Source organism: Humibacter antri, assembly GCF_054777235.1.
In genome coordinates, this window is record NZ_BAAHAW010000003.1 from 1 (window position 1) to 115,343 (window position 115,343).

A 115,343-nucleotide genomic window follows, 5' to 3' on the forward strand; every position below is an offset into this window, starting at 1 on the left:
CCTGATCAGACAGGCATTCTCCGCTTAACGCGCCGACACCACCCCACGCTCAATCGGTGGATCCAGGTTAAACGGCGGACGGGACGGTTTCGACTGGCTCGACCGGGCTCGGTCAGCGGTCGGGTTTCGACAGGCTCAACCAGCGGGAGACAGGTCCATCCACCGGGAGGGGTTTCGACGGGCTCAAGCGGCGGACGGGAGGGTTTCGACAAGCTCAACCGGCGGGTGGTGTGGGGTGGGGGGCAGGCTCAACCGGCGGGAGGGGCGAGGGCCTCGGCGACGACGGCGCGGGCATCCGCCGCGCTCGTCTGCACCAGGGTGCGTGCGGCCAGCTCGCGGGCCCGTTCGAGCGTGACCCCGGCGAGCGTTGCCCGCACGTCGGCGAGCGCGCCAGGCGACATGGAGAGATCCTCGGCGCCGAGTCCCACGAGCACGACTGCCATCAGCGGGTCGGATGCCGCCTCACCGCAGACGCCGACCGGCGTGCCGAATGCGCGGCCGGCATCCCCGATCAGCTTGATCAGGCGGAGTACGGCGGGATGCCACGGGTCTTGATACTGCGCGACGGATCCGAGCATCCGGTCGGCCGCCAGCGTGTACTGCGTGAGGTCGTTCGTTCCGATGCTGACGAAGTCGCACAGCGGCACGAGCTGGTCGGCGAGCACAGCCGCTGACGGCACCTCGACGGTGATCCCGACGGTGCTCAGCCCCAGCGATCGGGCGAGCTCCACGAAGTACGCCGTCTCTGCGACGTCGGCGACCATCGGGGCCATCACCCACAGGTCGGCGCCGGTGTCTTCCTGTGCATCGCGGAGGGCGGCGAGCTGGTCGCGCAGCACGTCCTCGTGCTCTCGCAGGGCACGGATGCCGCGACGTCCGAGCGCCGGATTCTCCTCGTGCGTGTGCCCGAGGAAGGCGAGTTGTTTGTCGGCGCCGGCGTCCAGTACACGCACCACCACCTTGCGACCGCTGAACGCGGCCATGAGGTCGCGGTAGCGCGACCTCTGGAGGTCGACGGGCGGCTGCTTGCGGGCATCCAGGTAGAGGAACTCGGTACGGAACAGGCCGACGCCTTCGGCACCGAGCGCCACGGCGGGCAGCGCCTCCTCGGGTGAACCCACGTTGGCCAGCAAGGGCACCGGCGTGCCGTCCGCCAGCGCGCCGGGAGTGAGAGGTCGCGGCGCCGCGACGGTACCGCCGCGCTCGGCGGCTGCGGCGACGGACGCCTCGTCGGGGTCGATCACCACCTGCCCGTGCTCGGCGTCGACGATCACGATCTGGCCGTTGACGATGGCGTCGCTGCCTGCGGCTCCGACAACAGCCACGAGGTTCTTGTTGCGGGCGAGGATGGCCGTGTGCGACGAGTTGCTCCCGTCGCGCGTCACCATCCCGAGCACCTTGCCGAGGTCGAGGGTCGCCGTGTCGGCAGGAGCCAGATCGTGCGCGACCAGCACGAACGGTGCGTCGGACCTCGGAACCGTCGGCAGGGCGACACCGCGCAGTCGCGCGATCACGCGACGCGCAACGTCGCGCACGTCAGCGCCGCGGGCCGCCGGATTCTCGCCGAGACCCTCGAGCACCTTCGCGTACTCCTCGTACGCCTCGAACACGGCACGTTCGGCGGTCTTGCCGTCGCCGACGCGCATGCGTATGTCGTCGACCACCGCGGGATCCTGCGCCATCAGCGACTGCGCCTCGAGGATCTCTTCCGCGTCACCGCCGGCCCTGTGCCCGAGTTCGACGAGTTCACCCGTCACCTCGCGCAGCGCCGACTCGACACGTCGGTACTCGTCGGAGGCCTCAGCGTGCGACTCGACGTCGTCGGGCTCGCCGATCGGGTCGGGCATGCGCAAGGCGGGACCGACGGCGATGCCGTGGCCCACGCCGATGCCCGCGATCTGGGTCGACACGGATCCCAGCCTATGTCGCGTTGTGGGCGTGCTCGAACCCTCCCGTGTTTTACGTGAGTGCCGCTCGGGCTGCCCACCGCACCCGGGCCAGAGCAGCCGGCTCTGCTCCGGGGCGCATCGCCGGTTCCGGACGAGGCGCGGCGCAGATCACCCGGCCGTGCGACAGAAAGGGCCACGGCGACGATCCACAGGCTCGTCGCTCCTGGCTCCACCGCGCCCATATCGCGGCTCCGCCGCTCACGGGCTCAATCAGGTCGGCGACGCGAGCCGGCTCGCGTCGCCGAGCCGCAATCGCCCATAGGCTGATGCCGTGGCGCGGCGGAACGCGAAGTCGACGGATGCCTCGCCCGGGGGCCGCGGGACGGGCGCGGGAACCGGGGCACAGGCATCCGCTTCCGCGCATGCGGATCGTGCCGACCGCCGTCGCCTCGACCGACTCCGCGCGGAGGCCGCTCATGAGCGGGAACAGCTCACGGAGCGTCTGGAGGACTTCGCCGATCCACTGCGCGATCGGCTCGCGGGACCGGTGCGGAAGGTCAACCGCTGGTGGCGCTGGGTGACGGCGCTGAAGCCGTACCGGGTCTGGATCCAGTTCTCGCACAACGACGGCAACCTGCGCACGGCCGGCATGTCGTACCAGTCGCTGTTCGCGATCTTCGCGGCGCTGTGGGTCGGGTTCTCGATCGCCGGGTTCTGGCTCACCAGCAATACGGACCTCTTCAACAAGCTCGTGGCCATCATCAACGACGCAGTGCCCGGACTGATCGGGACGAGCGGTCACGAAGGAGTGATCAGCGAGGGGGCGCTGCAGTCGCTGGGCACGACGTTCGGCTGGACCAGCATCGTCGCGCTGATCGGCCTGCTCTGGACGGCGATCGCCTGGCTGTACTACACCCGTCAGGCCGTGCGAGCGATGTTCGACCTCGAGCGCGATGAACGCAACTACGCCCTGCAGAAGGTCACCGACTTCGGGCTGGCGATCGTGTTCGGTGTGGTGCTGATCGTGTCGGCATCCGTCTCGGTGATCACGACCGAGGCCACCGCGTTCGTGCTCGACCTGTTCGGGATTCCGAGCGACTCGTTCTGGCCGACGTTCCTCGGCTACGTGATCGGTTTCGCCGTCTCGATCGCGCTGAACTACTTCGTGCTCGTGGCGATGTATCGCGTTCTCTCGCGCGTGGTGATCCCGTGGCGCTTCCTCGTGCTGGGTCCGTTGCTCGGCGCGATCGCGCTCAGCGGGCTCGGCGCGCTCGGAGGTCTGCTCATCGGCGGAGCCACTCGCAATCCGCTGCTGGCGACATTCGCCGTCTTCGTGGGGCTGCTGCTGTGGTTCAACATGATCTGCCGGATGATCCTGCTCGCCGCCGCCTGGATCGCCGTCGGGATGGTCGACCATGGCATCGAGCCGCGGCGCCGCACTCCCGAGCAGATCGCGTACGAGAAGGCGCGTGCCGAGCGCTCGGCTCGGCTGCTGGTCGCCCAGACCGCGGTGGAGGCGGCCGAGCACAAAGCGATGGCTTCGCGCTGGCTGGCCAAATGGTTTGCGAACCGTGCGCTCCGCGAGGCCCGCGAGGAATTGACGCGTGTCGCGCGGGAACCCGCACCCCTGCCGCCGAAGAGGCACAGCTGGTGGACGGAAACGGTCGACGGCGACGCGATCCCGGCTGGTGACGGCCCCGCAGGGAGGCCCGACGCCGGCCGTCCAGACGACCGCACCGCGAAGGATGTCGGCGGCCCCGGCTAGTCTTTTACGCATGCCCTCCAGCCGCACGCTCCGCATCGCCACGGTCAACGTCAACGGCATCCGAGCCGCGTTCCGGCGCGGAATGGGCGCGTGGCTCGACGCGCGCGGGGTGGACATCCTCGCCATCCAGGAAGTGCGCGCATCCACCGACGATTTGACCGGTCTGCTCGGTGATGAGTGGGATGTGCTGCACGATGCGGCCACCGCGAAGGGGCGCGCCGGGGTTGCGCTGGCGAGCCGCGGCAAGGCATCCATTCACCGTGTCGCGCTCGGCGACGACGACTTCGACACGGCGGGCCGCTGGCTCGAGGCCGACTACGAAGTGGACGGCAGCATCGTCACAGTGGTCAGCGCATACGTGCCCTCCGGGGAGGCGGGCACCGAGAAGCAGGTGTACAAGTACCGCTTCCTCGATGCGATGGATGCCCGCATGAAGGTCCTACCCGGCCACAACGAGCTGGCAGCGGTGATGGGCGACCTGAACATCGGCCATCGCACCCTCGACATCAAGAACTGGAAGGGCAACGTGAAACGCGCCGGCTTTCTGCCGGAGGAGCGCGCATACCTGGACAAGATCGTGGGTGCGCAAGACGACGAGCATTACAACGACGGCGCAGGCCATGGCTGGGTCGACATCGGCCGTAAGTGGGCAGGCGAGGTCGACGGCCCGTACAGCTGGTGGACGTGGCGAGGCCAGGCGTTCGACAACGACACCGGCTGGCGCATCGACTACCAGCTCGCGACACGGAAGCTCGCCGGCAAGGTCGTCGACTACCACGTGGACCGGGCGCCGTCATACGCGGAACGATGGTCCGACCACACGCCGGTCGTCGTCGACTACGCGCTCTGACCGAGCATCCGTCCGCGCTCGGCACCCCTTCGAACCGTGAGACTGCACGCCCGCTCCGAGACAGTGGGTTTCACCCGCTGTCTCGGGGTCCGGATGCAGTCTCGCGAAACAGCACCCGCACCTCGCACCAGCACCAGAAAGAACCACTGATGAGCAAGCCACGCCTCTTCTCAGGCATCCAGCCGTCGAGCGACTCGTTGCACCTCGGCAACTACATCGGCGCGCTGCTGCAGTGGCGGGAGCTGCAGAGGAGCCACGACGCGTTCTTCTGCGTCGTCGACCTGCACGCGATCACCGTGCCGCAGGATCCGAAGGAACTGGCCGAGAAGACCCGCCGTACGGCCGCACAGTACATCGCCGCCGGCATCGATCCGACGACCTCGACGCTGTTCGTGCAGTCCCACGTGCCTGCACATGCCGAGCTCGCCTGGGTGCTGAACACGATCACCGGGTTCGGCGAGGCTGGCCGCATGACGCAGTTCAAGGACAAATCGTCGCGCTACGGCACGGACTCCACCAGTGTGGGGCTGTTCACGTATCCCGTGCTGATGGCGGCCGACATCCTGCTCTACGACGCGGTCGACGTGCCGGTCGGCGACGACCAGCGGCAGCATGTCGAGCTCACGCGCGACCTCGCCGAACGCTTCAATTCCCGATTCGGTGAGACGTTCATGATGCCGCGGGCGATCATTCAGAAGGACACCGCCCGCATCTACGACCTGCAGAACCCGACGTCGAAGATGTCGAAGTCGGCGGACTCCGTCGCCGGACTCATCCTGCTCCTCGACGAGCCGAGCGTGACGCGCAAGAAGATCATGCGGGCCGTGACCGACACCGATTCCGTCGTGCGCTTCGACCGCGAGGAGAAGCCTGGCATATCGAACCTGCTGGCGATCTACGCGGCGCTCAGCGGGCAGCGCATCGAAGACGTGGCGAACGACTACGACGGGCGCGGCTACGGCGACCTGAAGAAGGGTCTCGCTGACGTCGTGATCGGCGAGTTCGAGCCCGTCCGGGCGCGCGCCCTCGAACTGCTCGGCGACCCGGCCGAGCTGGACCGACTGCTGGCGGCGAACGCGCAACGGGCATCCGAGGTCGCCGAGGCGACCTTGGCGAAGGCATACGAGCGGGTCGGCTTCCTGCGTCGCGTGCGGCTCTGACGGGACGCCGGATGCCTACTGGGGCGAGCATCCGTGCCGTGCTCTTCGACCTGGACGACACGCTGTTCGCACATCGGGATGCCGTGGAACGCGGGTTGCTGACGTACGTGCGTGGGCTCGGACATCCGTACGACGCAGCGGATGCCGACGCCGAGATCGCATTCTGGCGCCGCCTCGAGGAGCACCACTACCACCGCTACCTCGGCGGCGAGGTCAGTTACGAGGAACAGCGGCGGGCAAGAGCGCGTGAGTATGCGGCACGGCACGGCGTGGTGCTCACCCCCGAGGCGGCCGCGGCCTGGTACTCCGACTACTTCGAGCACTACACGGACGCGTGGAGCCTGTACGACGACGCGCTCCCCTGCCTAGATTCCCTTCGCGCACGGCTCCCCGGTGTGCTGATCGGGATCATCACGAACGGGGAGCTGGACTACCAGCTGCGCAAGATGGACGCGATCGGCATCCGGGACCGATTCGACACGATCGTGGCATCGGGTGACGTCGGGATCACCAAACCCGACGTGCGCATCTTCCGGCTGGCGTGCACGCGTCTCGGGGTGGAGCCGGAGTGCGCCGCATACGTCGGCGACCGGCTCGGCACGGATGCGATTGGTGCAGTCCGCGCCGGACTCGCCGGCGTGTGGATCGATCGGTACCGGGCCGAAGTCTCTGACGCGGAGCGCGCCGTCGCCGACGAGCTCGGCGTCATGCGCATCACCCGGCTGGAGCAACTGCCCGGCGTTCTGGCGTGACACCGCGCCGGCGTCCGCCGCCGGCATCCGTCCCACGCAACTGCAGCCGACGGCATTCGCCCCACGCGAATCCAGGCATACCGCGCCAGACAGGCAGCATCTGCCCGTTCCGGCGCGGAACGCGCTTACCTGCCTGTTTCTCCGCGGCCGCCTGACTGAGGGGCGAGCGGCCGGCGTCGCCGGAGATGCCGGGCGGGGAATACAGCGGACCGGCACGCGTTGGTAGGGTGTAGGCAGTGCTCCGGGGTCGGTGAGAGTCCGAACCGGCGGTGAAAGTCCGCGAGCTTCAGGCGCAGGTCGTCGTGTGAAAACGGTGGCAGGCGGCGAGGTTGAGCCGGTGGAATTCCGGCACCGACGGTGATGGCGTGTTGAACTTCAGTTGCTTCGGCAGCGGGAGCTCGGCGCGGCAGAGTCCGGATGGGAGGCAGCACTCGCGCGGATGCGTCAGCATCCGCGCCGTCGGCATGTATCCGAGGAAGCCCCGGGGTCCACAGACCGGTCGTCACGACGACGAGCGGAACGAGGACAGACGGAGACCGGAATGACCGACATCGGGATCGAAGCCGGGAGGTTCGATGCGCCGATGCGGCGCGCCCTCGAACTGGCCGCTCTCGGTCCTGCGAACGGGGTGAACCCGCAGGTCGGATGCGTCGTGCTCTCCCCCACCGGCGACGTGCTCGCCGAAGGCTGGCACCGTGGCGCGGGCACCGCGCACGCCGAAGCCGACGCGCTGTCGAAGCTCACACCGGAACAAGCACACGGGGCGACGGCCGTGGTCTCCCTCGAGCCCTGCAATCACACCGGCCGCACCGGGCCGTGCAGTGAAGCGCTCATCTCCGCCGGCGTCGCGCGCGTCGTCTACACCGTCGACGACCCCGGCCACGCGTCGCACGGCGGCGCGAAACGGCTGCGCGAGGCCGGCGTCCAGGTGATCGCCGGCGTCGAAGCGGATGCGGCGACCCGGCTGCTGCACGACTGGATCGTGGCGGCACGTCTCGGCCGCCCGCATGTGACCCTGAAATGGGCGAGCAGCCTGGACGGCCGCGTCGCGGCCTCCGACGGCACAAGCAGGTGGATCACCGGATCCGCGGCCCGGCAGCACGTGCACGAGCAGCGGGCGGCATCCGACGCCATCGTGGTCGGCACAGGCACTGTCCTCGCCGACGACCCCAGCCTCACAGCGAGGGGCGACGCAGGGGAACTGCTGGCACGCCAGCCAGTGGCTGTGGTGCTCGGCGACCGGGTCGTGCCGGACGACGCGGCGGTGCGGCGGCACCCGAACCCACCGGTCTTCCTGTCCGGCCACGACCTGGCGGGTGCACTCGTCGAATTGCGCGAGCGCGGGTTCCGCACCGCCTATGTCGAGGCCGGGCCTGTGCTCGCGGGCGCGTTCGTGCGCGAAGGGCTCGTCGACGAGTTCCACGTCTACCTGGCGCCCACGTTGCTGGGCGGCGCGCACACCGCGCTCGACGACATCGGCGTGCACTCCATCGCGGAGCAACGGAGCCTGCGCCTGCAACGCGTCGAGCTGATCGGCAACGACCTGCTCGTCATAGCCGCTGACCCGGCGGCGCGCACCCTCAATCCATGGCACGGCGATGACGCGACGCAACCGGCGCCGCCAGGCCATGCCGCCCAGACGACCACGCAGACTCACGAAGCCCAAGGAGCTTGAGGATGTTCACCGGAATCATCGAAGAACTCGGCACGATCACCGCCGTCGCACGCGGGGCCGACGCGGCACGCATCACCGTGCACGGGCCGCTGGCGGTGCAGGGCGCCCGACACGGCGACTCGATCGCCGTGAGCGGTGTCTGCCTCACCGTGGTGGACCAGACGGAGGACTCGTTCACTGCCGATGTGATGGCCGAGACCCTGGCGGTCAGCACGCTCGACGACGCGGCTGCGGGCTCCCCCGTCAACTTGGAGCGCGCCGCGCAGGTCGGCGACCGGCTCGGCGGCCATATCGTGCAGGGCCACGTCGACAGCATCTCGACGGTTCTGGCCGTGACGCCGAGCGAGGCATGGCGCGTGGTGCGCTTCAGCCTCTCCCCCGAGATCGCCTCGCTCGTGGCTCGCAAGGGGTCCATCGCAGTCGACGGCGTCTCGCTCACCGTCTCCGCCGTGAGTGACGCCGGAGCACCGCAGCAGTGGTTCGAGGTCTCCCTCATTCCGGAGACCCTCGCGGCGACCACCCTGGGCAGCAGAGCGGTAGGCGACCGGGTGAACGTGGAGACGGACATCCTGGCGAGGCATGTAGAGCGGATGCTCGCACTCGAGCACGCATCTCCCCGGCACTCCGGCGTGAGCCGGGAAACCGCGGTCAGGAGCGAAGCATGACACTGGCGACGATCCCCGAGGCGCTGGAGTCGCTGCGCGCCGGACGCCCCGTGCTGGTGGCCGACAACGAGAGTCGTGAGAACGAAGGCGACATCGTGCTGGCCGCAGAGACGGCGTCTCAGGAATGGGTGGCCTGGCTGGTTCGGCACTCGTCCGGATTCATCTGCGCACCGCTCACCAACGAGCTCGCGGACAAGCTCGAGCTTCCGGTCATGGTCGTGGACAACGAGGATTCCCGGGGCACGAACTACACGATCACTGTCGACGCGGCCGACCGGCTCTCCACCGGCATCAGCGCCGCGGACCGCGCGCACACGCTGCGCGTGCTGGCCGATCCGTCGTCCACCGCCCGCAGTCTGCATCGTCCTGGCCACATCGTTCCGCTGCGCGCCGTCGAGGGCGGCGTGCGGGAGCGTGACGGCCACACCGAGGCGACGGTCGACCTGCTGAAGCTGGCCGGGATGACTCCGGTCGGCGCGATCGGCGAGGTGGTGGCGGACGATGGCGAGATGATGCGTCTTCCCGAGCTGATCGAGTTCGGCGAGCGCGAGAACGTGCCGGTGATCACGATCGAGGCACTGATCGCCTACCTGCAGGAGTTCCACTGCGACACACCGCTGGAAGCGGTCGCACCGGTTCCAGAGAGCTCGCGCGTGATCTTCGAGGTCGAGACCACCGTTCCGACGACGCACGGACCTTTCCGGGTGCGGGCCTACCGCGACCGCATGACCGGCGCCGACCACGTGGCGATCATCGCCGGCGAGCCCGGTGCATCCGGATCGCTCGTGCGCGTGCACTCGGAGTGTCTGACCGGCGAGGCCTTCGGATCGCTGAAGTGCGAGTGCGGCCCGCAGCTGGATGCGGCGCTCGACACGATCCAGCGTGACGGCGGCGTCGTCATCTACCTGCGCGGCCACGAAGGCCGCGGCATCGGCCTGATCAACAAGCTGCGGGCATACCGCCTTCAGGAGGACGGGCTCGACACCCTCGACGCGAACCTCGCGCTCGGGCTGCCGATCGACGCACGGGACTACGGTGCGGCATCCGCGATTCTCTCCGATCTCGGGATGCGCTCGGTGCGGCTGCTCACGAACAACCCCGACAAGGTCAACCAGCTCAACGGGCACGGCGTCGCCGTCGAGGAGCGCGTGCCTCTCGTGGTGGGTCTCGGCGCGTTGAACGAGCAGTACCTCAAGACCAAGCGGGACCGGCTGGGACACCTGCTGCCGGTCGCGGACTCCGAGTTGCGCGATCTGGACAGCACGTTCGAGCAGGACGCCGCAGCCTCCGACGACGAGCTGATCGCCCACCACATTGCGACGAAGACGACAGTGGTTCCGACCACCGAGCAGAAAGGCGCGACCCGATGAGCGGAGCCGGCGCGGCCGACCACGAGACGGTGAATGGCGAAGGCCTGCGGGTGGTGGTGGTCGCGGGCACCTGGCACGAGACCATCAGCGACGGACTCGTCGCGGGGGCGCAGCGCGAGCTGACGGCATCCGGCGCCGACTGGAAGCTGGTGCGGGTGCCAGGCAGCTTCGAGCTGCCGGTGGTGAGCAAAGCGGCACTGGATGCCGGTGCCGACGCGGTCGTGGCGCTCGGCGTGATCATCCGCGGCGGCACCCCGCACTTCGAGTACGTCTCCTCTGCCGCCACCGACGGGCTCACCCGGGTTGCGCTGGATACCGGCAAGCCGGTCGGATTCGGCGTGCTCACGCTCGACGACGAGCAGCAGGGACTCGATCGCGCCGGGTTGCCCGGTTCGAAGGAGGACAAGGGCGCCGAGGCCGCCCACGCGGCGATCGCCACCGCGGTCGCGCTGCGCGAATTGCGTCGGGGAGCCTGACGGCGCAGTTCTGCCGCGGGTTGGGCTCGCGCCGCGGGTTGAGGTCGCGCCGCGGGTTGAGGTCGCTCCCGCAGGTTGAGGTCGCGCCGCGGGCTGAGCTCGCTGCCGCGGGCTGAGCTTGTCGAAACCCGCCCATCGATCGCGGGGTTTCGGCAAGCTCAACCCACGGGAGTCGTCACTTCAACCCACGGGAGTCGTCACTTCAACCCACGGGAGTCACTTCAACCCGCGGGAGTCACTTCAACTCACGGGAGTCACTACAACCCGCCGGGGCACCTGACTACGTGCGGGCGCCCGCGCCAACGCGCACGGAGGGCACCTATGCTGTCCACGTGGACAGGGCACGCAAGGTCGCACTCTGGATCGGCGGGGCGGTCGTCGCGATCGCGATCGTCATCGTCATCGTGATCGTCGTCAGACGTCCCGGTTCGTGGAACGGCAGCCTCGCGTCGGTCACCTACAGCCAGTCGCAGGCGGTGCCGAACTTCGACGAATCGGCACGCTCCACGACCGATGCCGACCGGCTCGCGGCGCTGCAGCGCGTGCTGCACGACGACGGATGGCAGCCGGGTGAGAAGGGCCAGGCATCCAGCAACGGATGCGCGGGAGGAATCGCCACGCACCTCGCGATGCGGCTAGGCGACGGGTCGTCAGCGAAGCTCGACACCTACCAGTGCGGCAACAGCAGCGACCATCTCACCACCGACGTCACCCGGCTCGTTTCGTCGTGGCGCGCAGCGGACTGAGCGCTCGCCTCTAGGGCTTCCACACCATCAGCACGACGACGGCCAGGAGCAGAATGCTGACGATGCCGCTCGTGCCGGCCAGCGCGCCATAGCCGCCGTTCGATGCCTGCGGGGCGGCCTTCGCACCCGGATCCTCGGCCTCGACCGCCTCCTCGCCCTCGATCGCATCCGCCGCACGGCGCATCGCCGGCACGACCACGAACAGCGTCAGTCCCAGCGCGATCACGTAGAGCACGATCGACAACCAGACCCACGTCGAGGAAACGCTCACGTGGTACTTCGGATCCGACGTTCCCAGAGCACCGAACCCGAGGATGAAGGTCAGGAGCGAAAGCAGGCTGAAGACGTTGGTCGACCGCGCGAGCGTTCGCACCTGGGTCGGAGAGCCCGCACGGATCGCCCGCATCGCCGTCATCGGAAGGATGGCCATCGGCCCCACGATGAAGACTGCGGCCGCCACATGCAGGATTCCCAGGATCTCGTTCGCCACGCTCATACAGCCAGCTTATCGGGTACTTTCAGGAACCCGTCGATCGACGGGTATTCAGTCCAGGAACAGGGCACGCAGCCGCTTCGTGGTGAGGATCATGCCGAGCACCGACATGACGACGAGATAGAGCACATGCCACAGGATGCCTGCACCGACCGCTCCCGTCGTCAGCGATCGCACCAGGTCGACGCTCTGCCACAGCGGCAACGCCTGGATCACCACCTGGACGCCCTGCGGGTAGACCGACAGCGGGTAGAAGGTGCCGGAGAGCAGGAACATCGGCAGCAGGATGAAATTGATGATGTCCATCTGTTGGAACGACTTCATGTAGCTCGTGATGCCCATGCCGAAGCTGGCGAACGCGAACGCCACGAGGAGCACAGCGGGCAACGCGAGCAGAGCCCACCAGGACAGGTTCAGCCCGACGAGCTGCATGACGATCATGAATGCGACCGCGTAGCCCGCACCCCGCAGCAGGGCCAACGTGATCTCGCCGAACGCCACGTCGAGGGGACCGAGCGGGGTGGCGAGCATCCCTTCGTACAGCCGCGCGAAGCGGATCTTGAAGAACACGTTCCAGGTCGAGTCGTACACCGCCCCGTTCATCGCAGCGGTCGCCAGCAGTGCCGGCGCGATGAACGCGGCGTACGAGATGTGCGCGCCGTCGCCGGCCGTGACGGTGCCCACGAACGCGCCGAGTCCGATTCCGAGCGACAGCAGGTAGAAGACGGGCTCGAAGACGCCGGAGACCACGACCAGCCAGTTCGTCGACTTGGTCGCCAGCCATCCGCGGTACACGACGGACCGAGCGTTTCCCGCATACAGGGATCCCGCGCCTCTGCGGCCGGTGCGCGTTTGTTCCGGCGCCCGAACATCCACCCCCGTCATGTGTAGAGCCTTCGCTTCGCGATGCGGCGGGCGAGCAACCAGCTGGGCACGAACAGCAGAAGCAGGTAGAGAACGTGCACGGCGATCAGCCAAGGCGGCAGCTGGGCGCCGTAGGACACGATCCGGGCCAGCTGGGTGCCGTGCCAGATCGGCGAGAGCCATCCGATCCATTGCAGGTAGATCGGCATCGTGCTGAGCGGGAAGAACGTTCCGGAGAACAGGGTCAGCGGAAGCAGCACGAAGCGCATCAGCATGGTTATCTGCCCCGAATCGGTCTGGATCGTGGCGACGTACGCCATGATCGGCGCGCCGAAGGCGAGCCCGACGAGGGTGGCGATGAACACTCCGAGGAAGGCCGTACCCGATGGAGTCGCGCCGAACAGCTGCATGAACAGCCAATAGACGAGGCTCGAGCCGACCAGGCGCACCACGACGGCGATCACCATTCCGTCGATGATCTGCCCGGGCGTGATAGGAGATGAGCTGATGCCGAGAAACGTGGGGTTCCACTTGAATCCGAGCAGGATCGGATAGGTCAGCTCCTCCGAGGCCACCGTCACCGCCGCCGTGCACAACAGCGCGGGGGCGACGAACTGCAGGTAGCTGACGCCGTCTACCGCGTGCGGTCCGAGGTTCGCGCTCACCAGCGCACCGAGGCCGACTCCTATCGCGAACAGGTACAGCAGTGGTGTGCCGACCGCGCCGACGAGCACAGTGGAGACGTAGGAGCGCATCACGCGCAAGCGGTGCTCGGCCACATACCAGGCACCGAAGCGGCGCGGCTTGCGCGCGCTCGGCTGAACTGCGGTCATTCGATCAGCGACCTTCCGGCGTGCTGGAGCTGGCAGCACTCATTCGATCAGCGACCTTCCCGTCAGCCGCAGAAAGACATCCTCCAGGCTGGAGCGGCGCACGAGCGAGGTGAGCGGACGGATGCCCGCCTCGGTGAGCCGCGCAAGTTCAGCCTCCCCGTCGGCCGTGTAGACGAGCACACGATCGGGAAGCGCTTCCACCCGGTCGCCGACATCCTGCAGCCGTTCCGCCATCTCCGCATTGCGATCTGAACCGAATCGGAGTTCGAGCACCTCGCGCGTCGAGTACTCTCTGATGAGCGATGAGGGGGTGCCCTCAGCCATGATGATGCCGTTGTCGACGACGATCAAGCGGTCGCAGAGCTGCTCCGCCTCGTCCATGTAGTGGGTGGTGAGCACGAGGGTCGTGCCTTGCTCCTTGAGCCGGAAGAGTCGGTCCCACAAGATGTGCCTCGCCTGCGGGTCGAGGCCCGTCGTCGGCTCGTCGAGCAGCAGGATGCGCGGGTCGTTCATGAGCCCGCGCGCGATCGTGAGCCGCCGCTTCATGCCGCCGGAGAGGTCCGTGACCTTCGATTTGGCCTTGTCCTGCAGTTGCGCGAACGCCAGCAAATCGTCGGCCTTGGTGCGGACCCTCGCCATCGGCAGCCCGAAGTAGCGGCCGTACACGATGAGGTTCTCGCGAACACGAAGCTCTTCGTCGAGGTTGTCGGACTGCGGCACCACTCCGAGTTGCGACCGGATCTCCGGACCGAATCGGTCGGGATCGAGGCCGAGGATCTCGAGCCGTCCGCTGGTGCGGGTGGAGACCGCACCGACCATGCGCATCGTCGTCGACTTGCCCGCGCCGTTCGGGCCGAGCAGGCCGAACGACTCCCCCGGCGCCACCTCGAAGGTGATGCCGCCGACGGCCGTGACCTCCCCGTACTGCTTGACGAGGTCGGCTGCGACGATCACCGGCGAAGACACGCTCACCAACGTAACGCGAACGGGTGACATGCGGTGCGCCAGTGCCGTGTGGTGCGGTGCGGCGCGGTGCGGTGCGGTGCGGCGCGGTGCGGTGCCGAGCGACAGCACCGTGCGGTATTTCGGAGACACGCCGACGACGCGGCCCGTGACGGGTCATCCGCGCCATATGCGCCACATGCGCCGGCGTTTCTCCGATCTGCCGCACGCGCTTCTGCGCACGCGCTGCCGCACGCGCTTCTGCCGCATGCGCAAGGGGCACGTGCAGCGCGCATTGGTAGTCTTCCGGCGCCACCTTCGGATACGGAGCCCCCATGAGCACAACCGCGCCAGCGCGCCCTCGGTTCGGTCGTCCGCAGAAGGATGACGGCCCCCGCGCCACCTTCGGTCAGCTACTGCCCTACATCTTCGAGCATCGCGCCACGATGACCATCGTCGTGGTGCTGAGCGTGCTCGGCGCAGCGGCCAGCCTCGCCCAGCCGCTGCTGGTGAGCCAGGTGATCGGCGTCGTGCAGGGCGGCAGAGCGCTCGGCGGACTGGTCTGGGCGCTCGTCGCTCTGGTCGTGATCTCGGGCCTGATCTCCGGATACCAGCACTACCTGCTCCAGCGCACGGGTGAGAGCGTCGTGCTCTCCTCTCGCAAACGCCTGGTCGCACGCATGCTGGGCTTGCCGATCAGCGAGTTCGATGCGCGCCGCACCGGCGATCTCGTCTCCCGCGTCGGCAGCGACACGACGCTGCTGCGTGCCGTGCTGACGCAAGGTCTCGTCGAGGCGATCGGGGGCTCCCTCACATTCATCGGTGCGCTGATCGCGATGCTCATCATCGACCCCGTGCTGCTGGGATTGACCGTGCTCGTGATCGCCGTGTCGATCGCGGTGGTGGTGCTGCTCTCCGGTCGCATCCGCATCGCCAGCCGCAAGGCGCAGGAGCGCGTCGGCGACCTCGCGGCATCCGTCGAGCGGGCCATCAGCTCGGTGCGCACGATTCGTGCAGCAGGCGCCACCGAGCGCGAGATCGCGGGCGTCGAGGAGGATGCCACCGGTGCGTACCGCATGGGCGTGAAGGTCGCGAAGATCTCGGCGCTGGTCGTGCCGGTGGCGGGCATCGCCATGCAGGTGTCGTTCCTCGTGGTGCTCGGCGTCGGCGGATACCGCGTCGCCAGCGGCGCCATCACGGTGGCGAACCTGGTGGCGTTCATCCTGTTCCTGTTCATGATGATCCTGCCGCTCGGTCAGGCGTTCGGCGCGTTCACGTCGGTGAACTCGGCCCTCGGCGCGCTCGGGCGCATCCAGGAGATCATCGAACTGCCGAGCGAGGATGCGAACGATCTCCCGGCCGAACAGCGCGCCGTGATAGTCGGCCCGGCGAACGCCGCCGTGAACCCGGATGCCCCTGCCATCGCCTTCGACGACGTGCGGTTCGCCTACCCCGACGCTGTCGTCGCCGCGCGGGTCTCCAGAGGGGATGATGGCGACGGCACGGGCGGCGAGGGCGGCGCGGGGAACGTGCCGGATCGCACGTCGGGCCGCGAACACGGCCGACGAGTGCGTACCGCCGAATCGACCGCCGCGGAAGCACTGGAGGCGTTCGAGGGCAAGGATGCCGTCGCCCAGGCCGAAGCCCTCACCGGCGAAACCACCAGCGCGATTTCGGTGACCGGGCTGACGGCATCCGTTTCCACCACGATCGAGCAGGGAGTGCTGCACGGCGTGAGCTTTGCGGCACCCCGCGGAAAGCGCACGGCGCTCGTCGGGCCCTCCGGGGCGGGCAAGAGCACGATCCTCGCACTCATCGAGCGGTTCTACGACCCGACGAGTGGCGTGATCTCGATGGGTGGCCTGGACGTGCGCACCGTCGACCGCGTCGAGCTGCGCGCGCAGATCGGCTACGTGGAGCAGGATGCGCCGGTGCTGGCCGGCTCGATCCGCGACAACCTCACACTCGCGACGCCGAATGCGACCGACGCCCAGTGCATCGAAGTACTGCACGCCGTGAACCTCACGGACGTGCTCGAGCGCAGCCGGCTGGGCCTGGATGCGCCGGTCGGCGAAGACGGCGTGATGCTCTCCGGCGGCGAGCGCCAGCGGCTCGCGATCGGGCGCGCGCTGCTGGCCGCCCCGCCCATCCTGCTGCTCGACGAGTCCACTTCGAGCCTGGACGGCCGCAACGAGCAGCTCATGCGCGAGGCGATCGATGCGGTCGCGGAGAATCGCACGCTGATCGTCATCGCACACCGACTCTCGACCGTGGTCGACTCCGACCAGATCGTGGTGCTCGAGAGGGGCCGTGTCGTGGGCGTGGGCACGCACTCGGAGCTCGTGGAGTCGACACCGCTCTACCGGGAGCTGGCGAAGCACCAGCTGCTGGTGTGATGTGCTTATCTATGCGAGCGCATATTTGTGCAGCACTTCCCGACTCGCTTGGAGGATGACATGGACGAACGCGTGACGGCATCCCCCGGCCTGCTGAACAGCCTGGAAGCCGTCTCCGCCCACGTCGGCGGCACCGCCACCGATCGGCTCACTGCCGCGCACGACGCATCGCACTACCGGCTGGTGCCGCAGGCCGTGGCACTCGCGGGCGATGCCGGCCAGGTGGCGGGCGTTCTCGCCGTGTGCGGTGCCCACGGGGTTCCCGTGACGTTCCGCTCGGGCGGGACGAGCCTGTCGGGGCAGGCGGGCGGGGCGGGCGTCGTCATCGACACCCGCCGGCGCTTCCGCACCATCGAGGTGCTCGATGACGGAGAGCGTGTGCGCACCCAGCCCGGCGCGACCGTTCGCGCGGTCAACACCCGGCTCGCGCGGCGCGGTCGCAGGCTGGGCCCGGACCCGGCCAGCGAGATCGCGTGCACGATCGGGGGCGTCGTCGCGAACAACTCGAGCGGGATGTCGTGCGGCATCCACGCGAACACGTATCGCACCCTGCAGAGCGCCGTGCTCGTACTGCCCAGCGGCACGGTCATCGACACATCCGCCGCGGACGCACCCGAGCTGCTGCGCACGAGGGAACCGCGCATCGAGCAGGGTCTGCTGGAGCTACGCGACAGGGTGCGCGGCAATCCGGAGTCCGTGGCGACGCTGCGCAGGCTGCACTCGATCAAGAACACGATGGGTTACGGGCTCAACTCCTTTCTCGACCACGACGAGCCGGTGCGCATCCTGGAGCACCTCGTCGTCGGCTCGGAGGGCACGCTCGCGTTCGTCGCCGAGGCGACGTTCCACACGGTTCCCGTGCTGCCGCACGCGGCGACCGGGCTCCTCGTCTTTCCGTCGCTCGCCGAGGCGACCGCATCGCTGCCCGCCCTGGTCGACGCCGGATTCGCGACGATCGAGCTGCTCGACGCGGCCTCGCTGCGCGTCGCTCAGCGCGATCCTGAAGCGCCCGACGACCTGCGTGGCCTCACCGTCACCGATCATGCCGCGCTGCTCGTCGAGTTCCAGGAGCAGACCGCGGAGGAGCTGGATGCCCGCACCGCCCGGGCGCACGACGTGCTGGCCGGTCTCCCGCTGGATCGGCCGGGAGAGCTCACCACGGATGCCCGTGCGCGCGCCGATCTGTGGCACATCCGCAAGGGTCTGTACACGGCGGTGGCCGGGGCGCGGCCGTCCGGCACGACCGCGCTGCTCGAAGACATCGCGGTGCCCGTCGAGCGCCTGAACGAGACCTGCACCCGCCTCATCGCACTGTTCGACGAGCACGGCTACGAGGGATCGGTGATCTTCGGGCACGCGAAAGACGGCAACATCCACTTCCTGGTCAACGAACGCTTCGACGGCCCGGCCGCGATCGAGCGCTACCGTGCGTTCACCGAGCAGATGGTCGAACTGGTGCTCTCCCAGGGCGGAACGCTCAAGGCGGAGCACGGCACCGGGCGGATCATGGCGCCTTTCGTTCGCCGACAGTACGGCGACGAGCTCTACGCGGTGATGTGGGACCTGAAGCGACTCATCGATCCCGGCATGCTGCTGAACCCGGGCGTGCTGCTCACCAACGACGACGAGACCTATCTGAAGCACCTGAAGGTCGCGCCCACGGTGGAGGCCGAGGTCGATCGATGCGTGGAGTGCGGGTACTGCGAACCCGTCTGCCCGAGCAAGGACATCACACTCACGCCGCGCGAACGCATCGTCATGCGACGCGAACTGCAACAGGCCCGGGATGCCGGCGACGCCGATCTCGTCGACGCCATCGAGCGCGAGTACCAATACGAGGGTGTGCAGACCTGCGCGGTCGACGGCATGTGCCAGACGGCGTGCCCTGTGCTGATCAACACGGGCGACCTCGTGCGCCACCTGCGTGCTGAGGCGAACGGACGCGTCGAACAGACCATGTGGTCGGCCACCGCGAAGCACTGGGGTGCGACGTCGCGTGCGGGCGGCGCGGCCCTATCGGTCGCGAAGGCGATGCCTGCCGTGCTGCCGGAGTTGGCGACCCGGGTAGCCCGCTCCGTGCTGGGTGCCGACACCGTGCCGCAATACTCCCCCGAGCTTCCCGGCGGCGGGACCCAGAGGCGGCCCATCCATGCCGCGGATCCGGTGGCCGTCTACTTCCCGAGCTGCACGAACACCATGTTCGGCCCGGTCGGCGGCGACGGCGTCTCCGAGTCGTTCCTGCGGTTGTGCGAACGCGCCGGCGTGGAGGTCGCGACGCCCGAGGGCATCCCCTCGCTGTGCTGCGGAACGCCGTGGAAGTCGAAGGGCCTCACCGACGGTTACGCGGCGATGTCTGAGCGCGTCGTCACGACGCTGCTGGCTGCAACGGATGCCGGCAGGCTGCCGGTCGTGTGCGACGCCTCCTCGTGCAGCGAAGGTCTCGACGTCATGCTGTCCGCGGCCGCGGCGAACGGCATCCGAGTCGTCGATGCGGTGGAGTTCGTCGACGAACACGTATTGCCGAAGCTTCCGGCCGGCCGGAGAGTCGACTCCCTCACACTGCATCCCACTTGCTCATCGAGCCGGATCGGCGCGAACGCGGCACTGGTGCGAGTGGCCGAGGCCGCAGCCGAACGAGTGACCGTGCCGGAGGACTGGGGATGCTGCGCGTTCGCCGGCGACCGCGGCATGCTGCATCCGGAGCTGACCGCTAGCGCGACTGCGGCCGAGGCGGCCGAGGTCGCGCGGATCGGCAGCGCCGAACACGCATCGCTCAACCGCACCTGCGAACTCGGGATGACCCGGGCAACGGGCCACGAATACCGGCACGTGCTGCAGGTGCTCGACGACGCGCTGGCCAGAACCGCCGGTTGAGACCACACCCGCCGGTTGAGACGGCACTCGCCGGTTGAGACGCCCCCGCTGGTTGAGACGCCCCCGCTGGTTGAGACGCCCCCGCTGGTTGAGACGCCCCCGCTGGTTGAGCTTGTCGAAACCAGCCCAGCACCGGGACTCGGGTTTCGACAAGCTCAACCCACGGGGATTCCCTCGACCCACGGGGATTCCCTCGACCCACGGGGAATCCCTCAACCCACGGGGATTCTCCCAACCCACGAGGATTCTCCCAACCCACGAGGAATCCCTCAACCCACGAGGAATCCCTCAACCCACGAGGAATCCCTCAACCCACGGGGATTCCCTCAACCGGCGGGCGTTCCCTCAACCCACCTGGCGTTCCCTCAACCCACCTGGCGTTCCCTCAACCCACGGGGGCATTCCGCGGAGACTCAGTGCCGCAGGCGGTAGCGCAGCGACTCCAGTTCGGCCGTCATCGCGGCCGGCACCCGGCCGCCGAACCGGGCGAAGAAGTGCTCGGTGAGGTCGCACTCGGCCAGCCACGCATCCGGGTCGATCTCGAACAACCGGTCGAGAGCATCCGGTGCCAGCTCCAGTCCGTCGACGTCGAGGGATGCCCGCGCCGGCAGACGCCCCACGCTCGCGTCCACGGCTCCGGCCGTGCCCTCCAGCCGGCCGACCATCCACGCGATCACACGCATGTTCTCGGCGAACCCCGGCCACAGGTACGACCCGCCCGGTCCCTTGCGGAACCAGTTCACCTGGAACACCGCCGGCGCCTTCGAGCCGAGGTTCTCGCCGATGCTCAACCAATGCGCCCAGTGGTCGGCCATGTTGTAGCCGCAGAACGGCAGCATCGCGAACGGGTCGCGGCGCAGCTCGCCCACCGTGCCCTCCGCGGCGGCGGTTCGCTCCGACGCGATGGTCGCGCCGAGGAACACGCCGTGCTTCCAGTCCCGCGCCTGCAGCACGAGCGGAACGTTCGATGCGCGGCGCCCGCCGAAGACGATCGCGTCGATCGGCACGCCTTCCGGGTCTTCCCAGTCGTCGGCGATCGTCGGGCATTGCTCGGCAGCGACGCAGAACCGGGAGTTCGGATGCGCCGCGGGGCGCCCCGAATCCGGCGTCCAGTCCTCACCGAGCCAGTCGATCAGATGCGCGGGCGGCTCGTCGGTGAGCCCCTCCCACCACACGTCGCCGTCGTCGCGCAGCGCCACGTTCGTGAAGATCGTGTTGCCCCACAGGGTCTCCACTGCCGACCGGTTGGTCGACTCTCCCGTTCCGGGCGCGACGCCGAAGAAGCCGCGCTCCGGGTTGATGGCGCGGAGCCGGCCGTCGGCATCCGGCTTGAGCCACGCGATGTCGTCGCCGATGGTCTCGACCTTCCAGCCCGGCAACTGCGAGCGCAGCATGGCGAGGTTCGTCTTGCCGCAGGCCGACGGAAACGCGGCCGCGATGTGGTGCGTGCGCCCGGCCGGCGACGTCACCTTGATGATGAGCATGTGCTCGGCCAGCCAACCCTCCTCGCGCGCCAGCTGAGAGGCGATACGCAGCGCGAAGCACTTCTTGCCGAGCAGCGCGTTGCCTCCGTACCCCGAGCCGTACGACCACACCTCGCGGTCCTGCGGGAAATGCACGATGTACTTCGTCTCATCGCACGGCCACGCGACATCCGCACGACGGATGCCCGTGGCATCCACGAGCGGGTATCCCACGCTGTGCACCGTGCGCACCCACTGGTCTCCCGCCTCGATGAGGTCGAGGGCGCGCCGGCCCATGCGGGTCATGATGCCCATCGACACCACCACGTACGGCGAATCGGTGAGTTCGACGCCGAGCTGGGAGATCGAGCCGCCCAGCGGACCCATCGAGAACGGCACGACGTACATCGTGCGGCCACGCATGCTGCCGGCGAACACGCCGGCCAGCTCCTCGCGCATCTCGGCGGGATCACGCCAGTTGTTCGTCGGCCCCGCATCGTGCTCGTGCTCCGAGCAGATGAACGTGCGCGCCTCCACCCTGGCCACATCGCCGGGGTCGGTGCGGGCCAGGTAACTGCCCGGACGCCACTCCGGGTTCAACTTGATGAGCTGACCGCTCTCGACCTGCAACCGGAACAGCCGATCGGCCTCGGCGCGCGATCCGTCGCACCACACGATCTCGTCGGGCTGCGTCACCTCCGCGATCTCGGCGGCCCAGGCGGCCAGCGCGGGATCCGTGGTGCCGACGGCCGACGACGTCGAAGGTGAAGCCGGGCGGATGCCGGTGCCCTCGGCATCCGCCCGGCTGGTCTGTTGGATGTCGGCGGGTCGAGGCGCGACCGCGTAGGTGCTTCGCGGCTTCGTCGAGTTCTGCGTCGTCGAGTTCTGCATCGTCTTCGGCCGCTGGGTGATCGTCATGCCCGCTCGTCCTCGTCTCATCTCGTGGAAACTCGCTGTGTTCGCGCCGTGTCGCGCAGTATTACAAGCCCTGTCTGGCCGTCCTCTTCACTCTCGCGCCACATCAAGCACTCCATGGCCCAACCCGGCGCTAAAGAATCGCGATTATTTTGCTAGCGTGAACGAATGGATGCTGACACCGCGGACATCGCCACCATCGGCCACCGAATCCGTCACTTCCGCACCCGCGCGGGCCTGACTCTGGAACGGGTGAGCGAGGTCGTCGGGCTGTCGCAGAGCCAGCTCTCGATGATCGAGAACGGCAAACGCGAGCCGAAGCTGACCGTGCTGCAGTCCATCGCGACAGCGATCGGCGTCGATCTGGCCACGCTGCTGGTCGCCGAACCGCCCGACGAACGCACCGCCTACGAGCTCGAGCTGCGGCGCGCTGAGGCCTCGCCGCTGTACACGGCGCTCGGACTCCCGGCCGTGAAGCCCACCAAGGGAACCCCGACCGAGACCCTGGCGGCTCTGGTCGGCCTGCACAGGGAACTCGCCAGGCAGGCGAGCAAGGCCATCGCGACGCCCGAGGAGGCCAGACGCGCGAACACCGAGCTGCGGGAGTGGATGCGCGGCCGCGACAACTACCTGTCCGAGATCGAGCAGCTCGCCGACGAGCAGGTGAAGGCATCCGGACACGTCTCCGGTGCGCTCACTCACCGCGAGGTGAGCGTCATGGCCAAGCGGCTCGGCTTTCAGCTCGTGTACGTGGACGACCTGCCGAACTCCACACGTTCCATCACGGACCTGGCGAACGGTCGCATCTATCTGCCACCGGCATCCATTCCCGGCGGGCACGGCTTGCGGTCGATGGCTCTGCAGGCGCTGGCGCACCGGTTGCTGGGACACGAGCGGCCGGACAGCTACGCCCAGTTCTTGCACCAGCGGCTGGAGATCAACTACTTCGCAGCGTGCTGCCTCATGCCGCAGAGCGCGGCGGTCGCGTTCCTGCAGGAGGCGAAGAAGGAGCGCGACCTTGCTGTGGAGGACTTCCGCGACGCGTTCGGCGTGACGCACGAGGCGGCGTCCCTGCGCCTGACGAACCTCATCACGGTGCACCTGGGAATGCGGATGCACTTCCTGCGCGTCGGCGAGGACGGCGCGCTCTACAAGGGATACGAGAACGACGGTCTGCCGCTGCCGAAAGACGTCACTGGAGCGATCGAGGGCCAGCTCGTCTGCAAGAAGTGGAGCGCCAGGGACGCCTTCGCTCAGACCAATCGCACCACCGAGCTGTACCAGTACACGGACACCCCGGCCGGCACCTACTGGTGCGCCACCCAGACCGGGCGCGGCGACGACGGCAGCTTCACGATCACGATCGGGGTGCCGTTCGCGGATGCCAAGTGGTTCCGCGGGCGCGAAACGACGCAGCGCGCAGTGTCGACCTGTCCCGACCCGGGGTGCTGCCGGGTTCCGGATGCCTCGCTCGAGTCGTCATGGGCAGACAACGCATGGCCGAGCGCCCGGCTGCACGCGCACATCCTGTCTCCGCTGCCCACCGGCACCTTTCCCGGTGTCGACGACGCCGAGCTGTACGCGTTCCTCGACGCCCACTCCGGCCCGCTCGGGGAGTAAGGGCCCACCGCCCGTCGCCGCTGGTTGAGAGTGACCCACCCCCGCTGGTTGAGCTCGACCCACCCCCGCTGGTTGAGCCTGACCCACCCCCGCTGGTTGAGCTTGTCGAAACCTGCCCCGCCGGAATGGTTCCGCTCCCTGACGCCCCTCCACACGCCGCTAAGCGGCGCGCGGAGCCTCCGACGTTGGGTGCCCAAGCTCAACCATCCGCATGCATCACTTCGGCTGCATGCGGATGGCGCCGTCGAGCCGGATCACCTCACCGTTCAGCAGCGGGTTCTCCACGATGTGCCGAACGAGTGCCGCATACTCTGCCGGTGTGCCCATGCGCGACGGGTGCGGGATCTGCTCCTCGAGCGAGCGCTGCACGTCTTCGGGCATCCCCGCCATCATCGGCGTCTTCATGATGCCGGGGGCGATCGTCATCACCCGGATGAGCAGCTTGGAGAGGTCGCGGGCGATCGGCAGTGTCATGGATGCGACGCCGCCCTTCGACGCCGAATACGCCGCCTGGCCGATCTGCCCGTCGTAGGCGGCGACGGATGCGGTGTTCACGATCACGCCGCGCTCGCTCGTGGCAGGCACGCCGGGAAGCGACTGCGCGTCCACCGGGTCGTTCTGCGCCATCGCCGCGGCCGCCAGCCTGGTGACATTGAACGTGCCGATCAGGTTGACGCGGATGGTGCGCTCGAATCCATCGAGGCCGAGCGGCCCTTCGCGTCCGACGGTTCGGCCGGCGGTGGCGATGCCCGCGCAGCTCACCGCCACGCGTAGCGGTGCGAGCGCCTGCGCCTTCTCGACCGCCGACTGCACCTGCTCCGGATCCGTCACGTCGGCCGGCGCGAACACCCCGCCGAGTTCGGCCGCGGCCTCCTCGCCGCGGGAGCCCGGAAGGTCGACGATGACCACCTTGGCGCCCGCCTCGGCGAGCACGTGCGCTGTGCCGTTGCCCAGACCGGATGCCCCGCCCGTGACGATCGCACTGCATTCCTGAATCTGCATATATCCCTCCGTGTTGTGTTCCTGCTGTCAGACCGTTCGACTCGGCTCATTCTCGATCGAGGACACGATCGAGCGCAGCGAGCCCAGGAGATACGGTCAGAGCCGTTCAATGATGGTGGCGTTCGCCATGCCGCCGCCCTCGCACATGGTCTGCAGGCCGTAGCGGCCGCCGGTGCGCTCGAGCCGCGCAAGCAGTGTGCCGAGCAGCCGCGTGCCAGTGGCGCCGAGCGGATGCCCGAGCGCGATCGCCCCTCCATCGGCGTTCAGCCGGTCGGGATCCGCTCCGAACTCGTTCTGCCACGCCAGCGGCACCGGCGCGAACGCCTCGTTCACCTCGTACGCGTCGATCTCGTCGAGGTTCAGACCGGTCTGCTTCAGGATGCGCGCTGTCGCCGGCATCACGCCCGTCAGCATGTAGAGCGGGTCACTGCCGGTCACCGCGAACGCGTGGAATCGCGCCCTGGGAGTCAGCCCCAGCTGCTCAGCGCGGCGGGCGCTCATGATGAGCGCAGCGGAGGCACCGTCGGTGAGCGGGGACGAGTTGCCCGGCGTGATCTTCCAGTCGACGACGGGAAAGCGTGCGGCGAGGGCATCCGTGCGGAAGGACGGGTTCAAACCTGCGAGGCCCTCCACCGTGGTGGCCGGCCGCACCGTCTCGTCGGCGGCGATCTCGCGGGTGCTGCCGTCGGCATCCGTCACGTGCACCGGAACGAGTTCGCGCTCGAACCGCCCCGCCTCGGCGGCCCCGGCCGCGAGCCGATGCGAACGCGCGCTGAACTCGTCGAGTTCGTCACGCGCGAAGCCGTACTTCTGCGCGATCAGCTCGGCCGAGACGCCCTGCCCGACGAGTCCGTCGGGGTAGCGTGCCTCGATACGGCTGCCGCGCGGATCGCGGCCCAGGGTCGACGTTCCGAGCGGAACCGCGCTCATCGACTCGACCCCGCACGCGATCACGACGTCTTGTGCGCCTGCCATGATCGCCTGCGCGGCGAAGTGCGCCGCCTGCTGACTCGATCCGCACTGCCGGTCGATGGTCGTGCCCGGCACATGTTCGGGGAACCCCGCCGCGAGCACCGCGTTGCGCGCAGTGTTGTACGACTGCTGGCCGACCTGACCGACGCATCCGGCGATCACGTCGTCGATCGTGCCAGGGTCGAGGTCGTTGCGCCGCACCAGTTCGGCGAGCAGGTCGCCCAGCAGGTCCACCGGGTGCACGCTGCTCAGCGCACCCCCCGGCTTGCCGCGCCCGCTTGGGGTGCGCACGATATCGACGATGACGGCCTCTTCGACGCTCATCCCTCCAGAGTAGGGGCGCGCGCGCAGAGAATTGTGGACGCGGGATGCCGCTATCGCGCGAAATAGCGGCACGAAGCGTCCTTAAGTTTCGGCGGTCGCCTTCCCCGCGGCCCGCTCCACATCGTCCAGGAGGCCGTCCAGGTCGGCCAGGCGCCGTTCTGCGTCCAGGCGGATGTCTCGCGCCAGCTCCCTGAAAAGCGCGGCGGCCGGTTCCGGCGAGCGTTCGGACCACTCCGCAACCTGCAGCGCGAGCAGGGTGTCGTCGCGGTGCGCGCCGAGCAGATCCTGCACCGCCTCGGCCGCTCGCCCTAGGGCCCCGAATCCGTCCGCCGTCACGGCGTGCGACCGCCCTAGCCCTTCCACCGCCTCGCCCGCATACCGGAGGCGCCTGGCCGCCTTGCGCAACGCGTGCAGTTCGTAGAGACCTCGTCCCTCGGCACGCCGCGCCGCGGTCACGACGTCGCCGACGGCCTTGGCCAGCGCCGGCCCCGCCACATCGGGCACGGGCGAGCCGGCATCCGGTCCCGGCTCCGGATGCTCCGCGAAGGCGCGAAGCATCCGGATGTCCGCTTCCCCGCGTGACGAGCCCAGGTGCTCGACCACATGCATCCGGGCCTCTTCCGCCTGACGCTCGGCCTCGGCCAAAGGGCCTTCCAGCGCGGCGCGGAGCACCGGGTCGGCGTCGTCGTCCGACCGCTCGCGAAGTGTCGCCGCCCGCACCTCCGCGTCGCGCGCCGTTCCGAGCACCGCTCCGAGCGCGGTGACCGACGGTGACAGCGCGCGCACCCCCTCCCTGTCGAACACCGTGCGGTACACCGAGAGGATGCTGCGCACCTTGCGCACGCGCGTGCGCGCCTGGTGCAGGGCATCCGGAACGTTCGTCGGTATGCCCGCCGCGTACTCTTCGAGCTCCTCGACGGTTCGTCGGAGTGCGCCGCCGAGCAGTTCCGCGCACGTGCTGTCTGCCGCGGTTTCGGCACGGCGGCGTTCGAGGTGCGCGCGCAGCACCGGGTCGACGGTGAGGCCGATGGCGCGCTCGAACGCGGCATCCGCTTCCAGCCGTCGATCGGCGTGGGCGAGCAGGTGGGCCCTGGTCGCCCACGCGGGTTGGAACCGGACCGCTGCGGGATCGCCGATCGCGTCGAGCTCGGCGAGCCCGGCATCCGCTCCGTCCACCTCGGCGATCGACGCGGCGAGCGCCACCCGCGCACCCAGCGTGGGCGCCGTGGCGACCAGCGCGCGGTGCAGCGTGACCAGCGTGCGATGGTCGACCCGCCCGGTCCGGGCACGATCATCGTGCGCCGACTGGATGGCCGCCTCCAGCTGGAATCGCCCCACCGCGCGCAGCTGCCCTCGGTCGTCGATCACCAGCCTGCTCGCGGTCAGCAGATGCCGCTCTCCGCGGGCGATCAGCGCGGCATCCCACCTTGCGACGTCCTGTTCGTCGACCGGTACGAAGCGTCCGCGATCGTCGAGTCGAGCGGATGCCCGCGCCAGCGACAGACAGAGAAGGGCCGCGAGTCCCAGCACCTCGGGCTCGCGTGGCAGCAGTTGTACGGCGATCTCGGCGAGCGCCAGCGCCTCCGCGCTCAAGGAGGCGCCCAAGGGCTCGCCCAGGGAACCTGTTCCTCGCCGTCCGGCGGCACGGTCGTCGCGGTCGGCGGCAGGACCGCGGTGATCGGAGTCGGGGTTGCCGCGTTCGGCCGTGCCCGCGACCAGCGGCCAGTCGATTGCGTACGCACCGTAGATCGCCTCGAGCACGGCGGACAGCCGTTCGGTGAGAGCATCGGTGTTCGGCTCCGAGAACGGGATGCCCGTCTCCTTGATGCGCCGCTTCGCCCGCACCAGCCGCTGCGCCATGGCCGACGTCGGAACGGCGAACGCACGAGCGATCCGCTCGGCATCCAGCCCGAGCACGGTCTGCAGCATGAGCGGCGTGCGCGCCGCCGGATCGATCGCCGGATGCGCGCACACGAACAGCAGAGCAAGCCTGCGATCCGGGATCTCGTCCGGTTCCGGGATGTCCGGCGCAGGTGCCGAAGGCTCGCGCCGGGGCTCGCCGTCGACGCCCGTCTCGAGCGATGCGTTGCGGTGTTCCGCCGAGCCGAAGCGGTCGAGCATCCTGTGCCGTGCCGTCACGACGAGCCAGCCGGCCGGATTGTCCGGAACTCCATGGACGGGCCACGAGCGCAGCGCCCGCTCGAGCGCATCCTGCAGGCAGTCCTCGGCGAGCGCGATGTCGCGCGTACCGGCTGCCAGCACCGCGAGCATGCGTCCGTACGACTCGTGCACGGCGGCGTCGAGGGCATCCCCGACGGATGCCTGCGTCGCGCCGTGCCCTCCACTGGTCGCAGCGCTCTCGGCGTCCTCGCTCGCGTCGTCGTCCGAAACGGCGTCGTTCGAAACGGCGTCGTCCGCGTCGCCGCCGCGCCCCGACCCGGTCAGCCCGGCCACACCCACTGGCCGTCCACGAGCGAGATCGCGGAAGGCCGCACCTCGATCACCCCGTATTGCGCCCCCGGGCACTTCTCCGCCCAGGCGAGTGCCGCATCGAGGTCGGGCACATCGATCACGAACGTGCCTGCGAGCTTCTCCTTCGTGTCGGCGAACGGGCCGTCCTGTACCGCCAGTCCGCCGTTTCGCAGGGTGACCTGTGTGGTGTCGGCGACCGGACGCAGGATCTCGCCCGCCACCAGCACGCCCGCCTTCGCGAGCGCCTTGCCGTATTCGTCGAAAGCGACCCTGAACGGCTCCATGTCTTCTTCGGAGACTCCGGCATCCTGGGCTTCCAGGCTGTGCAACAGCAGTGCGTACCGCATTTCGTCATCCTCTCATCGCACCGCCTCGCGCGGTGCTGACGAAGGGATGACGGCCGAGCGGCATCCGGATCGACACGGATGCCGTGATCAGTCGTGTTTGCGGCGTTGCCGCTCGACAACTTCAATCGGCTCGGCAAAGCGAGCGTGCCTGCTTCACCGGACCTTCCCTATCGCTATCCCGTCCGCCGCTGCTCGGCGCGCGGGCCCCTTCGCGATGGGGCCTGATCAATCAATTGTTCGAGAGATTGTTGCCACACTCGTAGAACGCCGTCGTGAGGTTGTCGATCGCGTTCAGCGCCGCGTCGTCGCCTCCGTAGTTCAGCGCGTAGATCGCGAAGGTGAGGTTCGTACCGTCTTTCGCGTGAATGACGCCGGCGAGCGTGCGCGAGGTGTTGATCCATCCGGTCTTCGCATTCACGTGCCCGACGGCGTTCGATGAGAACGAGCCGTCGAACCGGCCGTAGCCGGGCCCGAGCGTTCCGGTCTTGCCTGCGATGGGCATCCCGTCGTAGATGTCGCCGAGCGAACCCTGCCGGTTCAGCACCTTCACCAGGAACTGCGTGAGATACGACGCCGGAACCCTGTTGTCGGCGCTCAGCCCTGAGCCGTCCGCGAAGTACAGCCCGTTCTCCGAGATGCCGTAGGCCTGCAACCCCTTGAGCGTGCCCGCGTTGATCGCCGAGAAGCTGTTGCCCGCGCCGGTCTTGATCGCGACCAGGCGCGCCAGCTCCTCCATGATCGTGTTGTCCGAGTACGTCAGCGCCTGTTCCGCCAGCGCGGACACCGGCTGCGACAACACCTGACCCAGCTGCTTGGCGCCGGCCGGTGCGGTGCCCTGGCTGATCGAGATGTTGCCGCCGAGGTCGTCGGCGAGCGCGTTCGCGGCGCGTCCGGCCGGGTCCGTGCTGCGCGGCGACTCCACCGCGGTCGGGTCGTCGCGGTCGCCGTCCACCATGAACGATGTCATGTACGGCGTGGAGCCCTCGACCACGCGCTCTTCGTGCTCGTCCCAGCTCGGCAGCCAGACGGGTCCCGAGTACAGCGACGTGTCGACGACGAGCGAGGTGATCGGCTTACCCGCGTTCGACGGGTCGGATGCCCATGCTTGCTTCACCTGGTTCGCCAGGTCGTCGAGATGGGGCGCGTTCGTGTAGAAGGACTGCTCACCTGTGGGAAGCCTGGTCAGCGTGACGTCTCCGCCGCCGATCACGACCACCTGGCCGGGCTGCGATCCCTTCACGACGGTGGTGGGCACACGATAGTCGGGACCGAGCACGCTGAACGCGGCCGCCGCGGTGAGCATCTTGAGCACACTGGCCGTCGGTGCCGGGTTCGAGCCGTTGCGGTCGAACAGCACCTCGCCAGTGGATGCGTTCATCACCTGCGCCTCGAGCGTGCCGAATCCGCTGTCGCCCGCGTACGAGGCAACGGAACACGTACGGATCTTGCTGGCCGCGGGCGCTGGGCTCGGCGTCGGCCGCACGGTCGGCTTGACAGTCGGCGTGGGAGTCGGCTTCGTCGACGCGATCGCACTGACCGCTCGCGCAGGCGACGTGGCAGCGCCGATGCCGAACGAGAGCCCGCTGAGCACGACGACGCCGGCGGCGATGCCCGCGATCAGCGAGGTGCGCGGGTTGTTCCGGATCCAGGTGAGGATGCCCGCCAGCGGCCCGTTCCCTCGTCCCGGTCCCCCGGCTCCCGTGCCGCCCGAGCCGGTTCCTCCCGAGCCAATGCCGCCGCCGTTGCCGCCGCCGTGACCTCCAGCACCGTGGCCGCCCAGGCCGGAGCCGCCTGGGCCGGAGCTCGAACCACCCGATGCGCGACCTGCACCTCGTGAGGCGAACGCGGCGCCGATTGCAGCGAAGACGTCGGCGAACGGGCCCTTGCCCCCGCTTCTGTCCGCGGGCGCGGGTGCGCCGTCCGCGTCATCCAGCGAAGACGATTCCGCCGCGGCGATATCGCGCGCCCGGAGCGGAACGTTCTCAGCATGCGACGCCGGCCCACGCTGGGTCGGTGATGGGGCGACGCCGACCGCGGACACTTGCTGCGGGTCGACGGGCCCACGAGCATCCGGGGCGAACCAGGAGAATGAGTGAGGAGCCGTCGGCGGGGAAACCGCAGTCGAAGCAGGCGCCGGGTGCTCGACCGGCGGCGGGACGACGGGCTGCACGATCGGCATCGTCGGCGCCGGCTGCATCGTCGACGCCGCCGGCTGGATCGCCGTCGGCGGAACAGTCGACTGCGTGACAGGGGCGCCGGGCTCGACGACAGGATTCTCCTGCGTCTGGTCGCCGAGGAGCGCGCTCAAGCCGAGCGCGTCGAAGGCCGATTCGGTGGGATCGCCCTGGCGACGATCACGGCGCGACTGGGGGGACTCGTCGTGCATTCCGCCGAGTGTACCGAGGGCGCCTGTGAGAGCTCGGAACAGGCGGACAGCTCCGCATGAAGCGGCATTCAGTGGGGTGTGAGGTCGTCGTGCCGGGCTACTGCTGGCGGATGGCGCTCACGACATGATCCCTTGGAGTGCCGCCCACTGCAGCAGCATGATGGTCTTGCCGTCGACGATCGTCCCGTCGGCGATCATCTGGAGCGCTTCGCGGAACGGCAGTTCGAGGATCTCGATGTCTTCGCCCTCGTCGGCGACCCCTCCTCCGGCGTTGACGCGATCGGCGGGGGTGTATTCCGCGGCGTAGAAGTGCACGCATTCGGTGACGGAGCCGGGGCTCATGTACGCGTCGAACACGTGGGTCAGGTCGCGCACCTCAACACCGAGTTCTTCACGTGCTTCCCGGCGAATCGCCGTCTCCGGGTCGTCTTCGTCGAGCAGACCCGCGGCGGCCTCGATCAGCATGCCGTCAGGGTGATCGTTCACGTAGGCGGGGAAGCGGAACTGCCTCGTCAGTAGGACCGTGCCACGTGTCGGATCGTGGAGCAGGATCGTCGCACCATTGCCCCGATCGTAGGTTTCGCGCTGTTGAGTCGACCACAGGCCGTTGCGCCCGCGGATATCGAACGTGGTGCGCCGCAACACATGCCAGCCGTCCGACGTGATCTCCACATCGCGAATGACGACGTCTGGGTTCCGGTCGAGGCTGCGGCCGACCTGGTCCAAGCCGGTGCGGCCGCGACCGTCAGGCAGACCACTGCCAGGCAAGTTGCGCACATTTCGACGGTAGTGCACGCGGGAATGCTCCGATCGCTCGCAACCGGGATCCGGCTGCGTGTCTGAGGTTGACTCCGGATTCCGGACGCTGACCGGGCGGGTTCCGCGGGTTCGCGGCCCGGCCGGGGTCAACCTCAGTCACAGGCATACTCGTGGCAGGCGGACACGTCTTCCATTAGTGGCTGCCAGGCTACGGCGAGTGTTCAGCCTGCCCCGATTCTCCAGCACCACCGACAGATGGCTCCAGGGTCCCACTCAGCGCACGACGAAGGATCCCACTCAGGGCATCTTGTTCAGCTTCGGATGAGGGCCTTCGACGTGGACCAGAGTCGTTCTGCCGCCGCCGGGTCGAGCGCCCACGCTTTTACACCGTGAGGATGGTCGGCGAGGCTGGCATCGTTCGGGACGGTGTATGCCTCCTGGCCGTCGTCGAGATAGTGTCCACCGGTGCCGGCGAACTCTGGTCGAACGGCTGCGACGACGGTCGTCGACGCTCCTTGCTCGATCGTCTTGTAAGTGAAGACCCCCGCCGCCTCTGCGGCGTTCAGTGAGGCCTTCTGGGCGGGGGTGAAGTTGCGTTGGAGACCGGTGGCCACCCCGCCGGGATTGACGGCGTTCGCGACGATTCCGTCGGAAGCCCAGCGGCGGGTCGCTTCGACGGCGAAAAGGGAGTTCGCGGTCTTGGCTTGGGCGTATGCGATCTGCGGGTCGTAGTCGCGATGGCTGAACTGGAGATCGTCGAAATCGATGCCGGCTCGCATGTGAGCTGTGGAGCTGAGTGACACGACGCGTGCCCCTTCGCGGTCCGCGGCCCCCGCTGAGAGAGCGGCGTGCAAGCCCGTGGCGAGCGCGAAGTGGCCGAGATGGTTCGTCGCGAGTTGCAGTTCCCAGCCCTCCGGGGTGCGCTCGAGATCACCGGTCACGAGGCCGGCGTTGTTCACGAGGAGGTGCAGCGGGCCCTCCCATGCCTCGACGAAACGAGCCACGGATGCCTGATCTGACAGATTCAATGCGCCGACCCGGGGACGGATCGCAACCCCGGTGCCCCAGATCTCTCGTTCGACCGCAGCTCCCGCTGCCGGGTTGCGCACGGCGAGGGTCACCTCCGCTCCGGCGGCAGCGAGAGCTCGCGCGGTCTCTCTGCCGAGCCCGGACGTCGCGCCGGTAACGATGGTACGGAGGCCAGCGAGGTCGACCCCGGAGAGGACGTCTGCGGTTGTGCTGTCTGCAGTGAAGGGGGTGGTGATGAGCTGAGAAGGGGGCATACCGGGACTATACGCAATATTCACTGCGTGTCTAGTACGTTCACTCTTGGGTACGCTGGCGGGGTGATGACACCACGTGAAGATGTACTGGGCGGCGGGCTGGACCGGCGGCGGGCGGTTCTGGAGTCTGCGTTGCAGACCTTCTCCCGGTTCGGGTATCAGAAGACGTCAATGGATGACGTTGCGAAGGCTGCCCATATCTCTCGACCGGGCCTGTACTTCCTCTTCGACTCGAAACCCGCCCTGTTCCGAGAAGCAATCACGCACGCCTTGGATCGTGACCTCGACCTCATCGCACGTGAACTCAACGCTTCGAACCGCTCCCTTTCGGCCCGACTGACCGCCGCCTTCGATATTTGGGGGAGCTCGTACATCGGGCCATTGAGCCGGGACGTGCCCAGGGCCGTCGACGCCGACTCTTCTCTTCTCGGATCAGTGCTCGATGACGCCCCGCAGAGATTCGAGGAACTCGTCGTCGAGGCCATCACCACAACCAGCCCGGCCGATAGCGTCGCGCGAACCAGAACACTCATCAGCGCCTCGATCGGCATCAAGTACCAAGTCACGACTCGAGAGGAATACCTCGATCGCATCACCGTCGCGGTGGGGCTCCTGCTGCAATGACGCAACGCGCCCAGTCAAGCAGTCTGAAATGCCGCTACTACACGCCCGCAAGCCGGTCCGCCTCCCACTGAACATCGTGCAGGCCGGGATGGCGACCCCGATGGCCTATGGATCTCAGGTGCTCGTACGACCCACCCGATGAGCCGAGCGCCAACCGCAACAGCCAAACCGAATACTCACGGAGTGGTACCTGAACACTGATTCGATGCGAATGCGCGTTCAATGGCGGGGAACCGACCCGAGCGAGCCGCCGGGGCGGCGGGTCAGCGTTCCTGCGGGTACACCAGCCCGATCTGTGCGCGCACCGCGTCAAGGGTGCGCATGATCGAGACCGACTCCCGGGGCGACATGATGTCGCTGGCGATGCGCCCCTCAGCGATCAGCCGCTCGGCCTCGCGCGCCTGGAACTGCTTTCCGGCGCCCTTGATGCGCGTCTTGTACTCCTCGAGCACCTCGTTCCCCTCACCGATGACGCGGAAGTTCGTCGGCGTGTACCAGACGCTGTCGATCTCGATGCGGGCATCCGTTCCTACGATCGATGCCGTATTCATCCCGCGCAGGTCGAGTGCGCATCGGGTCACGGCCAGCGCCCGGTCTCCGTAGCCGAAGATGGCGTCGGTAGCGGCATCCGCTCCGGTGGCTTCGAATCGGGCGGATGCCTTCACCGTCGCAGGTTCGCCGAGCAGCATCGAGGCGAACGAGATCGGATACACCCCGAGGTCGAGCAGCGCGCCGCCTCCGAGCTCGAGGGCGTTGATACGGTGCCTCGGATCGCTCGGCAGCAGCTGCATGTGGTCGGCGCTGAACTCGCGAACATCGCCGAGCGTGCCCTCGGCGACGATCTCGCGGATGCGCTCCACGTGCGGCAGGAACCGGGTCCACATCGCCTCGAGCACGAGCAGCCCGAGGCCGGCGGCGAGGTCCACGATGCGCTGCGCCTCGGCCGCATTCAACGTGAACGGCTTCTCCACAAGCACGTGCTTGCCCGCACGCAATGCCAGCTCCGCGTTGGCGGCGTGCTCGGGGTGCGGCGTGGCGATGTACACGATGTCGACGTCGTCATCCGCGACAAGCTGCTCATACGAACCGTACGAGGTGGGGATGTCGAATTCGTCGGCGAAGGCATCCGCCCGTTCCTGGGTGCGGGAACCGACGGCCGCGACATCGTGCTCGTCGTCGAGCAGCTCCCTTGTGAACGTGTGGGCGATGCCGCCGGTGCCCAGGATGCCCCATCGGATGTCGCCCATCGCTCCCCCAACGTGTTCGCCGCCGAGACGCGAAGAGGGCCCCTTTTCGAGACCCTCTTCGTGTTGGAGCCGCCTGAGAGAATCGAACTCTCGACCTTCTCATTACGAGTGAGACGCTCTGCCGACTGAGCTAAGGCGGCGTGGCGCAGTCGCCCGCGCGCACAGCAGACAAGCCTAGCGGATTCCGTGCACCCTTCTGACCACCCGGGTTCGGCCATCGCGGCTCACGCCGCTCGCTTGCTCAATCGGTTCGGCGACGCGAGCAAGCTCGCATCGCTCTGCGCGGTTCGGCGACGCGAGCAAGCTCGCATCGTTCTGCACGTTCGGCGACGCGAGCAAGCTCGCATCGCTCTGCGCCGAATGGCCGCTAGCGGCCTCTAACGGGTCTCGTCGCTCACCAGCTCGTGCAGCTCTCCGAACGAGTCCATCAGCCGGTCCGACAGCGCGCCATGGCCGCCGGTCTCGGCCCAGCACGTCCACGCGTGCCGGATGCCGGCGAACGCCACGTACGTCACCAGCCGCGCCCTGCTGTGGAGGCGTTCGGGGTCGTCTGCCAGCATCCCGTCGTCGCGCCTGAGCCGCCGCTCCACCACCGAGACCAGCTCCAGCTCGAGCTGCTTCATGTTGGCCATGCGCAACGTGAACAGGTACGGATGCTCACGCAATAGCCTGCGCCGCAACGCCTCGATGTCGGCGCCGTCGGGGTTCGGCTCCTGGTCGACCGTGGACAGCAGCAGATCGCGGATGCTCTCCAGCATCGGCTGCTCTTGCCCCGCCGTCACGAACCGCGCGATCGCTTCCTCGTCGGGCATCTCGGGAACGTCGCCGATCACCGCGGCTTCCTTCGTGGGGAAGTAGTTGAAGAACGTGCGCGGCGAGACACCGGCCGTGTGGCTGATCTCTTCGACCGTGACGCCGTCGAATCCGCGCTCCAGCGCGAGCGTGAGCACAGCGCGCTGGATCGCGTTGCGGGTCGCGAGTCGCTTGCGCTCGCGGACACCGCCGCGCGCGGGGGCGGAGGTCGTGGCGATCACGCACCCATTATTGCAGTCAGTGCAAAGTACGGTCGAGAATGATGCCCGCGCACCGATCGGCCACGAACGGTCAGCATTCCGGATCGCTCTTCGGCACGGTGCCGTTCACGAAGAACCCGTCTACCGCATCGTTCACGCACGAGTTCGACTTGTTGTACGCCGTGTGGCCGTGCCCGTGATACGTGACGAGGTGGCCGCTGTCGAGCTGGTGCGAGAGGTTGACCGCCCACTGGTACGGGGTCGCGGGGTCACCGGTCGTGCCGACCACGATGATCGGCGGTGCGCCCGCCGCGTGGATCGGTGCCTCCTGCCGGGTCGGCTTGTACGGCCAGACGGCGCACCCGATGTCGCCGTATGACATGTACGGGCCGATCACGGGCGCCGCTTTCGTCAGTTCCGCCGCCTGCTTGCGCATCGTGGCGGGGTCTGCATCCGACGAATAGTCGAGACAGTTGATCGCCGTGAAGGCTTCGGTCGAGTTGTCCGAGTAGGTTCCGTCCGAGTTCCGGTTGTAGTAGGCATCCGCGAGGATGAACGCCACCCGCGCACTGCCGTGCATGACGTCTTTGAACAGACTGTCCAGTGCACTCCAGGCCGAAGCGTCATACAGGGGATAGATGATCGCGGTGACCATGGTGTCCGCGCCGAGCTCGCGGCCATCGGAGTTGCGGATGGGGCTGGCATCCAGCGAGGCCAGCAGGTTCGACACGGTCGACAGTGCGTCGTCGAGCGAGCCGGAGAACGGGCATCCCTTGCGCGTGAGGCAATCGGTCAGATATGAGCTCAGCTCCTGCTCGAAACCCTTCGACTGGCCGAGGTTCACGTCGAAGCTCGTCGACGACGGGTCGAGCGCGCCGTCGAGAACCATGCGGCCCACACGCTTCGGGTAAAGGCCGGCGTATGTGGAGCCGAGAAGCGTTCCGTAGGAGTAGCCGAGGTAGTTGAGCTTCGCGTCGCCGAGCGCGGCGCGCAGCACGTCGAGGTCTCGCGCGGCGCTCGTCGTGCCGACCTGCCCGAGCAGCGGGCCGGTGTTCTGTTGGCAGGCTGCGGCGAATGCGGATGCCTCGCGCGTGGATGCCTGGATCCACGCGTCGGACCCGCGCTGCCCCGGCGTTATGCCGAAAACGTAGGAGTCCATCTGCTTGGCGTCGTAGCACTTGACCGCCGTGGATGCACCGACCCCGCGTGGGTCGAATCCAACGATGTCGTAGTGCTCTTGAAGGTTCTTGTCGACCGCGTAGTCCAGGCTGTCGCGCACGAAGTCGACACCGGACGCGCCTGGTCCGCCGGGATTGACGAGCAACGAACCGAGCCGCTTTCCGGTGGCATAGTGCCTGATCAGCGCGAGTTCGATGCTTCCGGAGCCGGGATCCGACCATGTGAGCGGCACCTTGGCCTTCGCACACTGGAACTTGCCGCACGTGCTCCAGTCCAGATGCTGCCCATAGAACGGGGCCAACGCCGACGAGACCTTCTCGGGCCGCGGGGTCGAGGTGACCGGCCCGCGCGTGACCGGGAAGCATCCGCTCAGGGCCAGCGACAGCGTCACCGCGATCGCCGCGACCACCCCCGAACGGCGCCAGCGCCTCGATCGCGTCATCGGATATCCCTTCCCGCCCCGTCGGCGGTTCGCGGTCGTCGCGCGGTCACGAGCATGGCCTCCAATGCCAGCGCGGGCGCGACGTTTCCGTCGATGCGCTCGCGTGCCGCCTGCACGGCATCCATCGTGGCGAGCGTGGCGGCGGCACTGGATGCACGCGCCGCCGCGCGCAGCCGGTCGCCCAGTTCCGCGTTCACCAGCTCGGCTCCGGCGTCGAGCTGCAGCGTGAGAGTGTCGCGATACAGCGAAAGAAGATCGGTCAGGATGCGGTCGATGCCGTCGCGGAGACTCCGCGTGGCACGGCGCTTCTGGTCGTCCTCGAGTTGGCGCAGCTGTGCTCGCAGGCCGGGCGGAACGGGTCCGCCCTCCTGCACGCCCAGCGACTGCAGTGTGTGCGCCCGCTCTTCGGCGTCCCGTTCCTCGGTGATGGCCTTCGCGTCGGCTCCCGCGATCTCCAGCAGCCGTGCAGCGCCCGCGATGACATCGGCGACGGTGCGGATGCCCAGCGCGAGCTCGAGGGTCTCCTCACGCCGTGCCCGCGCCTCTTCGTTCGTGGCCAGCCGGTGCGCCATTCCGATGTGGCTCTGAGCGTGCCGGGCTGCGCGCTCGGCGATGTCGCCCGCCACCCCGTCGCGCCGCTCGATGAGATCGGCGACGTCGGCGACCGACGGAACCCTCAATCGCACAGTACGCACACGCGAGCGCACAGTCGGCAGCAGATCGGCGTCGCTCGGCGCGCAGAGGATCCACACCGTGCGTTCCGGCGGCTCCTCCAGCGCCTTCAGCAGAACGTTCGATGTACGCTCCGACATGCGGTCGGCATCCTCGATGACCATGACGCGGTAGCGGCTCACCGAGGGCGAGAATTGCGAGCTGGAGACCAGCGAGCGCACCTCGTCGATCGAGATGATGACGCGCTCCGTGCTGAGCACGCTGAGGTCGGGATGGGTTCGCGCCTGCACCTCGCGCGTGGTGGCCGTATCGCCGTCCGGACCATCGGGGCTGAGCAGGGCGGCCGCGAACGCATAGGCGAGGTTCGAGCGACCCGAGCCAGGCGGGCCGGTGATCAGCCAGGCGTGCGTCATCGCGGCGGATGCCGTCGCCGCGACTGCTGCGCGCAGTGTCGCGATCGCCGCCGGTTGGCCGGTCAGGTCGCCCCACACGGAGAATCCGTCGACCAGCGACGGCCTCACCGGGGTCTGGGCAGCTGGCATGATTCGACGCTACCCGGTGCGTCCGTCGGCGCCCGACGCTCCAGGAGCAGCGGGGCCGGACGGGTGGCGCGGCGCGATTCCGCGCGCGGCGAGCAGTTCGTCGACGTGCGCTCCGATCCGTTCGGCGAGGGATTCGGCGGATGCCGCACCGTCGACGACGAGAAAGCGGTCGCGTTCCACTTCGGCCAACGCGAGGAAGGCGGTGCGCACCCTGGCGTGGAACTCGCCCGTCTCGGCCTCCAGTCGGTCGAACCGCTTGTTCGCGGCGTCGAGGCGGCCACGGGCATCCGTCTCGTCGATATCGAGCAGCACCGTGAGGTCGGGCAACAGATTCTCGGTCGCCCAGAGCGAGAGCTCCCGGATCTCGGCGGCGTCCAGCGCCCGCCCGACGCCCTGGTAGGCGACCGAGGAGTCGAGGTAGCGGTCCTGCACGACGATGGTTCCTGCCTCCAACGCCGGCCGCACCATGGTGGCGACGTGATGCGCGCGGTCCGCGGCGTAGAGCAGCGCCTCCGCCCGCGGAACGATATCGCCGTGATGATGCAGCACGAGCTCGCGGATCTCGAGCCCCGCCTCTGTTCCGCCGGGTTCCCTGGTGTGCAGCACGTCGTAGCCGGCCGTCGCGAGCCGTGTCGCCAGCAAGGATGCCTGTGTCGACTTGCCCGACCCGTCGCCGCCCTCGAATGTGATGAAGAGGCCGCGCGCGATCTCGCCGGGCCGCGACAAGTGCGTCACGAGGCCGTGCCGGGTTTCTTCGAGCTCGTCGACTTCGGTGTCCCGGTCTTCTTGGCGGCGGGCTTCGTGGATGCCTTCTTCGCGGCCGATTTGCCCGCGGCCGTGGTGGTGGTCGCCTTCGCTGCCGCCGTCTTGGTGGTGCGGCGGGTCGTTCCGGTGCGCTTCACCGGGCCCTTGGCGCGCTTGTCGGCCAGCAACTGCACGGCACGCTGGAAGTCGATCTCTTCGACGGACTCCCCGCGCGGGATGGTCGCGTTCGTCTCCCCATCCGTGACGTACGGGCCGAACCGGCCGTCCTTCACCCGCACCGGCTTTCCGCTGACCGGGTCCGCGTCGAACTCCTTGAGCGCGCTGGATGCCCGTCGCGCCCCGTATTTCGGTTGAGCGAAAAGCTCGAGCGCGCCGGACAGGTCGATGTCGAAGATCGCATCCTCGCTCGGCAGCGACCTCGTGTCCGTCCCCTTCTTCAGATAGGCGCCGTAGCGACCGTTCTGCGCCAGGATGGGTTCGCCCGACTCGGGGTCCCCTCCGACGGTGCGCGGCAGGTCGAGCAGCTTGAGCGCGGTCTGCAGGTCGACACCGGCGGGATCCATCGACTTGAACAGCGACGCGGTGCGCGGCTTCTCCGCCTTGGCGGCCTTCGCCTTGGATGCCTTCTTCTTGGGGGCGCTGACCTCACCGGTCTCGAGATCCACGACCGCGTCCACCGCGTCGGTGATGTCGACCGAGTCCGGAACCGGGGCCTCTTCGGCCTCCAGCTCTGTGACATACGGCCCGAACCTGCCGTCCTTGACCACGATGAGCTTGCCGTTCGCCGGGTTCACGCCGAGTTCGCGGTCGGACTGCACAGGAGCCTCGATGAGTTCCTTTGCCTTCTGCGCGGTGAGTTCGTCGGGGGCGAGATCCAGCGGGATGTTGACCCGGCGCGGCGTCGCATCCGTTCCGGCTCCCGGATCGATCACCTCGAGGTAGGGGCCGTATCGGCCGATACGAAGCGTGATGTCGTCGGTGACGCGCACCGAGTTGATCTCGCGGGCATCGATCTCGCCGAGATTGTCGACCACCTGGCGCAGTCCCCTGCGATCTCCGCTGCCGAAGTAGAAGCCCTTCAGCCAATCGGCTCTGGTCTCGACCCCGTCGGCGATGCGGTCGAGGTCGTTCTCGAGCTCGGCCGTGAAGTCGTATTCGATGAGGTCGCCGAAGTGGTCCTCAAGCAGTCGCACGACGGCGAATGCGATCCAGTTCGGCACCAGGGCTTGGCCTTGGACGGTCACGTAGCCGCGGTCGACGATGGTCGAGATGATGGCGGCGTACGTCGACGGGCGCCCGACGCCGAGTTCCTCCATGCGTTTGACGAGGCTCGCCTCCGTGTAACGCGGCGGCGGCGACGTCTCGTGGCCCTTCGCTTCGACCTCGCCGACGACGAGAGCCTGGCCCTCCGTCAGCGGTGGCAGCTTGGACTCGTCGGGGGCCGCATCCGCGTTGCGCTCCTCGTCGCGGCTCTCCTCGTAGGCCTGCAAGAAGCCGCGGAATGTGATCACCGTGCCGCTGGCCGTCAGCTCGGCGATGGTGCCGTCGAGAGCGCCCTCGTGCACGCGGGCCGCGATCGTGACCGAAGCGGTCTGTCCTTTCGCGTCCGCCATCTGCGAGGCGACCGTGCGCTTCCAGATCAGTTCGAACAGTCGCAGTTCGTTGCCGTGCAGTACTGAGGCCATCTGCGCCGGCGGACGCCACGTTTCACCCGCAGGCCGGATGGCCTCGTGCGCCTCCTGGGCGTTCTTGCTGCGATTCGGGAAGGTGCGCGGCGCGGCCGGGATGGAGTCAGCGCCGTAGAGCGCCTGCGCCTGGGCGCGGGCGGCATTCACCGCCTGCGCCGACAAGGCCGTCGAGTCCGTGCGCATATAGGTGATATGCCCGTTCTCGTACAGAGATTGCGCAACGCTCATCGTCTGCCTCGCGGTGAACCGCAGCTTGCGCGCGGCCTCCTGCTGCAGGGTGGAGGTCGTGAACGGCGCTGAGGGCTTGCGCGTCAGCGGCCTGGTCTCGAGTTTCGCCACCGTGACGGCCGTGGACGACTGCCGCAGGGCATCCGCGAGCACTCCGGCCGAGCTCTCGTCGAACACGCGAGCCTCGCTCTTGAGCTGGCCGCGGTCGTCGAAGTCGCGTCCGGTGGCGACCCGCTTACCGTCGACGCGGCTGAGGCGAGCGTTGAACGACTGGGCATCGGAGCCGGCCGCCAGCTGTGCGAACAGATCCCAATAGGATGCCGCGACGAACGCCATGCGCTCACGCTCGCGGTCCACGACGAGTCGGGTCGCCGGGGACTGCACCCGTCCAGCTGAGAGACCCTGCCGCACCTTGCGCCACAGCACGGGCGAGACCTCGTAACCGTAGAGCCGGTCGAGGATGCGACGGGTCTCTTGCGCGTCGACCAATGACATGTCGAGGTCGCGGGTGTTGTCCTTGGCCTGCTCGATGGCGTCCTTCGTGATCTCGTGGAACACCATGCGCTTGACCGGCACCTTGGGCTTGAGCTCCTCGAGCAGGTGCCAAGCGATCGCCTCGCCCTCGCGATCTTCATCGGTGGCGAGCAGCAGTTCGTCGGCGCTCTTCAGCAGCTTGCGCAGCTTCGCGACGACGCTGCGCGCCCGGTCGGAGACGACGTAGTGCGGCTCGAAGCCGTTGTCGACGTCGACACCGAACTGTCCGAACGCCCCGCGCTTCTTCTCAGCCGGAATGTCTTTGGGCTCGATGAGGTCGCGGATATGCCCGACGGATGCCTCGACCGTGTACCCGGCTCCCAGATACTTCTCGATCGACTTGACCTTGGTCGGTGACTCGACGATGACCAGCTTGTTCCCTGGCACCTGTCTCCTTACCTCGACTCCTGTACGGATGTCGACTGCTGCTTGCTCCGGCTGTTGTGCTGCCGGCTTCGGCGGCCTTCGAGTGTTCGAACTGATGGGCGGTGGACCGTGGAACCAGTGCGCCTGGCCCTGATCAGCGGATCGTCGATCAGGATTCCTCAGCGTGCGTCTTCGCATCGACCGATGGTCGTGGGATCCCACGAGTTCGGCACGCGGACCCTGTCCATGCGCCTGCCTCGCTCCGACCCGCAAAGCTCCGGTCCGCAAGTTCGGACCCGGCAGTGCGGTCGCCGATCCCCCGCTCTCCCCCGATCGCGTGACCGGCTCGCCCTGTCGAGTCGAGCCGCGCCGCTCATCAGGCACACCATACACACGTTCTCCGGCCGACTGCCTAATCTGCGTCGCCGTCGTACTTCCCGCCATGACGAGATGAGTCCAGCCCCGGTTGCGTAAGGGTTGACCGCCGAGGCGGGCGGAGGACAATGACAACATGGGTACTTCATCGAGCGGTGCCTACACCGCGAAGCTGACCGACGGACCGCTTGAGGGCAAGACCGTCACCACGGGCTTCCTGGAATCCGGCGAGCCCCAGCCGCGGATCGAGATCCCGGCATCGAACGGCGACAAGCGGTACGTGTACACGCGCTCAGGGGGCGTCGAGTACGCATCGGACTCCGGCGACTCCGATCGCCCGACAGCGGTCGACTACCGCTACATCGAGGCCGTCTTCGGCTGATCGGCAGCGCGGAACCGCTCACCCTGCGCCGCCGACGCCGCGATTCCGTTGCGCCATCAGCGGGCGTCGCTCGGCGGCCCCGCTCTCGCCCAGACGGTTATCGGGACGCCCCCGATGTCGCGCTCGGCTTCGACCAGAGCGACGAGACCGTCGACGGAGCAGGAGCCCAGCCGCGCCCCATTGAGTAGTGCGGCCTGATCCGCTCGGTCGCAGGGTGCGCCGGCCACGCGCCCGCTCGCGGTGTCGGCGGCAGCGAGCGCGGCCGCATCCGCTGCTGCCGACACGTGCTGCTTCGCCGCGAGCAGCGCGCAGGCGCCAACGGCCGCTGCACTCGCCACCATCAGTACGGCCAGAAGCCCGACGACGACCAGGGTCGCCGATCCACGTTCCTGTCGGCCGGCCGCGCGCCGTTCCGACCGCCTGAGCGAGCGCCCTTCAGCCCGCCCAACCGAGCGGCATTCATCCCGCCCGAGCGAACCGCATTCGGCACGCCCTGGCGAGCCGCCTTCGGTTCGCCAGGGCGATTCCTTCGCTCCGGTCATCGGCCGGCCCCCTGCCGTTCGGCCGCCGCATCGTCTCCGAGCGCGCATCCCCTGCTCCGCACTGTGAGACCTGTCAGCGCAGCCGGCCCCGCGGCATTCTGAGCCAGAGCGACACAGACGAAATCTCCGCTCCGGCCTACCGACACCGCCGACCGCCCGACCGCTCCCGCGATGTTCGAGCGTGCTACGCCTTCTCCGTCTCCTCGGGCGAGCGAACGGGCGCCGTCGGCGGCCGCATCCGTGAGCCGGGCCTGCTGAACAACAACCTCGATGGCACCGAGGCCGAATGCCAGAACGAGAAGTACGGCCGGAACGATCGCGGCGAACTCCGCCGTCACGCTGCCGCGCTCGCGGCCGAGCACTCGTCCGCGAACGATTCTGAGCTGAACACCCGTATCCGGTTCCGGCGCGCCGCCGGCAGCGTACGGCAGGGACGCTACGACGGTCGCCCGCAGCGACATGTCAGCCCGCCACAGTAAGTGCGCGACGCACGAGATCTGTCAGGATCCCGCGCACCTCGTCACCGCGAAGAATCAGCACCAGCATGCCGGCGAACCCGACCGCTGCCATGGTGGCGACTGCGTACTCCGCGGTGGCCGACCCGCGCTCGTCCGTCAGCACGCGTCGCAGCATCCTGGAACCTGCCGACCTCAGCAGGGCTCCCGTCGTTCGTTGTTCCGGTCGAAGCCGCATCGTCGGCGGTTTTCCGTGTTGCATGGTGTCCTCCTCGTGATCGTTTCTCGATGGATGCCGTCGATCGGCCGTCTCGCTTCGGTGAGACCGCGCTCCCAGATCGCGTCCGTCATTTCGAGCCTCGTTCGAAGGGCGATCCCTGCGAGCGCCGAACGTGCTATCGGTGTGAAGCGCTCAGATTCCGCGCAGTGTGGACGACAGGATCGACATCACGAGCGGAGCCACCGAGAGGAGCATGAACGCCGGCAGTACGCACACCGCCAGTGGTGCCATCAGACGCACGCCGAGCGCCGCCGACGTCGCCTGCGCACTGCTGCGCGCGTCGCGCCGCGCCTGCTCCGCCTCGGCTCGGAGCAGCTCGACGGTCCCCACTCCGGCGCGTTGCGCCAGCGTGAGCACGGAGTCGACCGCGTCGGAATCGGGCGGCGCGAGAGCGAAGCGGGTACAGGCATCCGCGACCCGTGCGAGCGCACCGGGGGCAGAGCCTCCACCGGTCATGGCAACGGCCACGAGTTCGATCGCGAGTCCCGGCATCCGGTCCCGAGGCGTGGCTCGTCGCAGCATTGCGCGGTTCCACGCTCGTGCGACAAGGAGCAGTGCCGCACCTGCGGCGAGGCAGCCGAGTCCGGCCGGCGTGGCGATGAGCGTGTGGAGCGTGTCGACGCCGAGTCCAGCGCCGAACAGGATGCCGACGGCCGGCAGCGCAAGCACCATCCGCGCGGTCGCGCGAGGCCCGGCCAGCGCCGTCTCCCGGTCGCGCTGCGTCTGGCCGAGGTCGCGCAATGAAGCGGCGAGGTCGCGAAGAGCCTCGGCGAGCGGTGCACCGGACTCGGTGGCAACCTGAAGCGCGACAGCGAGGCCCCGCCACGCTTCCCGCACGTCGGAGTCGGGCCGCCGTCTGATCCGGCCCTTCGATGCCGCGACCGCGGCGGCGGACGAGACGGCGATGGCGCGCGGCACATCGACCCCACGCCGCGCGGCATCTGCTGCTGCGCGGATCACGGCGTCCGTCACGGTGCGGGGCACGCCGCTTCCCGCACCCTCGGCGGAGTCGGCGAGCTCAGAAGCCTCGGAGAGATACCCCCACGCCGCAGCGGGCGGCACTCCGGCGGCGAGCAGTACCGCGAGGCGCCCGGCGACATCCGCGACCGCTTCGACGGCCGGCCGGCGCTGCGGCTTCATCGCTCGCGAGCTTCCTGCACGACCAGCCGGCCGGCGGCATCGATGCGGAAGGAGCCGCAGTGAGCGACGCGACGGATGCCGGCGACACGTTCCAGGTGCACCACCAGGTCGAAGGCGCTCACCGCTTGCCGTGCGACGGCCGAAGCATCCATCTCGGCGAGGGCGCCGAGCGCCTCCAGCCTGGCCGGCACGTCGTCGATGGAGTTGGCGTGCAACGTACCCGCCCCGCCGTCATGACCGGTGTTCAGCGCGGACATCAGGTCGCGCACCTCGGCTCCTCGGCACTCGCCGACGACGAGACGGTCGGGGCGCATCCGCAGCGCCTCTCGCACAAGCCGGTCCAGGCCGATCGCGCCGGCGCCCTCGAGATTCGCCTGCCGTGCCTCCATCGCCACGACATGCGGATGCCGCACGTGCAGCTCTGCGACGTCTTCGATGCAGACGATCCGCTCGTGCGGAGGTGCTTCGGCCAGCAGTGCGGAAAGAAGCGTGGTCTTGCCGCTCCCCGCGGCGCCGGTGACGAGAAGGTTCGCTCGCTGCCGGACGGCCGCTTCCAGCCGGCCCCGATGCGAAGCGAGCATCCCCACGGAGTCGAGCTCATCGAGGCTGAATCGGCCGGGCCGAGGCACGCGGATCGAGATCAGCGTGCCACCGGTGGACACGGGTGGGAGCACGACGTGAACCCGGATGCCCTCAGCCAGCCGCACATCGACGCAGGGATGCGCCTCATCGACGTGTCTGCCACCCAGCGCGACGAGTCGCACGGCGAGCAGGCGTAGCGATCGTTCCTCGCAGGACCACGTCGGATCGTGGACGGCCCCCGCTCCCACGTCGACCCAAAGCCCGTCTGGACCGTTGACGAACACGTCGGTGACCCCCGGCGCGGCGACGTACGGGGCGAGCGGCCCGAATGCCGACCAGTCCGAGCGGTCGAGGGATCCGGCTCCGTCGTCGTACTGTTCCCCTTCGCCCGACCCGTGCTCGAGAACCCCGTCAATGACCGACGCCCTGGTGCGGCCCTCTGGGCCCGTGGCCGCCTCGGGCTGCGGGGCGACGGGCGGCCGCTGGTCGTCGTTCAGCCGCGGGGTGAAGGCAGCGGCGACCGAGGGCAGCCCGACTGCGTCAAGGGCATGCGCATCCGCTGTGAACGCCGACGCCGACGGTGCGCAGGACTGCGCAGGCGACGACGCGGCCCCACGCCCCGGCGCTACGGGTGGGCGTGGCACGAACGGGACGGTAGAACTGCGTGAGCGGTGGGCGACGGCCATGGAGCGACGCTACGTGCGCAGTTCAACGGCCGGGCATCCGTTCGCGGTTCCGTGCGATTCGCTGTCGCCGGCCGGGTTGTGGACGGGGAGGGGGCCCGCACGTTAAAAGCAAGGGGCGGCACCTATTGGGGGGAACAGGTGCCGCCTCAGCGACGAGGGATTGGGGGGAATCGCTCTCGCCGCACGCCAGAATTATCATTCGGCCGATCGATAGTGTACGCCATAGGCGCGATCGCGCAAGAGGCAGTTTTCAAGGCCCTGCACGAGCCTCCCGACCTCGAGTTCAGCAGCGCACCGGCCCCGTTCGCGATCACCCTCAGGCAACCGGTATCGTCGTAGAGCGTTGTGCCAGCCGCCCACGTGACACACCTCGCGAAGGAGCGAAATCCATGTCTTCCGACACGATCGACAACCTGTTGCACGAGTCGCGCCGCTTCGCGCCCGATGCAGAGTTCGCCGCGAACGCCGTGGCGAAGCCGGAGCTGTACGAACAGGCCGCGGCCGATCGTCTGCAGTTCTGGGCCGATCAGTCCCGCAACCTGCTGCACTGGCACAAGCCGTTCACCCGCACGCTGGACTGGTCCAATCCGCCGTTCGCGAAGTGGTTCGACGACGGCGAACTGAACGTCGCATACAACTGTCTCGACCTGCACGTGCTGGCCGGCAACGGCGACCGCGTGGCGATCCACTGGGAAGGCGAGCCGGGCGACACACGAACCATCACGTACGCGGAACTCACGTCCGATGTGAAGCGTGCCGCGAACCTGCTCACGAGCCTGGGCGTGCGCGAAGGCGACCGCGTGGCCATCTATCTGCCGATGATCCCCGAGGCTGTCGTGGCGATGCTCGCCGTGGCGCGCATCGGCGCGGTTCACTCGGTCGTGTTCGGCGGTTTCAGCGCCGAAAGCCTGCGCCAGCGCATCGACGACGCCAACGCGAAGCTCGTGATCACGGCCGATGGCGGCTACCGCAAGGGCAACGTGTTCCCGTTGAAGAATGCGGTGGATGCCGCACTCGCCGACGGCGGGACGAACGTCGAGAACGTGCTCGTCGTGCGCCGCGGCGGCAACGACGTCGCGTGGTTCGAGGGGCGCGACCTCTGGTGGCACGAGGAGATGCCGCAGGTCGACGCGGACCACGAGGCGAAGCCGTTCGCGGCCGAGCATCCGCTGTACATCCTCTACACGAGCGGCACGACCGGTAAGCCGAAGGGCATCGTGCACACCTCCGGCGGTTACCTCACCCAGGCCGCCTACACGCACAAGACCGTGTTCGACCTGCACCCGGAGACGGATGTCTACTGGTGCTCAGCAGACATCGGCTGGGTCACAGGGCACACCTACGTGGTCTACGGTCCACTGGCCAATGGGGCGACGCAGTTGCTCTACGAGGGCACGCCCGACTTTCCCGAGCCCGGCCGCTGGTGGCAGCTCATCGAGAAGTACAAGGTGAGCATCTTCTACACGGCGCCCACGGCCATCCGCTCCTTCATGAAGCAGGGACGGCAGATTCCTCAGCAGTTCGACCTGTCGTCACTGCGCGTGCTCGGGTCAGTCGGTGAGCCGATCAACCCCGAGGCGTGGATCTGGTACCGCGAGGTCATCGGCGGCGACACGACACCCATCGTCGACACGTGGTGGCAGACCGAGACCGGCGCCATCATGATTTCTGCGCTGCCCGGTGTCACCACGCTCAAGCCCGGAAGCGCCCAGGTGCCCCTTCCCGGCATCTCCATCGATGTGGTGACGGATGCCGGTGAGTCGGTCGGCGCCGACGAGGGCGGCCTGCTCGTCGTCACGGAGCCGTGGCCGTCCATGCTGCGCGGCATCTGGGGCGACCCGGAGCGCTACAAGGAGACGTACTGGGCGAAGTTCGGCGACAAGTACTTCGCCGGCGACGGTGCCAGCAAGGACAAGGACGGCGAGATCTGGCTGCTCGGCCGGGTCGACGACGTGATGAACGTGTCGGGCCACCGACTGTCGACGGCGGAGATCGAGTCGGCCTTGGTCGCGCATCCGTTCGTGGCGGAATCCGCGGTGGTCGGGGCATCCGACGACACGACCGGGCAGGCCGTCGTGGCGTTCGTGATCATCAAGGGCAACCAGCGCGAGGCTGCAGGGGCGACGGATGTCAACACCGAGCTGCGCTCCCACGTCGCCCAGCAGATCGGTGCGATCGCGCGCCCGCGTGACATCTACGTCGTCGATGAACTGCCGAAGACTCGCAGCGGCAAGATCATGCGCCGTCTGCTGCGCGACGTCGCGGAGGGACGCCCGGTCGGCGACACCACGACCTTGGCCGACACCATGGTGATGTCGATCATCACGGAGAAGCTGAGCGGCCCGGTCCCCGTCGAGGACTGAGCCCGCCTGTCGGCGCCCTGGATCGCTGGCGGCCCTGGATCGCTGGCGGCCTGTACCGCTGGTGGCCTGGATGGCTGGCCGCCTGGGTCGTCGGCGGCCTGTATCACCTGCGGCCTGGGTCGCCTGCGGCCTGGATCGCCGGCGGCTTCCGTCGCCGGCTTGTATCGCGGGGCTTGCATCGACAGCTTGCATCGATGGGCCTCCCGCCCGCACGATGCGCCGGATGAATGAACCCATTCCATCCGGCGCATCGTGCGGTTTCCGGCAGATCTCGCTACCTCAACAGCAGATCTCGCCACCTCAACAGCCGATCTCGCCACCTGACGGCGACCGATCTCGCTAGATTGGCAACCTCTCGGTGCCGAGAATGCGGTCATCGCTCGTGCAAGCCCTGCGCGATGGCGCCTAGAACCTCGTGCTCCACCTGCTGCCACTGGTTCTCGACTCCCCACGAGGAGTACCTGAAGACTGTGCAACCCCGGAGGTTGAGCCGCCGATCCTGGGCGAGATCGCGCGCGCGCCGCTTCGGGTCTTGGTGTGGACCGAACCCATCGACCTGGATGACGAGGCTCTTGCCGATCAGGCCGTCGACCGGATGTCCGTCGATCACGACCTGCGGCTCGACGTGGACGCCTACTGCGGCCATCCGCACCCGGAACAAAGTCTCGCCGCCCGAGTCGGCTCGGCCGTCTGACGCAGCGACGACCGCCGCGAACCTTCCGCCGACGACAGCCGCCAGGCGACGCAACTCCTGCGGCGCGATCGCCTTGCTGTTGAGTGCGGAATCGAAGGTCGCGACGGCGTAGTCCAATGGCTGACATCGCGCGATGTGGAACAGCACGTTGGCAAGGGGTTCGACGGCGACGTCTCTGACGATCGGCACCGGACCCTGCGACCAGTGGGTGATGATGTCATCGCTTTTCGGGTGGTGCGCCGAATATCCCTCGGGAGCGGCAACGTGCAACCTCGCATCGCTGAAGGTCCACAACTTGCGCCGGTGCGCCTCCGTGACGCAGGTGAGTCGCGTGCCGATAGCCGCGGCGCGGATGACATCCGGCGACGCGCCGGGCAACGCGATTCGATTTCGACCGATCGCGATGAGACGGCCATGGGCTACCTCCGCGCGAATCCGATACGACGTGATGCCTGCACTCCGCAATGAGGATCGGTGCATCGCGCCGCCACGTTCACGAACCAGGGAAATGACATCCATGTACGCGAGCGTGCCCGTTCCGATACGGGCACGATGGCATCGAGCACGAACTGTGCAGAACCTTGCTTGCGCGCGCCTTGTGGACACGCAGCGTGCATCCCCGTCCCGCGCGTTTCCCACTGCGGTACGAAGTGTGCCTCACCGCGGCACGAGGTCGGCCGGAAAACACACGATCCGCCGGAAGCTTGCGTCGCATTTGTCCGGCGGACCCTACGCTTTCCGGCCGACCGTTCGATGGAGACCGTCCGTTCGACCGAGACCAACGTTCGATGGACACCAACGGTTCGACCGAGGCCAATCGTTCAATCGAGACCGACGGCTCGACCGAGACCAACCGCTCGACTGAGACCGACGACTCGACTGAGACCGTCCGCTCGACCGAGACCAACCGCTCGATGGAGACCGTCCGTTCGACCGAGACCAACCGCTCGGCCGAGGCCGATCGGTCGATCGAGGCCGATCGGTCGCTGGCGTCTGGCGATGCAGAGGCGAAAGTCTCGGCGCGGCGATCCGTGTCGGCGCAACGGCCGACCGATGAGGTGGACCTGGCCCCGCTACTCGAAGGCGACGATCAGCTCGATCTCTACCGGGGCATCCAGCGGCAGGACGGCGACGCCCACCGAAGAGCGCGCGTGACGGCCGGCATCGCCGAACACCTCGCCGAGCAGCAGCGACGCGCCATTGACGACACCGGGCTGCCCGGTGAACGACGGGGCGGATGCCACGAAGCCGGTGACCTTGACGACCTGCGTGACGCGGTCCAGCGACCCGATCACCGACTTGACGGCGGCCAGCGCATTGAGCGTCGCCGTGCGCGCGAGGTCTTCGGCGTCATCCGCCGGCACGAGCCCGTGTCCGTCGCCCACCTTGCCGGTCAGCGGCAGCGCGCCAGAGACCATCGGCAGCTGTCCCGCGGTGTACACCAGTGAGCCGTTCACCAGGGCCGGGACATAGGCCGCGACCGGGGGGACCACCTCGGGGAGCTCGATGCCGAGTTCGGTCAGGCGGGCCTCGAATGCGCCCATCAGTCGTCCTCGCCGATCTCGCGCTTGAGGTAGGCGACGAGCCCGCCTTCCGGGCCGGTGACGACCTGCACGAGCTCCCAGCCCTCCGACCCCCAGTTGTTCAGGATCGCCGCCGTGTTGTGCACGATCAGCGGTGTGGTGACGTACTCCCACCGACGCATGTGTCCTTCTTTCTTGAGGAATCATGACGGCCCCGACGGGCCACCTCGTCGATCGTGCCACGCGGAGGCCACTGTTCGCATACCAGAACCGGCGGGCGCTTTGCCAGCTTCTGCCGATAGCCTGGGCCTCATGTCTGCCCAAAAACCCACGGCTAGAGGCGCGCTCGGCGAGCTCGGGGCGTTCGTAGGAATGAGCGTCGTGGCCGGCCTTCTTGTGACAGCAGCAGTGACGCCGGCGATAGCGGTCACCGGAATGGCGGCGAACAACGGCATCGGCGCGTTCGACGGTCTCCCCGAATATCTGCAGATCGGCGCGTTGCCCCAGGTCTCCACCATTTACGCGAATCAGGGCGGCCAGCCCGTACCGATCGCCACCTTCTACTCGCAGAACCGCGTCGAGGTGGGTTGGAACGACATCTCTCAGACGATGAAGGATGCCACGATCTCGACGGAAGACCCGCGCTTCTACCAGCACGGCGGCATCGACATCGAGGGCACCGCTCGAGCCATCGTGTTGACCGGACTGCTGCACAAGTCGACGTCAGGCGGATCATCGATCACGCAGCAGTACGTGAAGAACGTCAAGGTGCAGCAGTGCGAGACGTACAACATCATCGTGCCCGCACCGACCTTCAAGGGAACCGGCACGCCCTCAGACGCGGAGCAGAAGAAGCTCGATGAGGAGCAGAAGAAGCAGCAGGCCGCCCAGGACAAGAAGTACACGGACTGCTACAACGACGCCACCGATCCCACCATCTCCCGCAAGCTGCAGGAGATGAAGCAGGCGATCGGGCTGGAGAAGAAGTACTCCAAGAACGACATCCTCAAGGGTTACCTCAACATCGCCGGCTTCGGCGGCTCGGTGTACGGCGTGGAGTCGGCCGCTCGCTACTACTTCGGCGCGACCGCGAAGACCCTCACTGTGCCGCAGGCAGCGACGCTCGTCGCCATCCTGAACAATCCGGCGAACCTGCGCATCGACCAGGACAAGGCGACGAACCCCGGCAACAACGCCGAGAACGGGTTCAAACGCACGCTCGATCGGCGCGACTATGTGCTTCGCAGCATGCTCAAAGCCCACAAGATCACGCAGAAGCAGTACGACGAATCCGTCAAGACCAAGATCGAGCCGAAGATCACACCGCAGCCGAACGGATGCGAGACTGCGGCACAGTACAACGCCGCGTACTACTGCGACTGGGTGCAGCACCTCGTCTCTGAAGACACAGGTCTCGCCAAGACGGCGGACCAGCGCAACGCGCTGCTCCGGGCGGGCGGTCTCAAGATCTACACACCGTTGAACCTGGACGTCCAGGGCGTCGCGCAACAGTCGCTCAGTTCGATCGTCCCGGCATCGAAGCCTGGCGTCGCACTCGGCGGAACAAACCTCTCCGTGGAGGTCGGCACGGGCCGCGTCATCTCCATGGTGCAGAACACGAACTACACCGCGACCGCTTCGAACGATCCCAACTACTCGGGCATCAACTACAACACCGACTTCAACGAGGGCGGATCAGGCGGCTTCCAGACCGGCTCGACGTACAAGCTCTTCACGCTGCTCGAATGGCTCAAGGAAGGGCATTCGATCAACGACATGGTCACCGCGCCGTCGGCGCGCACGACATTCCCGGCGAACAAGTGGCACACGACGTGCTCGGACACGTCGCCCGCTGCAAGCTGGACAGTCGAGAACGACGGAGCCGGCGAGGGCGGCACGATGAGCGTGTCGAGGGCGACGGCGAACTCCGTGAACACGGCGTTCGCCGTCATGGGCACGAAGCTCGACCTGTGCGGCATCCGCCAAAGCGCAGTGAACATGGGCATCCACCCGGCCAGCGACAAGGTCTGGACGCAAGACGCCGCCGGCAACGAGGTGCAGGTTGCGAATCCTCTCCTCGGCAACCCGGCGGCGATCCTGGGAACGAATGACCTCTCGCCGCTGACGCTGGTCAGCGCGTATGCGGGCGTCGCGAACGGCGGCAAGTGGTGCACCCCTGTGGGCATCGACAAGATCCTCGGTCCGGACGGCAAGGAACTTCCTGTCACGCCGACCAAGTGCACGCAGGGCGCCGATCCGAATGTGGCCGCCGGCGCCATCAAAGCACTGCAAGGAGTGGTCAGTGGCGGGACCGGCAGCATCGCGAATCCTCGTGATGGCGTGCCGATCTTCGGCAAGACGGGCACCACCGACTCGGCTGCGCAGAACTGGTTCGTCTCCTCGACCTCGAAGACCGCGACCGTCTCGTGGGTCGGCCAGACCAAGCAGACGAACGGCGCCTGGGTCAACTTCGGCAACTTCAGCCTCGGCGGTCACGGTGGGCGTGACGCGAAGCTCTACGTCGCCAGGCCGGTGATCGCGGCTCTGAACAAGATCTACGGCGGCGACCAGTTCCAGCAGCCGAGCGGCAGCGTGCTCCAGGCGAAGCAGGTGACGGTTCCCGATGTGACGGGCAAGTCCCCCGCCGACGCGCAGTCGACCCTCGAGGGCCTGGGCTTCACGTATCAGGACGGCGGCCCGGTCGATTCGGCCCAGCCGGCGGGCACCGTCGCGAGCACCAACCCGCCGGCAGGCAGCGGTGCCGGCATCGGCGCGGTCGTCACGGTGTACACCTCGAAGGGCAACCAAGCTACCGTTCCTGATGTGACGGGCAAGTCGGGGCAAGACGCCGCAACCACCCTGACTGCCGCCGGGTTCAACGTGAGCTGGGCTCCCGGAAGCGACCCCGCCGGCAAGGTGGTCTCGACGGATCCCGCCGCCAACACTCCGGCCACCACCGGTTCAACGGTCACCATCACAACGTCGCGGAAGAATGGCGGCGGCGGGAGCGGCGGATGACCCGCCGCAGCGGAGCGAGCGCGATCGGAACCGTCGCCCTCGCCTTGGGCGCGGCATCAACCGGCGCACTTCTCTGGGGCACGCTGATCGAACGGCGCTGGTACGTGTTGCGCCAGGTCAGCGCCCCGGTGCTGCCCTCGGGGTCGAAGCCCATTCGCGTGCTGCATTTGAGCGACCTGCACATGGCGCCCTGGCAGCGCGACAAGCAGGAGTGGATCCGCTCGCTGGCCGCCTTCGTGCCCGATCTCATCGTCGACACCGGAGACAACCTGGGGCACGAGCGAGGGTTCGACGGCGTCGAGTACGCTCTCGACGCATTCCGCGGAACGCCGGGCGTCTTCGTGAACGGGTCGAACGACTATTACGGTCCGGTCCCGAAGAATCCGATGCGGTACTTCAGCGGCCCGTCCACGCTGCACGTCAAGCCGTCGAACCTCGACACCGACGAACTCACCCGGTACTTCACCGATGACCTCGGCTGGCTCGACCTCGACAACCACGCCGGCGCGCTGAACGTCAGGGGAACCCGCCTCGAACTGTTCGGAGTGGATGACCCGCACCGCAATTTCGACCGGCTCGACCGGGTGACCGGCGAGCTCGACGAGTTGCGGGCATCCGAGGTGACGGATGCCACGTGGCCGGACGGCGGTTCCGGCGAGCATCCTGCCCCCACCATCGCCATCGGCGTGGCGCACGCACCGTACCGCCGCATCCTCGACTCCTTCGTCACGAACGGCGCGAGCATGATCTTCGCCGGGCACACGCACGGCGGACAGGTCTGCGTGCCGGGAATCGGGGCACTCGTCACGAACTGCGACCTCCCCCGCCGCCAGGCGAAGGGTCTCAGCACCTGGACTCACGCGCTGCGCGCCGCCTACCTGAACGTGTCGGCGGGGCTCGGCACGTCCATCTACTCCCCGGTGCGCTTCGCCTGCCGACCGGAGGCATCCCTGGTCACGCTGGTGCCGCACGACACGACATACGACGGATTCGACGTTCGCTGAAGTCGGGTTTCGATACGCCCGCTTCGCGGGCTACTCAACCGGCGGGAGGTCGGCCAACATACCGGCTTCTCTGAGAGACGGCATAGACGGCACGGACAAACGGGTCAGACTCGCCCCGTAGCGTGCTCGGGTGCAGACGACTCGCAGAACCTGGGGGGCCCTGGCAGCATTCGTGGGAATGAGCGCGGTGGCTGGAGTGCTCGTGGTCGCCGCGGTGACCCCTGCCGCGGCCGTGACCTCGCTGGCCGTGAGCGACGCGACGAACACGTTCGACGGCCTGCCGGACTACCTCGCCCTGCAGCCGCTCGACCAGACGACCACCTTCTACGCCAGCAAGGGCGGCCAGGAGGTGCCGTTCGCCACGTTCTATGCACAGAACCGGCAAGACGTGTCGTCGAGTCAGATCGCGCAGTCGGTGAAGGATGGCGCTGTCGACACCGAAGATCCGAGGTTCTACTCCGAGGGCGGCATCGATGTCTACGGCACGATCCGCGGCGCGCTCGCCACGAGCACGGGCGGCGACGTGCAGGGCGGTTCGTCGATCACGCAGCAGTATGTGAAGAACATCCTCGTGCAGCGCTGCGACCAGAAGGACCAGGTCGACCCGAACGCCTCCGCCGCTGTGCAGAAGAAGCAGCAGACGACGTTCGAGCAGTGCTACCAGGATGCGGCCGGCGTCACCATCGCACGCAAGCTTCAAGAGATCCGATACGCGATCGGGCTCGACAAGCGTTACAGCAAGACGCAGATCCTGCAGTCCTACCTCAACATCGTCGGGTTCGGCGGCCAGGTCTACGGCATCCAGGCGGCGGCGCAGTACTACTACGGAGTCGATGCGAAAGACCTCACGCTCCCCGAGTCCGCGACTCTCGTCGCCATGCTGAACAACCCGGCCAACCTGCGCATCGACCAGGACGCCTCGGAGAACCCGGCGAACAACGCGACGAACAAGTTCAAGCTGACCCTCGCCAGGCGCAACTACGTGCTGCAACGGATGCTCGTGCACCACTCCATCACCGAGGCGGAGTACGACAAGGCGGTCGCCACGCCGATCACGCCGAAGATCACGCCGAAGGAGTCCGGATGCCAGTCAGCGGTCGCGTACAACGCCGGCTTCTTCTGCGACTACGTCAAAGACGTGATGCTGCAGAACCCGACATTCGGCAAGACGGCGGACGACCGGCAGCTGCGCTTTCAGCGCGGTGGCCTGAAGGTGTACACGACGCTGAACCTCGACTTGCAGTCCACTGCGCAGAGCGCGCTCAGTGAGTACGTGCCGGCTACGGATCCGGTCGTCGACATCGGGGGTGCGAACGTCTCCGTCGAGGTCGGCACGGGACGCATCGTGACCATGGTGGAGAACAAGCAGTTCGACAACTCAGGGAGCGCCGGACCGGGAAGCACGGCGATCAACTACAACACCGACCACGCATATGGCGGGTCGAATGGCTTCCAGACCGGGTCATCCTTCAAGGCGTTCGACCTCGCCGACTGGTTCGAGAGCGGGCACACCGCGTACGAGAGCGTCAACGCGCATTACTCCGGGTACGCGTTCCCCTTCAGTTCCTTCGCGTGCAACGGCCAACCGCTCAGCGGCGGGACGTATCCGGTGAGCAACGACTCTTCTTCCGAGGGCGGGACGATGAGCGTGCTTCAGGCGACCGAGGAGTCCGTCAACACCGCTTTCATGCAGATGGCGACCGAGACGGACCTGTGCGGCATCGCCGACGCGGCAAAAGCACTTGGTGTGCACTCAGCCAATCCCGCCCCCGTCAGCCAGGGAGGCAACCCGTTCGAGACCGTACCGTCGATGGTGATCGGCACCAACTACATCGCTCCGCTGACCATGGCCACCGCGTATGCCGGAATCGCGAACAACGGCAAGTTCTGCAGCAACGTCGCCATCGACAAGGTCGTGACGAACGACGGCTCGAACGTGGCGGTTCCGAAGTCCACGTGCACGCAGGCTATTCCGCAGACGGTCGCCGCCGCCCTCGCCTGGACGCTGGAGCACGTCATCACCGCAGGCACGGCCACCTCAGCGAACCCGCACGACGGCACGCCGATCCTCGCCAAGACGGGAACGACCGACCACTACGGGCAGAACTGGCTCGTAACCTCGAGCTCGAAGGTGGCGAACGCCATCTGGGTCGGCCAGATCTCGCACTCCTACGACCTCCGCGCCTACGACTATCGTGGGACGGCGCTCGCGTACTCGAAGTTCTACGCGGACCGCAAGATCCTGGCGGCACTGGATTCCGCCTATGGCGGCACCGAGTTCGCCACGCCACCCAGCTCGCTCATCTACGGAGCGGCGAAGAACCCGACGCAGTCCGGCAACGGCAACAACGGTGGCGGCAACGGTACACCGACGAACAGTCCCGTCCCTGCGCCGACGAAAACGCCCAAACCCAGGCCGACCAGCACGAACCCGATCGGCAAGCTTCCGTGAGCCATTCCGCCGGCTGAGCTCGTCAAACCGAGCCTGGACGGGTTTCGACAAGCTCAACCCGCGGGAAGAGCGAGGCTCGCACAACCCACGGGAGGGACAGGCAAGCTCAACCCGCGGGAGGGGCGAGGCTCGCACAGCCCGCGGGAGGGACAGGCTCCCACAACGCGCGGGAGGGGCGAGCCTCACACAACCCACGGGAGGGACAGGCAAGCTCAACCCGCGGGAGGTTCCAACCACGCGACATCCGCATGCCGCTCGTGACGTAGGCGAACCGCGAGCGTAGCCTCGACAAGGTGACGTCACGTGTCGGCGCCTGGGGTGCTCTTGCAGGGTTCATCGCGATGAGCGCGGTCGCCGGTGTGCTCATGGTGAGCGCCGTGACTCCGGTGGTCGCCGTGGCTTCGTTGGCCGTCAGCGACGGCACCGGGATGTTCGACGGGCTGCCCGACTACCTCGCCCCGCAACCACTGGACCAGACCACGACGTTCTACGCGACCAAGGGCGGTCAGGAGGTGCCGATCGCCACGTTCTACGCGCAGAACCGGGAGGACGTGCCGTGGGAGGGCATCGTGCAGACGGTCAAGGACGCCGCCGTCGCCACCGAAGACCCCCGGTTCTACAGCGAGGGCGGAATCGACGTCTTCGGCACGGTGCGCGGGGCGCTGTCCACCGCCAGCGGCAAGGACGTGCAGGGCGGATCATCCATCACCCAGCAGTACGTGAAGAACATCCTCGTGCAGCGTTGTGAGCAGGACGACGCGGTCGACCCGGATGCCGCCCCCACGGTGCAGAAGCAGCAGCAGGCGAAGTTCGAGGCCTGCTACATCGACGCCACCGGGGTGACCGTGCAACGCAAGGTGCAGGAGATCCGGTACGCGATCGGTCTCGACAAGCGGTACAGCAAGGATCAGATCCTGCTCAGCTACCTCAACATCGTGGGCTTCGGCGGTCGCGTGTACGGCATCCAGGCGGCGGCGCAGTATTACTTCGGAACGGATGCCAAGAGCCTGAGCCTGCCGCAGGCCGCGACCCTGATCGCCATTCTCAACAACCCGAACTACCTTCGCATCGACGACCAGTCGAGCTCGTCCGACAACGTGGCGGCGAAAGGTTTTCCGGCCACCCTGGAGCGTCGCAACTACGTGCTGCAACGGATGCTCGTGAACCACAAGATCTCGAATGCGGAGTACGAGCAGGCGGTCGCGACGAAGGTCGAGCCGCACATCACGCCGAAGCAGTCGGGATGCTCGAGCGCTGTGCAATCGGATGCCGGGTTCTTCTGCGACTACGTGCAGCGCATCATGCTGTCGGATCCGGCTTTCGGCAAGACGGCGGATCAACGACAAGCACTGTTCCAGCAGGGCGGGCTCAACGTGTACACCACCCTGAACCTCGATCTGCAGGGAACGGCGCAGGCCGCGCTGAGCAACTACATCCCGCCGACGTACGGCAACCTCGACCTCGGCGGTGCGAACGTGTCGATGGAGGTCGGGACGGGCCGGGTCGTCACGATGGTGGAGAACAAGCAGTACGACGACAGCGGCGGCGCCCCGCCCGGCACGACATCCGTCAACTACACGACCGACTACGCGTACGGCGGATCCAACGGCTTCCAGACGGGTTCGTTGTTCAAGGCGTTCGACCTGACGGCATGGCTCGAGGCCGGCCATTCGCTCTACGAGTCGATCAATGCGAACGTGCACTCGTTCCCGGAGTCCCAGTTCGCGACGTGTGGTGACGGATTCGGCAACGTGGTGTGGAACGTTGCGAACGATGAATCGTCCGAGGGCGGCACGATGTCGGTGCTGCAGGCGACGGAGGCATCCGTCAACACCGCGTTCGCCATGATGGGCACCAAGCTCAACCTGTGCAACATCTCGAACGCGGCAGAGGCGCTGGGCGTGCACTCGGCGAATCCCGCTCCGCCACCCGACGGCAATCCGTGGGTCATCAATCCACCGATGATCATCGGAACGAACTACATCGCACCGCTCACGATGGCCAGCGCGTACGCGGGCATCGCCAACGGCGGACGGATGTGCACCCCGGTCGCCATCGACAAGGCACTGGATGCCAATGGGAAGGCCATCGCGGTGCCGAAGACCACCTGTACGCAGGCGATCCCGGAGAACGTTGCCGCGACCGTCACCTGGGCGTTGCAGCACGTGATGACCGCCGGAACGGCGACGGGAGCGAATCCCAACGACGGCGTGCCGATCATGGGCAAGACCGGCACGACCGACTTCGCGCATGAGAACTGGCTGGTGACCTCCACCTCGAAGGTCGCCCAGGCGACGTGGGTCGGGCTGATCTCGGGAGCCACCGACATGCACTACGTGTATTTCAAGGGCATCCAAGGCAACAACGTGAAGTTCAACATCGTGAAGCAGATCGACACCGCGCTCAATCAGGTGTACGGCGGAAGCGCCTTCCCGGCGCCGGACAACAAGCTCATCTACGGCAGTGGCGGCTCGAAGCCGCCGGCTACGGGCACTCCGTCCCCGGGCAACGGCGGGAACTCCGGCAACTCCGGCGGCAACGGCGGGAACCCGGGGAACGGCCCGAACCCACCCGGGCCGGGAACCCAGCCTGGGAAGGGCCACTGACCACCGAGCACGACCGCCAGGCTGTACCTAGCGTCGTCATCGGGACCCCCGCCACCGTGTATTCTTATGGAGGCCTTTCGGGGCCATCGGGGTGTGGCGCAGCTTGGTAGCGCGCTTCGTTCGGGACGAAGAGGCCGCAGGTTCAAATCCTGTCACCCCGACCAATGAAAGAGGGACTGCCGTCAGGCGGTCCCTCTTTCATTCGCCGGGGTGTTGGGGAATGGCACCTGCGGAGCAGGTGGGCCCCCACCGCCGGAGGCTCCGCGCGCGGCAAAGCCGCGTGTGGAGGGGCGGTAGGGACAAATCCTGTCACCCCGACCAATGAAAAAGGGACTGCCGTCAGGCGGTCCCTCTTTCATTCGCCAGGGTGTTGGGGAATGGCAACTGTGGAGCATTCGTCGGGATGTCGGGAGCGCATCCAGACGCATTCGCATCCGCCACAGTGGTCGCGGTTGATAGGTGTGTGCTTTGCTGTCGCTGTGTCCCGAATGCACAGCATCAACGAGGCCATCGGCCGAATGACCGGCTTTCAGCTCCGCAGGGTCTCACGCCGGTCATCCGGTTGGGCTGTATCCGGCAAGTCGGCGCCCGCCTCGGAGCGAAGCCTCGGCGAGCCGCGAATTCCGCTGGATTTCGACGACGAGATGGCGTCGATCATCCGCGCCGTCTCGCCGTTCACCATGACGAACGTCGACAAGCTGCATGCATTGATCACGGCGACACGGTACGTCGCTTTGCACAAGATCCCGGGCGATTTCGTCGAGTGCGGGGTCTGGCGCGGGGGAAGCATGCAAGCGGTCGCACGCACCCTTGCCGAATGCGGCGACCTCGACCGCGAGCTGTACCTCTATGACACGTTCGAGGGAATGACGGAACCGTCCGAGAAGGATCTGCGCTGGGACGGCGTGCATCCTTCGCGCTGGCTGAAGCGCTCGGCGCACAACAAGCGCGACAGCGCGATCTGGGCATACGCGTCGCTGGAGGAGGTGAAGGCCGGATTCGCCGACGTTCCGTACCCGAAGGAGCGGCTTCGTTTCGTGCAAGGCCCCGTCGAGCAGACCGTTCCCGGCATCCTCCCGGAGCAGATCGCGCTACTGCGTCTCGACACCGATTGGTACGACTCGACCGCACACGAGCTCGAGCACATGTACGACCGGGTCGTGCCTGGGGGCGTACTTCTGCTCGACGATTACGCTCACTGGCAGGGCGCCAGGAAGGCCATCGACGAGTGGCTGGCGCGCACCGATGAGAAGCTCCTGCTGCAGCGGATGGGCGGCGGCCGAATCGCCGTCAAGCCCGGACTACGAGCCTGAGCCGCGGCCGCGGCTCATCACGCGGACGGGATCCGGCCGCGGCGCCGCGGGGCTCAGGCGAAGAGGTCCGCCACGAGCTCGAGCGAGTGCACGCGGGCATGCGATTCGGCGGCGCCCGAGGCGATCATGAGCTCGTCGGCGCCGGTGGAAGCGAGCAGCGACGCGAGCAGCGACGCGCACGACGTCGGGAGTGCCGAGCGCCTGCCGGGCGTTCCGCTGCGCGATGAAGTCCAGTTCGAGCTGACTGAACTCGCGCGATGCGGCCTCCTCGACCGAGACGGGCTCGGGCTTCTGGCCGCGTCGCATCTGCAGGAACGAGATCGCGGCCGGCAGCGACTGTCTGCGCACCTCGCCGGCGTCCTCGTGGGCCAGCACGGTGACCGCGATCATCGCGTGCGGCTTCTCCAGAGTCGCGCCGGGCTTGAACCGGTCGCGGTAGAGCGCCAGAGCCTCCTCGGTGTGCTCGCCCGCGAAGTGGTGTGCGAAGGCGAACGGAAGGCCGAGCGCAGCCGCCACCTGAGCGCTGTATCCGCTGGAGCCGAGCAGCCAGATCTGCGGCAGATCGCCGAGACCGGGAACGGCACGGATGCCGGAGAGCGGGTCGTCCGGCGCGAACCCTCCGGTGAAGAAGCCGAGCAGATCCAGGAGTTGCTGCGGAAAGTCCTCGGCACCAAGGGCATCCGCACTGCGCCGGAGAGCGGCGGCAGTCGCCTGATCGGTGCCGGGCGCACGACCGATGCCGAGATCGATCCGGTCGCCGTACAGGGCCCGCAACGTGCCGAATTGCTCCGCGACCACGAGCGGGGCGTGGTTCGGCAGCATCACTCCCCCGCTGCCTACCCGGATGCGCTCGGTACGCGCCGCGATCCCCGCGATCAGCACCGCGGGCGCACTCGACGCGACCGCGGGCATCCCATGATGCTCGGCGACCCAGAAGCGGTGAAACCCGAGTCTCTCGGCCACCTGCGCGAGACGGATGCTGCCGGCCACGGCATCCGCGTTGCCCGCGCCCGCCTCGCGGGTGGCCAGGTCGAGCACGTTGAGGGGCACCTTGCGCAGTTCGGTCACCCTTCGTTCAACCGCCTGCCGGCGTGAGGATTCCCGGCACGTGCAGGCCCAGGGTCATTCGGCGGCGGATTCCCGCTCGGTCACCGCGACAGCGCTCAGCTCGATCAGCGCCCCGGGAACGCCGAGACCTGCGACCCTGGCGCTGGTGACCAGTGGCGGCGCCCCGTCTCGGGCGAGCTTCGCCGCGATCGCACCGTAAGCGGCGCGAAGGTCCGCGCGCTCATCGAACAGGATGTTCCACTGGATGACGTCGTCCAGCGTCGCACCGGCCGCTTGGAGCGCGACCACAGCATTCTCCAGCGCGCGGACGGACTGTGCGGAAATGTCGTCGGAGACGACCCGCCCCGTCTCATCCACTCCGTTCTGACCGCCCAGATACACAGTCGTCGCTCCCGGCGGAACAACGGCCACATGGCTGAAGGCGGGAGAGCGTACGAGACCCTCCGGTTGAAGCAGTGCAATAGACATGCGACCATGCTGCCCGGAACCGCAGACATCCTGTCCGACACGGTTCGGACGAGCCGAACCGACCGTTCCCGCAACGCTACGTGAAGTCGGGGTCGGGCTCGCTCGCGTAGGCCACGGCAGAACCCGTCAACGGCCAGTGCCGGCGCCCGTTGTTGAGTGTGCCACCGCTCTCCTGCAGGTAGCACCCGCCGCACAGCGACTCATAGACCACATCATCGCCGTCCTCGATCGCGACCTGGTCGCCGTCGAACACGAAGACCCCGTTGATCGTGCGTGCGTTGAAGATGGCCTTGCGTCCACACCGGCAGATGGTCTTCAGCTCTTCCAGGCTGTGCGCCACCTCGAGCAACCGACGGCTGCCGGGGAATGCGACGGTCTGGAAGTCGGTGCGGATGCCATATGCCAGCACCGGAATATCCTCCAGGATGGCGATCCGCAGCAGGTCATCCACCTGGGCCTCTGTGAGGAACTGCGCCTCGTCGACGAGAAGGCAACTCACGTCGCGGCCGAAGCGCGAGACGGTGCGCTCGCGCAGCACCTGGAACCGATGGTAGAGGTCGGCCTGGGGGTCGATGCTGAAGTCGGCATCCCGCGTGACGCCGAGACGGGAGACGATGCCGGCGTCACCTTTCGTGTCGATCGCAGGCTTCGCCAGCAGCACGCGATGGCCGCGCTCCTCATAGTTGTACGCAGCCTGCAGCAGCGCCGTGCTCTTGCCGCTGTTCATCGCCCCGAACCGGAAGTACAGTTTCGCCACCCCGTCATCGTATTCGCGCGCTGGGGGCGCGGCCCACTCAGGTCAGATAGCCGTCTTCCGCGGCGCGGCGCACCAGGTCCGAGCGTGTGCTCGTCGGCCGGCCTGCGCGCTGATACTTCTCCCGCACGCGCCGCAGGTACGTCTTCGCCGTCTCGAACTGCACATTCATCTCGTCTGCCACCTGCGATGTGGAGTGTCCTTCGACATAGAGCAGAAGCGCCCACCGCTCGCCGTCGCTCAGCTTCGGCTTCGCCGGCGGCAGCGCGGTCGAGAAGGCGTGCGCGGGTTCGGCGGGGTCGGCATCCTCGAGTCCCATCACGGCCTTCGCGGTCGTCATCACCTCACGCACCGGCTGCGCCTTGGAGAGGAACGCGAGGGCACCGGCCCTCAGGCAGCGTTCGCGCTCCTCCGGAGTGTCGAGCGCGGTGAGCACGATGACGGAAGCGCCCGCCGCCCGGCAGGTTCGCACCCGCGCCTCGATGGAGACCTTCTCGGTGAGATTGAGGTCCATCAGCACGAGATCGGTGGGGAACGCTGCCGAGTGCACGAGTTCCACCCATGTGGGCGCCGCCACGACGAGCTCGAACAGCGGCTCGTGCTCACGAACCCAGTTCGAGAGGCTGTCCAGCAGCAGCTCGTGGTCATCGAGGATGCCCACACGCACCGGGGTGCGACCCTCACGCCGGGACAAATCCGAACCTCATGATCATGGTGGAGCCATTTCTCGTGATGGCGGCATCGCCGCTCAGCGAACGCAGCACGCTGACGAACGGGCGGGCCGTACGTCGCACGAATCGCCAGTGGGCCGCGATGCGCATCGAGAGCTCGAATCTCGTGCGTTCCGAGCTGTCGACGGTGGGACTGCGCTGCACCGTGATGACTGCACCGACGGGGTCGAGCGCGCCGATGCGCACCGACTCGACGAGGAAGGCGCTGAAGGCAGCACGTTCGCGCGACGGCATGTGCGGCAGCAGCCGTTCGGGATCGTGCACCGCCTGTTCGTCGATCCTGGTGTCCGCCAGAAGGCTGTCGACCCACGTCACGCGCAGCTGCTCGAGTGCATGTTCGCGCAGCCGCGCCGACACGTCCGTCGCGGTGTCGATATCGAACTGGGTGATGAATCCGCGTTCCGAGACGGATGCCAGCAGCGGCAGCGTCGCCTGGCGCAACTCGTCGAGCTGGGCGCGTCGAAGGGCATCGTGTTCGAGCATGCGGAACTCGGGCTCCAGGGCGCGCATGCCGCGTTCGGACGACACGGTCCATTCGGAACTGAACCTCGCGATGATCGCACCGACCGTGGCGGCGACGCAGCCCAGCACGAGCACGGGCGTGGCCGCTACGACCGCGTAGACATACGGCGTGTTCGTGATGTAGAGCGAGGTGTGCTGCGCGGCGGCAAGGAGCCCGACCACGAGCGCGCCGAACACGCCGAACACGCCGATCTCCCAGGGCGGGCGCATCCAGAGCAGGCCGAAGACGATCAGCGCGACGCCGATCTGTCCCCAGTCGTCTTGCACGAGGCGGTTGTGTCCCCAGGTCGAGAGCGCGGACAACACGGAAGCGGCCACGGCCGCTCCGACGACGAGGGCCGCGCCTCCGGCACTGAGACGCCCGATAGCGGGGTGCACGGCGACGGACAGCACCGTCCCGGCCGCGACGAGCAGGCACACTGCCGCGACCGCGAGCCCGGGCGAGACGATCTCGTCCCGATTCAGGATGCTCTGCAGCAGCGCGTACCCCACCGACATCCCGCCGACCAGCGGCGCGAGTCCCCACGCCGCCGCCGCGCCGATCGGATCGAGCCGGATCGGCGCACGGTCGAGGATCACGTCGTGCATCAGGCGGCATCCTCAGACGGGACGAGCGGAACGACCATGAGCACGGAGGTGCCCGCTCCGGGCTTGGAGAACACGGACACGGACCCGCCGACGCGTTCCACCCGTTCGATGACCGAGTGCATCAGCCCCATTCGATCGTTGCCCTCGGCTGTGAGGGTGCCGACGTCGAAGCCGCGGCCGGCGTCCACGACCACCAATGAGACGGCACCACCTGATGCCGAGAGCATCACGTCGGCCGCCGACTGTCCGGAGTGTTTCAGCACGTTCACCAGGCACTGGCGGGCGGCGAGGCCGACGGCGCGGCGGGCACCCGGCGCCAGCGACGTGTAAGGACCGAAGTCTCCCGAAACGTCCACGACCAGGCCTGCGTCTCGGGCCTGAGCGATTGCTTGGGCGAGCTCCGTTCCGCGCCAGTCCCGCTCGTCCGTCTCGGTCAAGGCTTGCGTGCGCTGCGTTTCGTCGGTCCAGTGATGGATGTCCGACTGCAGCCGCGCGCGGAACGCCTCGGGCACGGGACCGGGCTCCGCGGTCGCGATCGCAGCCAGTTCGCTGAGCGTGGTGTCGTGCAACTCGGCGCGCAGCTCCGCCACGAGTGCCCGGCGGAGCTCGTCGGCGTGCTGCTGGCGGAGCATCCGCATGATCAGGGTGTGCGCGCCGCGGTAGGCGCTGCGTGTCACCCCGTGGAACAGGAGCAGCGCCATGAACAACACATAGGTGGCCAGTGAGACGGAGTCGAAGCGGAACTCGCGATGCGCCACGGTCGCGGCACCGAAGACGGCCAGGTCGCCCGCCGCATAGGCGACGGTCGCCCAGAGTACCCCGATGCGGGCATCCGACCCTGATCCGCCGATCAGCATCAACGCCACCAGCGGCAGTGCGACCACGAAGAGGTTCGTGTCGGTGTACGTGTAGGTCTGCTCGAGCAGAGCGATCGTGTACCCGAACGTGGATGCCACGCCCACGACGATGTAGGCGACCATCGCGGCAAGGCCGGCCTTCACCATCACCACGACCATGAGTGCCGCCATCGGCAGCAGGGAGCCGGTCGCCCACCAGCGCACCTCGACGTCGAGGAACAGTCCAGGCGCCAGCACGGATGCCGTCGCCGCGGCAAGGCAGATGAGCGCTGCGACCTGCGTCGACCGTGCGACCGCGTGGTTGCCGGCCTCGCGCGCCACCTGGGCCGGAACCCCGAGAGACATCGTGAGGATTATGACACGGCGATGCACCCAATTTGTACCCCAGCCCTGTACCCCGATCGCGAGGGGCTCCGCTGGCACGCGTTTCGGGGTACACGGGGCAGGCTCAGAACAGCGTCAGGCGCTCTTCGGGCACGACCGGTTCGGGGGCGCCCGGCGCGTTCACCGCCGACGCTGCCTCGAACCGCACGCGGTCGCCCTTCTCGTCGCGCATGGTGTTCAGCGCCGCCGAGCGAACGCCGCCGGTGACCGGATCCTCCTCCCCACGCCGCAGCCCGTGCGCGGCGATGAGCGGTTTGACGCGCGCGGCGAGCCACTTGCGGTACTCCACCGGTGCGTACGCCTTCGACGCGTACATGGCCCGATATTTCTCGACGAGCTCCGGATACTCCCGCTCGAGCCACATCATGAACCACTCCTTCACGCCCGGTCTCAAGTGCAGAGCCGTGTACAGCACCGAGCTCGCTCCGGCATCCGCTGCCGCGGCCAGTGCGGCGTCGAGCTGCGCCCGGGAATCGGTGAGGTACGGCAGGATCGGCATCATGAACACCGAGCAATCGAGGCCGTGTTCCCGCACTGCCCGCACGGTGTCGAGCCTGGCTCTCGTGCTCGGTGTTCCCGGTTCCACCGACTTCTGCAGCTCGTCGTCGTAGACCGCGATCGACATCGCGAGATCGACGGGAACCTTCGTGGCGGCATCTGCGATCAGGTCGAGGTCACGCCTCAACAGCGTGCCCTTCGTCAGAATGCTGAACGGCGTGCCGGAGTCTGCGAGCGCTCCGATGATGTCGGGCATCAGCCGGTAACGGCCTTCGGCTCGTTGATACGGATCGGTATTGGTGCCCAGCGCGACCGGATGCCCAGCCCAACTCGGACGCGCCAGTTCGCGCCTCAACACGTCGGCCACGTTCACCTTGACGATGATCTCGCGGTCGAAGTCTGTCCCCATGTTCAGCTCGAGGTACCGATGGGTGGGCCGGGCGAAACAGTAAAGGCATGCATGCTGGCAACCCCGATACGGGTTGATCGTCCAGCCGAACGGGAGGGCGCCTCCGCCTCCTGGAACCTTGTTCAGCGCGGACTTGGCGAGCACCTCATGGAACGTCACACCGGCGAACTCGGGAGTGCGCACCGAGCGTACGAGGTTGTTGAGCATGGCCAGGCCGGGCAGGGCATCGCCCCGCTCGACCATGAGCTCCTGCCCGCTCCACCGCATGAGACTATTCGAACACTTGTTCTATGTTCGCGCAAGCGAAACGCGGTCGAGTCGCACTTTCTCTCGGTCAGTTTCGAGGAGACCGACAGAAAGTGCGACCTGAAGCCGCAACCAAGACGCGGGTTTCGGGCGGCGCAGCTTCGCGGTGACGCTCAACCGGCGGGCCTACCGCGATCACCGGCAGCGGAGATGGCGATCGGCGCCAGGGCGAGCTCGACGCCCGACCAGCGCCGCCGCAGCCAGCGGTCGTGGCTGGCCACGACCACCGCGCCCGGGTAGCCCCCGAGGGCATCCTCGAGCTCTCCGGCCAGGGCGAGCGACAGATGATTCGTCGGCTCGTCCAGCAGGAACACGTGAGGCGGCCTCGCGATGATCAGTGCCAATGCGAACCTGCGCTGCTGCCCGACCGAGAGCGAGCCGACCGGCCGGTCGAGATCGCGTGGAGCCATCAGGCCGAGCGAGGTGAGCGGCAGCTGCTCAGCGCGACGTTCGCCGATCGCCTTCGCATAGAGCACCCGTGGCGTGGCGTGCGGCTCGGGGAATCGCACGTCCTGTTCCAGCAGTCCGACCCGCAGGCCCTTGCGGCGGACGACCGACCCGGAATCCGGTGCGATCGTGCCGGCGAGCAGCCCGAGGAGCGTGGACTTGCCGACACCGTTGGGTCCTGTGACGAGCAGCCGCCCGTCGGGCTCGACGCGCAGGCGCTGAACCTGCAGGCGGTCATGCACACAGGCATCCGTCACCTGGATCAGCGTGCCTGCCGCCTCGTCGAGCCCATGCGATCCGCTCGGGATGCCCGCAAAAGCCAGCAACGCCGGCGGCTTGCGCACCTGGTTGCGTTCGAGCTCGTCCACGCGCCCCTGGGCGTTGCGAACGCGACGGGCGATCTGGGCGTCGACTCGCGCACCCTTGAAGACGCCGATGAACTTGTCGTTGTCGCGTGGAGCCCTTGCCGCATGCGTGGAACGAGCGGTGACGGCAGTCGAGTGCCGCAACCGTTTCAGCTCGTCCTGCTCGTCGCGGTATCGCCGTTCCCAGCGCTCGCGCTCGGCCGCTTTGTGGTCGAGGTACGCACTGAACGCGCCCTCGCCCGTCGCGGGCCGTCCGAACACCGTCGCACCGTTTCCGGATGCCTGCACCTGCCCGCGTCCGGACGCACCGGATGCGCTCCGGCCGGCGTCATCGCCCGGTGCGGTGACACTCGTACGTGAAGGATCGAGGTCGACGAGCGTCGTCGCCACGGCGTCGAGGAAGACCCGGTCGTGGCTGGCGAACAGCACAGGACCGCTCCACTGCAGGAGTTGGCGCTGCAGGAACCCCACGGCGTCGTCGTCCAGATGGTTGGTGGGCTCGTCGAGAAGCAAGGCGTCCGGCCGGCTCAGCAGCAGTGCCGCGAGCGCGAAACGGCTGCGCTGGCCCCCTGACACCTCGCCCAGTGTGCGCTGCAGCGGGATGCCCTGCACGCCCAGGCCCTCGAGCACGCGATCGCGGCGCGTGTCGATGCTCCAGACATCCGCTCGTTCGGCGGCGGCGAGCGCCGCGTCGTACCGCGCGGATGCACGCTCGAGCTGCTCCGGCGCGGATGCCTCACCGAGGCCCACGCCCGCCGCGTCGAGCTCGTGTTCCACGGCGCGCACCTCCGCGAGAGCATCTTCGACAAGGGAGTCGAGCGTCTCGTGCGGCGCGAACCGCACCTCCTGCCACAGGAATCCGGTGCGCGTCGGGCGCGCGACGGCTCCGCGATCCGGCGCTTCCGCACCGGCCAGCACGCGCAGCAGCGTTGATTTGCCGACGCCGTTCTCGCCGATCAGGCCGACGCGGGAGCCGGGCGGAACCGTGAGTGCGACATCCGTCAGCACGGGGCGCACACCGTAGCTCAGCGAGACGCCGTCGGCGCGCACGTAGTCTGCGACGGTCGCGGGCGCAGTGAAGGAACTCACGGTGTCGACGGAGCTGGACCCGAAGCGGCTTGTGTCGTTGCGACTGGACTCGATCGGGCCGGACTCGACCGGGCTGGACTCGACCTGGCCGGACTCGACCGGGCCGGACTCGACGGGGCCGGACTCGATCAGGCTGGACCCGACCGGGCCGGCGTCGATCGGTTCGGCGCCGATGTGGTTGATATCGAGGGGGGAAGGGGATGGGGAACGTACTGGCATGGAACCGTCTCTCCGGGCTCGGTGAGCCCTGGAGCCGGCACGACCACGAACGGCCGTGCCGGCCCGAATCGGTTCGCTCGAGACGCCGACGACAGGCGCCGACGCGAGCGGAGGATCCCGCCGGGCGTTGGCATCCGAGGTCAGAATCGGCCGGACGCCCCCGTGAAGCGCGCGCAACGCACGACCGTCACGGTGACTGATGACCGTTCTTCGTCGGGTGCGCTGCGGTGCGACATCGATGTGTCGCGAACCCGCAGGGGTCGAGCCTCATGCGCGGGACGAAGGCGGTCAGTTCTTCATAGCTCGCGAGACGTTACCAGACTTGCCGCCCGGGTACCAACCCGCGTCGGCGTCCGCAGAATCGCCGAGACTACGATTCAGTCGCCGAGACTTCGGTCGTTGGCCGTAGTCTCGACACTGCATCCATAGCCTCGACACCGCATCCATAGTCTCGACGCCGCATCCATAGTCTTGGCTCACGGACCGTAGCCTCGACAACTCGGACGCGGTGTTTGCCTGACCTCAGTCGTCGAGGCCGAGCACCTTCGAGGTCTCGGCGATCACCCGGGCGGCCTTCTCCGGCTTGTCGTTCAGCGTGCTGCCCATGGTCGGGATCAGCTCGAGGAGTCTCGGCTCCCACTGCCCCCACTGCTGCGGGAAGCATCGCTTCAGAAGGTCGAGCATGATCGGCACGGCGGTGGACGCCCCGGGCGACGCGCCGAGCAGACCCGCGATCGAACCGTCGGATGCCGCGACCACCTCGGTGCCGAACTGCAGCACCCCGCCGCGCTTGGCATCCTTCTTCATCACCTGCACGCGCTGGCCGGCGGTGATGAGCTCCCAATCCTCGCTCTTGGCCGTCGGCAGGAACTCCTGCAACGCGCGCAGCCGCTTGGCACGCGATGCCAGAAGCTCACCGACCAGATATTTCATGAGGTCGAAGTTGTCGCGCGCGACCGCGAGCATGGGCCCGAGGTTGCCGCCGCGCACCGAGCCCGGAAGATCCCACCAGGAGCCCTTCTTCAGGAACTTCGGGCTGAACCCGGCGTACGGCCCGAACATGAGCGACGCCTCCCCGTTCACGACGCGGGTATCCAGGTGCGGAACCGACATCGGCGGCGCACCGACCGCCGCCTTGCCGTACACCTTCGCGTGGTGCTGGGCGACCACCTTCGGGTTGGTGGTGCGAAAGAACTTGCCGCTGATCGGAAATCCGCCGAAGCCCTTGATCTCCTTGATTCCGGATGACTGCAGCAGGTGCAGCGCGCCGCCGCCGGCTCCCACGAACACGAACCGGGCATCCACGGTGTGCGGGGTGTTGCCCACCGTGTGTTTCACGCTCAGGCGCCAGTTGCCCTCACGAGTACGACGGATGCCCTTGACCCGGCAGTTGAGCCAGAGCTCGCCGCCACGCTCCACGAGTCCCTCGAACAGGGCGGCCGTGAGCGCACCGAAGTCGACGTCGGTTCCGGTAGCCATGCGCGTGGCCGCGATCGGTTCGCGGGTACGCCCCTTGATGAGCAGCGGGGTCCATTCGCGGATCACCCTGTGGTCTTCGGAGTACTCCATGCCGCGGAACAGGGGCTGGTCTTTGAGCGCCGCGTAACGCTTGCGCAGGTACTTCACGTTCTCGCCGCCGCGCACGAACGTCATGTGCGGGGTCGAGCTGATGAACGAGGTCGGAAGTTCGCCCTTCTGCGCGAGAGACGACCAGAACTGCCTGCTCAGCTGGAACTGCTCGTTGATGCTGATCGCCTTGGCCGGGTCGACCGTACCGTCCTTCGCCTCTGGCATGTAGTTGAGCTCGCAGAGCGCCGCGTGGCCCGTGCCTGCGTTGTTCCACGGGTTGGAGCTCTCCTGAGCCACCTCGCCGAGAACTTCGTACACGCGAACCTTCCAGTCCGGCTGCAGCCGCTGGATCATGGTGCCGAGGGTCGCGCTCATGATGCCCCCGCCGATGAGGACGACGTCTAACGGGGCTCGGGAATCACTCACTCGAACAATTCTATGGCGTTTGCGGAGTGCTCCTTGCGGGGGTCAGGCGCGGTACCGCTCCCCCACCGGGATCTCGACGGGCACCGTGTTGCCGAGCGGCGCGAGCGGGCACGCCCATGCCGGGTCGTAGGCGCAGCTCGGGTGATAGGCGAAGTTGAAATCGAGCACGAGCCTTCCGGTCCTGGATCCCGATCCGAGGTCGGCGCCCTTGATGGTGTCGAGCAGGTACCGCCCGCCGCCGTAGGTTCCGTCGGGTCGCCCGGCGGAGGCATCCTTCGCCGGAACGAAGAGTCCGCCGCCGTACGAACGCAGCCGCCAGACATCCAGCGATCCGACGTCGGGCAGTCTTACAACCCCGATGCGCTCGAATGGCACGACCCCATCGGTACCGGTCTCCACATCGAGATCGGCCGGCTCGGTCTGCTCGATCGGCAGCTCGAAACGCCAATCCGGGTCGTACTGAGCCACAGGAAGTCCCGCGAACGACGCCCGATCCTCCGGCAGCAACGGCGTCGACGGATGCGTCGCGAAAAGCGCATCGCGCTCGACGACCCAGGCGGCGTGGGCCGCTGACGCGTCCTCCTCAGCCAGCTCGCGCACGAGCTCGTACAGTGCGAACATGCGGCGACGCCAGTCGGCGACGTCGAGCGCTGTCTGGATGTACGTCATGGGTACATGATCGCCGTCCCGTACCCAGATGGGGCGCTTCGATGCGCGCGAGTCCGTCGCCGTTCGCCCCGAGCATCAGGATTCGGACAACCTTCGCCAAGATGCGGTCACCGCCCCCGGAACCCCGTCTTCCGTGTCGGACGCGCCATGGACACTGATGCCATGACCGACGATCGACACCGCGGAATCGGGCTCGCGCAGGGCACGGCGCTCTACGTGGCGGCCGTGCTCGGCACGGGCATCCTGCTGCTTCCCGCGCTCGCGGCGCGTGCGGCAGGACCGGGCGCGATCCTCGCGGTCGCGGCACTGGCCGTGATCTCCGTTCCACTCGCGTCGACGTTCGCGGCACTGTCGAAACGGCATCCGGATGCCGGTGGCGTCGCCACCTTCGCCCGTCGCGCCTTCGGCCCGACCGCCGCCCGCATCGTCGGCTACTGGTTCTACTTCGGAACGCCGATCGGTGCACCGGTCGCCGCGATCATGACCGCGCAGTACGTCGTGGCGATCATCGGCGGCGACCGCGGAACGGTCATCCTGGTCGCGGCGGCGCTCGTGATCGTGCCGACAGCCATCACGCTGTTCGGAGTGCGCTTCGCGGGCTGGGCACAGCTGCTGCTGAGCGCAGCGCTGATGGCGATCCTCGTGCTGGCGCTGGCCGCCGCCGCGCCGCACGTGCACCCGGCGAACTTCACGCCGTTCCTCCCGCACGGTCTCGGCGGCGTGGGCGTCGCGGTGAGCCTGTACATCTGGGCATTCGCCGGGTGGGAAGCCGTCGCGGGCATCGCAGGCGAATTCTCCCGGCCGCGGCGGGACATCCCACGGGCGACGGCGCTGGCGCTGGCCATCGTCTCCGTGGCGTACATCGCGATCCAGACCGTGGTGGTGGGCGTGCTCGGACCGGGGGTGGGTGCCTCGGATGCCCCGCTGCTCGATCTCGTCACCGTCGGACTGGGCCGTGGCTGGAGCGTCGTCGTCGCGTGCGTGGCCGTGATCGTCGTCGTCGGCGTCTTCAATGCGTACTTCGCCGCGTTCAGCAAGCTCGGAGCGGCGATGGGACGGGACGGCGATCTGCCCGCCTGGTTCGGTCACGGCGCGGAGCGCGGCGGCATCGCACGCCGCGGTCTACTTCTGAGCGCCGCGCTCATGGCGCTCTACTTCGCCGTCGTGGCGTGGCTGCCCGACCTGCAGCCGATCATCCTCGTGCACACGAGCATCGGCGCCGCGATCTACGGCATGGGCGTCGCGAGCGCGCTCGTGCTCCTGCCCCGCCGCAGCATCGGCTGGTGGATGGCCGCACTCTCCTGCGTACTCGTGCTCGGCCTGCTCGTGCTCGAGGGCGCCGATCTGGTGTATCCGCTCGTCATCGCGGCCGCGGCTGTGATGGTCGGGGCCGTCGCGCGGTCTCGCCGTGGACGGCGACGCCATGCGTCGGCGCATCTCGAAGCAAGCGGTGCGACGGATGCCTCGGTGTCGGCCGTCACGGGGAGCGCTGCTGCAACGCCGGACGAGTGAGCGGCATTCCCGTGGGTTGAGCGCGGCCTGCCCTGAGCTTGGCGCAGCGTCGAAACCCGGCACCCGTTGAAGGTCGAAACGGCACCCGTTGAAGTTCGAAATCTGGCGCCCGTTGAAGGTGGTATCGACCCTTCGACAAAGCTCAGGGCAGGCTACGCTCACCAGCGGTGCGTTGCCCCCGCCATTACTCGGTCGCGCGGCGGCGCACTCCAATGGACGAGCTCAACCCTAGGTACGTCAGACGACCGCGGCCGACCGCAGGTTCGCCGCGACGAGCTCCGCGATCTGCACCGCGTTCAGCGCGGCACCCTTGCGCAGGTTGTCGTTCGAGACGAAGAGCGCAAGTCCGCGACCCTCCGGCGCACCCGGATCCTGACGAATGCGCCCGACATAGCTCGCGTCGTTGCCTGCGGCTTCGAGCGGGGTCGGAACATCCGCGAGCGCTACGCCGGGGGCATCCTTCAGCAGCTGCGTGGCGCGTTCGGGGCTGATCGCACGCGAGAACTCGGCGTTGATCGACAGCGAGTGACCGGTGAACACGGGCACGCGCACGCAGGTGCCGCTCACGAGCAACTCGGGCAGACCGAGGATCTTGCGACTCTCGTTGCGCAGCTTCTTCTCCTCGTCGGTCTCGTTCAGACCGTCGTCGACGATGGATCCGGCCAGCGGAATGACGTCGAACGCGATCGGACGCACGTACTTCACCGGTTCCGGCACCTGGACAGCCGATCCGTCGTGCACGAGGTCGAGCAGGTTGCCGGAGGCCACGGCCGCCTCGGCCTGCTCCGCGAGCTCCTGCGCCCCGGCCAGTCCTGACCCGCTGACGGCCTGGTACGTGCTGACGATGAGCCGCTGCAGCCCGGCTTCGGCATCGAGTACCTTCAATACCGGCATCGCGGCCATCGTGGTGCAGTTCGGGTTGGCGATGATGCCCTTGTGCGCATCACCGATCGCCTCAGGGTTGACCTCGCTCACGACGAGCGGAATCTGGGGGTCCATCCGCCACGCGCTCGAGTTGTCGATCACGACGGCGCCGGCCGCGGCGAACTTCGGCGCGTACGTCCGGCTGCCCGTCGCGCCCGCGGAGAACAGTGCGATGTCGACACCGGACGGGTCGGCCGTCTCGATGTCTTCAACGAGGATCTGCTCGCCTTTGAACTCAAGAGCGCGTCCGGCCGAGCGGCTCGTCGCGAACAGGCGCAGCGTTTCGACCGGAAAGTCGCGCTCAGCCAGAATGCGTCGCATCACTGTGCCGACCTGCCCGGTGGCGCCGACGATGCCTACGGTCAATCCGTTGCCCATGGGAATTCCTTGGTGTCCGTACGGCAGGCGCAACGACGCCGGCCGTCGCCGTTGATGTGGGTTGGCCTTCCATTGTGACAGACCGACCCGTGGGCGGGCTGCGCTGGCCCGTCCCGTGGCAGGGCTGCGCCGGCCCGCGTGCGTTTGTGCTGGACCGGCCTATGGGTGGGCTGCGCCGGCCCGACCCGTGGGTGCGCACCAGGCCGCCCCGTGCGCGTTTGCGCTGGACCCTCCAGTGGGCGTGGGCGCAATCCCAGCCACGTCGCCGAGACTGCGGATGCGACCGCGAGACTATGATCAAAGTCCCTAGTCTCGGCGCGCATCCATAGTCTCAGCGGCGCATCCGCAGTCTCGGCGACCCATCCGCAGTCTCGGCGCGGGCACCCGACCCTCGGCGACCCATCCGCAGTCTCGGCGCGGGCACCCGACCCTCGGCGTCACGGACCCGGACAGACCACTTCCGAGACATCCGATGTCTCGCACGCGCACGCGGTACGATCACGCGTATGGCCGTCACCGATGAGGCGATCCTCAAGATCAAGGAGATGATCACGAGCGGGCGGCTCGCCCCCGGCGATCGTCTTCCTCCCGAGAAGGAGCTCAGCGAGAGCCTCGGGCTCTCCCGCTCGTCGTTGCGCGAGGCGGTGAAGGCGCTCGAGGTGATCCGGGTTCTGGATGTCCGCCGCGGCGACGGCACGTACGTCACGAGCCTGGAACCCCGGCTCCTGCTCGAGGCGCTCTCCTTCGTCGTCGACCTGCACGACGACCGCTCGGTGATCGAGATCTTCGGGGTGCGGCGCATCCTGGAACCGGCGGCCGCAGCCCTTGCCGCGAGACGGATGTCCGACGATCAGCTGGATGCCCTCGACCGTCTACTCGAGACGACGACCGGAGACGAAGGCGTCGAGGCGCTCGTGCAGCACGACCTGGAGTTCCATCAGGTGATCAGCGAGTCGTGCGGCAACGACTACCTGGCCCAGCTGATCGAATCGATCTCGAGCCACACCGTTCGCGCGCGAATCTGGCGCGGACTCACGCAGCAAGGTGCGGCGGAGCGCACGATCGCCGAGCACCGCGCCATTCTGACGGCGTTGCGCGAGCACGACGCGGAACTCGCCTCCGCGCACTCGCTGACCCACGTCGCAGGCATCGAGGACTGGCTGCGGGCAGCGGTCGGCGCCACCGCCTGAGGTATTCGAACCGCGGCGCCGGAGCGAGAATCCGGATCGCTCCCAACCTGGCCCACGCGAGTCAGCAGGTCGACGAATCACCGAGACAACGAACACCACGAGACGACGAGCAACACGAGACGACGAGCAACACGAGACAACGAGCAACACGAGACGCCGGACAGTACCAGTCACCGACAAGGAGGATCACCGCACATGAGGATCGCACTCCACTCCACTCTTCACCCTGGCGCCGTCGACGACTACCTCCGCGAGCACGCTCGGGTGCCCGACGACCTGCGCGCGCTGTTCGATCGGGCGGGCATCCGCGACTGGACGATCTGGCGATCCGGTGACCGGCTGTTCCACCTCGTCGAGTGCGACGACTTCGATCACGCGATGCGGGTGATCCGCGCAGACGAAGCCGACCGCCGCTGGCAGGAGCACATCGGACGATTCGTCGAAGGATTCCTCGGCCCCGACGGCGACGAAGGCTACCTGCCGCTCGAGAAGGTGTGGTGCCTCGATGAGCAGCGCGCCGAGCCGGTGATCGACATGGGCCTCGACTGACGTGACCGTAGCCGCCTCGCCGCCACACTCAGCGCTCATCGACGCGCATGTGCACGTCTGGGATCCGGCGCGGCTGACATACCCGTGGCTTGACGACCTGCCTGTGCTCAACCGCGCATTCCTTCCTGGCGATTTCGATCGGGAGCACGGGGCGGCCGGGCGACACGTCTTCGTGCAAGCCGGATGCCTGCCCGGGCGGGCGATCGACGAGGTGCGCTGGGTGCTCGGCATGACGGATGCCTGGCCCGAGCTGGCCGCGATCGTCGCCGATGCGGACCTCCGCGGCGGAGCAGCGCTGGAGTCCCACCTGGACGAGCTGCTCGCACTGAATGCCGCGAACCGGCGCACCACAGGTGGAAGCACCACAGGTGGAAGCACCACAGGTGGAAGCACCACAGGTGGAAGCACCACAGGTGGAAGCACCACAGGTGAGAGCACCACAGACGAGAACACGACAGGCCGGAGCACCACAAGCGAGAGCACAGCAGGTAGAGCCGCGGCCGGGCAGCGCACAGTGCGTCGGGTACGCGTCGCGGGTGTGCGACATCTGCTGCAGGACGAGCCGGACGACCTGCTCACCGACCCGCGAAGCCGCGCCGCGCTTCTCGACGGCTTGCGCGCCCTCGCCGCTCGCGGCCTGACGTTCGATGTGTGCGTGCGGCATCGGCAACTGAACACTGTGATCGACCTGCTCGAGCAGGTGCCTCAGCTTCCCACGGTGCTGGACCACCTCGGCAAGCCGTCGGTCGACGATGGCATCGAGAGCGACCCGGGCCGCGCATGGGCGAGGGCGATCACCCGCCTGGCGCGCCTCCCTCGTGCCCGCGTGAAGCTGAGCGGGCTCGCCGCCGAGGCATCCGGGACCGACGCGCTCGACGCCCACGCCGAGGGCTTCCTCGGGCACGCCCTGCGGGCGTTCGGACCCGACCGCGCCATGGTCGGCAGTGACTGGCCGGTCAGCGCCCTCACCGGCGCCCGCGGCACATTCGATGGCTGGCGTCACCGCGTGCGCCGCGCAGCCGCGACAGCGGACGTGGATGCCCGGGGCGTCGCATCCATCGAGCACGGCACGGCCACACAGTTCTACGGGTTGCACTGAGGCCCGGATCACACGCTCCCGCCGGCTGCATCGGAAGGCGAAGCGTCCGGCATCGAGAAGTCAAGAATCGCGAATTCTCGATCAAGATGAGCGCAATAATCGACTTCTCGATGGGCCATGCCCCTCAGCACAGCGCCGTGCTGATCATCCGCACGATGCTGGTCGGATCGGCGATGTCGTCGTCCGTAGCGCGGATGACACGCCATCCCGCCTCTTCGAGGAGCGCGATCCTGCGCAGATCCCTACGCCAGCGCGTGCGGTCTCTTCGATAGTCATCTCCCTCGTACTCGATCGCAACCCTGCGATGCGGGTAGCTGAGATCAGGATGCAGGACCACGCCTCCCGCCACGGGCACCGGATGCCCGATCACGGGTTCCGGAAGACCCGCCGCGACGATCGCGAGGCGCAACATGGACTCCCTCGGGGAATCCACTCCAGGGCGCAGGAGCGGCAGCGCCCAGCCGAGGGCGGTAGCGCCGCGGCGCGAGCCATGCCGTGCGACCGCATGCACCAGTTCCTCACGAGTGCAGAACGACGACGTGCGAAAGCCTCCCTGGAGCCGCAGCCCGGAGATCAAGTAATCGCCCGCCGCGACGAGGTAGCCACGCGAGACCATAGGCGCCAGGTGGCACCACGTTTGCGCCGGAGACACCACGGGGAGCTCCTCCACGAACGAAAGAACGGCATCCGGAACAACGTGTCCCACGACGCCGCGAGTGCGCACTCGTGCGCCGCGTACGGAGGCGACGTGGAGGACCGTTGACGACTGGTGGTGAACGGGAACCGGAATGCCCAGGAGCCGAGCCGCCGTGACATGGGAGAAGAGTTGTCCGTTCCGCAGTCTGGGCACATAGAGCCGACAACGTTCCATGGTGCCCGTCCCTGCGAGCCCGACACTGCGGATGCCGTGGAACGGTGCGTCCAACAGGGAGCTACGAAGCCTGCTCGGCGTGAGGTCATGAAACCCGGTCTCGTTCACGCGGAACACGAAACCAGTCAGGTGAGGCGGTAAGGGCCGCGGCGATCGCATGGTTCGAGTGTCGCCGCCGCGGTGCGCCCCCGCGCCGATTCTCCACAGGACCATCGGCCGGCACCGCCGACCCTGCGTTCAGCACAGCTGCCCCCTCCCCGCCATCGAAAAGTCGAAATTTGCGGGAATCCTCTTGGATGCCAGCAAGTTTTGACTTCTCGATCACGCGATGCCCGCACTCGCGCCGCGACGTGCCCACGCGCACGCGGCGGCGCAGGCCGCGCCTCATGCCGGGATGAAGCCCTCCGCAGCGAGCGCGGCCCATAGCTCGGCCGGAATCGGCGCGACCATGCGCTGAAGGTTCTGGCGCACGGCATCCGGATTCGCGGTGCCCACCACGACCGACGCCACGATCGGATCGCGCAAGGGGAACTGCAGCGCGGCGGCCGGCAACTCCACTTCGTACTCCGTGCAGATCCGTGCGATCGCGCGAGCCCGCTCGATGAGCTCCGCGGGTGCGGCCGCGTAGTTGTAGGTGACATCCGGCGCCGGAGCACCACTGGCCAGCAGACCCGAGTTGTAGACGGCCGCTGCGACGATGTGTACACCGCGCTCGCGGCACACCGGGAACAACTCCTCGAGCGCAGGCTGCTCCAGCAACGTGTACCGCCCGGCGATCATGACCAGGTCGAGGTCGCCCTCGCGCACGGCACGCGCAGCCACAGCGGCGTCGTTCACCCCGATGCCGATCCGCCGCACGAGACCCTCGTCGCGCAGCCTCGCCAGGGCGGGCAGCCCCTCGCGCAGGCCGCGATCGAGGTCGTAGGCATCCGGATCGTGCAGGTACAGGATGTCCACACGATCGAGCCCGAGACGCCCCAACGAGTCTTCGAGGCTGCGACGGATGCCCGCCTCACTCGGATCGAACCGCCGCACCTTCTGGTCCGGCACGTCGAACTGGTGGGCGAGGTCGCGTCCGCCCGAGAAGTGCGGATTCGGCTCGAGCAGCCGCCCGACCTTCGTCGAGAGCACGAACTCGTCACGCGGCTTGCCCTGCAGGAACGCGCCGAGCCGGCGCTCGCTGAGCCCGAGCCCGTAGTGCGGAGCGGTGTCGAAGTAGCGGATGCCGCCGTTCCATGCGGCATCCAGCGCATCGTGCGCGCGATCGTCGGAGACCTCGCGGTAGAGGTTGCCGATGGAGGCCGCCCCGAAGCCGAGCGGACGGAGAGCGGCAGGGTCTTCGTCGGGTTTCGACGGGCTCAACCCGCGGGACAAGCTCAACCCGCGGTTTGGGCTCAACCCGCGGGACGGGCTCGACCCGCGGTCAGCGGGTTTCGACGGGCTCAACCCGCGGTCCGGGCTCGACCCGCGGTCCGGGCTCGACCCGCGGTCCGGGCTCAACCCGCGGTCCGGGCTCAACCCGCGGTCCGGGCTCAACCCGCGGGACGGGCTCGACCCGCGGTCCGGGCTCGACCCACGGTACGGGCTCAAGCGGCGGTACTCGCTCATGCCGAGGCATCCGCTCGGGCTGCCTGCCACTCGAACTCGTCGAGCGACGCGGGGAGCATCTCGGTGCCCGCACCAGGCGCTGTCGGGGTGACGTAGCGTCCGTTCTCGACCACGACCGGGGTCGCGAAGTGCTCGTGCAGGTGGTCGACGTACTCGATCATGCGGCCGTCCATGGTGCCGGTCACGGCGACGAAGTCGAACATCGACAGGTGCTGCACCGCCTCGCACAGCCCCACTCCGCCCGCGTGCGGGCAGACCGGAACGCCGAACTTCGCGGCCAGGAGCAGATTCGCGATGTTCTCGTTCACACCGCCGACACGGGTGGCGTCGATCTGCATGACCTGCATGCCGCCTGCCTGCAGCAGCTGTTTGAACACGATGCGGTTCTGCACGTGCTCGCCCGTCGCCACCCGAATCGGGGCGACGCCGCGCGAGATGGCGGCGTGCCCGAGGATGTCGTCGGGACTCGTCGGCTCCTCGATCCAGGCGGGGTGAAACTCGGCGAGCGCCTTCACCCAGTCGATCGCCTCCTGCGCGCCCCAGCGCTGGTTGGCGTCCATCGCGATCGGATACTGCGGTCCGAGCACCTCCCTGGCGATGCGGAACCGGCGGATGTCGTCGGCCAGGTCGGCGCCGACCTTCAGCTTCACCTGCCCGAAGCCCGCGGCGACCGCCTCGCGGCACAGCCGCGCGAGCTTCTCGTCGGAGTAGCCCAGCCATCCGGGGGTCGTCGTGTATGCGGGGTAGCCGTGTGCCAGCAGCTGTTCGATGCGCTCCTGGCGGCTCGGCTCCTGCGACTTCAGGATGCGCAACGCCTCGTCAGGCGTGAGCGCATCGGTGAGGTAGCGAAAGTCGACCAGCGAGACGAGCTCCTCCGGGCTCAGCCGCGACAGGTGGAGCCACAGCGACTCGCCTGCTCGCTTCGAGCGCAGATCCCACAGGGCGTTCACGATGGCGCCGATCGCCATGTGCATGACGCCCTTCTCCGGGCCGAGCCAGCGCAGCTGCGAGTCGTGCACGAGCAGGCGAGATGCCGCCCCCATGTCGGCCAGCAGCTCCTCGGCGTTGCGGCCGACGAGGTGATCGCTCAGCGCGTCCAGCGCCGCGACCTGCACGTCGTTGCCGCGCCCGATCGTGAACACGAACGCGTGCCCGTCGAGCCCGTCGCCGGCATCCGTGCGGAGCGTGACGTAGGCGGCGGAGTAGTCCGGGTCGGGATTCATCGCGTCGGAGCCGTCGAGCGAGAGCGACGTCGGGAACCGCACGTCTCTGGTGTCGACGGCGACGATCGTGCTCATGGTGTTCCCTCTCCGAACGCACGGCGGGTTGTCGGGCATCCACTGCCAGCCTAAACATCCGATGTTTGCCTCGTCAACCAGGGAAGGATGTGCCACAATCGTGGGGAACGCCGCCACCGCACGCCCACACCTCGGATGTTCGCCGCCACTTCAGGCCGAAGCAGCACTGCTCGCCATCGGGCCCCACGATCAGGTCGGCGGACGCGCGGGCACGGGACGGCCCCAGGAAGGACCATCATGACCGACTTCACCGGACTCGTCGCCATCGTCACGGGAGGGGCGTCCGGCATCGGCGCCGCGATCACGCACCGGTTGCGCGCGGACGGCGCACGGGTGGCCGTGTTCGATCTGAACACGGATGCCGCCGACGCCGACCTCGCCGTGCGCGTGGACGTCGGCGACGACGCCGCTGTCGTGGCCGGCATGCAGCGCGTCGTCGACGAGTTCGGCCGCCTCGACATCGTCGTCAACAACGCCGGCATCGGCGCCCAGGGCGACGTCGCCTCGAACCCGGATGCCGAGTGGCACCGGGTCTTCGACATCAATGTCATCGGCATGGCGCGCGTCTCGCGCGCCGCACTCCCCCACCTGCGTAGATCGCCGGCGGCCGCCATCGTGAACACGGCGTCCATCGCCGCGACCGCAGGCCTTCCGCAGCGTGCCCTCTATTCGGCGTCGAAGGGCGCTGTGCTGTCGCTGACTCGCGCGATGGCCGCCGATCACCTTGCCGATGGCATCCGCGTCAACGCGGTCAGCCCCGGAACGGCGGATACCCCCTGGGTCGGCCGACTGCTCGACTCGGCAGCCGACCCCGCCGCAGAGCGCGTGGCGCTGGCGGCCCGGCAGCCGCACGGACGGCTCGTCTCCCCCGACGAGATCGCGGATGCCGTCGCGTACCTCGCGAGCCCCGCCGCGGGCTCCACGACCGGCACGGCGATCGAGGTCGACGGCGGGATGTCCGGCCTGCGACTGCGTCCGCGCTCCTGACGGGGAGCCCGCCTATCGGCCTTGGAGCGGCGACTCCACCGTGAGCTCCTGGAACCGGGTGAAGTCTCGATCGAGCGTCACCCAGGTTGCTCCGGCCTCGATGGCGACGGCGGCATGCATGCAGTCCGCCACGAGGTTGCCCTTGGCGTTGCCATTCGCGCAGAGGCCGACGAAGATCGACCACGCGCTCGCGCCGGGCAGAACCACTGCCGTACCGGACGCGTCGCGCAGAGCGGACGCCTGGGCCAGCGCGAGCGACAGCGGCGTCGGCACCTCGAAGATGCGGGGGTGCGTGACGACGCGTACGAACCCCGCGAGCACGGCATCCGTCAGCCCGAGCGGGGCCGGCGCGTTCACGGCGTTCTCGAGCCACTCCGCCAGTTCATCGTGGTGCTGTGTTCCGGTGCGGTACGCACCGACGAGCACATTCACATCGACCATCCGCATGGTCAGCGGCCCCGACGCATCAGGTCTCGCTGGAGCGCGGCCCCATCGGTGGGCGCATCCGATTCCATCCGCTCGAGCAGCTCCGCGTTCGAGGTGAGGTCCACGCCGGGAAGCGCGGCGCCACCATCGAATGCATCCACCACGAAGGGCTCGCTGCCTGACGGGGCCTGCCCCAGCCGCTCTCGCAGCGCCTCCGCGATGAAGGAGGTCATCGTGCGCCCCTCGCCCGCCGCCCGTCGCTTCGTCTCGCGGTAGAGTTCATCCGGCAGCAATATGGTGGTACGCATACATATCAGCATACGCTCACCGTGCCGCTGTGCTGTGCTGTGCTGTGCTGTGCTGTGCTGTGCTGTGCTGTGCTGTGCTGTGCTGTGCGCAAGTGTCGTGCGCAGCCGAGCCGATTGAACCTGAGGAATCTTCGTGGATGTCTGGGATGCTCCGCCGGGCAGCCGACTCGCCGGCAATATCGAGGCGATCGCTCGCCTGTTTCCGCACGTGGTCGCCGAGACGGCCGACGAGGCGGGCGAGCGGCGAATGCGCGTCGACTTCGACCTGCTCCGGCAGGAGCTCTCCGGCGGTGCCGTCGAGAACTCGCGCGAGCGGTACGGACTGGAGTGGCCCGGCAAGCGTGCGGCGGCACTCTGCGCCGCCACACCGGCGACCACGAACCTGCGCGAGGCCGAAGACGAGTCGGTGGATGGGGCATCCACCGGGAACGTCTTCATCGCAGGAGACAACCTGGAGGCGCTGAAGCTGCTGCGGCAGACGCACGCCGGCACCGTGAAGCTGATCTACATCGATCCGCCGTACAACACCCGCAACGACTTCGTCTACAACGACGACTTCGGGCCGTCCCACTCCGCGTGGCTGAACATGATGTATCCGCGGCTGATCCTCGCGCGTGACCTTCTCACCGACGACGGCGTCGGATTCGTCAGCATCGACGGCAACGAGGTCGCCCAGCTCGAGCTGCTGCTGGCCGAGGTTTTCGGCGCCCGCAATGTGGTCGCCACGATCGTCTGGGTGAGCAACCTCAAAGGCCGGCAGCTCCCCGGCGGGGGCCCGGCGGGCACGCACGAATACATCCTCTGCTTCGCCAGGAACGCGGATGCCGTCGCCCGGTTCCGCGGGTCGGCATCCGATCTGCACGCCCTCATGCCCGCTGTCTACCGACGCCCCGGCTACGCCGTGAAGCACGACGGCAAGGGCCCGTATGTCACGAAGAACGAGCTCTACAACACCAACTCGCGGTTCAACGAGCGCACCGCGCCCACGATGGTCTTCCGCATCCACTACCAGCCGGAAACAGGCGAGGTGCGCGTCACCGACATCGACGACGACACGTCGTTCGAGGGCTTCGTCACCGCCATGCCGCACCCGAACCATCGCTCCGGGATCGACTGGCACGCCTGGCGCTGGAGCCGTGCTCGCGTGCTCGCCGACCGCGACGAACTCGAGTTCGACGCGAGCGGCGAACGCCTTCGCATCCGCACGAAGGTGCGAGACGTCGACGGCATGACGATGAAAGACGTCGTGATCGGGCCGAGCACGATGACGGGGCAGCGCGATCTGGACGATCTCGGCATGCACCACCTGTTCGACGCGCCGAAGCCGGTCGCCCTGCTCCGCACGCTCATGGCCGTGACCACGTCGGACGATGACCTCGTGCTCGACTTCTTCGCCGGCTCCGGCACGACGGCGCAGGCGGTCATGGAGCAGAACGCCGACGACGGCGGCCACCGCCGGTTCATACTCGTACAGCGGGACGAGCGCACGTCGCCCCGATCCGAGGCCGCCGCCGCAGGTTTCGCCACGATCGCCGACGTGACCGCGGAACGGATGCGCCGCGCGGGCGATCGCCTCCGCTCGCGTTCGGCAGGCGGCGGGCAGGTCGACACCGGGTTCCGCACGTTCCGTCTCGAGCCGCGCTGACGACTCGTCCAGCAACCGTCCACCCGCCTCCGGGATGCCCGCACTACCCTCGCAGGATGCGCAGGCGAACCCGAACGGCACGTGCGCACACCGCCTCGCTCGTCGCCGTGGCTCTGACAGTGATGGTCCTCACCGGATGCGCGCAGTCCGGCTCAGGAGGCCCCGACCACTTCGATGCGCCCAAGGCAGCTACGAGCAGCACGCCGACGCCGAGTCCGACCTCGACGCTGCGCACGGGAACGGCATCCGATCCGCTGCGCTACGCCGCGCTCGGCGACTCGTACTCGGCGGGCATGGGCGCCGGCGACGAGACCGGCCGGTGCCGCCGCAGCCCGCACGGATTCCCGCAGCAGCTCGCGAAGTCGAAGACGATCGTGCTCTCCCGGTTCGTCGCCTGTTCCGGCGCGACCACCTCGGATGTGCTCGAACACCAGATCGACGCACTCGACCCGCAGATCGATCTGGTCACGATCACGATCGGCGGCAACGACCTCGACGTCAGCGTGCTTCCGTCGGCCTGCGGGCGCGGCGAGACGGATGCCTGCAAGACGGCCGTGGCGACCTCTGTCGCGTTGCTGCACACGTTGGCGCTGAAGCTCGAGAAGACATACCAGGCGATCGCGAAGGCGGCGCCGCATGCGCGCATCCTGGTGGCGGACTATCCGCTGTTCTACGACCTGCCCGTCATCAACGAGAACACGCTCGGATCCGAGGAGCTGTCAGCGGCGATCGCCGTCGACACGGCCGTGGCGTCGCTCGACGCGACCATCGCGAAGGCGGTGGCGAAGCAGAGGGCGGTCGGCACGGACATCCGCTTCGTCGACGTGCAGTTCAGGGGTCACGGCGTCAACGCGAAGAAGCCGTGGTTCGTGCTCACGGGCTCGGACGCGTACCACCCGACCGCCGCCGGATACGCCCAGTACGCGAAGACGCTGGCAGCCCTCACCCACTGATCGGGCCCTGCGTATCGCCCCCCTTTACCGCGGGTCGCCCCGCTACCGCGGTCACCCCCCCTACCGCGGGTTGAGCTTGTCGAAACCCCCTCGCCGCGGGTCGAGCCCCGCCGCGGGTCGCCCCCTACCGCGGGTTGAGCCTGTCGAAACCCGCTCGCCGCACGGGGACCATCACTCCACCCTCAGCCCCAACTCACCGGCGAGCGCGGGCGCCAGCACCATGAGCTGCTCGAACGAGACTGTTGCACCCTTCAGCGACGCGATGCTGTGGACCGTGTCGATGTCCGCACCGCGAAGATCCACATCGGTGAGCCGGGCGTGGGATGCCTCCAGCACGCCGATCCTGCAGCCCGCGAACGCGACACGGTGAGCTGTCGCACCGCCGAGGTCGAGCTCGCCGATGGTGCAATCCTCGAACGAGACATCGATGAGCTCGGACGCCCGCAGGTTGACGAACCCGAGCTTGCAACCGTGCAGGCGAACCGAATTCCACGTGCTCTCGTAGACTTCGATCGCGCCAAGACGCGAGCTGAGCAACTCGACGTCGCGCCAGTCGGCACCCTGGGCGGCCAGTACGGATGCCGACACCCCGTCGAGCCGGGTCTCCCGCATCCGGGAGTCGATGAATTTGGCGTCGGAGAGGTCCAGCCCGACGAGCTCGCATTCCGAGAGGTCGATGCCGGGGATGTCTGCACCGGCCAGCGCGCGCGAATCCTCCCCGGGAGACACGAAGCGGAGCGTCTCGTGCGAGCGACGGGCGCGCAGCTCGGAGGGGTCGGCATCCGTCAGCCCCTCGAGCAGGACGGGGTCGATGCGAGGCGATTGCACTGTCTTGGCGCGCGGCATGGCGCGACCGTAGCACGAGGGTGCGACGGCTCCGATCCCGCGGGTGAGCCCCTCCCGGCGGGTGAATCCCTTCCGCCGGTTGAGCCCCTCCCGCCGGTTGAGCTTGTCGAAACCGCCCGGCGCCAGGGTTTCGACAGGCTCAACCCGCGGAACCACCCAACTCCGCGGTTTCGACAAGCTCAACCCGCGAAACCACCCAACTCCGCGGTTTCGACAAGCTCAACCCGCGAAACCACCCAACTCCACGGTTTCGACAAGCTCAACCCGCGAAACCACCCAACTCCACGGTTTCGACAAGCTCAACCCGCGAAACCACCCAACTCCGCGGTTTCGACAAGCTCAACCCGCGAAACCACCCAACTCCGCGGTTTCGACAGACTCAACCCGCGGGAGTACCGCCCCTCCAGCGGGACTACCGCCCGGTGCCTGCGTAGACGACGGCTTCGGTGTCGGAGTCGAGCCCGAACGCCTTGTGCACGACCCGCGCCGCCTCTGCCACCGTGTCGGCGCGGGTGACGACCGAGATGCGGATCTCGCTGGTGGAGATCATCTCGATATTGATGCCGGCCGTGTAGAGCGCGTCGAAAAGCTTCGCAGAGACGCCGGCGTTCGACCGCATGCCCGCGCCGACCAGAGCGAGCTTGCCGATCTGGTCGTCGTACTGCAGCGACTGGAATCCCACGTCCTGTTGCTCGGCACGCAGCGCCTGCAGCACCTTCTGCCCGTCGCCTTTCGGCAGCGTGAACGAGATGTCGGTGAGGCTCGTCGCCGCCGCCGACACGTTCTGCACGATCATGTCGATGTTGGCGTTGGTCTTGGCCACCACCTTGAAGATGTAAGCAGCCTTGCCCGGAACATCCGGCACGCCCACGACCGTGATCTTGGCCTCGGTCAGATCGGTGGCCACGCCGGCGATGATCGGCTCTTCCACTGTGTTGCCTCTTTTCTGGAGCTTCTCCTGCAGCGCCGCGAGCTTCTCGGCGTAGTCGTCGGAAATCTCGTTCAGCACGTATGTGCCCTCGCCGTTGTTGAACGACGAGCGCACGTGCAGCGTCACGCCGTGGCGACGCGCATATTCCACTGCGCGTATATGCAGCACCTTCGCGCCCGCCGCGGCCAGCTCGAGCATCTCCTCGCTCGTGATGTGATCGATCTTGCGGGCGAGCGGAACGACGCGCGGATCCGACGTGAAGACTCCGTCGACGTCGGTGTAGATCTCGCACACGGATGCATCCAGCGCGGCAGCCAGCGCCACGGCTGTGGTGTCCGAGCCGCCGCGTCCGAGAGTGGTGATGTCCCTCGACTCGCGGCTGAAGCCCTGGAAGCCCGCGACGATCACGATGGCGCCGTCGTCGAGAGCCTCCCGGATGCGCCCGGGCGTGACGTCGACGATGCGCGCGGCCCCGTGACGGGCATCCGTGATCATGCCGGCCTGGCTGCCGGTGAAGGATCGGGCGTCGTACTCCATCGACTTGATCGCCATCGCCAGCAACGCCATCGAGATGCGCTCGCCCGCGGTGAGGAGCATGTCGAGCTCGCGCGGCTCGGGAATCGGCGTCACCTCGTGCGCGAGGTCGACCAGCTCATCCGTCGTGTCGCCCATGGCGCTGACCGCGACGACCACCTCGTTGCCCGCCTTGCGCGTCTCGACGATGCGCTTCGCGACACGTTTGATGCTCTCGGGGTCGGCGACGGATGATCCGCCGTACTTCTGCACGATCAAGGCCACGGAAGACTCCTGAAGGGTGGGATGCACCAGTCGAGTAGATGGGGGCGGGCGGCTGCCGCCGTCTGAGCTGGTATCCCAATTCTACGTATGCGCCGGATCGTGCTCTGCGCGTGTTACGCCGCGTCGGCGGTCGAACCACGCGGGCGCGTTTGCCTGTGCGCGGCGGGTTCTCGATCCAATGCTTCGACACGAACCCGACGGCGACTCCCATCACGATGTCGTCTGAAGAAGGGCGGAGCGGCGAGCCCGTCAGGGCAGGACTTCGACGGCACAGCGGATGCCCGGAGCGTCCGCCAGTCTGCGATCCGTCGTCACCAAAACCGCGTCTGCCAGTTCGGCCACTGCCACATAGCTGGCGTCCGTCGACGTCAGATTGTGCCGGAGCGCCCACACGCGATCTGCCACAGTCTCCCAAGAGCTGTACGTGGCGGGGAATTCCATCAACAACTCGAACTCGGCGTCCTGGTCGGACAGGGTCGTACGCCTTTTCACGCCGAGTTTTCGAAGGACGTCGGCCACCTCATAAGGCATGACCGCGGGTTCGAAGTACTGAACCTCGTGATCCGGCAACACCCGAGCCGCGCCGCCACTGATGGCGTCAACGACCGCGGAGGCATCCAGCACCAGCCGCTTCATTTCGACCATTCGCCTTCGACGCGCTCGAGAAGGAGTGCCTCGCGTTCGGCACGGTCCTCCTGGATCAGTTCCCCGATCTCTTCGCCAGTCAGATCGAGCCGCGAGCGCTGCGCGGCGTGCCGCCGCGCACGGTCGAACCACTCCTCCACCGTCGGCTTGTCAGCCAGATTGCGGAGTTCGCCCTGCAAGTACTCCTGGAGCGACTTTCCCTGTCGCTTGGCCCTGGCCGCGAGCGCATTCCGCACGTCGTCGGGCACGGACCGGATCGTGATCGTCACAGGCATGCCTCCATTCTGCGCCGCATGCATGCGTTTTGCATGCACCGATCGCATCTCTTCCAAGTGAAGCCCGAGGCGTGCGCCGTCGCGTGTCGAGCATCCGAACCGGTGGAGTGTGGGCTCAGCGCTCCATTGGGGAGGGCGAGACCTCGTTCTCCCGCTCCGCGGCATCCGCGCGCCAGGAGCGCAGGCTCGGAATGGCCGCGGCGATCACGCCGGCACCGATCACGCATGCGAGCCCTCCGCTCACGGCCGACACTGCACCAGAGGTTGCGGATGCCACCATGCCGGCCCGCAGATCGCCCAGGCTGGGACCGCCGGCACCGACGAGGAAGTCGAGCGAGTTCATGCGGCCGCGCAGGGCATCCGGAGTCGATCGCTGCACGATGGTGCCGCGGCTCACCACGGTGCCGGTGTCGGCCGCGCCGGCGATCACGAGGCCGAGAAGTGCGAGCGGCAGCCATCCGCTCAGCCCGAAGAGCGCGATTCCCGCGCCCCAGACCGCGCAGCAGATCACCATCACGACGCCCTGCCGGGGCTGCCGGGTGATGCGTCCGGAGAGCACTCCGGCGAGGATGCCGCCCAGTCCGACCGCGGGCAGCATGAGCCCAAGGGTGATCGGCGACCCGCCGAACCGTTCGGCGTTGATCACCGGGAACAGCGCGGTCGGAATGGCCAGGACCGTGGCGTTGAGGTCGGCGACGAATGCACCGACCAGCACGGGAGTGCGCACGAGGTAGCGCAACGCGCCGAGAATGCCGCGCTCCGACTTGCCGCCTCCTGCCCCGCGTTGCGGCTCGCCTACCGCCTTCGGCAGACTCGCGATCCCCCAGAGGGCAGCGACGAACGTGACCGCGTCGACGACGAGGCAGATGCCGACTCCCAGGCTGTCGACGAGGAGACCGGCCACGAACGGGCCGGCGAGCATGGCGAACTGCGACGACAGGCGCATGAGCGCAAGGCCGGCGCCCAGGCTCTCGCCGTCGAGCAGTCGCGGTGCGAAGGTCTGGGCCGAGGGAACCGAGATGGATGCCAGCCCCGCGCCGACGCCCATGAACGCGTACACGATCGGCACGTTCGCGACGCCGACGATCACGAGCATGGCCAGCGTGGCGGACGACGCCATCTGCGCCAGCCGCATGGTCAACAGGAGGGTCCGCCGGTTCATCCGGTCGGCCAGCGTGCCGCCGAGCAGCCCGCAGACCGCCAGCGGCACGGCGCACACGACCCCCGTCAGCCCGACGAGCGCTGCGGAGTGCGAGAGCTCCCACACGTAGTAGAGCAGGGCGAACGCGCTCAGCTGGCTGCCGAAGCTCGAGATCGTGGTGCCGATCCAGAACGATCGGAACGCCGCGATATCACGCAGCGGACGGATGTCGACGACATGCTCCCGCAGGCTCATCGCGCTACCGCCCCTGCCGCCGGCCCCGCAGCGACCCGAAGGACCGCGCGTCGAAACCCGCCGAGCGACCCCCTCTCAATCAGCGGCCTCACCAAGGTGCCGCAGCACGCGGTCGGCGAACGACTCTCGGTCCAGCGCTGCGTCCATCCCGGCTGCGATCACGTCGAGATCCACTCCCGCTTCTTCTGCCACCTCACGAACGGCCGCCTCCGTCGCGTACCATTCCCGCCAGAAGACCGAAGCGACCTCCTTGCCGCGCGGGGTGAGCGAGATCACGCGACTGCGGGCATCCGCTCCGGGTTCGGACTCGACGAGACCCGCCGTGCGCATCGCCGAAACGGACTGGCTCATGGCGGAATGCGTCACCCCGCACCGCTCCGCCAGGTCACGGATGCTCGTGTCGCCGTCATCGAGGAACATCACCGCCATGCTGAACCGCGGTCGCACCCCCTCGATGCCCATACGCTCGTAGGCCTCCGCGATGCCCGAATCCATGCGCTGTCTGACCGTCTTCAGCGGGCGCATCGTGCTCGGCAGCTCGGTCACACGCTGCGGTCGCGGCTCTGGCTCGCTCGAGGATGTCACAGCGCTAATATAACAGCCCTGTTGGACCATGCAAGGCCAAGCACTGACGCTCCTCACGCCGGCAGACGGATGCCCGCCAGCCGCTCCCCCGAGTACACGTCGATCCCGATCACGCGGCCCGCGTCCACACGGAACGCCATCAGCGACACCGGCCGCTCCTCCACCGTCACCAGCACGCCGGCCAAACCGTCGATGAGCACGGGACGCAGCGCGGCGCGCGGGGTGGCGAACATGAGTGCGCGAGACGCGATCTGCGAGCCACCACGCACGATCGCCGTCGCCGAGCGCCCGTCGTCGGCCCGCAGCGTGGCATCCGGAGCGAGAATCGCGACCAGCCGGTCGAAATCGCCGTTTCGAGCGGCCTCGAAGAAGGCATCGACGAGGCGACGACCGCTGGACGCGCCCGAAGCATCCACACCGTCATCCGCCCGCACGCGCCTTCGTGCGCGGCTGGCCAACTGGCGCACTGCCTCCGGCGAGCGCTCCAGCAGCTGTCCGATCTGCTCGAACGGCACGTCGAACGTGTCGTGCAGCACGAACGCGACGCGCTCAGCGGGGCTCAGCCGATCGAGCACGAGCAAGAGCGCGGTCTCCACGGCATCCGACAGCTGAGCGGATGCCTCAGGGTCGCCCGCCGCGTGCGCCGGCTCGACGATCGGGTCGGGCAGAGTCTCCTCGTACTCCGTCTCGCCGCGAGTCGCGCGCGATCGCAGCAGATTGAGACAGACGCGGGACGCGGCGGTGGTGAGCCATCCGCCGAGGTTGTCGATGTCGTCACCGCCCGTGCGGGAGAGCCGCAGCCACGTCTCCTGCACGGCGTCGTCGGCCTCGGCATCCGAACCGAGCATGCGGTAGGCGAGGTGATGCAGGCGCGCGCGGTGCCCCTCGAACTGCGCAGCCAAGAAATCCTGGTCGGTCATGTCACGTTTCCTTCCGGTCGCGGGTCAATACTGGCGTCCCCGTTATGACCGCCGAAATCGCGGCGGTGTGACATCTCATGAAAGAGGAGAACACCATGACCGACACCACGCAGCTGCAGCAGGCCCCCGCCGCTTCCGACGCCGACGCCATCGTTGCGGTACGGGCGCGCATGCCTCACCCCGCATTCCTCCTGGAGGGCGGCATGGATGCACTCGCTGCCATGAACAAGGTGGCGGCATCCACCGACATCCCCGAGGTGATCCTGCACCTGGTGACACTGCGGGCGAGCCAGATCAACGGATGCTCGTGGTGCACCGTCGAGCACACCCGTGAGCTGCGCGAGGTGGACGGCACCTCGCACGAGCGCATCGCCGCCGTCGCCTCCTGGCGCGAGGCGCCGTACTTCACCGCCCGCGAACGCGCCGCGCTGGCCTTCACCGAGGCGGTGACGCGGGTGGCCGACACGACGGATGCCGTGCCGGACGAACTCTGGAACGAGGTCTCCGCGGTCTTCAGCAAGAAGGAGATCGCTGCGCTGCTGTTCTCGATCGGCACCATCAATGTGTGGAACCGCATCAACGCGGCCATCCGTCAGCCCGCCGGCAAGCGGTGACGGATGCCCGTGGCCGGGCGTCGTGCGTTTGCGGCGGATCGCCCGGCCACGATCCCGGTCACACGAGGGCGCGACGCAGCATGGCCGAGGCGTGCGGCCACGGCACCCGCTCCTGCTCCAGGCGCACGTCTCTCTCAGCGCGAAGGCACGCCACCGTGCGCTGTTCGGCCTCCGTCAGCCGGTGCAGGCCGACGTGCGAAGGAACAGGCTCCGGCACCCAGAGGTCATGGTGCGCCAGCAGTGCCGGCTCGTCCATCAGCAGGCTGCGCGCGTGCGGGTGGCTCGAGCGGAACTCGTCGAGAAGCGCGAGGGTTCCATTGCCGAGCGCCGAGTCTTTCGGCGTTCGGGTCATCGGAGCGTGTCTACCGTTGCGATCCCGGCGGGCCGCCACGCGGCCAGCAATTGGCGGTCGCCGGAAACGGCGACGAGATCGGTCGAGTTCGTGGAACGTGCGGAGGCGCAGTGCAGGGCGTCGAATCCCCGCAGCTTGAAGCGCTCCGCGTCCTGTGCCGCATTCCGGGCCAGAAGCTCATCGACCTCGACGACCGCCACTCGATCCCACATTCCCTCGAACACCCGTTGGGCGAATCGAAAGTCCGCCTTCGTCGTGACCCCTCGACGTCGTGACGCCGCGAGCGCGGAGGCGACTTCGACATAGGTGACCCGACTGCTGACCAGGTCGTCCGCATCGCGCCAGATCCGGGCTGCGTTCGGGGTCGCCGGTCCTCGATGAGCAGCGGGACGAACCGGTGAGCCTGGTCGACAGCATCCGGCGGTACTTCGGCGACGATCCTGTTGCGCTGCCCGAGCGTCGGCGCTCTGATGAAACGCAGCGCGCTGTCGAGTTCGGCGCATGATCGTTCTCGACACGAACATCGTCTCCGCCCTCATGGCCGGGGAATCCGCGATGGATGCCTGGCTGGCCACGGTCTCACCGCCCGACCTCTATACGACGACGGTGACTCGGGCGGAGATCCGCTACGGAATCGCCCGTCTGCCTCCGGGCGAGCGTCGGCACGGCCTTCAAGATCGCGCCGACGCCTTGTTCGACGAGATCCGCGATCGAACACTGCCCTTCGATGTGCGTGCCGCCGATCTCTATGGCGAGATCGTCGCCGTACGCGAGAGTTCCGGTCGACCCATCGGCGTTCTCGATGCGCAGATCGCCGCGATAGCCCGGGTTCGGCACGCCAGCGTCGCCACGCGCAACGTCGCAGATTTCGATGCGTGCGCAGTTCCGGTCGTGAATGCGTACGCGCACGCGGAGACGGGACAAGGCTGACGTCTGCCTCCAGCCGCATCCCGCGTATCGAGCAGCCGCCGGCTCACGATCCGGAGGCATCGGATCCGGCCACGAGCAGCGCCACCGCCGCCCGATCCGGCTCCGGCCACTCGAGTTCGCCGAGCCGGTCACGACGGATCCACCGGATCTCGTCGTGATCCGTGCTCGTGGTGGGTGCGGCATCCGTCAGCGTCGTCCAGTAGCAACTGAGGTCGACGAGCTTGCCATTGACCGGCGTGGCGCCGCGATGCAGCAGTTCGCCGACGCGGATGCCCACCCCGAGCTCTTCGCGGATCTCCCGCATCAGCGCGTCCACCGCCGACTCCCCCGGCTCGACCTTGCCGCCCGGGAACTCCCACAACCCGCCCGCCTCGCGCTCCGCGTTGCGGCGGCAGGCGAGCACGCGGTCGCCGTGCACGATGACCGCAGCGACCACGTGGACGGTTGCACTGTGCATAGGTCGATCTTGGACCAGGAGGATGCGCCTCGGGCGTGGATCGTGTGCCCTCCCGTCGCCGACGGCTCGTGGCATGCTGGCCATCATGCTGACCATCGACCCGGCGCTGCCTGAGCCCCTCTACGAGCAACTGCGCGATCAGCTCGTCGCGCAGATCACCTCGGGCGAACTCGCACCGGGCGACAAGCTGCCGTCGGTCAGGCAGTTCGCAGCCGACCTCGACCTGGCGCCGAACACCGTCGCCCGCGTGTACAAGGAGCTCGAAGCATCCGGATACCTGGAGACCCGCGGCCGCAACGGCACCACGGTCGCCCAGGACCTCGCCGGCAACGAGACGCACCGGCGCGCGGCGGCGCTCACGAGCAAGTACCTCGACGGGATGGCGGCGCTCGGGTTCAGCACGGAGCGAGTGATCGCCTACCTGCAGCGGAACATGGAACGTTAGCGAACGAGGCAGGATCCGCTGTCAGTTCACGCTGCGCGAATCGCATCCCACGCGACGCGCTACACGAATCGGCAATCGCTACACGAAAAGCCTGGAGCGGATGCCGATACGTGTCGCCGATGCCGATTCCTGCGGCGACATCGGCGCCGACACGTGTAGCCGATGCGCCGATACGTGTGGCGGATGCCGATACGTGTGGCGGATGCCGATATCTGTGGCGCTTTGCTGGTTCCCATGGGCGGTCGGCGCCCTCGCGCGCGCACGCTCATCCCTGCACACAGGCCCGCGCGCTCACGCCCGCACGACCACGTCCGCGCGGGCGCCGCACGCCGCGATGCGGCGCGCGTAAGGCAATGCTGCGCACATCGCTGTTCCGCGTGTTCGGCCACCGCATCTGCTGCGGGGAGATTCCGGAATGGAGAGCGCACGTCGGTCAGAAGTGGAAGCCGATCGATCAGCCGCCGTGCAATCTCTACAACGTGATCTGGCGGTTCAGAGCTGGTTCCGCGCCGGAGTGGACTGAACGCGAGAATGGATGCCATGGCATCCGCGTCGCCCTCCCCCGACCTGCTGCGCCTGCGCGTCTCGATCGCCGGGAGTGACCCGCTCATCTGGCGACAGCTCGAGGTCGATTCCGGTCTGCGGCTCGATGAGTTCCACGACGTGCTGCAGCTGGCGTTCGGTTGGCGCAACTCGCACCTGCACCATTTCATGGAAGAGGAGCCGTGGTCGCGTGCGCACGGCCTGCCGCGCATCGGGCGGCAGCCGCGCGTCTGGGGAATGACGACGATCGACGACCTTCCCGAAGACGACCTTCCTGAAGACGAATGGACGCTCGCCCAAGTCTTCGGCGACTCCGACGATCCGCTGTTCTACGAGTACGACTTCGGCGACTGCTGGGTGCACGTGATCGAGGTGATCGAGCGCATCCACGACCCGAAGGCCCCGCGCGCAGCGCTCGTGAACGCGAGTCGGCGAGCACCGCTCGACGACGCGGGTGGCATCGGTGGGTACGAGGAGAAGCTGGAGATCCTGGCGAACGCTGCGCATCCGGAGCACGAGGAGATCGCCGACTGGATTCAATGGGTCAGCGGCCCGTGGAACCCGTTCGACCCAGAGGCGGTCGACATCGAGCACATCAACCGCGAGTTCGCGCTGCGGTTCGCGCCGGATGCCGCCACCTCGCAGCCCGATGTCGGGGCGGTTCCTCCAGGTTCGGCGATCGCCGCGTTGCTCGAGCGGATGCCGCTGCCCATCGCCGCGGAGCTGCGCGGACATCTGGCTCGATCCGGCGCACTGAACGTCGCGCCCCTCGACGCCGAGACCGCGCGAGGCATCGTCGAGCCGTTCGCGTGGATGATCCGTGCTGCGGGAACCGACGGCATCCGCTTGACCGGCGCGGGCTGGCTACCGCCGGCGGTGGTGCACGCAGCGATGAACGAGCTCGGCTGGACCGAGGCCTGGTACGGCAAGGCCAACCGCGAAGACATCACCGCTCCGATCAGAAACCTTCGCGAGGATGCGACCCACTTGGGCATGCTGCGCAAACGGAACGGCGTGTTGTATGCCACGTCAGCCGCGACGAAGCTCGTCGACGACCCGGTTGCACTGTGGCGACACCTGGCCGGATCCGTGGTGCGCAAGACCCGCCTCGGCCCGTATCGCGACGTGATCGTGCTGATCGCGGTGGAACTGGCCGCGGGCGACCTGGACCCGCGAGTCGATGGCGGGCGAGGCGTCGAGGGTGTGGGGTTCGGCCTCGAAGTGCTCGGCTGGGTCTCCGCCGACGGCACGCCGCTGACGGACGCCGACGTGCACGCCCTGGTGGTCGACGCGCTGAACATGATGCGGAACGCGGGCGCATTCGGCCGACCGGGACCACGCGGCCTGGTTCCGCAGGTCAACGCCGCAGGCCGCGCGTTCGCGACCGAAATGCTGCGCACCCCGGTGGCGTAAGCGTCCGCGCCTGAACGCCGCAGCGCCGACGACGTGCGGCGATTCGCCTCGATACCAATGCGACTCTCCCGTCCGCGAGCGGGACGTTTGCCGGGCGGCAACGCGCCAGTCTTCACCTACACCATCGCTGCCGAGGCGAAGCGGAACATCCGCCACCAGCTCGAGCACCGGTTCGGCTACAACTTCGCGTCGATCTACGCCGACATTGAGGGGCTCGCGGAGTACATCCGGCAGCGGCCGACGGCGCTGACGGATGCGCGGTTGCGGCAGGGGTTGCTTCAGCCGCCTGCCTCACCCGAGGCAATCGTTCGTCTACTTCGAGGCCTGCTGACTCAGGGCTGTCGTCATACAGGGGAACGAGAAGCCGAAGGTCTGCGCCAACGACCCGCTCGCGCTCACCCGGCAGAGCGCGGCACTCGAAGCTCCGCCGCCACGCTCACCCGCCGAGCGGCACCACCAGATCCACACGCTCGCGACTGCCGGCGATGCGGCGTGCGTTCGCCTCGTCGACGCGCGCGACCCAGGCGCGAGCATCCGCTGGGCTCTTGCCGAACCTCTCGTGACGCGCAATCAGCCGAGGCACCCGCACGTCGTCGGGCGTCTCGACGAACCACGCCTCGGTGAGGTGCGGTCGGATGCCCCGCCATGGCTCCTGAAGATCGAGCAAGTAGTTGCCCTCCACGATCACGACACGCACGCCCGGGTCGATCGGGATGCTCCCCGCGATCGGCTGCTCGAGCGTGCGCTCGAAGGCGGGCGCGTACACCGTGTGATCGCGCTCGACGACGACACGGCGCAGCATCGCGAGCACGCCCTGGCCGTCGAACGTGTCGATCGCACCCTTGCGGTCGAGGCGTCCGAGCCGGGTGAGCGCGGCGTCCGCGAGGTGGAAGCCGTCCATCGGCAGCACCGCCACCTCGTCGCCGCGACCGCGGTCTGCCGCAGCGCGGGCGAGACCCTCGGCCAGGGTGGACTTGCCGGCACCGGGCGCGCCCACGATGCCCAGGACGATGCGGGCGGATGGCTGCGTGTCGGCGAGCGCGAGCATCCGGGTCACGAGGTGGTCGGATGGTGGGGCAGCAGAGCTCATGGGTCGATACTGGCGTGCGGCAACGCGATCTGGATATCACTGGGCTGCTCAACGCCGACGGCGTAGGTCACCGGGATTCCGGAGCCGGATGCGTCGCTCGCCAGGCTCCGACCTCCGAGCCGAACCCGCCGCCGCTACGCTGATCACGCCTATTCGATCCGCACGTGAGGACACCGATGTTCGTTCAGGAAACCCGACTTCAGAGTGTCTTGAGCGGCGCATCGCAGTACCGGGTGCCGCTGTACCAGCGCCCGTACTCGTGGACCCCGAAACAGTTGCGGCGACTGTGGGACGACCTCGTGGAGCTCACGGATCAGCGACAAGCCACCCCGGATGCAACGCACTTCACAGGTTCGCTCGTGCTCTCGATGGGTCAGATCGGCCCAGCTGCGAGTGAGTTCCTGGTCGTCGATGGCCAGCAGCGCCTCACGACGCTCAGCGTCCTGCTGTGCGCGATCCGCGACCACTACCGCAAGGTGGACGGCGACGAGTCGCAGAACGCAGCCCGTATCCATGAGACGTACCTCATCGATCGGTTCCGGTCAGGCGACGACCGGCTCAAGCTGATTCCGACTCAGGCTGATCGCGATGCTTACCGATCGATCATCGATGGCAATACCGACGGGGCCACGAACACCGGCGTCATGGAGGCTTATCGCTTCTTCCGAGCTCAGTTGCATGCGGCGGATGATCCCGAGGACGACACCGACATCCAGCGAATCGAGGCGGCCGCACTGACGGGTCTGGCATTCGTGTCGATCACGGCGGATGCGAACGACAACGTCTACCGCATCTTCGAGTCGCTCAACAACACCGGCATGAAGCTGACCCAGGGGGACCTACTCCGCAACTACTTGTTCATGCGCCTCGGATCGGATGGCGAGTCCGTTTACGACTCCTGGTGGTTGCCGATGCAGCGCAATCTCTCCAGCAGCGATCTCGAGGTCTTGTTCTGGATCGACTATGTCTGGAACGAGCCCACCGCCAAACAGAGCGAGATCTATTCGCTTCAGGTGAATCGACTTCGGCATCTCGCCCAGCCGGAAATCGTGTCCGAGATCAAGCGCTACAGCCGAATGTCGTCGCTTCTTCGACTGATGCGGCATCCTGAGGAGGAACAGGACCGCGGGGTGCGAGTCCAGTTGGACCGTCTCAAGGCCTGGGGCCTCTTGGCATCGGACCCGATGGTTCTTCGGCTTCTCCACCTGCGGGACATCGGTGCGTTGGATGACGCATCGACCGCACGAGGGCTTCACCTCCTCCAGTCATTCATGATCCGGCGAGTTCTGATTGGCGCATCCGCGAATTCGCTCGGACGAATCATGCAGCGGGCGACGTTCGAGATCGGAACCTCCGAACCGATCTCTGGACTTCACGAATACCTCTCCACGGGGCGCAAGTACTTCGCTACGGATGCACAGCTTGCGGATGCCGTGGTCAGCCGCCCGTTCTACTTCTCCGGCCGACCGAACCAGCGGAAGGCGATCCTCGGATGGCTCGAGGAGGCGACTCCGCTGAGCGTTGCCAGCGGTGAATTCAGGGGAAAGGAGCAGGTCGATCTGAGCTCGACAACGATCGAACACGTCATGCCGCAGTCCCTCAACCCGGTCTGGCGCGAGGAGTTGAGCGCCGACCTCGGCGAATACGAATCCGCCGACGTCTTGCACGATTCGCTTGTTCACACGTTGGCCAACCTCACTCTGACGGGATACAACTCCGAGCTGAGCAATGCACCGTATTCGAAGAAACGCGAACTCCTCGAGGGCTCGGGACTTCGGCTCAACGCGGAGATCGCCAGACACGACGAATGGACCCGCACCGACATTCTTCAGCGCGGCAGAATCCTCGCGTCCCGCATCAGCGAACTGTGGGCGGGCCCGATCGCCACGGCCGATGTTGCACGACCGAGTGAATCCTGGAGCCTTGTCAACGATGTAGTTGCTGCCATTCCGGAAGGGCGTTGGGCATCATACGGCGACGTCGCTGCGGCGACCGACACTCATCCCGTTCCTCTGGGCCAATACCTCGGACGCGTTGAGGTCCCCGGCGCCTGGCGCGTTCTCCAGCGGGCCGGAACGATATCTTCCGGATTCGGCTGGCTTCCCGGAAGCGAGCACGACGGCCGGGACGTTGGGAGCGTTCTGAAGGGGGAAGGCATTCGATTCGGCGAGCAAGGGCATGCCGATGAGGCTCAACGTTTGAGTGTTCAGGAACTGGGCGACCTCATCGGGTTGACCGTGCGCTCGGATGTCGACCCCGACGACGACTCCGCGGAGGATCGCGAAGCCTTCATCGCGGAACTCGGCAGTCGGCACTCGCCTCTGGCGGTGCAGGGCGTAGTCGAGCTCATGAACGCGTGGCGGCGGCTGGGTGGCTACTTCACATTCGGCTCAGGACCTGAGGCGAGTTGCACTCTCCAGGCGGGAACCGGTCCACGACGTCCCAAGGGAATCTGGCCTCTCGTCATCTACCCCTACGGCACGGTCGAGACGGATTTCCAGCACCTCGCCGTCCGCGCACCGTTCGACGAGCCCGAGCTCCGCGACGAACTGCGCCTACGCCTCAACCGCGCCAGAGGAGTGCAGCTCGACGATGACCGGCTGCAGAAACGCCCACCGTTCCCGATCGGAGCCCTGGCCGACGCGGATGGCCGTGCCGCCGTTGTCGAAGCCCTCGAGTGGTTCATGGCTGAGCTGAATCGGTACGACGCGGAATCGGTCGACGCCGCTTGACGACACGGCTCCGGCCAGTGTTTCGGCATCTCACCCCGCTTCGAACTCGGCGAACCTGAGCGCGAGGCGGTTCTGATCGGGTCGCTCCGCTTTGCGTTTCGGAATCATGATTCGTCGCCCGTGCATGTCCTGTAATCCGTGCCGAAGCATCGGTCCGTCGACCTCATCCAGGAGCTTCTGATTGATGCGGACTTCGTAGTCCGGTGTGATCCCGAGCAAGTTCCGGTCGTATGAAGCGTGGTGGATTTTGCAGAGCGCGAGGCCATTCGTCACTATCGGAAGACCCTCGTCATGACTGTCGCCGACGATGTGAGCGGCATCGAGGAGATCAGCGTGTCTCAGTGAGCACACCGCGCATGTTTCTTCGTATGCGTGCATCACGCGCGCACGGAACAGCGGCTGATGGAGTCGACGCTTCGCGATCCCCTCGGCATATCGCCGAGCGTCTCCTGTCATCTCCAACGGATCGCCGAAGAAGCGGAACATTTCGTCGGCAGCGAGCATCACGGTGCGTTCTTCCGGAAGGTTCTTGATGACGTAGACGGGATAGTAGGCGACGAACACCCCGTCCCGAACTCCGCGGAAGTAGACCAGCGGATCCCGATCGATGAACGCCTGGACGAGCTTCTTGTTGTCGCCGCCATCCTGCGCGCGATACGAGTAGCGGATGATGCCATCTTCGAGAATTTCGTCGTCGTACGAATGGCTTTTCGCGCTCGTCATGACCGAGAGGGTCGAATCGAAGTCTGCCGGATTTCGGATGCCGCGTCCCTGGTCGAGAAGCGGAATGCGTTCACCGGAACACGTGTAACTCACGAGCTCCGCTCGTGTCAGCTCCCACTTTCCCGAAGCGAGTTGGTCGTCGAGCCAGCGGAACACGTCCTGCCTGATGGCAGCCTGTTCCTCACGGCTTCTCGTCTTCGCCACCTAGCACCCGCTCCCGCTCATCAGCCATCCGTCCTTGCCGCTTCGACGACCGCAGAGACCCGCTCCGCGACAGCCTCGGGAGTCTCGTGCTCCCAGTATCGGAATACTCGCCAGCCAGCAGCTTCTAGCCGCCGATCCGTATCTCGATCACGTTCCATGTTCTTCGCGAGCTTCGGTCCCCAATACTCGGCGTTCTGCTTCGGATGCGTCGCATGCACCGGGCATCCATGCCAGAAGCATCCGTCGATGAACACGACTACGCGGACGCGAGTGAACACGATGTCCGCTCGGCGCCGAACGCCGGGCACAGGCGCGAAGTCGACGCGGTATCGCAGCCCGCGCGCGTGAAGGAGCCGTCGTATTGCGATTTCGGGTGCTGTGTCGCGCCGCTTGTTCGCGAGCATCGACTTGCGGGTGCCCGCCGAAGTCGCCCACGATTCAGCCGCCATCGGGTTCCTTCGGCGAGGACCCCTTCGCCGGACCATTCGGAGCTGGCGAGAGAGCGAAAATGGCCGGCGTCTGCGCGAGACTGCGAAACCGCTGACGCATTCCGGTTGCGAACGCTGTGTCGCGAATCAGAACGCCCGCCTCGAGGTTGCTCTGCGCTGCGGCGATCGACAGATTCGCACTCGTGACGAGTGCGACGGCCGAGTCCACGATCATCACTTTCGCGTGCTGCACGCCGTAGCCTCCGCCGGCGGGCCGATAGCCGAGGAATCGCGCACCGAATAGTCGCTTCTGAAGCGCGGCAGCCGTCGCACCGTCGTTCACGGTGCTGTCCACGAGCATCGTCACATCGACGCCGCGCGCTATCGCCCGCCACAGCGCGTCGATGAACGCAGAGTCGAGTGTCGCCGAAAACGTCGACGCGAAGATGTCCGTGGTCGCTTCATCGGCCAGATGTGCGAGCGCCGCGGTGGTGTGGTCACCGTCACCAGGAAAGGTCGGTCCGCTCCAGACGGGACGAATATCGGTTCGACTCGTTTCCCGTGACAGTGCGTATCCGCGAAGAACCGCGGCGAGCGAGGCCGCTCCGAGAAGCTCGAAGCCCGAACGAAATGCATCCCGTGCCGGGTGATCCGCTCCCAGCACCGACAGCGCTTGGGTGAGGCTGCCGTCGATCTCGAGGCTCGATGCGAGTGCCACGGCGACGGGCGCAGTGACGCACGCTGCGAGGGCCACGAGCGGAGAAGGCATCTTTCAGCTCGCGTTCCAGTGCACGTTCTCGAGCAGCGGGCGCACATCCTTCGATCCGGCGCCGAGCGACAGCACGAACCTCCGGTCGAGGAACCGGTTCGCTCGTTCGCACGATGTCTCCGAAAGGAACAGGCAGAAGTGGCACGCTGCCCCATGCAAGAAGTCCTCTTGGCCCTTCGGTACTCGATCGGCGCAGATCGGGTCGGATGAGCAGCGCCCGGCTCGATGGATCGCGTCCTCCATCACTTCGTCGAGGCGGGTCGTGCGAGCCAGGTCGACCAGACCGCCGAGGGTTCCCTCGCTGTCAGGCGAAGTCGTGGTCACGAGGATGCCCGCGGCTGGCTCCCGCTCGTCGGTCCCCGTCCACGCGTAGATGCGCTCGGCGATCGACGCGGATCCGTAACCGCTCGACATGGCCATCTCGCGAATAAGCAGGTGCGAGATCGTGTGCATGGCCCAGTAGCGCGGCGGTGGCATGAGCAGGTCGGGGTCGAGCACGATCCCTGTCTGGCTCTGACGTCGCGCGAGGTTGCGCTCGTGGGCTGCAACGTGATCCGCCCACACGCTCGAATGCAGCACGCGACCTTCCCAGGCCGCGACCGCGTGTTCGGCGAATCGAATGAAGACGCCCTCTCCGCGGTCCTCGGTCGCCGGCACCCAGGTCGGCTTGCCGTTCTGCGACAGCGGCGCGATGCGAGCGCGCTCGCCGCCGACGCGGTCGGGCGCGTCGATGCGAGTGAAGCCGGTGAACGCATTCGCCTTGCGGATTCGGTCGACGGCGACGACATCGGCGACCACGGGCTCGAGCGGCGCCGGCACCGGTTCGGAGTGCACCTTGAATCCCGCACGACGTGACTCGGTTTCGAACTCCGAAGGATGAGTGAGCGTCTCCCATTCGGGAATCAGAAGGCGGTACGGATCGTGTGTTTGAGCCGTCGTGGGTGTCACCGCCTGCAGCGCCGGAAAGAGCGCGACCTTCACCGCCTCGACGATCTGCTCGTCGGGCACGCCCGCGAATGCCGCCGCTTCGTCGGGGTTCCAGTCGCGCCACATCTGCACCTGCGCAATCGAGGTGAGCTTCTTCGCTGTGAGCGGGGGCAGCCCCATGACTTCGAGCGCGAGGTCAGCGATGGTGGGCACCTTGCGTGACGGCAGCACCAGCACGCTCACAGTGGTCGGGAACCACTGATTCGCGGCGCCGAGCAGCATTAGGCGCACTTCGCCTTGGCAGGGCTTGTCCGCCGGCGCGTAGGTCGGAAGGTGCGGATGCCGGCCCCGGCACGCCGGAAGGAGCTTCTCGCCACCAGCACGCGTTATCTCTGCGATGTTCCGTGTCGTCCCGCACTGCACGCACTCGAGTCTGACCGCAGGTCCGAGGTTGGACCGGTATTCGATCATCCGCAGCTGCGGGTTTTGTGCGGAGCATTCCACAGGGTTGCCGTCTTCGCGGTGCAGCCATTCCCGATACGGGAACTCGTCGAGGTGCCCGTTCGTGCACGCGATGAGATAACGGGCAGGCACGGCAGGGCGAGGACGCGGCTTGAGCACGCCCTCCTTGCGCCCTTTGCCAGGGCGCCCCTTGCAGTGCTTGTGAACGAACTGCGCCTTGTCAGGCCGGTATTTGCTCGTGTTCTCGAAGTCGAAGAAGCCCGATGAGACGGGAGCCAGCTTGTCGCATCCCGTGCAGCGCAGCCAGGCCGGAAAGATCCGAGTCGGAATGCCGACGGGCGAATCGTCGTCGGGTACCCACGGTGGCTGGCGCAACTCCTGCACGAGCGGCCCCAATTCACGGCGAACGGCGTCCAGCAGCCGGGGCACCTGCACCAGCACGGGGCCGCCTTGACGCGCGTAAGTCTTCTCCCACGCGTCCAGCCCCTGCGGCATGACAGCGATGTGCGGAAGGTCGACCGTGGAGCCGATTCCCGAGGTGTAGAGCATGCCGTTCGGGCGGATCGATCCCACGCGGGCACGGTTCTTCGATTTCTGGTCATCATCGAGAAAGGTGTCGGCGATGGCTGCAGGGATGCCGATGACGACATCCTCGGCGCTGGCGGCAGTTTGTGCGTCGTCGGTTCGCCCGCCGGCTTCGTCGATCGAATCGGTCATCTGGTCTTCGCCGCCTTATTGGGGAACGCCCACTTCGGAGCGATCGTGGATTCAGGTTCGGCGAGCTGCTGCGGCGCGACCCGCAGGCTGATCTCGGGCTGCACTTCGCGCATCGAGTTCGCCACCTGGAAGAGTTTGTCGCCCGCCTCTGAGATCTCGTCCGCAGGACTGATCAGCAATGGTTTGACGAACTGGCCCGGCAGCGACTCCTTGACGTAGGTCAGGCCCTGATTGACGACGTCGGATTGTTCTGTCCACTTGTCGAGGCGCAGCACGAGCTTGCTGACGGCCGTCTTCGCGGCCTCGCCGTCGTCGTCGGCAGCGATCGAGATGCGGGCGGCGATGCGCGCGACGAGATCATCCGCGGCGGCTCGACGCGCTGCGATCCGACCGGCACCCGCCCTGGTGTCGGGTGAGAGCGACTGTGCAGCCGGCACGGTGGCGTCGGCGACACGGGCCGCGGACACGATCAAACCGGTGAGTCCGCGCTCCATCGCCGCGTCGGAGTACGGCGTCACCGACAGCGCTTCCACGTTGGCGTAGAAGGTGTCGTGGTAGTGCTCGAACTGCTCGTAGTGGGCCATGTCGCGGGGGCGAGAACGGTTCGCCAAAGTGACCACGAGGCCCGGTTTCGCCGCCTCGCGGCCGACGCGCGATGACGCCTGAATATACTCCGCCGTGTTCTTCGGCTGTCCCACGATGAGCATGAGTCCGAGCCGGGGCACGTCCACGCCGACCTGCAGCATGGATGTCGCCAGGACGACATCGAAAGCCCAGTCTCGCGGCGGCAGCTTCTTGCCCTGTGCGGTTGCGGCGGCCGCGATCTTTCCCCACTGCGCGCGCGCCGCTGTGGTGTCCTTGTCAGCGTCGAACGGAACAGCCAGTTCAGTGAGTGTGTCGGTGATCTGGGCGGACGAGATGCGGGACGTCAGCTCCCCGATGCGCAGCCCGTTGGTGGCGCGGCGCGGATATCCGCTCGACGCGTCAGGATGCGAGATTCGCGTGGCGACGTCATCGTCGAGGTACCGGCGCATGCCCGCGAGTTCGCGAGTCGAGCTGAAGTAGTCCACGAGCGTCATGTAGGGCTCGGCGGCATCCCCGTGCTCGTCGAAGAGCCTCTGGCCTGCGAGCAGCAGAATCTCGCTGACGCGAATCTCCGCGAGGGTCAGGCGCGCACCGTGGGCGCAGACGCCGACGTACTGGCGTCCCGGCGTGTTCGGCGTGATCTCCACTTCTTTCGAGAAGAACGTGTCGCTCACACTGAGCACCTGCGGGGGAAAGACCTGCACCTGGCGGGCGTACAGTTTGCGCACCTGATCGACCGCTTTGCGCACCGTCGCCGTGGACGCGACGATCAAGGGTTTCACGGTTGAGGCGGTGGCCGCATCCGTGCCCGATTGCCATGTCGAGAGCACGTCGATCGCGCCCTCGAACAAGCCGACCGCAGTGCCCAGTGCGCCCGTGATGAGGTGCAACTCATCCTGGATGATGAGATCCGGTGGTCGCAATCGCATTGCAGTCTGCACCTGTACCGGTGGATACGTGAGGCCCAGGGCCTTCTTCGTGTTGTGCGATTCGCCCGTGCATACCGTCGAGTCAGGGTGCTGATAACCGTGGCGCGGGCACTTCTTCGACACGTATCCGAACAGCGCGGCCGCTTCACCCTCCCGCGCGAGCCGGGCGAACTTGTCGACGGTCGCCAGCAGGAAGGTCGGCGGATGCCGGTAGATCTCGTCATCCACGGTGAGCACCGGCAGCCCGTCCACGGCCTCGCCGCCCTTGCGGAAGGGGCATCGGCTGCGTGACCCGCAGTAGACCCGGATGCGCTGCTCCGTATCGTCGGCTTCCACATCCGTGCGCGGATTGACGAGGGTGCCGCACCAGGGGCACTGGGAGAACTGCAGCACGGTCAGGCCGTAGGCGGAGACCGTCGAACGGTCTTCCGAACGCACGTCGGCGATCTGCTTCGCGGCATCCGTGTAGCGCTTCGGGCTTACGCTCGACCCCACCCAGAGACCGATCCGGAACGGCGCGTCGCCCCACAGAGCCGGGTCATCGCGGCGCACGAGCTCGGCGGCGCACATGAGGGTGGTGGCGCGCTGGAACTGCTGCGAGGTGAGCAGCCGCAGCGTGTACCGCATGAGCACGGTGACGCCGTCACCGCCATCCAGCTTGCCGTCCGGCGTGTCGACGACGCCCTGCAGGCGTCGCATCCCGAACGTGAAGGCGGCGAGGCCGAGGTACGCCTCCGTCTTTCCGCCACCGGTCGGGAAGAACAGCAGTTCGGCGCGAGGAAGGTCCGATGATCGACGTGGCAGAGTCGGGTCGACGATGGCGGGCAGCTGCATGAGGATGAAGGCCAACTGGAACGCGCGCCACGATGCCGCGCCGTCGCCTTTCGCCTCGACAGCGGCCCGCGCGTCCGCTTCTGTGAGCGACCTGTCCGCCGCTCGGGCACCGGCGATCTGCGAATGGATGCGCTGGTCGCGCATGGTGCGGTTCATGAACGCGAAGGCCGTACGAGCGCGCTCGTCGGCCAGAAGCACCGCGAGGCCGTCCTGCAGTCGTTTCGAGGCGAGCTTTCCTTCGTCGAGCCCGAGATCCGCTTGCGCTCCCAGCCAACCAGGAAGGTTCGCTGCCTCGGATGCCTCGCCGGCGAGCCACTCGTCGTAACCGGTGATGAGCGGCCGAAGACCAGCTTCGAGTTCGTCGGGGGTGGCATCTTCGAGCGTCCGCATGCTGAGCACGGCACCGGGCACCTCCGGCGCGAGGGTCTGCGGAACTTCGGCGGTGGGTAACCAGGTGGTTCGCACGGACAATGCACGCCGCGAATCCACAGCGGGCAGTTCCCAGGTGGCGGACGCGGTGCGGCCGATCGCGAACTCGAGGCGATCCCGATAGAGGAGGTCGAGCCGTTGAGCCTCCGCGTCGCGGTGCTCGCGGTCACGCTCGACCGCGTCTCTGGTGGGGAGGAACACGGCGGATCCGTCGGTCGCTTCCACCCCGAGTGTGGCCTGGAACAGCCAGAGCCGCGGTGGCAGCTCACGCCCGGTCACGACGGTGTTCAGCAGTGCGGCTTCGACGACGAGCGCACCATGGTGGTCGTAGACCTCGACATCGAGGGCGACTTGCCCGTCTTCGATCTCGACACGTTCCGAGGTTCCCCGGGCGATGGAGGTGACGTCGATCTCCACCGGCCGCCCACCAGGATGCCGGTCGTAATACGTCTTGATGATGCCCGCCCCGTCGGTCTCGCGCCGCGAAGAGTACCGGCCCCAGCTGGGGGTGAACCGCAGCGGCGGGGCGTCGCGCGCGACGCGGAACCGGAGGCCCATCGACGCCGGCGCGATGATTTTCGACTCGGGTCCACGATCGTCGGTATTCTCACGCCCGTCGCCATCGCTGACCTCGTCATCTTCCAGGGCGGGCAACCCTTGCTGGTCTCGGCTCATGCTGAGGTCGGAGTCCCTGGCGTCGTCGTCGACCAGGTCGGCGGTGGTCGCCTGCGCGGCCGACGGCTCATCGATCGAAATCGGCGCGAGCGCACCGACGAGGTACCGCGCGCGCGGCGTGCCGATGATCGCCTCGTCGGGCCCGTCCCACGGGCCCATGAGATCGCGCTCGAGCAGGCCGAGCAGTTCGGCCCGCACCTGCTCGGAAGTCGTTGTCGACTCGTCAGCCACTAGAACATCGCTCCTTCAGGCCTCTCGGACTCCTCGAGGGTCTTCCCGCGCTTCGCCTTCTTCGGGTTCTGCTGCGCCTCGATCGCCGCGCGTCGGTGGTTCTCCTCGAGCAGTCGATCGAGGATCTCGACGCGGGCCGCCGGGCTCACCGTCCACCGCTCCATCTGCCGGTACGTGTGGAAGCCATGGTCGAGCTGAATTCCAGTCCAGCCGTACGCCTCCATCACCGCCTCGTCGATCTGCACATGGATCGACCGGATGAGATCGACGTCGGCATCGCCCTGTACATCGGGTGAGTTCACATGGTTGTACAGCGCAGTGAGACCGAGCTGTCGGCGCAGCATGATTTCACGGCGCTCGCGGTCGAGCTGCTCTCCGAGTTCGCGCATACGATCGGTGTTCTCAGGGCGCGGAAGTGTCTCGAAGACGTCGGAGGGCGTGTACCGCGGGTCGTTTCGCATGCCGGAGCCGTACTTGATCGCCCACGTCTGATGCGGCATCGATGATAGAAACGCGAGGTCGGCGAAGTCTTCCGTAGCGAATACGACCGTGGCGTCGCTGAAGACCTGATCGGGGGGACACAGCAGCGGCATCACTGTCTTGCTGACACGAGCAATCGCGAAGACGAAGCGAAGTTCGCGAATCGCGCCGTAGAGCGCGGGCCGTGGGTTCCAGTACTTCCACCACTCGTTCACCATTCGGGGGTATGCGGTTGCATCCTTGGTTGAACGCTCGGGGTAGACCATGTCGACGAGGTGCTGCCACGGATCGGAGAACACTTGGGCCTGCGTAGCCGTGCGTTCGCCGAAGTCGATCACCCACCTCGAGGCATCGCCTCCGGCCCTGCTGTTCAGGTCTTCACCGTTCAGATACGGGAAGAGAACCGATGCATTGCGACCGTCTTCTGCCGTCATTCGGGCTGCCTCATGGTCATCGAGGATGAAACCCTTGCCAAGGACGATCGATCCTTGAAACGCTGTTCCCTTACTAGATTGAAGCCTGCCGGGGAGCCCTGAAACGCGACCTTGGGGCTCAAGGAGGGTGGAGATCTTCGCGACGCGGTTCCCGCCCCAGGTTGGGCGGACATGTGCGGCACGGCGTCCCGTCGCCACCCAGACAGCCGCGTACTCAAGCGCTGCACTCTTCGCGGGCCAGGGGGCACTCTGAACCGCTCGCTGAATGAACGCACCGCCATCGACCAGCTGGTCAAGGCCGACTTGTCGAGTGTCGCCTTGAGCGAGTGTGTTCGTGGCGATCAGCCCGAGCTGTCCACGCAGTTGGCTTACTAGTGCCGCCGCTCGCAGCAGGAAGTAGGCAACCAGGTCTGCGTTGCCCGTGGCGCCACCCGCGATGGAGTTCACCATCCATTCGCGAACGTTCCCGCCCATCGCAGGAGAGAGCTTCTTGGCGCCGAGGAATGGTGGATTCCCGATGATCGCGTCGAAGCCGCCCTTGTCATGGATCACGTCGGGTGCTTCGAGGATCCAGTGCAACGGCTTCCAGCGCGCTTCACCGGTGTCGACGGTCGGCGTGAGTCCGGCGTCGACAATCGCGTCGAGTCGGCGGCGGTTGCTGACCGAACCGTCAGCCGGATACGCGTCCCGGAGCGCTTCCGCGAGCTCGCCGTAGCGCTCCTCGAGCTTGCGTCCGGGCTTGCCGCCCTCCAGCAGCCCCGCCGCAATGATCCCGTCAGCGACGTTGCGAAGCTTCGCCGTCACCTCCCACGACTGCTCAAGTAACACCCGCTTCGCGCGAGTCGAACGCATAGGGTCAGCGTCATCGACCTGTCCCGAAGCGAGTTCGCGGCGGAGCCGCGCGGCATCCTCGAGGTCCTTGTCGACGTCGAACGCGGCGAGCTGACGCTTCATCGACTGCTTCGGGTAGATGTGCTGCGCCTTGAGCTGAGCTTCGGTCGTGACGCCGAGCAGCGAGTTGCCGTGGAAGACGCGGTCATCCACGAACGAGAACGGCTTGCCGGGGTCCATCGAGATGAGCCATAGGGAGAGCTTGCACATCTCGACCGCCATGCCGTTGATGTCGGCACCGTAGAGGCAGCGAGCGACGATCTCGCGCACGGCCCACCGCTTGATGTCGGGCTCCGCGCCGACGTCCATCCCTTCTATCTCGCGGGCCTCGATCAGACGATCGGCGAGGTAGCGCGCGGCAGCAACGAGGAAGGCGCCGGATCCGGCTGCAATGTCGGCGACCTTGAGTTCGAGGATCTCCGCCGACGACTTGAGCTTCCACTCCGTGTCGCTCTCTGTATCGAGCGGGCCCGGCGAGTACACGAGCGGTTGCAGCGCATACAGCACGACCTCTTCGGCGAGGGACCGGGGCGTGTAGTGCGTGCCGGTGTTCGCGCGCTGCGGCGATTCGGTCATGAGGATGCCGCCCGCAGGCACGACATAGGGGAAATCGCGCAGGTCATCGCGGATCAGCCCCGCGAACGGCAGAAGTCGCTCGACCGCCTCGTCATCGCCGAGCAGCGCGTGCCGCAGTTTGGTGCGGGCATCCGCCTCTGCCTCCGGGTTGAGGACGGAATACGCCTTCGTAAGCTGGTTCGCCGTTCTCGGTTTGGCGTGTTCCTGCGTCTTCTTCAGGTGCTCGGTCAGACGCTTCGCGAAGTCGGCGGGGCTCGACGCAGCATCCGCGATCTCTTCGAGCTCGGCGAGCGGAATCTCGGGCTCGAACCCCGCCTTTCCTTCCAGTCCCACGATGAGCTCCGGGGCGTACGCCGCCGAGTACCCGAGCAGGCCCTCGTACACATACCCGATCTGTTCCACGTCGAGATCGCGAAACGACAGTGGTCGGGCATCGCCTGCGACCACGGCGATCTGCACGGCGCTCAGCACCTCGAGCATCGCCCTGTCGGAGACACGCACGAAGAGCCGACCCTGGCCGTCCGTTGCTTCGAGCCACGAGAAGCGGTCTGGATCGAACAGCGAGCCGCCGTATGCGGGCATCCGCATGTCTTCGAAAGATGCACCGTTGAAGACCGCGTTGCTCGCGGCGAGCAACCGGTGCCAGGTCTCCCAGGTGTGGTCGAGAGCTTCGGCCGACGTCGCTTGGGCGTCGCGGGCGAGCCGCTCGCGGATGCCCGAGATCGCGTACGCCGAACGGTACAGCTCGTGGTCGGGAAGAAGTCCGCGCTGCTCGGCGAACAACAGGAAGACCACGCGCATGAGCACGGTGACCGCGCCCTCGTACACGAGCTTCGGGTCTTCGGGCAGGGGCGACTCGCCGTACTCGGCGAGCGCACGAAGGTGTACGTCGGAGAAGGATTGCAGCACGAGCTCGACCGCTCGCCGCACCTGATCGCCGAGTGCTTCGGTGATCTGCTCCGCGCTCGCGACGCTCTCCGCGAAGACACAGTCCAGCCGCTGCTCCGGGAGGCCGCCGGCGATCGAATCGAAGCCGGCGAGCGCGAAGAAGGCGTCCCGGCTCTGCCGCTCCTCGCGCCAGAGCTGAGCGTCGAAGTAGCCGCTCGCCGTCGTCACGTCTTTCACCGCTGAGACGAGCGCCCACCAGCGGCCGTCGGTCACGATGCCGATCGTGACCTTCGTTTCGCGCAGCAAGTGCGCCATGCGGTCGATCGCACTCGCCGACCAGCCATCGGTCCCGGTCGCTCGCAGATTGGAAGTGGGGTCGACTACCGTCACGAGGGCACGAGGGGCGCCGTCGGTCTCGAGGATCGCCCATGGTGCGACGTCGATGGCGCCGTTCGGAGAGTGCGCGATCAGCGAAGCCGCCGGATGCAGGTTCAGCTCGTCGCCCCACCGCAGCAGGTCGCGCAGCACCACGGTCACCCACCGGTCACGAGCCTCGTGCACGGTGTCGTCGCCGGAGCTGGCGGATGCCTTCATCCAGCGCGCGTGCTCCTCGACGAATGTCGCGTTGACGTCATCGACCGACGAATCGGCCTTGGGCAGTCCCTGCTTGTAGAACGAGCGCAGCGCCGCCTTCGACAGGAACGGGCCATCGGGATCGACCAGCGACAGCCACTCCCACGGGTCTCTCTCGGCCACTTACGCCTCCAGCTTTCGCACGTCGCCGGGGGTAAGGGCGAACACGAGCGCGGCCACGAACGTGTGCGCGGTCACGTTGCGGTATCGGCGCTCGATCGAGTCGCGCTCGGAGCGCTGTTCCTCGTCGAGAGTCTCTAGGCGCTTGCGCACTCGCGCGAGATCGCGTTCACGCTGCTGCTTCTCCTCGGGCAGCTCGAACAGCATCTCTTCCCCCGCTCGCCGCTGCTCATCGGCCCGCGCGAGCGTCTCCGTCAGGGTTCCGCGGAATCGGTCGAAGATCGCATCGATCGCCGCGAGATCGGCTTCGCGCCGACCTGCGAGGTCATCCGAGACCTCACGCTGGCGCCGCTCCGCACGCCTCGTCACGGCTTCGGCCACTCTGGCGCCGACACCGTCCAAGTCACCCGCGTCCTGATTCCATCTCGACGCCAGCATCTTCAGCGTCGCCTCGCCCGGAGCCGAGAGCCGCGAGCCGTCCAGCGCGGTGGCGAGCAGTTCCTCGGCCTTGTCGATACCGAGTTCCTGCCTGCGAGAAAGGCGGGTGCCGGCGAGGAAGACTTCTTCGTGCAGCCGCACGCCGCCCTCGCCCACGAGGACGAGCCGCGCCACACCGGCCGCGAACGACTGGTCGAGGCCATCGACCACCACGGCGCTGACTCCGCGCACCTGATCAGTACGCGTCCACACCTGGCCGCGCAGCTCTCGCGCCGCACGCTGCACCAGCGGATGCCCGAGGTGTGCGAACACGGCCTCCGGCAGCTCGCGGGCACGGTCCTCGTCGAACGTAAGCGGGCGGTACACGCCGCGGTTCAGCCGAGTGTCGAGCCCCTCGAGCGCAGGAACCCACGACTTCGCTAGACCCTTCGGCACCTCGTACAGCACGCCATCGCCGCGCGGATCATCCACCTTGCGCAGAGTCGGCTGGCCCGACACGCGCAAGCCCTCCGAAATCACGCGCAGCAGGTTCTGCTCGTGCAGGTGCATCCGGTCGCGCGAACTGTCGAGGCGCTCGGCCAGCCTGGTCAGCTCGCGACCCATCGCGCGCTCGTCATAGAGCACCTTGTTGATGACCTGCTCGCCCAGGTCGGTCTTCTCCTTGCGCGCCGGCCCCTGACCGAAGCCGAGTTCACGCTGAAGGTCAGGAGCGATGATCTCGGATGCCGACCCGAGGTCGCGGCGCACCTGCGAGAGCTTCTTCGCGACGCGGGCCAGCAGATCGACATCCTTGGCATAGGAACTGTCCCCCGTTGCCTGCGGGTGCCACACCAGCGGATCCTGCGTCTGCCCGTAACGGTCGATGCGGCCGAT

At 67.6% G+C, this 115,343-nt stretch carries 93 protein-coding genes and 2 tRNA genes (1 of these 95 running past the window's edge); 33 read left to right on the top strand and 62 right to left on the bottom strand.

Annotated features, from left to right (window positions below; genetic code table 11):
- Positions 1–248: 248 nt before the first annotated feature.
- Positions 249–1,910: a phosphoenolpyruvate--protein phosphotransferase gene (ptsP, locus tag ACYVDK_RS02320; protein WP_460517389.1), complete on the bottom strand. Its 1,662-nt coding sequence runs from the start codon at positions 1,908–1,910 to the stop codon at positions 249–251.
- Positions 1,911–2,220: 310 nt separating this feature from the next.
- Between ptsP and ACYVDK_RS02325 the strand changes: the two genes are divergently transcribed.
- From ACYVDK_RS02325 to ACYVDK_RS02365, 9 genes are all read left to right on the top strand, one after another.
- Positions 2,221–3,654: a YihY/virulence factor BrkB family protein gene (locus tag ACYVDK_RS02325; protein ID WP_460517392.1), complete on the top strand. Its 1,434-nt coding sequence runs from the start codon at positions 2,221–2,223 to the stop codon at positions 3,652–3,654.
- A 10-nt stretch (positions 3,655–3,664) separates the two neighbouring features.
- Positions 3,665–4,504, top strand: coding sequence for an exonuclease/endonuclease/phosphatase family protein (locus ACYVDK_RS02330; protein WP_460517394.1), 840 nt, complete (start codon positions 3,665–3,667; stop codon positions 4,502–4,504).
- Between the two features lie 149 nt (positions 4,505–4,653).
- Positions 4,654–5,664: a tryptophan--tRNA ligase gene (gene trpS / locus ACYVDK_RS02335; RefSeq protein ID WP_460517396.1), complete on the top strand. Its 1,011-nt coding sequence runs from the start codon at positions 4,654–4,656 to the stop codon at positions 5,662–5,664.
- 11 nt (positions 5,665–5,675) lie between these two features.
- Positions 5,676–6,416: an HAD family hydrolase gene (locus ACYVDK_RS02340; protein ID WP_460517399.1), complete on the top strand. Its 741-nt coding sequence runs from the start codon at positions 5,676–5,678 to the stop codon at positions 6,414–6,416.
- Positions 6,417–6,957: 541 nt separating this feature from the next.
- Positions 6,958–8,091, top strand: coding sequence for a bifunctional diaminohydroxyphosphoribosylaminopyrimidine deaminase/5-amino-6-(5-phosphoribosylamino)uracil reductase RibD (ribD, locus tag ACYVDK_RS02345; RefSeq protein ID WP_460517402.1), 1,134 nt, complete (start codon positions 6,958–6,960; stop codon positions 8,089–8,091).
- A 2-nt stretch (positions 8,092–8,093) separates the two neighbouring features.
- A complete protein-coding gene (locus ACYVDK_RS02350; RefSeq protein ID WP_460517404.1) occupies positions 8,094–8,756 on the top strand; it encodes a riboflavin synthase in 663 nt (220 codons plus the stop codon).
- A complete protein-coding gene (ribB, locus tag ACYVDK_RS02355; RefSeq protein ID WP_460517406.1) occupies positions 8,753–10,126 on the top strand; it encodes a bifunctional 3,4-dihydroxy-2-butanone-4-phosphate synthase/GTP cyclohydrolase II in 1,374 nt (457 codons plus the stop codon). The genes ACYVDK_RS02350 and ribB overlap by 4 nt, the downstream gene beginning before the upstream one ends.
- Entirely contained in the window at positions 10,123–10,602 is a 480-nt protein-coding gene (ribH, locus tag ACYVDK_RS02360) for a 6,7-dimethyl-8-ribityllumazine synthase (RefSeq protein WP_460517409.1), read from the top strand. The genes ribB and ribH overlap by 4 nt, the downstream gene beginning before the upstream one ends.
- A 332-nt stretch (positions 10,603–10,934) precedes the next feature.
- Positions 10,935–11,348, top strand: a complete 414-nt coding sequence (locus tag ACYVDK_RS02365; RefSeq protein WP_460517412.1) for a hypothetical protein — start codon at positions 10,935–10,937, stop codon at positions 11,346–11,348.
- A gap of 10 nt (positions 11,349–11,358) precedes the next feature.
- On the opposite strand, the gene ACYVDK_RS02370 is transcribed toward ACYVDK_RS02365, so the two are convergent.
- From ACYVDK_RS02370 to ACYVDK_RS02385, 4 genes are read right to left on the bottom strand one after another with little or no spacing between them, the layout of a single operon-like run.
- Positions 11,359–11,844, bottom strand: coding sequence for a DUF2269 family protein (locus ACYVDK_RS02370; protein WP_460517415.1), 486 nt, complete (start codon positions 11,842–11,844; stop codon positions 11,359–11,361).
- A 48-nt stretch (positions 11,845–11,892) separates the two neighbouring features.
- The gene (locus ACYVDK_RS02375) at positions 11,893–12,726 is read right to left on the bottom strand and encodes an ABC transporter permease (protein ID WP_460517418.1); all 834 of its coding nucleotides are present in this window, start codon (positions 12,724–12,726) and stop codon (positions 11,893–11,895) included.
- Entirely contained in the window at positions 12,723–13,538 is an 816-nt protein-coding gene (locus ACYVDK_RS02380; RefSeq protein ID WP_460517420.1) for an ABC transporter permease, read from the bottom strand. The genes ACYVDK_RS02375 and ACYVDK_RS02380 overlap by 4 nt, the downstream gene beginning before the upstream one ends.
- Before the next feature lie 39 nt (positions 13,539–13,577).
- Positions 13,578–14,504: an ABC transporter ATP-binding protein gene (locus tag ACYVDK_RS02385; protein ID WP_460517660.1), complete on the bottom strand. Its 927-nt coding sequence runs from the start codon at positions 14,502–14,504 to the stop codon at positions 13,578–13,580.
- A gap of 311 nt (positions 14,505–14,815) precedes the next feature.
- On the opposite strand from ACYVDK_RS02385, the gene ACYVDK_RS02390 reads away from it, so the two are divergent.
- Positions 14,816–16,876 (top strand): ABC transporter ATP-binding protein, encoded by a 2,061-nt coding sequence (locus ACYVDK_RS02390; protein WP_460517423.1) that lies wholly within the window; start codon positions 14,816–14,818, stop codon positions 16,874–16,876.
- A 60-nt stretch (positions 16,877–16,936) separates the two neighbouring features.
- Positions 16,937–19,750 carry an FAD-binding and (Fe-S)-binding domain-containing protein gene (locus ACYVDK_RS02395; RefSeq protein ID WP_460517425.1) on the top strand — a complete coding sequence of 938 codons (2,814 nt, stop codon included), beginning with the start codon at positions 16,937–16,939 and terminating at the stop codon, positions 19,748–19,750.
- 413 nt (positions 19,751–20,163) lie between these two features.
- Here ACYVDK_RS02395 and ACYVDK_RS02400 read toward each other — a convergent pair whose 3' ends face one another.
- Complete coding sequence (locus tag ACYVDK_RS02400) at positions 20,164–22,104, bottom strand: phosphoenolpyruvate carboxykinase (GTP) (protein ID WP_460517663.1); 1,941 nt, start codon at positions 22,102–22,104, stop codon at positions 20,164–20,166.
- 192 nt (positions 22,105–22,296) lie between these two features.
- On the opposite strand from ACYVDK_RS02400, the gene ACYVDK_RS02405 reads away from it, so the two are divergent.
- Positions 22,297–23,748: a helix-turn-helix domain-containing protein gene (locus ACYVDK_RS02405; protein ID WP_460517427.1), complete on the top strand. Its 1,452-nt coding sequence runs from the start codon at positions 22,297–22,299 to the stop codon at positions 23,746–23,748.
- A 216-nt stretch (positions 23,749–23,964) separates the two neighbouring features.
- On the opposite strand, the gene ACYVDK_RS02410 is transcribed toward ACYVDK_RS02405, so the two are convergent.
- The 7 genes from ACYVDK_RS02410 to ACYVDK_RS02440 form a co-directional block, all read right to left on the bottom strand.
- Entirely contained in the window at positions 23,965–24,750 is a 786-nt protein-coding gene (locus tag ACYVDK_RS02410; RefSeq protein ID WP_460517429.1) for a 3-hydroxyacyl-CoA dehydrogenase, read from the bottom strand.
- A gap of 96 nt (positions 24,751–24,846) precedes the next feature.
- On the bottom strand, positions 24,847–26,046 hold the full coding sequence (locus ACYVDK_RS02415) for a thiolase family protein (RefSeq protein WP_460517432.1): 1,200 nt from the start codon (positions 26,044–26,046) through the stop codon (positions 24,847–24,849).
- A gap of 81 nt (positions 26,047–26,127) precedes the next feature.
- Positions 26,128–28,506, bottom strand: a complete 2,379-nt coding sequence (locus ACYVDK_RS02420) for a CHAD domain-containing protein (protein ID WP_460517434.1) — start codon at positions 28,504–28,506, stop codon at positions 26,128–26,130.
- Positions 28,488–28,865 (bottom strand): YciI family protein, encoded by a 378-nt coding sequence (locus ACYVDK_RS02425; RefSeq protein ID WP_460517437.1) that lies wholly within the window; start codon positions 28,863–28,865, stop codon positions 28,488–28,490. Before ACYVDK_RS02425 ends, ACYVDK_RS02420 begins: the two co-directional genes overlap by 19 nt.
- Positions 28,866–29,094: 229 nt before the next feature.
- Positions 29,095–31,251, bottom strand: a complete 2,157-nt coding sequence (locus tag ACYVDK_RS02430) for a D-alanyl-D-alanine carboxypeptidase/D-alanyl-D-alanine-endopeptidase (protein ID WP_460517439.1) — start codon at positions 31,249–31,251, stop codon at positions 29,095–29,097.
- Positions 31,252–31,368: 117 nt separating this feature from the next.
- Positions 31,369–32,028, bottom strand: a complete 660-nt coding sequence (locus ACYVDK_RS02435) for an NUDIX domain-containing protein (RefSeq protein WP_460517442.1) — start codon at positions 32,026–32,028, stop codon at positions 31,369–31,371.
- Positions 32,029–32,321: 293 nt separating this feature from the next.
- Positions 32,322–33,293 carry an SDR family NAD(P)-dependent oxidoreductase gene (locus tag ACYVDK_RS02440; RefSeq protein ID WP_460517445.1) on the bottom strand — a complete coding sequence of 324 codons (972 nt, stop codon included), beginning with the start codon at positions 33,291–33,293 and terminating at the stop codon, positions 32,322–32,324.
- A 66-nt stretch (positions 33,294–33,359) separates the two neighbouring features.
- On the opposite strand from ACYVDK_RS02440, the gene ACYVDK_RS02445 reads away from it, so the two are divergent.
- The gene (locus tag ACYVDK_RS02445; RefSeq protein ID WP_460517448.1) at positions 33,360–33,917 is read left to right on the top strand and encodes a TetR/AcrR family transcriptional regulator; all 558 of its coding nucleotides are present in this window, start codon (positions 33,360–33,362) and stop codon (positions 33,915–33,917) included.
- 263 nt (positions 33,918–34,180) lie between these two features.
- Here ACYVDK_RS02445 and ACYVDK_RS02450 read toward each other — a convergent pair whose 3' ends face one another.
- From ACYVDK_RS02450 to topA, 7 genes are all read right to left on the bottom strand, one after another.
- A complete protein-coding gene (locus tag ACYVDK_RS02450) occupies positions 34,181–35,164 on the bottom strand; it encodes a Gfo/Idh/MocA family protein (protein ID WP_460517451.1) in 984 nt (327 codons plus the stop codon).
- 64 nt (positions 35,165–35,228) lie between these two features.
- Positions 35,229–35,304: transfer RNA gene (locus tag ACYVDK_RS02455), tRNA-Thr, on the bottom strand.
- Positions 35,305–35,541: 237 nt separating this feature from the next.
- A complete protein-coding gene (locus tag ACYVDK_RS02460) occupies positions 35,542–36,198 on the bottom strand; it encodes a TetR/AcrR family transcriptional regulator (RefSeq protein WP_460517454.1) in 657 nt (218 codons plus the stop codon).
- Positions 36,199–36,268: 70 nt separating this feature from the next.
- Positions 36,269–37,798: an alpha/beta hydrolase gene (locus ACYVDK_RS02465; RefSeq protein WP_460517457.1), complete on the bottom strand. Its 1,530-nt coding sequence runs from the start codon at positions 37,796–37,798 to the stop codon at positions 36,269–36,271.
- Positions 37,795–39,012 carry a DNA polymerase III subunit delta' gene (locus ACYVDK_RS02470; protein WP_460517460.1) on the bottom strand — a complete coding sequence of 406 codons (1,218 nt, stop codon included), beginning with the start codon at positions 39,010–39,012 and terminating at the stop codon, positions 37,795–37,797. The genes ACYVDK_RS02465 and ACYVDK_RS02470 overlap by 4 nt, the downstream gene beginning before the upstream one ends.
- A 9-nt stretch (positions 39,013–39,021) precedes the next feature.
- Positions 39,022–39,747: a dTMP kinase gene (gene tmk / locus ACYVDK_RS02475; protein WP_460517462.1), complete on the bottom strand. Its 726-nt coding sequence runs from the start codon at positions 39,745–39,747 to the stop codon at positions 39,022–39,024.
- Positions 39,744–42,614 (bottom strand): type I DNA topoisomerase, encoded by a 2,871-nt coding sequence (topA, locus tag ACYVDK_RS02480; RefSeq protein ID WP_460517465.1) that lies wholly within the window; start codon positions 42,612–42,614, stop codon positions 39,744–39,746. Before topA ends, tmk begins: the two co-directional genes overlap by 4 nt.
- Before the next feature lie 490 nt (positions 42,615–43,104).
- Here topA and ACYVDK_RS02485 point away from each other — a divergent pair, with 490 nt between their 5' ends.
- Positions 43,105–43,350, top strand: coding sequence for a hypothetical protein (locus tag ACYVDK_RS02485; protein WP_460517468.1), 246 nt, complete (start codon positions 43,105–43,107; stop codon positions 43,348–43,350).
- A 56-nt stretch (positions 43,351–43,406) separates the two neighbouring features.
- Here ACYVDK_RS02485 and ACYVDK_RS02490 read toward each other — a convergent pair whose 3' ends face one another.
- From ACYVDK_RS02490 to ACYVDK_RS02510, 5 genes are all read right to left on the bottom strand, one after another.
- Entirely contained in the window at positions 43,407–43,940 is a 534-nt protein-coding gene (locus tag ACYVDK_RS02490) for an Rv3654c family TadE-like protein (protein WP_460517471.1), read from the bottom strand.
- Positions 43,889–44,353, bottom strand: a complete 465-nt coding sequence (locus tag ACYVDK_RS02495) for a TadE family type IV pilus minor pilin (protein WP_460517474.1) — start codon at positions 44,351–44,353, stop codon at positions 43,889–43,891. The genes ACYVDK_RS02490 and ACYVDK_RS02495 overlap by 52 nt, the downstream gene beginning before the upstream one ends.
- 1 nt (position 44,354) lies before the next feature.
- Entirely contained in the window at positions 44,355–44,525 is a 171-nt protein-coding gene (locus ACYVDK_RS02500) for a DUF4244 domain-containing protein (protein ID WP_460517665.1), read from the bottom strand.
- A gap of 234 nt (positions 44,526–44,759) precedes the next feature.
- A complete protein-coding gene (locus ACYVDK_RS02505; RefSeq protein WP_460517477.1) occupies positions 44,760–45,767 on the bottom strand; it encodes a type II secretion system F family protein in 1,008 nt (335 codons plus the stop codon).
- The gene (locus ACYVDK_RS02510; RefSeq protein ID WP_460517480.1) at positions 45,764–46,993 is read right to left on the bottom strand and encodes a TadA family conjugal transfer-associated ATPase; all 1,230 of its coding nucleotides are present in this window, start codon (positions 46,991–46,993) and stop codon (positions 45,764–45,766) included. Before ACYVDK_RS02510 ends, ACYVDK_RS02505 begins: the two co-directional genes overlap by 4 nt.
- Before the next feature lie 431 nt (positions 46,994–47,424).
- Here ACYVDK_RS02510 and acs point away from each other — a divergent pair, with 431 nt between their 5' ends.
- Positions 47,425–49,398, top strand: a complete 1,974-nt coding sequence (gene acs, locus ACYVDK_RS02515; protein WP_460517483.1) for an acetate--CoA ligase — start codon at positions 47,425–47,427, stop codon at positions 49,396–49,398.
- A gap of 373 nt (positions 49,399–49,771) precedes the next feature.
- On the opposite strand, the gene ACYVDK_RS02520 is transcribed toward acs, so the two are convergent.
- The 3 genes from ACYVDK_RS02520 to ACYVDK_RS02530 all read right to left on the bottom strand — a co-directional run bounded on the left by ACYVDK_RS02520 (position 49,772) and on the right by ACYVDK_RS02530 (position 51,797).
- Positions 49,772–50,611 carry an endonuclease domain-containing protein gene (locus tag ACYVDK_RS02520; protein WP_460517486.1) on the bottom strand — a complete coding sequence of 280 codons (840 nt, stop codon included), beginning with the start codon at positions 50,609–50,611 and terminating at the stop codon, positions 49,772–49,774.
- A gap of 554 nt (positions 50,612–51,165) precedes the next feature.
- On the bottom strand, positions 51,166–51,636 hold the full coding sequence (locus ACYVDK_RS02525) for a RidA family protein (protein WP_460517489.1): 471 nt from the start codon (positions 51,634–51,636) through the stop codon (positions 51,166–51,168).
- Positions 51,636–51,797, bottom strand: coding sequence for a DUF4177 domain-containing protein (locus tag ACYVDK_RS02530; RefSeq protein ID WP_440293500.1), 162 nt, complete (start codon positions 51,795–51,797; stop codon positions 51,636–51,638). Before ACYVDK_RS02530 ends, ACYVDK_RS02525 begins: the two co-directional genes overlap by 1 nt.
- Before the next feature lie 130 nt (positions 51,798–51,927).
- Here ACYVDK_RS02530 and ACYVDK_RS02535 point away from each other — a divergent pair, with 130 nt between their 5' ends.
- The 6 genes from ACYVDK_RS02535 to ACYVDK_RS02560 all read left to right on the top strand — a co-directional run bounded on the left by ACYVDK_RS02535 (position 51,928) and on the right by ACYVDK_RS02560 (position 62,008).
- On the top strand, positions 51,928–54,633 hold the full coding sequence (locus tag ACYVDK_RS02535; RefSeq protein ID WP_460517492.1) for a transglycosylase domain-containing protein: 2,706 nt from the start codon (positions 51,928–51,930) through the stop codon (positions 54,631–54,633).
- The gene (locus tag ACYVDK_RS02540) at positions 54,630–55,637 is read left to right on the top strand and encodes a metallophosphoesterase (RefSeq protein ID WP_460517495.1); all 1,008 of its coding nucleotides are present in this window, start codon (positions 54,630–54,632) and stop codon (positions 55,635–55,637) included. Before ACYVDK_RS02535 ends, ACYVDK_RS02540 begins: the two co-directional genes overlap by 4 nt.
- 178 nt (positions 55,638–55,815) lie before the next feature.
- Complete coding sequence (locus ACYVDK_RS02545; RefSeq protein WP_460517498.1) at positions 55,816–58,089, top strand: transglycosylase domain-containing protein; 2,274 nt, start codon at positions 55,816–55,818, stop codon at positions 58,087–58,089.
- 293 nt (positions 58,090–58,382) lie between these two features.
- Positions 58,383–60,695: a transglycosylase domain-containing protein gene (locus ACYVDK_RS02550; protein ID WP_460517500.1), complete on the top strand. Its 2,313-nt coding sequence runs from the start codon at positions 58,383–58,385 to the stop codon at positions 60,693–60,695.
- An 87-nt stretch (positions 60,696–60,782) separates the two neighbouring features.
- Positions 60,783–60,859, top strand: a tRNA-Pro gene (locus ACYVDK_RS02555).
- A gap of 324 nt (positions 60,860–61,183) precedes the next feature.
- Positions 61,184–62,008, top strand: a complete 825-nt coding sequence (locus ACYVDK_RS02560) for a class I SAM-dependent methyltransferase (RefSeq protein WP_460517668.1) — start codon at positions 61,184–61,186, stop codon at positions 62,006–62,008.
- Here the strand turns inward: ACYVDK_RS02560 and ACYVDK_RS02565 are convergent.
- The 10 genes from ACYVDK_RS02565 to ACYVDK_RS02610 form a co-directional block, all read right to left on the bottom strand.
- Positions 61,997–63,076 (bottom strand): LLM class flavin-dependent oxidoreductase, encoded by a 1,080-nt coding sequence (locus tag ACYVDK_RS02565; protein WP_460517503.1) that lies wholly within the window; start codon positions 63,074–63,076, stop codon positions 61,997–61,999. The genes ACYVDK_RS02560 and ACYVDK_RS02565 overlap by 12 nt on opposite strands.
- A 54-nt stretch (positions 63,077–63,130) precedes the next feature.
- Complete coding sequence (locus ACYVDK_RS02570) at positions 63,131–63,544, bottom strand: RidA family protein (RefSeq protein ID WP_460517506.1); 414 nt, start codon at positions 63,542–63,544, stop codon at positions 63,131–63,133.
- Positions 63,545–63,620: 76 nt separating this feature from the next.
- The gene (locus ACYVDK_RS02575; protein ID WP_460517509.1) at positions 63,621–64,301 is read right to left on the bottom strand and encodes a thymidine kinase; all 681 of its coding nucleotides are present in this window, start codon (positions 64,299–64,301) and stop codon (positions 63,621–63,623) included.
- A gap of 37 nt (positions 64,302–64,338) precedes the next feature.
- Positions 64,339–64,992, bottom strand: a complete 654-nt coding sequence (locus ACYVDK_RS02580; protein ID WP_460517512.1) for a response regulator — start codon at positions 64,990–64,992, stop codon at positions 64,339–64,341.
- The gene (locus tag ACYVDK_RS02585) at positions 64,979–66,139 is read right to left on the bottom strand and encodes a hypothetical protein (RefSeq protein WP_460517515.1); all 1,161 of its coding nucleotides are present in this window, start codon (positions 66,137–66,139) and stop codon (positions 64,979–64,981) included. Before ACYVDK_RS02585 ends, ACYVDK_RS02580 begins: the two co-directional genes overlap by 14 nt.
- Positions 66,139–67,341: a sensor histidine kinase gene (locus ACYVDK_RS02590; protein ID WP_460517518.1), complete on the bottom strand. Its 1,203-nt coding sequence runs from the start codon at positions 67,339–67,341 to the stop codon at positions 66,139–66,141. Before ACYVDK_RS02590 ends, ACYVDK_RS02585 begins: the two co-directional genes overlap by 1 nt.
- Positions 67,342–67,444: 103 nt before the next feature.
- Positions 67,445–68,554 (bottom strand): radical SAM family protein, encoded by a 1,110-nt coding sequence (locus tag ACYVDK_RS02595; protein ID WP_460517521.1) that lies wholly within the window; start codon positions 68,552–68,554, stop codon positions 67,445–67,447.
- A gap of 152 nt (positions 68,555–68,706) precedes the next feature.
- Positions 68,707–70,713, bottom strand: coding sequence for an ABC-F family ATP-binding cassette domain-containing protein (locus ACYVDK_RS02600; protein ID WP_460517524.1), 2,007 nt, complete (start codon positions 70,711–70,713; stop codon positions 68,707–68,709).
- 522 nt (positions 70,714–71,235) lie between these two features.
- Complete coding sequence (locus tag ACYVDK_RS02605) at positions 71,236–72,708, bottom strand: malate:quinone oxidoreductase (RefSeq protein WP_460517527.1); 1,473 nt, start codon at positions 72,706–72,708, stop codon at positions 71,236–71,238.
- 42 nt (positions 72,709–72,750) lie between these two features.
- Positions 72,751–73,377 carry a DUF1684 domain-containing protein gene (locus ACYVDK_RS02610; protein WP_460517530.1) on the bottom strand — a complete coding sequence of 209 codons (627 nt, stop codon included), beginning with the start codon at positions 73,375–73,377 and terminating at the stop codon, positions 72,751–72,753.
- A 162-nt stretch (positions 73,378–73,539) separates the two neighbouring features.
- Between ACYVDK_RS02610 and ACYVDK_RS02615 the strand changes: the two genes are divergently transcribed.
- Positions 73,540–74,889 carry an APC family permease gene (locus ACYVDK_RS02615; RefSeq protein ID WP_460517533.1) on the top strand — a complete coding sequence of 450 codons (1,350 nt, stop codon included), beginning with the start codon at positions 73,540–73,542 and terminating at the stop codon, positions 74,887–74,889.
- Between the two features lie 237 nt (positions 74,890–75,126).
- Here ACYVDK_RS02615 and ACYVDK_RS02620 read toward each other — a convergent pair whose 3' ends face one another.
- A complete protein-coding gene (locus tag ACYVDK_RS02620) occupies positions 75,127–76,191 on the bottom strand; it encodes an aspartate-semialdehyde dehydrogenase (RefSeq protein WP_460517536.1) in 1,065 nt (354 codons plus the stop codon).
- 506 nt (positions 76,192–76,697) lie between these two features.
- Between ACYVDK_RS02620 and ACYVDK_RS02625 the strand changes: the two genes are divergently transcribed.
- The 3 genes from ACYVDK_RS02625 (at position 76,698) to ACYVDK_RS02635 (ending at position 79,029) form a co-directional block, all read left to right on the top strand.
- Entirely contained in the window at positions 76,698–77,381 is a 684-nt protein-coding gene (locus tag ACYVDK_RS02625; RefSeq protein ID WP_460517539.1) for a FadR/GntR family transcriptional regulator, read from the top strand.
- Positions 77,382–77,576: 195 nt separating this feature from the next.
- Entirely contained in the window at positions 77,577–77,930 is a 354-nt protein-coding gene (locus tag ACYVDK_RS02630; RefSeq protein WP_460517542.1) for an L-rhamnose mutarotase, read from the top strand.
- A 1-nt stretch (position 77,931) separates the two neighbouring features.
- A complete protein-coding gene (locus tag ACYVDK_RS02635) occupies positions 77,932–79,029 on the top strand; it encodes an amidohydrolase family protein (RefSeq protein ID WP_460517545.1) in 1,098 nt (365 codons plus the stop codon).
- A 124-nt stretch (positions 79,030–79,153) separates the two neighbouring features.
- Here ACYVDK_RS02635 and ACYVDK_RS02640 read toward each other — a convergent pair whose 3' ends face one another.
- The 3 genes from ACYVDK_RS02640 to ACYVDK_RS02650 form a co-directional block, all read right to left on the bottom strand.
- Complete coding sequence (locus ACYVDK_RS02640) at positions 79,154–79,681, bottom strand: hypothetical protein (protein ID WP_460517548.1); 528 nt, start codon at positions 79,679–79,681, stop codon at positions 79,154–79,156.
- 603 nt (positions 79,682–80,284) lie between these two features.
- Complete coding sequence (locus ACYVDK_RS02645) at positions 80,285–81,274, bottom strand: aldo/keto reductase (protein WP_460517551.1); 990 nt, start codon at positions 81,272–81,274, stop codon at positions 80,285–80,287.
- A gap of 230 nt (positions 81,275–81,504) precedes the next feature.
- Complete coding sequence (locus tag ACYVDK_RS02650) at positions 81,505–82,806, bottom strand: L-fuconate dehydratase (RefSeq protein ID WP_460517554.1); 1,302 nt, start codon at positions 82,804–82,806, stop codon at positions 81,505–81,507.
- Between the two features lie 237 nt (positions 82,807–83,043).
- On the opposite strand from ACYVDK_RS02650, the gene ACYVDK_RS02655 reads away from it, so the two are divergent.
- Complete coding sequence (locus tag ACYVDK_RS02655) at positions 83,044–83,793, top strand: SDR family NAD(P)-dependent oxidoreductase (RefSeq protein WP_460517557.1); 750 nt, start codon at positions 83,044–83,046, stop codon at positions 83,791–83,793.
- A 12-nt stretch (positions 83,794–83,805) separates the two neighbouring features.
- Here the strand turns inward: ACYVDK_RS02655 and ACYVDK_RS02660 are convergent, their stop codons facing one another.
- Positions 83,806–84,234, bottom strand: coding sequence for a TA system VapC family ribonuclease toxin (locus ACYVDK_RS02660; protein ID WP_460517560.1), 429 nt, complete (start codon positions 84,232–84,234; stop codon positions 83,806–83,808).
- 8 nt (positions 84,235–84,242) lie between these two features.
- Positions 84,243–84,527 carry a hypothetical protein gene (locus tag ACYVDK_RS02665; protein WP_460517563.1) on the bottom strand — a complete coding sequence of 95 codons (285 nt, stop codon included), beginning with the start codon at positions 84,525–84,527 and terminating at the stop codon, positions 84,243–84,245.
- 133 nt (positions 84,528–84,660) lie between these two features.
- On the opposite strand from ACYVDK_RS02665, the gene ACYVDK_RS02670 reads away from it, so the two are divergent.
- Entirely contained in the window at positions 84,661–86,172 is a 1,512-nt protein-coding gene (locus ACYVDK_RS02670) for a site-specific DNA-methyltransferase (RefSeq protein ID WP_460517566.1), read from the top strand.
- 56 nt (positions 86,173–86,228) lie between these two features.
- Positions 86,229–87,125, top strand: coding sequence for an SGNH/GDSL hydrolase family protein (locus ACYVDK_RS02675; RefSeq protein ID WP_460517568.1), 897 nt, complete (start codon positions 86,229–86,231; stop codon positions 87,123–87,125).
- A gap of 171 nt (positions 87,126–87,296) precedes the next feature.
- Here ACYVDK_RS02675 and ACYVDK_RS02680 read toward each other — a convergent pair whose 3' ends face one another.
- From ACYVDK_RS02680 to ACYVDK_RS02710, 7 genes are all read right to left on the bottom strand, one after another.
- Entirely contained in the window at positions 87,297–87,971 is a 675-nt protein-coding gene (locus ACYVDK_RS02680) for a pentapeptide repeat-containing protein (protein ID WP_460517571.1), read from the bottom strand.
- A gap of 412 nt (positions 87,972–88,383) precedes the next feature.
- Positions 88,384–89,700, bottom strand: a complete 1,317-nt coding sequence (locus tag ACYVDK_RS02685) for an aspartate kinase (RefSeq protein ID WP_460517574.1) — start codon at positions 89,698–89,700, stop codon at positions 88,384–88,386.
- Between the two features lie 249 nt (positions 89,701–89,949).
- Positions 89,950–90,345 carry a type II toxin-antitoxin system VapC family toxin gene (locus tag ACYVDK_RS02690; RefSeq protein WP_460517577.1) on the bottom strand — a complete coding sequence of 132 codons (396 nt, stop codon included), beginning with the start codon at positions 90,343–90,345 and terminating at the stop codon, positions 89,950–89,952.
- Positions 90,333–90,785 carry a FitA-like ribbon-helix-helix domain-containing protein gene (locus ACYVDK_RS02695; RefSeq protein WP_460517579.1) on the bottom strand — a complete coding sequence of 151 codons (453 nt, stop codon included), beginning with the start codon at positions 90,783–90,785 and terminating at the stop codon, positions 90,333–90,335. Before ACYVDK_RS02695 ends, ACYVDK_RS02690 begins: the two co-directional genes overlap by 13 nt.
- Positions 90,736–92,016: an MFS transporter gene (locus ACYVDK_RS02700; RefSeq protein WP_460517582.1), complete on the bottom strand. Its 1,281-nt coding sequence runs from the start codon at positions 92,014–92,016 to the stop codon at positions 90,736–90,738. Before ACYVDK_RS02700 ends, ACYVDK_RS02695 begins: the two co-directional genes overlap by 50 nt.
- Positions 92,017–92,091: 75 nt before the next feature.
- Entirely contained in the window at positions 92,092–92,601 is a 510-nt protein-coding gene (locus ACYVDK_RS02705; RefSeq protein ID WP_460517585.1) for a MarR family winged helix-turn-helix transcriptional regulator, read from the bottom strand.
- A 53-nt stretch (positions 92,602–92,654) separates the two neighbouring features.
- Entirely contained in the window at positions 92,655–93,521 is an 867-nt protein-coding gene (locus tag ACYVDK_RS02710) for a sigma-70 family RNA polymerase sigma factor family protein (protein ID WP_460517588.1), read from the bottom strand.
- Positions 93,522–93,616: 95 nt separating this feature from the next.
- Here ACYVDK_RS02710 and ACYVDK_RS02715 point away from each other — a divergent pair, with 95 nt between their 5' ends.
- A complete protein-coding gene (locus ACYVDK_RS02715; protein WP_460517591.1) occupies positions 93,617–94,135 on the top strand; it encodes a carboxymuconolactone decarboxylase family protein in 519 nt (172 codons plus the stop codon).
- A 58-nt stretch (positions 94,136–94,193) separates the two neighbouring features.
- Here the strand turns inward: ACYVDK_RS02715 and ACYVDK_RS02720 are convergent, their stop codons facing one another.
- Both ACYVDK_RS02720 and ACYVDK_RS02725 read right to left on the bottom strand, forming a co-directional pair.
- Positions 94,194–94,487: a Wadjet anti-phage system protein JetD domain-containing protein gene (locus ACYVDK_RS02720; protein WP_460517594.1), complete on the bottom strand. Its 294-nt coding sequence runs from the start codon at positions 94,485–94,487 to the stop codon at positions 94,194–94,196.
- Positions 94,484–95,026 carry a type II toxin-antitoxin system VapC family toxin gene (locus ACYVDK_RS02725; RefSeq protein WP_460517597.1) on the bottom strand — a complete coding sequence of 181 codons (543 nt, stop codon included), beginning with the start codon at positions 95,024–95,026 and terminating at the stop codon, positions 94,484–94,486. Before ACYVDK_RS02725 ends, ACYVDK_RS02720 begins: the two co-directional genes overlap by 4 nt.
- Here ACYVDK_RS02725 and ACYVDK_RS02730 point away from each other — a divergent pair.
- Positions 94,989–95,417, top strand: coding sequence for a type II toxin-antitoxin system VapC family toxin (locus ACYVDK_RS02730; RefSeq protein WP_460517600.1), 429 nt, complete (start codon positions 94,989–94,991; stop codon positions 95,415–95,417). The genes ACYVDK_RS02725 and ACYVDK_RS02730 overlap by 38 nt on opposite strands.
- A gap of 43 nt (positions 95,418–95,460) precedes the next feature.
- Here the strand turns inward: ACYVDK_RS02730 and ACYVDK_RS02735 are convergent, their stop codons facing one another.
- Positions 95,461–95,874, bottom strand: a complete 414-nt coding sequence (locus ACYVDK_RS02735) for a (deoxy)nucleoside triphosphate pyrophosphohydrolase (protein ID WP_460517603.1) — start codon at positions 95,872–95,874, stop codon at positions 95,461–95,463.
- Positions 95,875–95,959: 85 nt separating this feature from the next.
- Between ACYVDK_RS02735 and ACYVDK_RS02740 the strand changes: the two genes are divergently transcribed.
- Complete coding sequence (locus tag ACYVDK_RS02740) at positions 95,960–96,319, top strand: GntR family transcriptional regulator (protein WP_460517606.1); 360 nt, start codon at positions 95,960–95,962, stop codon at positions 96,317–96,319.
- A 540-nt stretch (positions 96,320–96,859) separates the two neighbouring features.
- The gene (locus ACYVDK_RS02745; RefSeq protein WP_460517609.1) at positions 96,860–98,275 is read left to right on the top strand and encodes a plasmid pRiA4b ORF-3 family protein; all 1,416 of its coding nucleotides are present in this window, start codon (positions 96,860–96,862) and stop codon (positions 98,273–98,275) included.
- Between the two features lie 436 nt (positions 98,276–98,711).
- On the opposite strand, the gene ACYVDK_RS02750 is transcribed toward ACYVDK_RS02745, so the two are convergent.
- Positions 98,712–99,365: a nucleoside/nucleotide kinase family protein gene (locus tag ACYVDK_RS02750; protein WP_460517611.1), complete on the bottom strand. Its 654-nt coding sequence runs from the start codon at positions 99,363–99,365 to the stop codon at positions 98,712–98,714.
- Between the two features lie 209 nt (positions 99,366–99,574).
- Here ACYVDK_RS02750 and ACYVDK_RS02755 point away from each other — a divergent pair, with 209 nt between their 5' ends.
- Complete coding sequence (locus ACYVDK_RS02755) at positions 99,575–102,097, top strand: GmrSD restriction endonuclease domain-containing protein (protein ID WP_460517614.1); 2,523 nt, start codon at positions 99,575–99,577, stop codon at positions 102,095–102,097.
- 30 nt (positions 102,098–102,127) lie between these two features.
- Here ACYVDK_RS02755 and ACYVDK_RS02760 read toward each other — a convergent pair whose 3' ends face one another.
- The 7 genes in view from ACYVDK_RS02760 to drmD are tightly spaced (at most 20 nt apart) and all read right to left on the bottom strand, a layout consistent with a single transcriptional unit that may run on beyond the window.
- Positions 102,128–103,024 carry an HNH endonuclease gene (locus ACYVDK_RS02760; RefSeq protein ID WP_460517617.1) on the bottom strand — a complete coding sequence of 299 codons (897 nt, stop codon included), beginning with the start codon at positions 103,022–103,024 and terminating at the stop codon, positions 102,128–102,130.
- 20 nt (positions 103,025–103,044) lie between these two features.
- Positions 103,045–103,473 carry a very short patch repair endonuclease gene (locus ACYVDK_RS02765; RefSeq protein WP_460517620.1) on the bottom strand — a complete coding sequence of 143 codons (429 nt, stop codon included), beginning with the start codon at positions 103,471–103,473 and terminating at the stop codon, positions 103,045–103,047.
- Positions 103,463–104,221, bottom strand: a complete 759-nt coding sequence (gene drmC, locus ACYVDK_RS02770; RefSeq protein ID WP_460517622.1) for a DISARM system phospholipase D-like protein DrmC — start codon at positions 104,219–104,221, stop codon at positions 103,463–103,465. Before drmC ends, ACYVDK_RS02765 begins: the two co-directional genes overlap by 11 nt.
- A gap of 3 nt (positions 104,222–104,224) precedes the next feature.
- Positions 104,225–106,327: a DrmB family protein gene (gene drmB / locus ACYVDK_RS02775; protein ID WP_460517625.1), complete on the bottom strand. Its 2,103-nt coding sequence runs from the start codon at positions 106,325–106,327 to the stop codon at positions 104,225–104,227.
- The gene (drmA, locus tag ACYVDK_RS02780; protein WP_460517628.1) at positions 106,324–110,010 is read right to left on the bottom strand and encodes a DISARM system helicase DrmA; all 3,687 of its coding nucleotides are present in this window, start codon (positions 110,008–110,010) and stop codon (positions 106,324–106,326) included. The genes drmB and drmA overlap by 4 nt, the downstream gene beginning before the upstream one ends.
- Positions 110,010–114,035 carry a DNA methyltransferase family protein gene (locus tag ACYVDK_RS02785; protein WP_460517631.1) on the bottom strand — a complete coding sequence of 1,342 codons (4,026 nt, stop codon included), beginning with the start codon at positions 114,033–114,035 and terminating at the stop codon, positions 110,010–110,012. Before ACYVDK_RS02785 ends, drmA begins: the two co-directional genes overlap by 1 nt.
- Positions 114,036–115,343, bottom strand: the 3' portion of a protein-coding gene (gene drmD, locus ACYVDK_RS02790) for a DISARM system SNF2-like helicase DrmD (RefSeq protein WP_460517634.1). 1,881 nt of this gene lie beyond the right edge of the window; 1,308 of the gene's 3,189 nt are visible here — the last part of the coding sequence; its start codon lies beyond the right edge, outside the window; the stop codon is at positions 114,036–114,038. It lies immediately after the preceding gene.

Excerpts from the sequence above, each read along its gene's own strand:
- ACYVDK_RS02330 (WP_460517394.1), top strand. The coding sequence starts at position 3,665 with ATGCCCTCCAGCCGCACGCTCCGCATCGCCACGGTCAACGTCAACGGC.
- trpS (WP_460517396.1), top strand. The coding sequence starts at position 4,654 with ATGAGCAAGCCACGCCTCTTCTCAGGCATCCAGCCGTCGAGCGACTCG.
- ACYVDK_RS02340 (WP_460517399.1), top strand. The coding sequence starts at position 5,676 with ATGCCTACTGGGGCGAGCATCCGTGCCGTGCTCTTCGACCTGGACGAC.
- ribD (WP_460517402.1), top strand. The coding sequence starts at position 6,958 with ATGACCGACATCGGGATCGAAGCCGGGAGGTTCGATGCGCCGATGCGG.
- ACYVDK_RS02350 (WP_460517404.1), top strand. The coding sequence starts at position 8,094 with ATGTTCACCGGAATCATCGAAGAACTCGGCACGATCACCGCCGTCGCA.
- ribB (WP_460517406.1), top strand. The coding sequence starts at position 8,753 with ATGACACTGGCGACGATCCCCGAGGCGCTGGAGTCGCTGCGCGCCGGA.
- ribH (WP_460517409.1), top strand. The coding sequence starts at position 10,123 with ATGAGCGGAGCCGGCGCGGCCGACCACGAGACGGTGAATGGCGAAGGC.
- ACYVDK_RS02370 (WP_460517415.1), bottom strand. The coding sequence starts at position 11,844 with ATGAGCGTGGCGAACGAGATCCTGGGAATCCTGCATGTGGCGGCCGCA.
- ACYVDK_RS02375 (WP_460517418.1), bottom strand. The coding sequence starts at position 12,726 with ATGACGGGGGTGGATGTTCGGGCGCCGGAACAAACGCGCACCGGCCGC.
- ACYVDK_RS02380 (WP_460517420.1), bottom strand. The coding sequence starts at position 13,538 with ATGACCGCAGTTCAGCCGAGCGCGCGCAAGCCGCGCCGCTTCGGTGCC.
- ACYVDK_RS02390 (WP_460517423.1), top strand. The coding sequence starts at position 14,816 with ATGAGCACAACCGCGCCAGCGCGCCCTCGGTTCGGTCGTCCGCAGAAG.
- ACYVDK_RS02395 (WP_460517425.1), top strand. The coding sequence starts at position 16,937 with ATGGACGAACGCGTGACGGCATCCCCCGGCCTGCTGAACAGCCTGGAA.
- ACYVDK_RS02400 (WP_460517663.1), bottom strand. The coding sequence starts at position 22,104 with ATGCAGAACTCGACGACGCAGAACTCGACGAAGCCGCGAAGCACCTAC.
- ACYVDK_RS02405 (WP_460517427.1), top strand. The coding sequence starts at position 22,297 with ATGGATGCTGACACCGCGGACATCGCCACCATCGGCCACCGAATCCGT.
- ACYVDK_RS02410 (WP_460517429.1), bottom strand. The coding sequence starts at position 24,750 with ATGCAGATTCAGGAATGCAGTGCGATCGTCACGGGCGGGGCATCCGGT.
- ACYVDK_RS02415 (WP_460517432.1), bottom strand. The coding sequence starts at position 26,046 with ATGAGCGTCGAAGAGGCCGTCATCGTCGATATCGTGCGCACCCCAAGC.
- ACYVDK_RS02425 (WP_460517437.1), bottom strand. The coding sequence starts at position 28,865 with ATGCGGTACGCACTGCTGTTGCACAGCCTGGAAGCCCAGGATGCCGGA.
- ACYVDK_RS02430 (WP_460517439.1), bottom strand. The coding sequence starts at position 31,251 with ATGCACGACGAGTCCCCCCAGTCGCGCCGTGATCGTCGCCAGGGCGAT.
- ACYVDK_RS02440 (WP_460517445.1), bottom strand. The coding sequence starts at position 33,293 with ATGCCCCCTTCTCAGCTCATCACCACCCCCTTCACTGCAGACAGCACA.
- ACYVDK_RS02445 (WP_460517448.1), top strand. The coding sequence starts at position 33,360 with ATGACACCACGTGAAGATGTACTGGGCGGCGGGCTGGACCGGCGGCGG.
- ACYVDK_RS02450 (WP_460517451.1), bottom strand. The coding sequence starts at position 35,164 with ATGGGCGACATCCGATGGGGCATCCTGGGCACCGGCGGCATCGCCCAC.
- ACYVDK_RS02465 (WP_460517457.1), bottom strand. The coding sequence starts at position 37,798 with ATGACGCGATCGAGGCGCTGGCGCCGTTCGGGGGTGGTCGCGGCGATC.
- ACYVDK_RS02470 (WP_460517460.1), bottom strand. The coding sequence starts at position 39,012 with ATGCCAGCTGCCCAGACCCCGGTGAGGCCGTCGCTGGTCGACGGATTC.
- ACYVDK_RS02485 (WP_460517468.1), top strand. The coding sequence starts at position 43,105 with ATGGGTACTTCATCGAGCGGTGCCTACACCGCGAAGCTGACCGACGGA.
- ACYVDK_RS02490 (WP_460517471.1), bottom strand. The coding sequence starts at position 43,940 with ATGCGCGCTCGGAGACGATGCGGCGGCCGAACGGCAGGGGGCCGGCCG.
- ACYVDK_RS02495 (WP_460517474.1), bottom strand. The coding sequence starts at position 44,353 with ATGTCGCTGCGGGCGACCGTCGTAGCGTCCCTGCCGTACGCTGCCGGC.
- ACYVDK_RS02500 (WP_460517665.1), bottom strand. The coding sequence starts at position 44,525 with ATGCTGCGACGCGTGCTGACGGACGAGCGCGGGTCGGCCACCGCGGAG.
- ACYVDK_RS02505 (WP_460517477.1), bottom strand. The coding sequence starts at position 45,767 with ATGAAGCCGCAGCGCCGGCCGGCCGTCGAAGCGGTCGCGGATGTCGCC.
- acs (WP_460517483.1), top strand. The coding sequence starts at position 47,425 with ATGTCTTCCGACACGATCGACAACCTGTTGCACGAGTCGCGCCGCTTC.
- ACYVDK_RS02520 (WP_460517486.1), bottom strand. The coding sequence starts at position 50,611 with ATGGATGTCATTTCCCTGGTTCGTGAACGTGGCGGCGCGATGCACCGA.
- ACYVDK_RS02525 (WP_460517489.1), bottom strand. The coding sequence starts at position 51,636 with ATGGGCGCATTCGAGGCCCGCCTGACCGAACTCGGCATCGAGCTCCCC.
- ACYVDK_RS02530 (WP_440293500.1), bottom strand. The coding sequence starts at position 51,797 with ATGCGTCGGTGGGAGTACGTCACCACACCGCTGATCGTGCACAACACG.
- ACYVDK_RS02535 (WP_460517492.1), top strand. The coding sequence starts at position 51,928 with ATGTCTGCCCAAAAACCCACGGCTAGAGGCGCGCTCGGCGAGCTCGGG.
- ACYVDK_RS02540 (WP_460517495.1), top strand. The coding sequence starts at position 54,630 with ATGACCCGCCGCAGCGGAGCGAGCGCGATCGGAACCGTCGCCCTCGCC.
- ACYVDK_RS02545 (WP_460517498.1), top strand. The coding sequence starts at position 55,816 with ATGAGCGCGGTGGCTGGAGTGCTCGTGGTCGCCGCGGTGACCCCTGCC.
- ACYVDK_RS02560 (WP_460517668.1), top strand. The coding sequence starts at position 61,184 with ATGCACAGCATCAACGAGGCCATCGGCCGAATGACCGGCTTTCAGCTC.
- ACYVDK_RS02570 (WP_460517506.1), bottom strand. The coding sequence starts at position 63,544 with ATGTCTATTGCACTGCTTCAACCGGAGGGTCTCGTACGCTCTCCCGCC.
- ACYVDK_RS02585 (WP_460517515.1), bottom strand. The coding sequence starts at position 66,139 with ATGCACGACGTGATCCTCGACCGTGCGCCGATCCGGCTCGATCCGATC.
- ACYVDK_RS02590 (WP_460517518.1), bottom strand. The coding sequence starts at position 67,341 with ATGTCTCTCGGGGTTCCGGCCCAGGTGGCGCGCGAGGCCGGCAACCAC.
- ACYVDK_RS02595 (WP_460517521.1), bottom strand. The coding sequence starts at position 68,554 with ATGCGGTGGAGCGGGCAGGAGCTCATGGTCGAGCGGGGCGATGCCCTG.
- ACYVDK_RS02600 (WP_460517524.1), bottom strand. The coding sequence starts at position 70,713 with ATGCCAGTACGTTCCCCATCCCCTTCCCCCCTCGATATCAACCACATC.
- ACYVDK_RS02610 (WP_460517530.1), bottom strand. The coding sequence starts at position 73,377 with ATGACGTACATCCAGACAGCGCTCGACGTCGCCGACTGGCGTCGCCGC.
- ACYVDK_RS02615 (WP_460517533.1), top strand. The coding sequence starts at position 73,540 with ATGACCGACGATCGACACCGCGGAATCGGGCTCGCGCAGGGCACGGCG.
- ACYVDK_RS02620 (WP_460517536.1), bottom strand. The coding sequence starts at position 76,191 with ATGGGCAACGGATTGACCGTAGGCATCGTCGGCGCCACCGGGCAGGTC.
- ACYVDK_RS02625 (WP_460517539.1), top strand. The coding sequence starts at position 76,698 with ATGGCCGTCACCGATGAGGCGATCCTCAAGATCAAGGAGATGATCACG.
- ACYVDK_RS02630 (WP_460517542.1), top strand. The coding sequence starts at position 77,577 with ATGAGGATCGCACTCCACTCCACTCTTCACCCTGGCGCCGTCGACGAC.
- ACYVDK_RS02650 (WP_460517554.1), bottom strand. The coding sequence starts at position 82,806 with ATGAGCACGATCGTCGCCGTCGACACCAGAGACGTGCGGTTCCCGACG.
- ACYVDK_RS02655 (WP_460517557.1), top strand. The coding sequence starts at position 83,044 with ATGACCGACTTCACCGGACTCGTCGCCATCGTCACGGGAGGGGCGTCC.
- ACYVDK_RS02660 (WP_460517560.1), bottom strand. The coding sequence starts at position 84,234 with ATGGTCGATGTGAATGTGCTCGTCGGTGCGTACCGCACCGGAACACAG.
- ACYVDK_RS02665 (WP_460517563.1), bottom strand. The coding sequence starts at position 84,527 with ATGCGTACCACCATATTGCTGCCGGATGAACTCTACCGCGAGACGAAG.
- ACYVDK_RS02675 (WP_460517568.1), top strand. The coding sequence starts at position 86,229 with ATGCGCAGGCGAACCCGAACGGCACGTGCGCACACCGCCTCGCTCGTC.
- ACYVDK_RS02680 (WP_460517571.1), bottom strand. The coding sequence starts at position 87,971 with ATGCCGCGCGCCAAGACAGTGCAATCGCCTCGCATCGACCCCGTCCTG.
- ACYVDK_RS02690 (WP_460517577.1), bottom strand. The coding sequence starts at position 90,345 with ATGGTCGAAATGAAGCGGCTGGTGCTGGATGCCTCCGCGGTCGTTGAC.
- ACYVDK_RS02695 (WP_460517579.1), bottom strand. The coding sequence starts at position 90,785 with ATGCCGCGGAGCGGGAGAACGAGGTCTCGCCCTCCCCAATGGAGCGCT.
- ACYVDK_RS02700 (WP_460517582.1), bottom strand. The coding sequence starts at position 92,016 with ATGAGCCTGCGGGAGCATGTCGTCGACATCCGTCCGCTGCGTGATATC.
- ACYVDK_RS02710 (WP_460517588.1), bottom strand. The coding sequence starts at position 93,521 with ATGACCGACCAGGATTTCTTGGCTGCGCAGTTCGAGGGGCACCGCGCG.
- ACYVDK_RS02715 (WP_460517591.1), top strand. The coding sequence starts at position 93,617 with ATGACCGACACCACGCAGCTGCAGCAGGCCCCCGCCGCTTCCGACGCC.
- ACYVDK_RS02720 (WP_460517594.1), bottom strand. The coding sequence starts at position 94,487 with ATGACCCGAACGCCGAAAGACTCGGCGCTCGGCAATGGAACCCTCGCG.
- ACYVDK_RS02730 (WP_460517600.1), top strand. The coding sequence starts at position 94,989 with ATGATCGTTCTCGACACGAACATCGTCTCCGCCCTCATGGCCGGGGAA.
- ACYVDK_RS02725 (WP_460517597.1), bottom strand. The coding sequence starts at position 95,026 with ATGAGGGCGGAGACGATGTTCGTGTCGAGAACGATCATGCGCCGAACT.
- ACYVDK_RS02735 (WP_460517603.1), bottom strand. The coding sequence starts at position 95,874 with ATGCACAGTGCAACCGTCCACGTGGTCGCTGCGGTCATCGTGCACGGC.
- ACYVDK_RS02740 (WP_460517606.1), top strand. The coding sequence starts at position 95,960 with ATGCTGACCATCGACCCGGCGCTGCCTGAGCCCCTCTACGAGCAACTG.
- ACYVDK_RS02745 (WP_460517609.1), top strand. The coding sequence starts at position 96,860 with ATGGCATCCGCGTCGCCCTCCCCCGACCTGCTGCGCCTGCGCGTCTCG.
- ACYVDK_RS02750 (WP_460517611.1), bottom strand. The coding sequence starts at position 99,365 with ATGAGCTCTGCTGCCCCACCATCCGACCACCTCGTGACCCGGATGCTC.
- ACYVDK_RS02765 (WP_460517620.1), bottom strand. The coding sequence starts at position 103,473 with ATGGCGGCTGAATCGTGGGCGACTTCGGCGGGCACCCGCAAGTCGATG.
- drmC (WP_460517622.1), bottom strand. The coding sequence starts at position 104,221 with ATGCCTTCTCCGCTCGTGGCCCTCGCAGCGTGCGTCACTGCGCCCGTC.
- drmB (WP_460517625.1), bottom strand. The coding sequence starts at position 106,327 with ATGACCGATTCGATCGACGAAGCCGGCGGGCGAACCGACGACGCACAA.